Source organism: Kitasatospora sp. NPDC050463, from assembly GCF_040655255.1.
Classification (GTDB): Bacteria; Actinomycetota; Actinomycetes; order Streptomycetales; family Streptomycetaceae; genus Kitasatospora.
Genome location: NZ_JBFAJO010000001.1, coordinates 284,119 through 394,724, shown reverse-complemented (window position 1 = coordinate 394,724; position 110,606 = coordinate 284,119). Strand labels below are relative to the sequence as shown.

Annotated in this window: 108 protein-coding genes, 2 rRNA genes, 1 pseudogene and 1 riboswitch (1 of these 112 running past the window's edge); of the genes and pseudogenes, 67 read left to right on the top strand and 44 right to left on the bottom strand. The window is 72.8% G+C overall.

What is annotated here, in order from left to right:
* The 10 genes from AB0J08_RS01785 to pstB form a co-directional block, all read left to right on the top strand.
* Positions 1 to 93, top strand: a 23S ribosomal RNA gene (locus AB0J08_RS01785); the annotation flags it as partial.
* An 84-nt stretch (positions 94 to 177) separates the two neighbouring features.
* Positions 178 to 294: ribosomal RNA gene (gene rrf, locus AB0J08_RS01780) — 5S ribosomal RNA — on the top strand.
* Between the two features lie 76 nt (positions 295 to 370).
* Positions 371 to 1,393 (top strand): mycothiol synthase, encoded by a 1,023-nt coding sequence (gene mshD, locus AB0J08_RS01775; protein WP_360625126.1) that lies wholly within the window; start codon positions 371 to 373, stop codon positions 1,391 to 1,393.
* A 396-nt stretch (positions 1,394 to 1,789) separates the two neighbouring features.
* The gene (locus AB0J08_RS01770; RefSeq protein WP_360625199.1) at positions 1,790 to 3,970 is read left to right on the top strand and encodes an RNA degradosome polyphosphate kinase; all 2,181 of its coding nucleotides are present in this window, start codon (positions 1,790 to 1,792) and stop codon (positions 3,968 to 3,970) included.
* Positions 3,971 to 4,110: 140 nt separating this feature from the next.
* Entirely contained in the window at positions 4,111 to 5,196 is a 1,086-nt protein-coding gene (locus AB0J08_RS01765) for a CHAD domain-containing protein (protein WP_360625122.1), read from the top strand.
* Between the two features lie 94 nt (positions 5,197 to 5,290).
* Positions 5,291 to 5,722 carry an NUDIX hydrolase gene (locus tag AB0J08_RS01760; protein ID WP_360625196.1) on the top strand — a complete coding sequence of 144 codons (432 nt, stop codon included), beginning with the start codon at positions 5,291 to 5,293 and terminating at the stop codon, positions 5,720 to 5,722.
* A gap of 226 nt (positions 5,723 to 5,948) precedes the next feature.
* Positions 5,949 to 7,079: a phosphate ABC transporter substrate-binding protein PstS gene (gene pstS / locus AB0J08_RS01755; protein WP_360625119.1), complete on the top strand. Its 1,131-nt coding sequence runs from the start codon at positions 5,949 to 5,951 to the stop codon at positions 7,077 to 7,079.
* A gap of 148 nt (positions 7,080 to 7,227) precedes the next feature.
* On the top strand, positions 7,228 to 8,208 hold the full coding sequence (gene pstC / locus AB0J08_RS01750) for a phosphate ABC transporter permease subunit PstC (protein WP_360625116.1): 981 nt from the start codon (positions 7,228 to 7,230) through the stop codon (positions 8,206 to 8,208).
* Complete coding sequence (gene pstA, locus AB0J08_RS01745) at positions 8,205 to 9,281, top strand: phosphate ABC transporter permease PstA (protein WP_360625113.1); 1,077 nt, start codon at positions 8,205 to 8,207, stop codon at positions 9,279 to 9,281. The genes pstC and pstA overlap by 4 nt, the downstream gene beginning before the upstream one ends.
* Positions 9,282 to 9,349: 68 nt before the next feature.
* Positions 9,350 to 10,126 carry a phosphate ABC transporter ATP-binding protein PstB gene (gene pstB, locus AB0J08_RS01740; protein ID WP_360625110.1) on the top strand — a complete coding sequence of 259 codons (777 nt, stop codon included), beginning with the start codon at positions 9,350 to 9,352 and terminating at the stop codon, positions 10,124 to 10,126.
* A gap of 136 nt (positions 10,127 to 10,262) precedes the next feature.
* Here the strand turns inward: pstB and AB0J08_RS01735 are convergent, their stop codons facing one another.
* Together AB0J08_RS01735 and AB0J08_RS01730 are read right to left on the bottom strand one after the other, a co-directional pair.
* Positions 10,263 to 11,258 carry an inorganic phosphate transporter gene (locus AB0J08_RS01735; RefSeq protein WP_360625107.1) on the bottom strand — a complete coding sequence of 332 codons (996 nt, stop codon included), beginning with the start codon at positions 11,256 to 11,258 and terminating at the stop codon, positions 10,263 to 10,265.
* A gap of 5 nt (positions 11,259 to 11,263) precedes the next feature.
* Positions 11,264 to 11,884, bottom strand: a complete 621-nt coding sequence (locus tag AB0J08_RS01730) for a DUF47 family protein (RefSeq protein ID WP_329489086.1) — start codon at positions 11,882 to 11,884, stop codon at positions 11,264 to 11,266.
* Positions 11,885 to 12,268: 384 nt separating this feature from the next.
* Between AB0J08_RS01730 and AB0J08_RS01725 the strand changes: the two genes are divergently transcribed.
* On the top strand, positions 12,269 to 12,664 hold the full coding sequence (locus AB0J08_RS01725) for a metal-sensitive transcriptional regulator (protein WP_360625104.1): 396 nt from the start codon (positions 12,269 to 12,271) through the stop codon (positions 12,662 to 12,664).
* Positions 12,665 to 12,727: 63 nt separating this feature from the next.
* On the opposite strand, the gene AB0J08_RS01720 is transcribed toward AB0J08_RS01725, so the two are convergent.
* Together AB0J08_RS01720 and AB0J08_RS01715 are read right to left on the bottom strand one after the other, a co-directional pair.
* Entirely contained in the window at positions 12,728 to 12,928 is a 201-nt protein-coding gene (locus AB0J08_RS01720) for a hypothetical protein (RefSeq protein WP_360625101.1), read from the bottom strand.
* Positions 12,929 to 13,100: 172 nt separating this feature from the next.
* On the bottom strand, positions 13,101 to 14,003 hold the full coding sequence (locus AB0J08_RS01715) for a hypothetical protein (protein WP_360625098.1): 903 nt from the start codon (positions 14,001 to 14,003) through the stop codon (positions 13,101 to 13,103).
* A gap of 167 nt (positions 14,004 to 14,170) precedes the next feature.
* On the opposite strand from AB0J08_RS01715, the gene AB0J08_RS01710 reads away from it, so the two are divergent.
* Positions 14,171 to 14,362 (top strand): hypothetical protein, encoded by a 192-nt coding sequence (locus tag AB0J08_RS01710; protein ID WP_360625205.1) that lies wholly within the window; start codon positions 14,171 to 14,173, stop codon positions 14,360 to 14,362.
* A 45-nt stretch (positions 14,363 to 14,407) separates the two neighbouring features.
* Here AB0J08_RS01710 and AB0J08_RS01705 read toward each other — a convergent pair whose 3' ends face one another.
* Positions 14,408 to 15,118 (bottom strand): phosphatase PAP2 family protein, encoded by a 711-nt coding sequence (locus AB0J08_RS01705; protein WP_360625095.1) that lies wholly within the window; start codon positions 15,116 to 15,118, stop codon positions 14,408 to 14,410.
* A 194-nt stretch (positions 15,119 to 15,312) separates the two neighbouring features.
* Entirely contained in the window at positions 15,313 to 16,509 is a 1,197-nt protein-coding gene (locus AB0J08_RS01700) for a bifunctional lytic transglycosylase/C40 family peptidase (RefSeq protein ID WP_360625193.1), read from the bottom strand.
* 248 nt (positions 16,510 to 16,757) lie between these two features.
* On the opposite strand from AB0J08_RS01700, the gene AB0J08_RS01695 reads away from it, so the two are divergent.
* The 6 genes from AB0J08_RS01695 to AB0J08_RS01670 all read left to right on the top strand — a co-directional run bounded on the left by AB0J08_RS01695 (position 16,758) and on the right by AB0J08_RS01670 (position 24,345).
* A complete protein-coding gene (locus AB0J08_RS01695) occupies positions 16,758 to 17,108 on the top strand; it encodes a hypothetical protein (protein WP_360625092.1) in 351 nt (116 codons plus the stop codon).
* Positions 17,109 to 17,277: 169 nt separating this feature from the next.
* Positions 17,278 to 18,096: a hypothetical protein gene (locus AB0J08_RS01690; protein WP_360625089.1), complete on the top strand. Its 819-nt coding sequence runs from the start codon at positions 17,278 to 17,280 to the stop codon at positions 18,094 to 18,096.
* Entirely contained in the window at positions 18,086 to 19,360 is a 1,275-nt protein-coding gene (locus AB0J08_RS01685) for a hypothetical protein (protein WP_360625086.1), read from the top strand. Before AB0J08_RS01690 ends, AB0J08_RS01685 begins: the two co-directional genes overlap by 11 nt.
* Positions 19,361 to 19,367: 7 nt before the next feature.
* Positions 19,368 to 20,942 (top strand): SCO6880 family protein, encoded by a 1,575-nt coding sequence (locus AB0J08_RS01680; RefSeq protein ID WP_360625083.1) that lies wholly within the window; start codon positions 19,368 to 19,370, stop codon positions 20,940 to 20,942.
* A gap of 18 nt (positions 20,943 to 20,960) precedes the next feature.
* Positions 20,961 to 22,310 carry an ATP-binding protein gene (locus AB0J08_RS01675; protein WP_360625080.1) on the top strand — a complete coding sequence of 450 codons (1,350 nt, stop codon included), beginning with the start codon at positions 20,961 to 20,963 and terminating at the stop codon, positions 22,308 to 22,310.
* Positions 22,311 to 22,623: 313 nt separating this feature from the next.
* A complete protein-coding gene (locus AB0J08_RS01670) occupies positions 22,624 to 24,345 on the top strand; it encodes a bifunctional metallophosphatase/5'-nucleotidase (protein WP_360625190.1) in 1,722 nt (573 codons plus the stop codon).
* Positions 24,346 to 24,414: 69 nt separating this feature from the next.
* Here AB0J08_RS01670 and AB0J08_RS01665 read toward each other — a convergent pair whose 3' ends face one another.
* From AB0J08_RS01665 to AB0J08_RS01645, 5 genes are all read right to left on the bottom strand, one after another.
* Positions 24,415 to 25,929 carry a HAMP domain-containing sensor histidine kinase gene (locus AB0J08_RS01665; protein WP_360625077.1) on the bottom strand — a complete coding sequence of 505 codons (1,515 nt, stop codon included), beginning with the start codon at positions 25,927 to 25,929 and terminating at the stop codon, positions 24,415 to 24,417.
* Positions 25,926 to 26,699 carry a response regulator transcription factor gene (locus tag AB0J08_RS01660; RefSeq protein WP_360625074.1) on the bottom strand — a complete coding sequence of 258 codons (774 nt, stop codon included), beginning with the start codon at positions 26,697 to 26,699 and terminating at the stop codon, positions 25,926 to 25,928. Before AB0J08_RS01660 ends, AB0J08_RS01665 begins: the two co-directional genes overlap by 4 nt.
* Positions 26,700 to 26,797: 98 nt before the next feature.
* Positions 26,798 to 27,949, bottom strand: coding sequence for a trypsin-like peptidase domain-containing protein (locus AB0J08_RS01655; RefSeq protein WP_360625071.1), 1,152 nt, complete (start codon positions 27,947 to 27,949; stop codon positions 26,798 to 26,800).
* A gap of 106 nt (positions 27,950 to 28,055) precedes the next feature.
* Positions 28,056 to 29,114, bottom strand: coding sequence for a LacI family DNA-binding transcriptional regulator (locus AB0J08_RS01650; RefSeq protein WP_360625068.1), 1,059 nt, complete (start codon positions 29,112 to 29,114; stop codon positions 28,056 to 28,058).
* 125 nt (positions 29,115 to 29,239) lie between these two features.
* Complete coding sequence (locus tag AB0J08_RS01645; protein WP_360625065.1) at positions 29,240 to 29,971, bottom strand: response regulator transcription factor; 732 nt, start codon at positions 29,969 to 29,971, stop codon at positions 29,240 to 29,242.
* A gap of 718 nt (positions 29,972 to 30,689) precedes the next feature.
* On the opposite strand from AB0J08_RS01645, the gene AB0J08_RS01640 reads away from it, so the two are divergent.
* The 7 genes from AB0J08_RS01640 (at position 30,690) to AB0J08_RS01610 (ending at position 35,517) form a co-directional block, all read left to right on the top strand.
* On the top strand, positions 30,690 to 30,983 hold the full coding sequence (locus AB0J08_RS01640; RefSeq protein WP_360625062.1) for a MoaD/ThiS family protein: 294 nt from the start codon (positions 30,690 to 30,692) through the stop codon (positions 30,981 to 30,983).
* A gap of 5 nt (positions 30,984 to 30,988) precedes the next feature.
* Positions 30,989 to 32,422, top strand: coding sequence for a hypothetical protein (locus tag AB0J08_RS01635; protein ID WP_360625059.1), 1,434 nt, complete (start codon positions 30,989 to 30,991; stop codon positions 32,420 to 32,422).
* 208 nt (positions 32,423 to 32,630) lie between these two features.
* Positions 32,631 to 33,347, top strand: a complete 717-nt coding sequence (locus AB0J08_RS01630; RefSeq protein WP_360625056.1) for a DUF2993 domain-containing protein — start codon at positions 32,631 to 32,633, stop codon at positions 33,345 to 33,347.
* A 303-nt stretch (positions 33,348 to 33,650) separates the two neighbouring features.
* Positions 33,651 to 33,731 (top strand): Ms5788A family Cys-rich leader peptide, encoded by an 81-nt coding sequence (locus tag AB0J08_RS01625; RefSeq protein WP_350517234.1) that lies wholly within the window; start codon positions 33,651 to 33,653, stop codon positions 33,729 to 33,731.
* Positions 33,732 to 33,956: 225 nt separating this feature from the next.
* Entirely contained in the window at positions 33,957 to 34,790 is an 834-nt protein-coding gene (locus AB0J08_RS01620; protein ID WP_360625053.1) for a sulfurtransferase, read from the top strand.
* Positions 34,791 to 34,830: 40 nt separating this feature from the next.
* Positions 34,831 to 35,121 carry a DUF1416 domain-containing protein gene (locus AB0J08_RS01615; protein ID WP_093861460.1) on the top strand — a complete coding sequence of 97 codons (291 nt, stop codon included), beginning with the start codon at positions 34,831 to 34,833 and terminating at the stop codon, positions 35,119 to 35,121.
* Positions 35,122 to 35,232: 111 nt separating this feature from the next.
* Positions 35,233 to 35,517 (top strand): DUF3099 domain-containing protein, encoded by a 285-nt coding sequence (locus AB0J08_RS01610; RefSeq protein ID WP_360625050.1) that lies wholly within the window; start codon positions 35,233 to 35,235, stop codon positions 35,515 to 35,517.
* Here AB0J08_RS01610 and AB0J08_RS01605 read toward each other — a convergent pair.
* A complete protein-coding gene (locus AB0J08_RS01605) occupies positions 35,511 to 35,894 on the bottom strand; it encodes a DsrE family protein (RefSeq protein ID WP_360625047.1) in 384 nt (127 codons plus the stop codon). The two genes, AB0J08_RS01610 and AB0J08_RS01605, sit on opposite strands and share 7 nt — an antisense overlap.
* A gap of 287 nt (positions 35,895 to 36,181) precedes the next feature.
* Between AB0J08_RS01605 and AB0J08_RS01600 the strand changes: the two genes are divergently transcribed.
* The 3 genes from AB0J08_RS01600 to AB0J08_RS01590 all read left to right on the top strand — a co-directional run bounded on the left by AB0J08_RS01600 (position 36,182) and on the right by AB0J08_RS01590 (position 38,361).
* Positions 36,182 to 36,784, top strand: a complete 603-nt coding sequence (locus tag AB0J08_RS01600; RefSeq protein WP_360625044.1) for an FABP family protein — start codon at positions 36,182 to 36,184, stop codon at positions 36,782 to 36,784.
* 139 nt (positions 36,785 to 36,923) lie between these two features.
* Positions 36,924 to 37,388, top strand: a complete 465-nt coding sequence (locus AB0J08_RS01595; protein WP_360625041.1) for a Fur family transcriptional regulator — start codon at positions 36,924 to 36,926, stop codon at positions 37,386 to 37,388.
* 10 nt (positions 37,389 to 37,398) lie between these two features.
* Positions 37,399 to 38,361, top strand: a complete 963-nt coding sequence (locus AB0J08_RS01590) for a folate-binding protein (RefSeq protein WP_360625038.1) — start codon at positions 37,399 to 37,401, stop codon at positions 38,359 to 38,361.
* A 34-nt stretch (positions 38,362 to 38,395) separates the two neighbouring features.
* Here AB0J08_RS01590 and dtd read toward each other — a convergent pair whose 3' ends face one another.
* On the bottom strand, positions 38,396 to 38,860 hold the full coding sequence (dtd, locus tag AB0J08_RS01585; protein WP_360625035.1) for a D-aminoacyl-tRNA deacylase: 465 nt from the start codon (positions 38,858 to 38,860) through the stop codon (positions 38,396 to 38,398).
* 477 nt (positions 38,861 to 39,337) lie between these two features.
* Between dtd and AB0J08_RS01580 the strand changes: the two genes are divergently transcribed.
* From AB0J08_RS01580 to AB0J08_RS01570, 3 genes are all read left to right on the top strand, one after another.
* The gene (locus tag AB0J08_RS01580) at positions 39,338 to 39,958 is read left to right on the top strand and encodes an ABC transporter substrate-binding protein (RefSeq protein ID WP_360625032.1); all 621 of its coding nucleotides are present in this window, start codon (positions 39,338 to 39,340) and stop codon (positions 39,956 to 39,958) included.
* A 74-nt stretch (positions 39,959 to 40,032) separates the two neighbouring features.
* Positions 40,033 to 40,992 carry an asparaginase gene (locus AB0J08_RS01575; protein ID WP_360625029.1) on the top strand — a complete coding sequence of 320 codons (960 nt, stop codon included), beginning with the start codon at positions 40,033 to 40,035 and terminating at the stop codon, positions 40,990 to 40,992.
* An 85-nt stretch (positions 40,993 to 41,077) separates the two neighbouring features.
* Entirely contained in the window at positions 41,078 to 41,293 is a 216-nt protein-coding gene (locus AB0J08_RS01570; protein WP_360625025.1) for a dodecin, read from the top strand.
* A 179-nt stretch (positions 41,294 to 41,472) separates the two neighbouring features.
* Here AB0J08_RS01570 and AB0J08_RS01565 read toward each other — a convergent pair whose 3' ends face one another.
* Genes AB0J08_RS01565 through AB0J08_RS01555 form a run of 3 tightly spaced genes read right to left on the bottom strand, consistent with a single transcriptional unit; the run spans position 41,473 to position 44,338 of the window.
* Positions 41,473 to 42,294 (bottom strand): heme ABC transporter ATP-binding protein, encoded by an 822-nt coding sequence (locus AB0J08_RS01565; protein ID WP_360625022.1) that lies wholly within the window; start codon positions 42,292 to 42,294, stop codon positions 41,473 to 41,475.
* Positions 42,291 to 43,358 (bottom strand): iron ABC transporter permease, encoded by a 1,068-nt coding sequence (locus tag AB0J08_RS01560; protein WP_360625019.1) that lies wholly within the window; start codon positions 43,356 to 43,358, stop codon positions 42,291 to 42,293. The genes AB0J08_RS01565 and AB0J08_RS01560 overlap by 4 nt, the downstream gene beginning before the upstream one ends.
* The gene (locus tag AB0J08_RS01555) at positions 43,355 to 44,338 is read right to left on the bottom strand and encodes an ABC transporter substrate-binding protein (RefSeq protein ID WP_360625187.1); all 984 of its coding nucleotides are present in this window, start codon (positions 44,336 to 44,338) and stop codon (positions 43,355 to 43,357) included. Before AB0J08_RS01555 ends, AB0J08_RS01560 begins: the two co-directional genes overlap by 4 nt.
* A gap of 205 nt (positions 44,339 to 44,543) precedes the next feature.
* On the opposite strand from AB0J08_RS01555, the gene AB0J08_RS01550 reads away from it, so the two are divergent.
* Complete coding sequence (locus AB0J08_RS01550) at positions 44,544 to 46,043, top strand: HtaA domain-containing protein (RefSeq protein WP_360625015.1); 1,500 nt, start codon at positions 44,544 to 44,546, stop codon at positions 46,041 to 46,043.
* A gap of 40 nt (positions 46,044 to 46,083) precedes the next feature.
* Positions 46,084 to 47,745, top strand: coding sequence for an HtaA domain-containing protein (locus AB0J08_RS01545; RefSeq protein ID WP_360625012.1), 1,662 nt, complete (start codon positions 46,084 to 46,086; stop codon positions 47,743 to 47,745).
* Positions 47,746 to 47,854: 109 nt separating this feature from the next.
* Here AB0J08_RS01545 and AB0J08_RS01540 read toward each other — a convergent pair whose 3' ends face one another.
* Together AB0J08_RS01540 and AB0J08_RS01535 are read right to left on the bottom strand one after the other, a co-directional pair.
* A complete protein-coding gene (locus tag AB0J08_RS01540; protein ID WP_360625009.1) occupies positions 47,855 to 48,520 on the bottom strand; it encodes a biliverdin-producing heme oxygenase in 666 nt (221 codons plus the stop codon).
* A gap of 223 nt (positions 48,521 to 48,743) precedes the next feature.
* Complete coding sequence (locus tag AB0J08_RS01535) at positions 48,744 to 49,235, bottom strand: inorganic diphosphatase (RefSeq protein WP_329492202.1); 492 nt, start codon at positions 49,233 to 49,235, stop codon at positions 48,744 to 48,746.
* A gap of 76 nt (positions 49,236 to 49,311) precedes the next feature.
* On the opposite strand from AB0J08_RS01535, the gene dacB reads away from it, so the two are divergent.
* From dacB to folE, 6 genes are all read left to right on the top strand, one after another.
* Positions 49,312 to 50,970: a D-alanyl-D-alanine carboxypeptidase/D-alanyl-D-alanine-endopeptidase gene (gene dacB, locus AB0J08_RS01530; protein WP_360625006.1), complete on the top strand. Its 1,659-nt coding sequence runs from the start codon at positions 49,312 to 49,314 to the stop codon at positions 50,968 to 50,970.
* 183 nt (positions 50,971 to 51,153) lie between these two features.
* A complete protein-coding gene (locus AB0J08_RS01525) occupies positions 51,154 to 52,329 on the top strand; it encodes a zinc-dependent metalloprotease (RefSeq protein ID WP_360625003.1) in 1,176 nt (391 codons plus the stop codon).
* 490 nt (positions 52,330 to 52,819) lie between these two features.
* On the top strand, positions 52,820 to 53,947 hold the full coding sequence (gene tilS / locus AB0J08_RS01520; protein ID WP_360625000.1) for a tRNA lysidine(34) synthetase TilS: 1,128 nt from the start codon (positions 52,820 to 52,822) through the stop codon (positions 53,945 to 53,947).
* Between the two features lie 71 nt (positions 53,948 to 54,018).
* On the top strand, positions 54,019 to 54,573 hold the full coding sequence (gene hpt / locus AB0J08_RS01515) for a hypoxanthine phosphoribosyltransferase (protein WP_280685463.1): 555 nt from the start codon (positions 54,019 to 54,021) through the stop codon (positions 54,571 to 54,573).
* A 235-nt stretch (positions 54,574 to 54,808) separates the two neighbouring features.
* Positions 54,809 to 56,866: an ATP-dependent zinc metalloprotease FtsH gene (ftsH, locus tag AB0J08_RS01510; protein ID WP_360624997.1), complete on the top strand. Its 2,058-nt coding sequence runs from the start codon at positions 54,809 to 54,811 to the stop codon at positions 56,864 to 56,866.
* Positions 56,867 to 56,975: 109 nt separating this feature from the next.
* A complete protein-coding gene (gene folE, locus AB0J08_RS01505; RefSeq protein WP_360625184.1) occupies positions 56,976 to 57,581 on the top strand; it encodes a GTP cyclohydrolase I FolE in 606 nt (201 codons plus the stop codon).
* Positions 57,582 to 57,609: 28 nt separating this feature from the next.
* Here folE and AB0J08_RS01500 read toward each other — a convergent pair whose 3' ends face one another.
* Positions 57,610 to 58,398, bottom strand: a complete 789-nt coding sequence (locus AB0J08_RS01500; RefSeq protein WP_360624994.1) for a ferritin-like domain-containing protein — start codon at positions 58,396 to 58,398, stop codon at positions 57,610 to 57,612.
* Positions 58,399 to 58,526: 128 nt separating this feature from the next.
* The gene (locus AB0J08_RS01495) at positions 58,527 to 59,687 is read right to left on the bottom strand and encodes an alpha/beta hydrolase-fold protein (protein ID WP_360624991.1); all 1,161 of its coding nucleotides are present in this window, start codon (positions 59,685 to 59,687) and stop codon (positions 58,527 to 58,529) included.
* Between the two features lie 376 nt (positions 59,688 to 60,063).
* Between AB0J08_RS01495 and AB0J08_RS01490 the strand changes: the two genes are divergently transcribed.
* The 7 genes from AB0J08_RS01490 (at position 60,064) to AB0J08_RS01460 (ending at position 66,701) form a co-directional block, all read left to right on the top strand.
* Positions 60,064 to 61,899, top strand: a complete 1,836-nt coding sequence (locus tag AB0J08_RS01490; RefSeq protein WP_360624988.1) for a phosphatidylglycerol lysyltransferase domain-containing protein — start codon at positions 60,064 to 60,066, stop codon at positions 61,897 to 61,899.
* 109 nt (positions 61,900 to 62,008) lie between these two features.
* Positions 62,009 to 62,914, top strand: a complete 906-nt coding sequence (folP, locus tag AB0J08_RS01485) for a dihydropteroate synthase (protein WP_360624984.1) — start codon at positions 62,009 to 62,011, stop codon at positions 62,912 to 62,914.
* Positions 62,915 to 62,945: 31 nt separating this feature from the next.
* Positions 62,946 to 63,428: a nuclear transport factor 2 family protein gene (locus tag AB0J08_RS01480; RefSeq protein ID WP_360624981.1), complete on the top strand. Its 483-nt coding sequence runs from the start codon at positions 62,946 to 62,948 to the stop codon at positions 63,426 to 63,428.
* Positions 63,429 to 63,675: 247 nt separating this feature from the next.
* Positions 63,676 to 64,035 (top strand): dihydroneopterin aldolase, encoded by a 360-nt coding sequence (gene folB / locus AB0J08_RS01475; RefSeq protein ID WP_360625181.1) that lies wholly within the window; start codon positions 63,676 to 63,678, stop codon positions 64,033 to 64,035.
* A gap of 58 nt (positions 64,036 to 64,093) precedes the next feature.
* A complete protein-coding gene (gene folK, locus AB0J08_RS01470) occupies positions 64,094 to 64,693 on the top strand; it encodes a 2-amino-4-hydroxy-6-hydroxymethyldihydropteridine diphosphokinase (protein ID WP_360624977.1) in 600 nt (199 codons plus the stop codon).
* Positions 64,694 to 64,927: 234 nt separating this feature from the next.
* Positions 64,928 to 65,416, top strand: a complete 489-nt coding sequence (locus tag AB0J08_RS01465; protein WP_360624974.1) for a DUF3180 domain-containing protein — start codon at positions 64,928 to 64,930, stop codon at positions 65,414 to 65,416.
* A gap of 121 nt (positions 65,417 to 65,537) precedes the next feature.
* On the top strand, positions 65,538 to 66,701 hold the full coding sequence (locus AB0J08_RS01460) for a hypothetical protein (RefSeq protein ID WP_360624971.1): 1,164 nt from the start codon (positions 65,538 to 65,540) through the stop codon (positions 66,699 to 66,701).
* Positions 66,702 to 66,851: 150 nt separating this feature from the next.
* Here the strand turns inward: AB0J08_RS01460 and AB0J08_RS01455 are convergent, their stop codons facing one another.
* Positions 66,852 to 67,427 (bottom strand): TerD family protein, encoded by a 576-nt coding sequence (locus AB0J08_RS01455; protein ID WP_360624968.1) that lies wholly within the window; start codon positions 67,425 to 67,427, stop codon positions 66,852 to 66,854.
* A 148-nt stretch (positions 67,428 to 67,575) separates the two neighbouring features.
* A complete protein-coding gene (locus AB0J08_RS01450; protein WP_360624965.1) occupies positions 67,576 to 68,064 on the bottom strand; it encodes a hypothetical protein in 489 nt (162 codons plus the stop codon).
* A gap of 123 nt (positions 68,065 to 68,187) precedes the next feature.
* On the opposite strand from AB0J08_RS01450, the gene arfB reads away from it, so the two are divergent.
* On the top strand, positions 68,188 to 68,619 hold the full coding sequence (gene arfB, locus AB0J08_RS01445; protein WP_360624962.1) for an alternative ribosome rescue aminoacyl-tRNA hydrolase ArfB: 432 nt from the start codon (positions 68,188 to 68,190) through the stop codon (positions 68,617 to 68,619).
* A 13-nt stretch (positions 68,620 to 68,632) separates the two neighbouring features.
* Here arfB and AB0J08_RS01440 read toward each other — a convergent pair whose 3' ends face one another.
* Positions 68,633 to 69,160 (bottom strand): flavin reductase family protein, encoded by a 528-nt coding sequence (locus AB0J08_RS01440; RefSeq protein WP_360624959.1) that lies wholly within the window; start codon positions 69,158 to 69,160, stop codon positions 68,633 to 68,635.
* 367 nt (positions 69,161 to 69,527) lie between these two features.
* Here AB0J08_RS01440 and AB0J08_RS01435 point away from each other — a divergent pair, with 367 nt between their 5' ends.
* Together AB0J08_RS01435 and AB0J08_RS01430 are read left to right on the top strand one after the other, a co-directional pair.
* Positions 69,528 to 71,327, top strand: coding sequence for a diguanylate cyclase (locus AB0J08_RS01435; protein ID WP_360624956.1), 1,800 nt, complete (start codon positions 69,528 to 69,530; stop codon positions 71,325 to 71,327).
* Between the two features lie 191 nt (positions 71,328 to 71,518).
* Complete coding sequence (locus AB0J08_RS01430) at positions 71,519 to 72,520, top strand: hypothetical protein (RefSeq protein ID WP_360624953.1); 1,002 nt, start codon at positions 71,519 to 71,521, stop codon at positions 72,518 to 72,520.
* 72 nt (positions 72,521 to 72,592) lie between these two features.
* Here the strand turns inward: AB0J08_RS01430 and nagA are convergent, their stop codons facing one another.
* Both nagA and AB0J08_RS01420 read right to left on the bottom strand, forming a co-directional pair.
* Positions 72,593 to 73,795 (bottom strand): N-acetylglucosamine-6-phosphate deacetylase, encoded by a 1,203-nt coding sequence (gene nagA, locus AB0J08_RS01425; RefSeq protein WP_360624950.1) that lies wholly within the window; start codon positions 73,793 to 73,795, stop codon positions 72,593 to 72,595.
* Entirely contained in the window at positions 73,792 to 74,739 is a 948-nt protein-coding gene (locus AB0J08_RS01420; protein ID WP_360624946.1) for an ROK family protein, read from the bottom strand. The genes nagA and AB0J08_RS01420 overlap by 4 nt, the downstream gene beginning before the upstream one ends.
* 310 nt (positions 74,740 to 75,049) lie before the next feature.
* Here AB0J08_RS01420 and AB0J08_RS01415 point away from each other — a divergent pair, with 310 nt between their 5' ends.
* Positions 75,050 to 76,321, top strand: coding sequence for an extracellular solute-binding protein (locus tag AB0J08_RS01415; RefSeq protein ID WP_360624943.1), 1,272 nt, complete (start codon positions 75,050 to 75,052; stop codon positions 76,319 to 76,321).
* A gap of 34 nt (positions 76,322 to 76,355) precedes the next feature.
* On the opposite strand, the gene AB0J08_RS01410 is transcribed toward AB0J08_RS01415, so the two are convergent.
* Positions 76,356 to 76,700: a cupin domain-containing protein gene (locus AB0J08_RS01410; RefSeq protein WP_360624940.1), complete on the bottom strand. Its 345-nt coding sequence runs from the start codon at positions 76,698 to 76,700 to the stop codon at positions 76,356 to 76,358.
* A 103-nt stretch (positions 76,701 to 76,803) separates the two neighbouring features.
* Here AB0J08_RS01410 and AB0J08_RS01405 point away from each other — a divergent pair, with 103 nt between their 5' ends.
* Together AB0J08_RS01405 and otsB are read left to right on the top strand one after the other, a co-directional pair.
* Entirely contained in the window at positions 76,804 to 77,043 is a 240-nt protein-coding gene (locus AB0J08_RS01405; protein ID WP_360624937.1) for a DUF3263 domain-containing protein, read from the top strand.
* 89 nt (positions 77,044 to 77,132) lie between these two features.
* The gene (gene otsB, locus AB0J08_RS01400) at positions 77,133 to 77,975 is read left to right on the top strand and encodes a trehalose-phosphatase (RefSeq protein ID WP_360624935.1); all 843 of its coding nucleotides are present in this window, start codon (positions 77,133 to 77,135) and stop codon (positions 77,973 to 77,975) included.
* A gap of 54 nt (positions 77,976 to 78,029) precedes the next feature.
* On the opposite strand, the gene AB0J08_RS01395 is transcribed toward otsB, so the two are convergent.
* Positions 78,030 to 79,499 carry a trehalose-6-phosphate synthase gene (locus tag AB0J08_RS01395; protein ID WP_360624933.1) on the bottom strand — a complete coding sequence of 490 codons (1,470 nt, stop codon included), beginning with the start codon at positions 79,497 to 79,499 and terminating at the stop codon, positions 78,030 to 78,032.
* A 53-nt stretch (positions 79,500 to 79,552) separates the two neighbouring features.
* Positions 79,553 to 80,590: a glucosyl-3-phosphoglycerate synthase gene (locus AB0J08_RS01390; protein WP_360624930.1), complete on the bottom strand. Its 1,038-nt coding sequence runs from the start codon at positions 80,588 to 80,590 to the stop codon at positions 79,553 to 79,555.
* Between the two features lie 149 nt (positions 80,591 to 80,739).
* A riboswitch (SAM riboswitch) is annotated at positions 80,740 to 80,872 on the top strand.
* A gap of 17 nt (positions 80,873 to 80,889) precedes the next feature.
* Between AB0J08_RS01390 and thrC the strand changes: the two genes are divergently transcribed.
* The 5 genes from thrC to AB0J08_RS01365 all read left to right on the top strand — a co-directional run bounded on the left by thrC (position 80,890) and on the right by AB0J08_RS01365 (position 85,875).
* Positions 80,890 to 82,185 carry a threonine synthase gene (gene thrC, locus AB0J08_RS01385; RefSeq protein WP_360624927.1) on the top strand — a complete coding sequence of 432 codons (1,296 nt, stop codon included), beginning with the start codon at positions 80,890 to 80,892 and terminating at the stop codon, positions 82,183 to 82,185.
* Between the two features lie 56 nt (positions 82,186 to 82,241).
* Entirely contained in the window at positions 82,242 to 82,520 is a 279-nt protein-coding gene (locus tag AB0J08_RS01380; protein WP_360624924.1) for a ubiquitin-like small modifier protein 1, read from the top strand.
* Between the two features lie 604 nt (positions 82,521 to 83,124).
* Positions 83,125 to 83,328, top strand: a complete 204-nt coding sequence (locus tag AB0J08_RS01375) for a cold-shock protein (RefSeq protein WP_030289665.1) — start codon at positions 83,125 to 83,127, stop codon at positions 83,326 to 83,328.
* A gap of 462 nt (positions 83,329 to 83,790) precedes the next feature.
* Positions 83,791 to 85,413, top strand: coding sequence for a chaperonin GroEL (groL, locus tag AB0J08_RS01370; protein ID WP_360624921.1), 1,623 nt, complete (start codon positions 83,791 to 83,793; stop codon positions 85,411 to 85,413).
* A gap of 99 nt (positions 85,414 to 85,512) precedes the next feature.
* The gene (locus AB0J08_RS01365; protein WP_360624918.1) at positions 85,513 to 85,875 is read left to right on the top strand and encodes a hypothetical protein; all 363 of its coding nucleotides are present in this window, start codon (positions 85,513 to 85,515) and stop codon (positions 85,873 to 85,875) included.
* A 102-nt stretch (positions 85,876 to 85,977) separates the two neighbouring features.
* On the opposite strand, the gene AB0J08_RS01360 is transcribed toward AB0J08_RS01365, so the two are convergent.
* Entirely contained in the window at positions 85,978 to 86,643 is a 666-nt protein-coding gene (locus AB0J08_RS01360; RefSeq protein ID WP_360624915.1) for a hypothetical protein, read from the bottom strand.
* Between the two features lie 91 nt (positions 86,644 to 86,734).
* Here AB0J08_RS01360 and AB0J08_RS01355 point away from each other — a divergent pair, with 91 nt between their 5' ends.
* From AB0J08_RS01355 to AB0J08_RS01345, 3 genes are read left to right on the top strand one after another with little or no spacing between them, the layout of a single operon-like run.
* On the top strand, positions 86,735 to 87,082 hold the full coding sequence (locus AB0J08_RS01355) for a PadR family transcriptional regulator (protein ID WP_360624912.1): 348 nt from the start codon (positions 86,735 to 86,737) through the stop codon (positions 87,080 to 87,082).
* Complete coding sequence (locus AB0J08_RS01350; protein ID WP_360624909.1) at positions 87,079 to 88,017, top strand: hypothetical protein; 939 nt, start codon at positions 87,079 to 87,081, stop codon at positions 88,015 to 88,017. Before AB0J08_RS01355 ends, AB0J08_RS01350 begins: the two co-directional genes overlap by 4 nt.
* Positions 88,018 to 88,072: 55 nt before the next feature.
* The gene (locus tag AB0J08_RS01345; protein WP_360624906.1) at positions 88,073 to 88,759 is read left to right on the top strand and encodes a copper homeostasis protein CutC; all 687 of its coding nucleotides are present in this window, start codon (positions 88,073 to 88,075) and stop codon (positions 88,757 to 88,759) included.
* A gap of 91 nt (positions 88,760 to 88,850) precedes the next feature.
* Here the strand turns inward: AB0J08_RS01345 and AB0J08_RS01340 are convergent, their stop codons facing one another.
* The gene (locus tag AB0J08_RS01340) at positions 88,851 to 90,902 is read right to left on the bottom strand and encodes an AAA family ATPase (RefSeq protein ID WP_360624903.1); all 2,052 of its coding nucleotides are present in this window, start codon (positions 90,900 to 90,902) and stop codon (positions 88,851 to 88,853) included.
* A gap of 298 nt (positions 90,903 to 91,200) precedes the next feature.
* On the opposite strand from AB0J08_RS01340, the gene AB0J08_RS01335 reads away from it, so the two are divergent.
* Complete coding sequence (locus AB0J08_RS01335; RefSeq protein ID WP_360624900.1) at positions 91,201 to 91,395, top strand: hypothetical protein; 195 nt, start codon at positions 91,201 to 91,203, stop codon at positions 91,393 to 91,395.
* Positions 91,396 to 91,408: 13 nt separating this feature from the next.
* Here the strand turns inward: AB0J08_RS01335 and AB0J08_RS01330 are convergent, their stop codons facing one another.
* Positions 91,409 to 93,046: a DNA repair helicase XPB gene (locus AB0J08_RS01330; RefSeq protein ID WP_360624897.1), complete on the bottom strand. Its 1,638-nt coding sequence runs from the start codon at positions 93,044 to 93,046 to the stop codon at positions 91,409 to 91,411.
* Between the two features lie 96 nt (positions 93,047 to 93,142).
* Complete coding sequence (locus AB0J08_RS01325) at positions 93,143 to 93,547, bottom strand: hypothetical protein (protein WP_360624894.1); 405 nt, start codon at positions 93,545 to 93,547, stop codon at positions 93,143 to 93,145.
* A 109-nt stretch (positions 93,548 to 93,656) separates the two neighbouring features.
* Between AB0J08_RS01325 and AB0J08_RS01320 the strand changes: the two genes are divergently transcribed.
* Positions 93,657 to 93,914 (top strand): hypothetical protein, encoded by a 258-nt coding sequence (locus tag AB0J08_RS01320; RefSeq protein WP_360624891.1) that lies wholly within the window; start codon positions 93,657 to 93,659, stop codon positions 93,912 to 93,914.
* A 31-nt stretch (positions 93,915 to 93,945) separates the two neighbouring features.
* On the opposite strand, the gene AB0J08_RS01315 is transcribed toward AB0J08_RS01320, so the two are convergent.
* A complete protein-coding gene (locus AB0J08_RS01315; protein WP_360624888.1) occupies positions 93,946 to 96,501 on the bottom strand; it encodes a helicase C-terminal domain-containing protein in 2,556 nt (851 codons plus the stop codon).
* A gap of 507 nt (positions 96,502 to 97,008) precedes the next feature.
* Here AB0J08_RS01315 and AB0J08_RS01310 point away from each other — a divergent pair.
* Positions 97,009 to 97,698 carry a hypothetical protein gene (locus AB0J08_RS01310; RefSeq protein WP_360624885.1) on the top strand — a complete coding sequence of 230 codons (690 nt, stop codon included), beginning with the start codon at positions 97,009 to 97,011 and terminating at the stop codon, positions 97,696 to 97,698.
* Positions 97,699 to 97,740: 42 nt separating this feature from the next.
* Here the strand turns inward: AB0J08_RS01310 and AB0J08_RS01305 are convergent, their stop codons facing one another.
* A complete protein-coding gene (locus AB0J08_RS01305; protein WP_360624882.1) occupies positions 97,741 to 98,352 on the bottom strand; it encodes a TIGR03086 family metal-binding protein in 612 nt (203 codons plus the stop codon).
* A gap of 181 nt (positions 98,353 to 98,533) precedes the next feature.
* Between AB0J08_RS01305 and AB0J08_RS01300 the strand changes: the two genes are divergently transcribed.
* Positions 98,534 to 99,307, top strand: coding sequence for a helix-turn-helix domain-containing protein (locus AB0J08_RS01300; protein ID WP_360624879.1), 774 nt, complete (start codon positions 98,534 to 98,536; stop codon positions 99,305 to 99,307).
* A gap of 17 nt (positions 99,308 to 99,324) precedes the next feature.
* Here the strand turns inward: AB0J08_RS01300 and AB0J08_RS01295 are convergent, their stop codons facing one another.
* Complete coding sequence (locus tag AB0J08_RS01295) at positions 99,325 to 99,666, bottom strand: helix-turn-helix transcriptional regulator (RefSeq protein WP_360624876.1); 342 nt, start codon at positions 99,664 to 99,666, stop codon at positions 99,325 to 99,327.
* Between the two features lie 149 nt (positions 99,667 to 99,815).
* Here AB0J08_RS01295 and AB0J08_RS01290 point away from each other — a divergent pair, with 149 nt between their 5' ends.
* Positions 99,816 to 100,814, top strand: a complete 999-nt coding sequence (locus AB0J08_RS01290) for a zinc-dependent alcohol dehydrogenase family protein (RefSeq protein ID WP_360624873.1) — start codon at positions 99,816 to 99,818, stop codon at positions 100,812 to 100,814.
* A gap of 146 nt (positions 100,815 to 100,960) precedes the next feature.
* On the opposite strand, the gene AB0J08_RS01285 is transcribed toward AB0J08_RS01290, so the two are convergent.
* On the bottom strand, positions 100,961 to 102,169 hold the full coding sequence (locus AB0J08_RS01285) for an FAD-dependent monooxygenase (protein WP_360624870.1): 1,209 nt from the start codon (positions 102,167 to 102,169) through the stop codon (positions 100,961 to 100,963).
* Between the two features lie 125 nt (positions 102,170 to 102,294).
* Between AB0J08_RS01285 and AB0J08_RS01280 the strand changes: the two genes are divergently transcribed.
* Complete coding sequence (locus tag AB0J08_RS01280; RefSeq protein ID WP_360624867.1) at positions 102,295 to 103,287, top strand: TetR/AcrR family transcriptional regulator C-terminal domain-containing protein; 993 nt, start codon at positions 102,295 to 102,297, stop codon at positions 103,285 to 103,287.
* Positions 103,288 to 103,467: 180 nt separating this feature from the next.
* Here the strand turns inward: AB0J08_RS01280 and AB0J08_RS01275 are convergent.
* From AB0J08_RS01275 to AB0J08_RS01240, 8 genes and pseudogenes are all read right to left on the bottom strand, one after another.
* Positions 103,468 to 103,683 (bottom strand): annotated as a pseudogene (locus AB0J08_RS01275) (Scr1 family TA system antitoxin-like transcriptional regulator); the annotation flags it as partial.
* A gap of 74 nt (positions 103,684 to 103,757) precedes the next feature.
* A complete protein-coding gene (locus tag AB0J08_RS01270; RefSeq protein ID WP_360624864.1) occupies positions 103,758 to 104,249 on the bottom strand; it encodes a SitI3 family protein in 492 nt (163 codons plus the stop codon).
* A 23-nt stretch (positions 104,250 to 104,272) separates the two neighbouring features.
* The gene (locus AB0J08_RS01265) at positions 104,273 to 105,616 is read right to left on the bottom strand and encodes a putative T7SS-secreted protein (protein WP_360624861.1); all 1,344 of its coding nucleotides are present in this window, start codon (positions 105,614 to 105,616) and stop codon (positions 104,273 to 104,275) included.
* On the bottom strand, positions 105,616 to 105,942 hold the full coding sequence (locus tag AB0J08_RS01260) for a hypothetical protein (protein ID WP_360624858.1): 327 nt from the start codon (positions 105,940 to 105,942) through the stop codon (positions 105,616 to 105,618). Before AB0J08_RS01260 ends, AB0J08_RS01265 begins: the two co-directional genes overlap by 1 nt.
* Positions 105,943 to 106,116: 174 nt before the next feature.
* Positions 106,117 to 107,091, bottom strand: a complete 975-nt coding sequence (locus AB0J08_RS01255) for an iron-siderophore ABC transporter substrate-binding protein (protein WP_360624855.1) — start codon at positions 107,089 to 107,091, stop codon at positions 106,117 to 106,119.
* Between the two features lie 91 nt (positions 107,092 to 107,182).
* Positions 107,183 to 108,004: an ABC transporter ATP-binding protein gene (locus tag AB0J08_RS01250; protein ID WP_360624851.1), complete on the bottom strand. Its 822-nt coding sequence runs from the start codon at positions 108,002 to 108,004 to the stop codon at positions 107,183 to 107,185.
* Positions 108,004 to 109,056, bottom strand: a complete 1,053-nt coding sequence (locus AB0J08_RS01245; RefSeq protein ID WP_360624848.1) for an iron chelate uptake ABC transporter family permease subunit — start codon at positions 109,054 to 109,056, stop codon at positions 108,004 to 108,006. The genes AB0J08_RS01250 and AB0J08_RS01245 overlap by 1 nt, the downstream gene beginning before the upstream one ends.
* Positions 109,053 to 110,111, bottom strand: a complete 1,059-nt coding sequence (locus AB0J08_RS01240) for an iron ABC transporter permease (RefSeq protein WP_360624845.1) — start codon at positions 110,109 to 110,111, stop codon at positions 109,053 to 109,055. The genes AB0J08_RS01245 and AB0J08_RS01240 overlap by 4 nt, the downstream gene beginning before the upstream one ends.
* A gap of 182 nt (positions 110,112 to 110,293) precedes the next feature.
* Here AB0J08_RS01240 and AB0J08_RS01235 point away from each other — a divergent pair, with 182 nt between their 5' ends.
* Positions 110,294 to 110,606: the 5' end (the start) of an HAD hydrolase-like protein gene (locus tag AB0J08_RS01235; protein WP_360624842.1), read on the top strand. 326 nt of this gene lie beyond the right edge of the window; the window shows 313 of its 639 coding nt (coding positions 1-313); its start codon is at positions 110,294 to 110,296; its stop codon lies beyond the right edge, outside the window.

Sequence of the window (110,606 nt, the reverse complement as noted above, 5' to 3'; positions counted from 1 at the left end):
GGCTCCCAGTAGACGACTGGGTTGATAGGCCGGATATGGAAGCCCTGTAAGGGGTGGAGTTGACCGGTACTAATAGGCCGAGGGCTTGTCCTCAGTTGCTCGCGTCCACTGTGTTGTTCTGAAACAACGACCCCATGCCCTGGCCAGGGTGTGGTGCGGTGATAAGTTTCATAGTGTTTCGGTGGTCATAGCGTGAGGGAAACGCCCGGTTACATTCCGAACCCGGAAGCTAAGCCTCACAGCGCCGATGGTACTGCAGGGGGGACCCTGTGGGAGAGTAGGACGCCGCCGAACAATCATTCACAGAGAACCCCCCGATCCATCCGGATCGGGGGGTTCTTTGCGTTTCCCCTTGACGTATCGTCAGAGCATGGACGATCAGGACGCTCAGCAGGAACGGGTCTACAAGGGAACTCCGGCGACCGGCGAGGGGACCGTGGTCGCCCACGAGGTGCTGCGGCCGGAGGCGCGCGACGGTGCGCTGCGCGTTCTGGCGGACGCCCAGACGGTGGACGGCCGGGCCGCGGTGTCGGAGCAGGGTCGGCTGCGGCTCCGCTCCTCGGAGACGGCCCGCCCGGGAGTGGTCCACTTCGTCCAGGAGGCCGGCACCGGGTCGGCGGCGGACGTCGTCGGGTACGGGCAGCTGGAGCTCCCCGAGGGCGCGGGTGCCGACCCGTCGGCCGAGCTCGTGGTGGCGCCGGACGCCCGGGGGCGCGGGTTCGGCCGGCCGCTGCTGGACGCGGTACTCGCCGAGGCCCACCGGGCCGGCCGCGATCATGTCGACGTCTGGGTGCACGGTGGCCACCCGGCGGCCCGCCACCTCGCCGCGCAGTACGGTGCCGAGCTGGTCCGCGAGCTGCGGCAGATGCGTCGCACCGGCCCGCAGACCGAGTCCGTCGCGCTGCCGGACGGCATCGAGCTGCGGACCTTCCGTCCCGGCGAGGACGACGCCGAGTGGCTGCGGCTGAACGCACTGGCCTTCGCCCACCACCCGGAGCAGGGCTCCTGGACCGGGCAGGACCTCGCCGACCGGTTGGCCGAGCCGTGGTTCGATCCGGCGGGCTTCTTCCTCGCCACCCGCGAGGGCCGGGCGGTCGGGTTCCACTGGACCAAGGTGCACCCGGCGACGGCCACCGAACCGGCCCTCGGCGAGGTGTACGTGGTCGGAGTGGACCCGGCGGAGCAGGGCAGCGGCCTCGGCCGGGCGCTCACCGCGGCCGGACTGCGTCACCTGACCGGCGGCGGCCCGGGAGAGCGAGGGCTGGAGACCGTTCTGCTCTACGTGGATGCTGACAATCCCGCCGCTGTGCGGGTATATGAACGACTGGGGTTCACCATCCACGAGGTGGACCTGATGTACCGCGTTCAGCACCGCGAGTCCGGAACGGCCTAGCGGTACCTGGGCGGGGCAGGCGCCACGCCCGGCCGCGGCCGGGTCCGGGCCCCGGCCGCGTCGAGACACCGCCCGGCAGGCACGTAGCCACGGTCCGGCACGCGTCGGGACGGCATAGCGGAGAGCCGGGGCCGAAGCAACGGGTGTGTCGCCACACCCCGGCCCCGACCGACTCAGCTTTCCTCCTGGCCATGCGGTGTTTACCGTGGATTCAATTGCTGCCGCGAAGATCACAGGATGAAGTCCGTAGTGTCTCGCTCGTGCAGCGCCGGCCGACACCCGCTGGCCGGTCCTGTGCGGACCGCGCCGGGTGGGTGGGCGTTGGCGTTGGGCGATGACGACGGCCCGCAGAGCCTTTCCCGTCCGGACGCCGTCCTGCTGGAGGAGCTGGAGCCCATGAGCATCCCCCGCCCTGTCTCTGCCCCGCTGTCCCCTCCGGCCAGGATGTCCAGCGCGCTGGGGATACCGCCGGAGGAGCTTCCGGCCGCGGACGACCAGGCCTTCGACGAACTGCCCCAAGGCAGGTTCCTGGACCGCGAGCGCAGCTGGCTCGCGTTCAACGAACGTGTTCTGGAACTGGCCGAGGACCCGCAGATACCACTGCTCGAACGGGCCAAGTTCCTCGCGATCTTCGCGAGCAATCTGGACGAGTTCTTCATGGTCCGGGTGGCCGGCCTGAAGCGCCGGATCGCCACCGGGGTGGCCCAGCGCAGTGCGTCCGGCCTCCAGCCGCGCGAGGTGCTGGACCTGATCTGGACCCGTTCGCGGGAGCTGATGGCGCGGCACGCCGCCGCCTTCCAGCAGGAGGTCCTGCCGGACCTCGCGAACGAGGGCATCGAACTGGTCCGCTGGGCGGAGCTGGCCGAGAAGGAGCAGGCTCGCCTGCACAGCCTCTTCCGGCAGAAGATCTTCCCGGTGCTCACGCCACTGGCGGTTGACCCGGCGCACCCCTTCCCGTACATATCGGGGCTCTCCCTCAACCTCGCCGTGGTCGTGCGCAACCCGGTCTCCGGGCACAAGCACTTCGCCCGGGTGAAGGTGCCGCAGTCCCTCGCCCGCTTCCTGGAGGCGTCCCCGCAGCGCTACGTGCCGCTGGAGGACGTCATGGGGGCCCACCTGGAGGAGCTCTTCCCCGGGATGGAGGTGCTCGCGCACCACGCCTTCCGGGTGACCAGGAACGAGGACCTGGAGGTCGAGGAGGACGACACCGAGAACATCCTCAAGGCCCTGGAGAAGGAACTCATGCGGCGGCGCTTCGGCCCGCCGGTGCGGCTGGAGGTCGAGGAGTCGATCGACCCCTACATCCTGGACCTGTTGGTGCGGGAGCTGAACATCACCGAGGCGGAGGTCTTCCCGCTGCCCGGTCCGCTCGACCTGACCGGCCTGTTCGGCATCGCCGACCTGGACCGCCCCGAGCTGAAGTACCCGAAGTTCGTGGCGGGCACGGCGCGCGGGCTGACGGACGTCGAGTCGGCCTCCCAGCCGGACATCTTCGCCGCGATGCGCGAGCGGGACGTCCTGCTGCACCACCCGTACGACAGCTTCTCCACCTCCGTGCAGGCCTTCCTGGAGCAGGCCGCGGCCGATCCGGACGTCCTGGCGATCAAGCAGACGCTGTACCGGACCTCCGGTGACTCGCCGATCGTGGACGCGTTGATCGACGCCGCCGAGTCCGGCAAGCAGGTGCTGGTCCTGGTCGAGATCAAGGCGCGCTTCGACGAGCAGGCCAACATCAAGTGGGCCCGCAAGCTGGAGGAGTCCGGCTGTCACGTGGTCTACGGCCTGGTCGGGCTGAAGACGCACTGCAAGCTGTCCCTGGTGGTGCGCCAGGAGGGCGACACCCTGCGCCGCTACTCGCACGTCGGCACCGGCAACTACCACCCGAAGACGGCCCGGCTGTACGAGGACATCGGGCTGCTGACCTCGGACCCGCAGGTCGGCGCGGACCTCTCGGACCTCTTCAACCGGCTCTCCGGCTACTCGCGCCGGGAGTCCTACCGGCGACTGCTGACCGCGCCGCGCGGTCTGCGGGACGGGCTGATCTCCCGGATCCACAACGAGATCGCCCACCACCGGGCCGGCCGTCCGGCGTACGTGAAGCTCAAGGTCAACTCGATCGTCGACGAGGCCGTGATCGACGCGCTCTACCGGGCCTCCCAGTCCGGCGTGCCGGTGGACGTCTGGGTGCGCGGGATCTGCGCGATCCGGCCGGGGGTGGCAGGGCTCAGCGAGAACATCCGGGTCCGCAGCGTCCTCGGGCGCTTCCTGGAACACTCGCGGATCTTCGTCTTCGGCAACAACGGGGATCCGGAGGTGTGGATCGGCAGCGCCGACATGATGCACCGCAACCTGGACCGCCGGATCGAGGCGCTGATGCGGATCACCGACCCGGCGCACCGGGCCGAGCTGTCCGGGCTGATCGACCTCGGGGTGTCGGACGAGACCGAGTCCTGGCACCTCGGGCCGGACGGCGCCTGGACCCGCCACGCCCAGGACGCCGAGGGCAAGCCGCTGCGACACGTCCAGGACCTGCTCATCGACTCGCGCCAGCGCCGCCGGGCCGCCACCTCCCGCTGACCGCGAGCCGCCGCCACGACCCACCGCAGCGACCCACCGGGGCGAGCCGCCGACGGCGAGCCCCGAGCAGTCGGACCCGCTGCGGCGGTCGGCCACCAGCCCCGGGGGACGGCCCCGGGGGAACGGGGATCTACCTAGTCATGACCGATGCGCCGATGACGGCCCAGGCGGCCTCCACCGCGACCGCCGGGGACATCCTCTCCAGCCACCTCACGGCCCAGGCCGGGGCGTTCCTGCGGGCGCTGCCGACGGCGGTGGGCGAGGTCGGCGCCAGACCGGGGGCGGCGGTCGCCCCGTCCGTCGGTACGGCCGACCTGCTGCGGGCGGTGCGGCGGATCGGCGGGCTGCTGCACACCTTCGGCGGGACCTTCGAACAGACCTGGGCGCAGGAGTCGCGCACCGAGCTGCGCTGGCTGCTCAACCTGCTGGCGCTGGAGCCGGGGTACGTCCGCCGGGCGACCCGGCTGCTGGGCGCGCTGGACGCGCTGAACGGCAGCGAGACGGACGGCCCGGGCATGCTGGCCGGCCACGCCGGGTCGCCCAAGGCGCGGGCGCTGCTGGACCGCCAGTTGACGCTGGCCCGGACCAGGGCGCACTCGACCGTGCTGCAGGAGCTCCGCTCGGCGCGGCTGCACGCGCTGGCGGACCGGATGACGCTGCTGGTCGCCGAGGCGCCGCTGCTGGAGGCGGCGGGTGGCCGGGCCGGCGCGGTGCTGCTGCCGCAGGCGGCGGCGGCGGTCGGCGCGCTGACGGCGAGCGCCCAGCAACTGCCGCTGCGGTGGGCCGCCACCCCGTACGGCGGAAACGGGTTGCGCCGGCTGGGTTCGGTGCCGGCGGCCCGGGGAGCGGTGGACGCCGACGCGGCGCTGGCGGCGGACGACGCGCCGTGGCACCGGGTGCGGATCCTGGTGAAGCGGGCCCGCTACGCGCTGGAGGTGTGCGGGCGCCCGGCCGTCGAGCTGGACGAGCTGGACGAGGTGCTGGGGCGGCACCAGGAGGCGGCGGACGCGGCGGTCACCGCCGCCACGGCGGCGCGGACGCCGAGGATCACTCCCGCGACCGCCTATGTGCTCGGTGTGGTGCATGCTGATCAACGACTGGAGGTGGAGGCGGCGAGGTACGCCTTCGGCCGCCGGTGGCCCGAGCTCCCGCCCGGCCTGGACGGCCGGCTGGAGATCCCCCCTGCCGAGGGCTGGGGGCACACCCCCGCACCCCGGACGGCATGACTTGCGCAACCGCCTGAGCACCGAGCAGGCCCACGGCCCGACCGTCAGCAGCCCGCGGGTCGGGCGGGAACCGGTCGTCCTGGCCGCCGGCGCGGTGCTCTGGCTGCCGGGGCGGGCGAAGAAGAACGGCCGGCTCGGGCGGCCGCGGATCGCGCTGATCCACCGCCCCAAGTACGACGACTGGAGTCTGCCGAAGGGCAAGCTCGATCCCGGTGAGGGCGTGATCGAGGCCGCGCTGCGCGAGGTGCGTGAGGAGACCGGGTTCTCCTGCGTGCTCGGGGAGGAGCTGCCGGCGCAGCACTATCTGGCGCAGGGGCGGCCGAAGGAGGTCCGGTACTGGGCGGCGGTGCCGTCGGCCGGGGCGTTCCGGCCCAACCGGGAGGTGGACCGGTTGGAGTGGCTGCCGGCGGGCAAGGCCAGGGCCAGGCTGACGCACGAGCGGGACCGGGTGCTGGTGGACGCGCTCCTGGCGATGCTCGGTGCGCGGCCGATCCGGCCGGGCGCGGTGCCGGGACGATCGAAGTGATCTTCCCGCACCCTTGCCGTGACGCAACCGTTACTACCTGACGTAGTTTCCTGTCATCCGTTCGAGGTTCACTCTCCGTTCACTTCCGACCGGCTGACGCGTCACTTACCCGGCCTAACTTCGGGGATACCGGAGGGCCGAACGGGCCCCGGACCACAGCAGAACCCGCGCTTCGCCGTTTTCGCACGGCCCGCGCGCCGGCAATGCCACAGAAAGGGACACCCCTGTGAAGCTCCAGCGGAACGGCCGCTCCAAGGCCCTCGCCATCGGTGCCATGGCGCTCGTCAGCTCGCTGTCGCTCGCCGCCTGCGGTTCGGACGAGAACAACAACGCGTCCGGCGGCAGCGGCGGCTCCGCCTCGGCCGCCGCGATCAACTGTGGCAGCAAGCCCGCCGCCCTGATCTCCGCGGGTTCCACCGCGCAGGGCAACGCGATCGACGTCTGGAAGAACAACTTCGGCGCCGCGTGCTCCGGTTCCAGCATCAACTACGGCGGCGGCGGCTCCGGCGCGGGTGTCCAGCAGTTCAACCAGGGCAAGATCCAGTTCGCCGGTTCCGACTCGCCGCTGAAGCCGGCCGAGGTCGAGGACAGCAAGAAGGTCTGCACCGGTGGCCAGGGCGTCAACCTGCCGCTCGTCGCGGGTCTGATCTCGATCGTCTACAACGTGGACGGCGTCGACAACCTGGTCCTGGACGGCCCGGCCATCGCCAAGATCTTCGACTCGCAGATCACCAAGTGGAACGACCCGGCGATCGCCGCCCTGAACCCGGGCGCCAAGCTGCCGGACGCCGACATCCAGGCCGTCCACCGCACGGACGACTCGGGCACCAACGAGAACCTGACCAAGTACTTCGCCAAGGTCTCCAACGGCGCCTGGAGCTACCCGGCCGCCAAGGCCTGGGCCGGCAAGGGCGGCCAGGGCGCGAACGGCTCCGCCGGTGTCGCGGCCCAGGTGAAGCAGGTCAAGAACTCGATCAGCTACGCCGAGCTGTCCTACGCCCAGAGCAACAATCTGAAGAGCGCCGCCATCGCCACCGGCGCCTCCAAGCCGGTCGAGGCGACCGCCGCCAACGCCGCCACCACCTTCGCCAAGGCGAAGATCGCCGGCACCGGCAGCGACCTGGCGCTGACCCTCGACTACGGCACCAAGGACGAGGGTTCCTACCCGATCGTCCTGGTCACCTACGAGATCGTCTGCGACAAGGGCAACAAGGCCGAGACCATCGACACCCTGAAGGCGTTCCTGACCTACGCCGCCAGCGAGGCCGGCCAGAAGGCCGTCGGTGACGCGGGCTACGTCGCGCTCCCGAAGGAGCTGACCGACAAGGTCAACGCCGTCATCCCGACCCTGGCCTGAGCCAGGCGAACCTCCGGTGGAGCGGCCCCGTGGACGAGGGGGGCCGGGGCCGCTCCACCGGACCGCACGTCCTTCGCAAGCACGTCCGGGGCACCGCCGCCAGGGTGCCGCCCCCTCGGGGCAGCACCACCAGACCGGAGTAGACCACATGACTTCATCCACCCCTGCCGCGCCGCGAGGCAGGGAACGCCGCAAGCGTGACAGCCGGCTCGGCGACAAGATCTTCATGAACGCCGCCCGTGGGTCGGGCATCCTGCTGCTGGTCATCATGGCCGCCATCGCAGGGTTCCTGACCTGGCGCGCGGGCATCGCGCTGAGCAAGAACGAGGGCAACTTCCTCACCACCTTCGAGTGGACGCCGGACGCCGCGAAGCCCGTCTTCGGCATCGCCGTCCTCGCGTTCGGCACCATCATCAGCGCGGCGCTCGCGATGGCGATCGCCGTCCCGGTGGCCATCGGGATCGCGCTGTTCATCTCGCACTACGCGCCGCGCAGGATCGCCCAGCCGTTCGCCTACCTCGTCGACCTGCTGGCCGCGGTGCCCAGCATCATCTACGGCCTCTGGGGCGCGCTCTTCCTGGTGCCGCACCTGTACGGGCTGACCAGCTGGCTGGACGAGTACCTCGGCTGGACGTACGTCTTCGACCAGTCCCGGGTCGGCACCGTGCCGCGCACGCTGTTCACCGTCGGGATCCTGCTCGCGATCATGATCCTGCCGATCATCACCGCGGTCAGCCGTGAGGTGTTCCGACAGGTGCCGCGGATGCACGAGGAGGCGGCGCTCGCGCTCGGCGCGACCCGTTGGGAGATGATCCGCACCGCGGTGCTGCCGTTCGGCCGCCCCGGCATCATCTCGGCCTCGATGCTCGGCCTCGGCCGTGCGCTCGGCGAGACGATCGCGGTCGCGGTGGTGCTCTCCTCCAACAACGTCCTCTCGCTCCACCTGCTCGACCCGGGCGGCGGCACCTTCGCGCAGAACATCGCGCTGAAGTTCGCCGAGGCCCAGCCCTTCGGCCGGGACGCGCTGATGGCCTCCGGCCTCGTCCTGTTCGTGATCACCCTGGTGGTGAACGGTGCCGCGCGGCTGATCGTCGCCCGCCGCAAGGAGTACTCGGGGGCCAACTCATGAGCGCTGCGACCACGTCCGTTCCGGCGGACGCCCGCCCGGTCGGCCGCCCGCTGACCGCCAACCGGCTGCCCAGGTGGACCCCGGCCGCCGTCGCCGCCGGCTCGATCGCCCTCGGCTGCGGGATCGGCGCGGTCGGCGGCCTGGAGAGCCACCTGCAGTGGGGCCTGATCTCGGCGCTGCTGTTCCTGGCGATCAGCTACGGGCTCGCGGCCCGGGTCGAGGGCCGCCGCCAGGCCAAGGACCGGTTCGCCACCTCGGTGGTCTGGGTCGCCTTCATCCTGGCCGTGGTGCCGCTGGCCGCACTCACCGTCTACACCGTCCAGCAGGGCGCGGAGGTGGTGAACGGCAACTTCCTGACGCACTCCATGAAGGGCGTCCGTTACTCGGGCCCCGGCGGTGGCATCTACCACGCGCTGATCGGCACCATCGAGCAGGTCCTGCTGGCCACCGCGATGGCCGCCCCGATCGGTCTGCTGACCGCCGTCTACCTGGTCGAGTACGGCCGGGGCCGGCTCGCCAAGGCGGTCACCTTCTTCGTCGACGTCATGACGGGTGTCCCGTCGATCGTCGCCGGTCTGTTCATCCTGTCCCTGTGGAACATCGCCCTCGGCTTCACCTACTCGGGCTTCTCGGGCTCCCTCGCGCTGGCGATCCTGATGATGCCGGTCGTGGTCCGCTCCACCGAGGAGATGCTGAAGCTCGTCCCGAACGAGCTGCGCGAGGCGTCGTACGCACTCGGTGTGCCGAAGTGGAAGACCATCCTGCGGATCGTCCTCCCCACCGCGATCGGCGGTATCACCACCGGTCTGATGCTCGCGGTCGCCCGCATCACGGGTGAGACCGCCCCGGTGATGATGCTGGTCTTCGGCGCGGACTTCATCAACAGCAACCCGTTCGACGGGCCGCAGCAGTCGCTGCCGATGTACATCTGGCAGCAGTACGCGGTGGTGAACAACGACTTCGGCTACGCCCGTGCCTGGGGTGCGGCGCTGGTGCTGATCGCCTTCGTGATGGGGCTCAACCTCATCGCCCGGGGCATCGCGCGCTGGCGCTCGCCCAAGGGCGGACACTGAGCGACCGACTGACGTACGACCCCGAATTCATTAGCGGCCCCCGGCCGCGGGCGAGAGAAGTAACGATCATGGCCAAGCGCATCGACGTCAGCGGACTGTCCGCCTTCTACGGCACCACCAAGGCCATCGAGGACATCTCGATGAGCATCGAGCCCCGCTCGGTGACGGCCTTCATCGGCCCCTCCGGCTGCGGCAAGTCCACCTTCCTGCGGACCCTCAACCGGATGCACGAGGTGATCCCCGGCGCCCGGGTCGAGGGCAAGGTGCTCCTGGACGACGAGAACCTCTACGGTTCGCACGTCGACCCGGTCGCCGTCCGCCGCTCGGTCGGCATGGTCTTCCAGCGCCCGAACCCGTTCCCGACCATGTCGATCTACGACAACGTGATCGCCGGTCTGAAGCTCTCGGGTGTGCGCAAGAAGTCCGTCCTGGACGGCGTGGTGGAGAAGTCGCTCAAGGGCGCCAACCTCTGGAACGAGGTCAAGGACCGGCTGAACAAGCCGGGCGCCGGCCTCTCCGGCGGCCAGCAGCAGCGGCTCTGCATCGCCCGTGCCATCGCGGTCGAGCCGCAGGTCCTGCTGATGGACGAGCCCTGCTCGGCGCTCGACCCGATCTCCACCCTCGCCATCGAGGACCTGATCGGCGAGCTGAAGTCCCAGTTCACCATCGTGATCGTGACGCACAACATGCAGCAGGCGGCCCGCGTCAGCGACCGCACCGCCTTCTTCAACCTGGCCGGGGTCGGCCAGCCGGGCAAGCTGGTCGAGCTGGACGACACCCAGCGGATCTTCTCCAACCCGTCCGTCCAGGCGACCGAGGACTACATCTCCGGCCGCTTCGGCTAGACCGCCCGGAGCAAGAGCTGCTTCGTGGTGCTGCATGGCGGTGCCGCCGCGAAGTATGAGGAAGGGCCCGCCCCCGGGATGTGGGGGCGGGCCCTTGTCATGCGTGCCGTGCTCGTTCTGCCCGGCTGTCCTGGGCTCAGCCCCAGAACAGGTGGACGAACCAGTACATCAGCGCTGCGACGACGGCGGCCGCCGGCATCGTGATGAACCAGCCGAGCACGATGTTCTTCGCCACTCCCCAGCGGACCGCGCGGATCCGCTTGGTGGCGCCCACACCCATGATCGCGGAGGTGATCACGTGGGTGGTGGAGATCGGCGCCTTGAAGACGAACGAGGTGATGTACATGACCGTCGAGGCGGTGGCCTCGGCCGCGAAGCCCTGCGGCGGGTCCAGCTCGATGATCTTGCGGCCGAGGGTCCGCATGATTCGCCAGCCGCCCGCGTAGGTGCCCAGCGAGAGCATCGTGGCGCAGGAGATCTTCACCCAGACCGGGATGCCGTCGGTGGTCTGGTGGCCCGAGATGGTGAGCGCCATGACCACGATGCCCATCGTCTTCTGGGCGTCCTGCAGACCGTGCGCGAGTGCCATGGCGGCGGCCGACGCGGTCTGGGCGACCCGGAAGTTGCGCTTGGCGCGGTGCGGGTTGGCCCGCCGGAAGATCCACAGGATCGCGAGCATCACCAGGTAGCCGCCGACCAGGCCGACGACCGGGGAGACGACCATCGGGATGACGATCTTGTCGACGACGCCGCTCCAGAACACCTCGGTGCCGCCGGCCAGCGCCGCTCCGACCATGCCGCCGAACAGCGCGTGCGAGGAGGAGGAGGGCAGACCGAAGTACCAGGTGACCAGGTTCCAGGTGATCGCGCCGACGAGGGCGGCGAACAGGATCGCCATGCCCTGGTTGCCGGTCGGGGTCTCGATGATGCCCTGGGAGACGGTGTGCGCCACGCCGCTGCCGAGGAAGGCGCCGGCCAGGTTCATCACGGCGGCCATCGCGAGCGCGGCCCGCGGGGTGAGGGCCCGGGTGGAGACCGAGGTGGCGATGGCGTTCGCGGAGTCGTGGAAGCCGTTGGTGTAGGTGAAGAAGAACGCAACGCCGAGGACGGCGATGAGTGCAGCCGTGTCCACGAGGGTCAGGACTCCTTGACGGCGATGGTCTCCACCGTGTTGGCGACGTGCTCGAACGCGTCCGCCGCCTCCTCAAGGACGTCCACGACCTGCTTGAGCTTGAGCACCTCGATGGCGTCGTACTGGCCGGAGAACAGGTGGGCGAGCAGCTTGCGGTGGATCTGGTCGGCCTGGTTCTCCAGGCGGTTGACCTCGATCCAGTACTCGGTCAGGTTGGACATGGTGCGCAGGTTCGGCATCGCCTCGGCGGTGAGTTCGGCCGCACGCGCCAGCACCTCGATCTGCTGCTCGATGCCCTTGGGGAGGGTCTGGATGTCGTAGAGGACGACCAGGTCGACGGCCTCCTCCATGAAGTCCATGATGTCGTCCAGCGACGAGGCGAGGCTGTAGATGTCCTCACGGTCGAAGGGCGTGATGAAGGACGAGTTCAGCTGGTGGAAGACCGCATGGGTGGTGTCGTCCCCGGCGTGCTCGGCGGCGCGCATGCGCTCGACGATCTCCGCGCGGGCCGACACGTCTGATCCCAGCAGTTCCAGCAGGAGCTTCGATCCGACGACGAGGTTCTCCGCGGCAGCGGCGAACATGTCGTAGAAACTCGTCTCCTTCGGGGTCAGGCTAAAACGCACGGAAATCTCCGATGTGCGGGGTAGGGACTGAACGATGCTAGGTGCAACCAAGCGCAATTGCGCAAACGGGGTGGTGCGGGAGGAGGCGGAACCTCCTCTTCCGTTCGGCTGTCGCAGCAGTGGACCAGGCCCGCACACCCATGTGCGGACGTGAGCCCCCAGTCTGACGGAACCTCGCACGGATTGCCCCCGTCGTGCGTGCGGAACAGCGGGGTGTTGCCCGGACGGCGGAACCCCTCCCGGAACCCCTCCCGGAGCGGATCCGGAGCCGCTCCGGAGCCGCTCCGGCCCCGCGGACCGCGTCGGAGGAACACCACGACCGGCCCCGGTGTTGGACACTGGAGGCCGACGCAGCCACCCAGGCACCCAGACGAAGGCGGGCCGATGACCACGACGGAAGCGCGTACCGACCCGGACCACGTGCCCGGGAGCGAGCCGCACGGCGAAGCCTCCGCGCCGGCCGCCCCGGAGGCGGCCGGGCACCACGGCGGGCACGGTCCGCACGGGTACAGCGCCCAGAAGGACGCCCACCTCAAGCGGCTGCGCCGGATCGAGGGCCAGATCCGCGGCCTCCAGCGGATGGTCGACGAGGACGTCTACTGCATCGACGTGCTGACCCAGGTGTCGGCCGGCACCAAGGCCCTGCAGTCCTTCGCGCTCTCGCTCCTGGAGGAGCACCTGCGGCACTGCGTCGCCGCGGCCGCCGAGGAGGGCGGCGCCGAGCTGGACGCCAAGGTGGCGGAGGCCACCGCCGCGATCGGCCGGCTGCTGCGCAGCTAGCGCCCGCTCCGAACCCGGCTCCCGGGCGTCGGCCCCCGCTTCCGGGGGCCCGCTCCGGGGTGCCTAGTACCCGGCCCCCGAGGGCCGGTCCGCGGCCGCACCGCCGTCCGGCCGGTCCAGCAGCAGCACCTCGTCGATCCGCTCCGGCGGCAGCCGGTCGTCGTCACTGGCCGTGGCGGCGATCATCAGCTCGCCGGCCAGGTCGATCTCGTCGAGGGCCGCGTCCTCGTGGCCGCCGCTGCGGCCGCCCGTGGACGACACCACCTGCACCACCCCTTCAGCGCCTCGCCAGCCCGGGCGGCAGCCACCCGATGTCCAGCCTAGGCACTTCGGCGCCCGTCCACATGGCACGGACGGGTCATCTCGGCGCCGCCGAAACGGGTGGGCCGCGCTGCCCGGGATGGCCCACCCGTTCCGGCGGCGTCCCTGTGCCCGGTTACTTCGGGCTCTCGGTGGGCTTCATCGCGTAGATGTCGGCGGCGGGCGGCTCGGCCGCCTCCACCGGCTTGCCGAAGTCCGACAGCGCGGTGGTGGACGTCACCTTCACCTGGTCCTTCGCCTCCTTGGACCCGGCCACCCCGGCGAAGGTGAAGACCTCGACCACCTTGTGCAGCCGCCCCTGCTCGTCCAGCCAGGCGTCGTACGGGACGTCCTTGGCCGTGAAGGTCTGGGCCCCCATCCGCAGGCCGTCCCCGCCCCGGCCACCGGTGGCCTCCGCCGCCTTGGTGAGGTCCAGGGTGCCCCGGTAGTGCTTCAGCGGGACCCCGTCGGCGGTCTCGGTGCCGACCAGCTCCGCCTTCTGGGCCCCGCGCAGCGCACCCGCGGCGGAGGCCGGGTCGGTGGCGCCGCTGCTGACCAGGTTGCCGTCCGGCAGCTGGCGCACGTCGAGCTTGACCCACTTGCCCTCGGGCACCTTGGCGCCGCTGTTCTGCAGGTAGACGGTGCCCGGCAGGACCACCTCGACGATCTTCCCGGTGGTCGCCGCGCCCGGCGGCACCGCCACCTCCAGCCGTCCGATCCGCTTCACGTAGTCGTAGCCGCCGGTGCCGGTGAAGACGGCCCTCTTCTCGGCGGACTCGGTGACCAGCTCGGTGGCGGTGTGCGCGGAGCCCGTCCGGCCGGTGATGTCGGCGGCGCTGCGCACGGCCGTCACCGGGTCGGCCGAGAGCCGGTCGGAGGCGGCCGCCTTCTGGTCGGCCGAGCCGCCGGAGTCCGCGGCGGCTCCCGAGCAAGCGGTCAGTCCGGCCAGGGCGGCGGCGAGCACGGCGGCCCCGGCCGCCGAGCGCAGGTGGGACGGTGGGCGGCCGTGCCGCCGGTCGCTGCGCTGCTGGTCGGTCATCTTCATCCTCGCGACAACCCCCTCGGGCCCCGACTGCCCCGCCGGCCACCACCACCGGGTGGGCAGAGCTCTTTCCGGGCAAACGAGTTGGGCGTCGAAGGGTTACTCGGCACCCGGCGCGCGCAAGGCGTCGCGCGCCGGGTGCCGCGCGAGTTACGGTGAAGCACGTGCACAGTGAGCTGCCGGTCGCCCCCGGCACCACCAGGATGCCCGAGCACCGCGTCGCGATCAGCGAGCGCGGTTCCTTCTGCTTCGCGACCTGCAGCTGCGGCTGGTTCTCGCCGGCCCGCCGCTCCCGTGACCTGACCAGACGTGAGGCCGCCGACCACCTCGCCGAGAACGGCGTCGACCGGCTGTAGCGCCGACCGGGCCCTTGAGCGGGGCCGGGCCACGGAGCGGGCCGGCTATGCCGCCAGGTCGGACTCGGGCGGTTGCTCGTCCGACCTCACACTGTCGGGCGTCCGTCCCCGTCGGCGTCCGCGCGGGCGGGCGCCGCCCTGCGGCGCCCGGATCAGCGGGGCGACGGCGGTCCGGCTCAGCGCGTGGCAGAGCGGGACCAGGACGGCCATCGCGATCGGTGCCAGCAGCAGCACGACCGCGGTGGCGAGCGCGAAGCCGCCGATCACATCGGTGGGGTAGTGGACGCCCATGTACATCCGGCAGAAGCCCTGCAACAGGGCGAGGCCGCCGGCGATCCAGCCCAGCCGCCGGTTCACCAGGAACAGGGCGACCGCGATGCCCATGGACATCGTCGAGTGGTCGCTCACGAAGGAGTGGGTGCCCTCCTTGCCCTCCACCAGCACGTCCAGCCCGGGGTGGGAGACGAACGGGCGCGGGCGGTCCACGATGGCGGCGATCGGCAGGTTCGCCAGCTCGGCGAGGGCGACCGCGAGCGGTGCCCAGAGCAGCCCGGCGACGGCCACCGGGGCGTCCGGGCGACGTCTGGCCTGGAGCCAGCCGACCAGGCCCAGCAGGGCCAGGCCGATCAGGATGCCGTACTCGCCGATCCAGGAGACCGAGTGGTCCAACCACTGCGGGGAACGCTTGGCGAGGCCGTTGACGGCGTAGAGCAGTCCCAGGTCGGGGTTGGTCGTGTCGGCAAGCGGCGTCGACACGCCGCACCTCCTTCTGGTCCGCAGCACCTGTTCGATCCGGCCGTGGCCCCGAGCAGCTCCGCCCTGTTCAGGGAGCTGACGAGGGGCCAACGGACACAACGTCAAAAGCGGTGTACAGCGTTCCACGGAAACGCGCGGTTATGGAAACTTGACTCAGCGTCCACAGCGCAATCACACCCGGGGGCCCGGGCGGATCAGCTCTTTGCAGAGTTTTGACCTGCACCTGTCGGAGCCGCGCCGCCCGCCACCGCCCGCCGGGCGGTGGCGGGTCCGGGCGCGGACGGCGGCGCGGGCGCCGCCTGGTTCGCGGCGGCGGGGGTGGACGGGTTCGGGGAGGGCGCGTCCGGGGCGGTGGTGCCCGGCCGGCTGGGGCCGGTGATGCTGCCGTCCGCGTTGCGCACCGGCAGGGCCTCGGCGCCGTCCGAGGTGACCCGGGTGGCGCCGATGTACTCCTTGGTGTCGATCTTGTCGTAGCGGATCACCGCGCCGGTGTGCGGAGCGTTGATCATGTAGCCGCCGCCGACGTAGATGCCGACGTGGTGGATGCTGCGCGGGTCGCCCAGGTCCGTCGCCCAGAACACCAGGTCCCCCGGGCGCAGCTGGTCGCGCGAGGGGTGCTGCCCGGCGTACCACTGGTCGTTGGCGACCCGGGGGAGCGTGATGCCCACGCTGGCGTACGCGGCCTGGGTGAGCCCTGAGCAGTCGAACCGCCCGTTCTGCGAGGGCAGGCCCTCGCCGCCCCAGAGGTAGGGGGTGCCGAGCTTGGTCTGCGCGAAGTAGATCGCGCCGGCCGACTGCTGGGAGACGGCCACCGGCGCGGTCGGCGCGGTGAAGCTCCGGGCCATCGCCTGGATGTTCTTCACGTAGCCCTGGGTCTCCTTGTAGGGCGGCACCCCGCCGTACTTCGTGACCGCGTACGGGCCGGCGTTGTAGGCGGCCAGCAGGTTGGCCTGCCGGTCGCCCGGCACCTTGGCGACGTCGTCGGCGAGTGCGCAGTCGAACGTCGCGGCCGAGGCGATCGCGTCCAGAGGGTCCCAGACGTCCTTCTTGCCGTCATTGTTGCCGTCCGTGCCGTATGTTCCCCAGGTGGCCGGCATGAACTGCGCCATTCCCTGTGCACCCACGGGTGATCGGGCGCCCGGGTCAAAGCCGCTTTCCTGGTACAGCTGCGCCGCGAGCATCGGCGGGGAGATCTCCGGGCAGAGCGCGCCCCACTGCTGGATCGGCCCCTGGTAGGCCGCCGGAACGGTACCGGGGGAGAGGGCGGCGCGATTGGCCGACTGCTGTGGCGCACCGCTCGCCGCATACGTCGCAACAGTGACCAGCCCGATGAAGCCGACAGCGACAACTCCCGCAGCGGCAGCGGCCGTACCGGCCTTCCGGAGTACCATCAGCACCATCCCGACGAATCGTCAGTCGAAGTGTCCCGGAAGGCGTTGCTCACCGCAATCATCAGAGATACAAAGAGTGAGCGCTATCCTTCGTACGGTGGACATCCTCGCGTACGTGTCCCGTGCCTCACGACCAATCCGCGAGAAGCGGCCAAGTCGACACCAGATCTGGCCAAGAATAGGTACCGGCCCTTCGCGCGGACGGGGTCTGGGCTCTTGAATTTGCCTGATCGGGCGGTGAGATGGAAATGAACCTGAGCAGCGTGGACAGCCTCGCGATCGGCCACCTGGCCGAGGACCCTCCTAAGAAGCCGAATATCGACACCATCATCGGCGGGATCGCCCCGGACTGGGGCCCGTTCGCGAGTCTCGGGTCGGAGGCCCGGGTGATGGTCGAGGTCGTCATGGCCGTGGCGATCCTGGCCTGTCTCGGCCTGGCCGTCTGGGGTGCGGCCAAACAGCGGATCGGCGCGACCGCCATGCGGGACAGCTTCGGCGCCGAACAGGGCAAGGGGCTGATCATCGCCGGCCTGACCGGCGTGTTCATCATTGGATCACTTGGCACTCTGTTCACCATTGTCTACGGCATGGCCATCTGACGATCGGACAGTCCGGGCGTGAACGGGCGGCACAGCCGCCCGCCCGCCCGGCCGCCGGATCCGGTGGACTCCCCGCCGGGAGTCCACCCGTTCACCCCTCCCTCCGCGCCCGCCCACGGGCGGAGGGGCCCCCGGAGCCGCCCCGGCTCCCCGCACCAGGAGGGCCGCCGTGCCGTTGCCCGACGACCAGCCGCACACCCGTACGCGGCTGCCGGTCGGCGAACAGCCCTCCTCCCAGCCGACCGGCCGTCAACCACGCCCGCTGCGCACCCTGCTGGCCGTCCTGGTGGTCGTCACCCTGCTGGTGGTGGCGATCTCCATCGCCAACCGCGGCAAGGCCGACCCGGGCACCGCGCCCGCCCACTCGTCCGACGGGGCCGCCCCCACGGCCGCCTCCGGCGCCGGCCCGGCCCCCAGCGGCGACCAGCCGGTCGGCACCGCCACCAACGGGATCGCCGCCGGCTTCCCGCACACCGACCAGGGCGCGCAGTCGGCCGCCACCAACTACGCGGTCGCCATCGGCTCGGCCGACATGTTCCGCACCGACAGCCGCCACACCATCGTGGCCACCCTCGCCGACCCGTCCGCCCTCACCGCCCTCCAGGCCCGCCTGGATCAGGGGTTCACACCCGAGACGGCCGCTAGGTTCGGCGTCGATGCGCAGGGTCGAGCGCCCAAGGGGCTGACCTTCGTCAGCCGGACCATTCCGGTCGGCACAAAGAGCAGTGCGTACAGCGCGGAGAGCGCCAAGATCGAGGTCTGGTGCACGGGGCTCTTCGGCCTGGCCGGCGAGCGCTCGGTGCGCCCGGTCTCGGAGGAGTGGTTCACCCTGACTCTCAGTCTGCGATGGACCGGCACGGACTGGAAGCTCACCGACTTCAGCCGGGTGGCAGGTCCCGCACCTGTCCCGCCTGACCAGCAGGCCGCGACCGCCGAGGAGATCACTGGTGCCGTCGAGCAGTTCGGAGGCTTCCGCTATGCCCGCTGACGGTGGTTCTGGTTCCGTGCGGCGTGGGCTGAGCCGGCTGGCCACAGGCACGGTGGCAAGCCTCGTGCCAGTTGTGCTGACGGCCCAACGGGCCTTCGCCGAGCCGAGCCCCTCGCCGACTTCCGGCCCGACCAACACAAGCTGCCCAGGGGTGCCACTCCCGGGTAACGACGTCTACTGTGCCCCTGGCGGCAGCGGAACGCTCCCCGGCTCCGGGACGGTCGGGAGCGTCACCGATCCGCTCGGGGCGTTGGCGAAGGGCTGCGCGCAGGCGGCGGCCTGGGTGGTGCGGAAGCTGTCGGGGGCCATCGACGGGACGACGCAGGTGGACTTCACCAACGCGTCGTTCCTGCAGCAGTACGCGGTGGTGTTCGCCGCCTCGACGATCATCACGCTGGTGCTCTGGCTGCTGGCGGTGACGAAGCGGGCGGTGCGCGGTGCGCCGTTGACGACGGCGATCTCGGAGGCGATCGGCTTCCTGTGGCTGACCGTGGTGGCCTCGGCGTTCACGCCGCTGATCCTCTACACCGTGGTGAGCGCGACGGACGGGCTGACCACGGCGATCGCGGTGGGGACGAAGTCGGACACCGGGACGTACCTGGGAGGGTTCGCGGACACCCTGGAGAAGGGTGACATGGGCGGCGGGCCGCTGATCCTGATCATCGTGTCGCTGGTGGCCGTGCTGGCGGCGGCGGTGCTCTGGATCGAGCTGCTGATCCGGGCGGCGATGCTGTACGTGGGCGCGTTGCTGGGGACGGCGGTGTACGCCGGGCTGGTGGACAAGCAGCTGTGGAAGCACGTGCGCCGCTGGGCCGGGGTGATGGTGGCGGTGGACCTGGCGAAGCCGATCATCGTGATCATCCTCGGGCTGGCCGGCGCGGTGGCCACCGGCGCCGGGGCCAACGACGACTTCGCGCGGGTGCTGTCGGGCCTGGCGATCCTCTTCCTGTCGATCTTCGCGAGCGCCTCCGTCTACCGCTTCGTGCCGGGCTTCGGTGACGAGATCATGAGCATGCGCCATGCCAGGGCCAGCGCGGTGTCGGCCGGATCGGCGATGATCAACGGCACGGCGAACCTGGTGAAGCAGGGCATCAGTACGCACGGCGACCGCGGCGGGCAGGGGGGCGGCGGCAGCCCGGGCGGGGGTGGCGGCTCGGTCGCGCCGGGCATCGCCGCCCACGCCGCGCGCACGCCGGCACCGCCGCCGCAGGCCTCGCCGGCCACGGCTTCGACCCGCGACAGCAATCCAGCGAAGGGAGGGTGACGGGTAAGTGAGCAGCGAACCACTCGGCCAGTACGGCGCCCAGTACGCCCAGCCGTACGTGCACCAGCGCCGCACCTACCTGATCGGCAAGGCCCGCCCGAACGCGCCGATCGGCCGCAACCGGGAGTCCGGCGAGATCGTCCTGATCATCTTCGGGGCTTTCCTCGGCATGCTCTGGGGCCTGCTGATGCCGATCCTGCCGCTGCGGATCGCGGGTCTGGTCGGCCTGCCCCTGCTGGCCATCGCGGCGGTCTACGTGCCGTACCGGCGCCGGACGTTCTACAAGTGGGTGGAGATCAACCGCACCTACCGCCGGACGGTCCGCAGCGGCCGGGCGGTGTGGAAGTCGGACGTGATGGACGCCGGCACCCGGATGGACGGGCGCGAGGTCGAGGTCGGCCCGCCGCCCGGGGTGGGGCGGCTGCGCTGGCTGGCGGCGCCGTTCGGGCCGGACGAGGTCGGGGTGCTGATGCACCTGGAGCGGCGGACGGTGACGGCCGCGATCGAGATCGAGGGCCCGGGCGTCGGGCTGCGCGACTCGGAGGACCAGGAGGCCCTGGTCGACCGGTTCGGCACGTTGCTGAAGCACGTCGCCAACGGGGACGGTTTCGTGACGCGGCTGCAGATCCTCGCCCGTACGCTGCCGGCCGATCCGGACGCGCACGCCAAGGACGTGGAGCGGCGCGGTGACCACAACGCGCCGGGCTGGCTGAAGGACTCGTACGACCAGTTGCAGTCGATGGTGTCGACCTCCTCCGAGCAGCACCGGGCGTACCTGGTGGCCTGCATGCACTACACCCGCGACCTGGCGGCCGAGGCGCACGCGATGGGCCGGACGGCGACCGCGCGTCGCGCCCGGGACGACGAGGGTCTGGCGGCGGTGATGGCCCGGGAGCTGACGGACATCTGCGCGCGGCTGGCGGAGGCGGACATCCGGGTGCGCCAGCCGCTCGGGCAGGCCCGGCTCTCCTCGCTGCTGCACTCGATGTACGACCCGGACCACCCGATCGACCACATCCAGGCGATGTCCCGGCGCAACGCCTGGCCGGCCGAGCTGGACGCGACGCACCCGCAGTACCTGGAGGCGAAGACCCGCGAGTCGGCGACCCGCGCGCCCTGGTGCCACGCCACCGCCTGGATCAAGGAGTGGCCGCTGACCCCGGTGGGCGTCAACTTCCTGGCGCCGCTGCTGGTGCACACCCCGGACGTGATCCGGACGGTCGCGGTGACGATGGACCTGGAGCCCACCGACGTCGCGATCGAGCGGATGCTCACCGAGAAGACCAACGACGAGGCGGAGGCCAGCCGCGCCGCCAAGATGAACCGCACGGTCGACCCGCGCGACCTGGCCCACACCGGCCGGGTCGACCAGCGCGGTGACGACCTGGCCTCCGGCGCGGCCGGGGTGAACCTGGTCGGCTACATCACGGTCTCCTCGCGCAACCCGGAGGCGCTGGCGCGCGACAAGCGGACCATCCGTGCCTCGGCCGGCAAGAGCTACCTCAAGCTGGAGTGGTGCGACCGCGAGCACCACCGGGCGTTCGTCAACACCCTGCCGTTCGCCACCGGCATCCGCCGCTGATCCACATGGAGGCCCCGCATGGCGATCGGCAACCTCACCGACGCGTTCACCAGCCTGATGTTCGGCAAGGTGGAGACCACCCGGCTGCCGGTGCGCACCTCGACCGGCCAGGCGCAGGCGGTCTACCTGCCCACCGCCGCACCGGGGCTGGGTGACTCCGGCGTGATCATCGGCCGTGAGGTGTACAGCGGCAAGGGCTACGTCTACGACCCCTTCCAGCTGTACGGGCAGCAGCTGCCGGCCCCGCACTGGCTGGTGCTCGGCGAGTCCGGCAACGGCAAGTCGGCGCTGGAGAAGACGTACGTGCTCCGCCAGCTGCGGTTCCGCGACCGGCAGGTCGTGGTGCTGGACGCGCAGGGCGAGGACGGCGTCGGCGAGTGGAACCTGATCGCCAACGCGCTGGGCATAAAGTCGATCCGGCTCGACCCGATGGCGGCCCGGGACGGCGGGGTGAAGCTCAATCCCCTGGACCCGGCGATCACCCAGACCGGCCAGCTGTCGCTGCTGCGCACCATCGTCGAGGTGGCGATGGGGCGGGGGCTGGAGGAGCGGGCCGGGTTCGCGCTGAAGGCGGCGCACGCCCATGTGATCGCCTCGGTGACCGACCGGCAGCCGGTGCTGGACGACATCATCGACACCCTGCGCAGTCCCGAGCTGGCCTCGGTGGAGTCGCTGGGTGTGGCGGTGGACGAGGTGCAGTCCTGGGGCCTGGACGTGGCACTGGTGCTGGACCGGCTGGTCGACGGTGACCTGCGGGGCATGTTCGACGGGCCGACCACCGACGGCATCGACCTGGACGCGCCGCTGATCGTGTTCGACCTGTCGCACATCGACCGGAACTCGATCGCGATGCCGATCCTGATGGCGATCGTCGGCGTCTGGCTGGAGCACACCTGGATCAGGCCGGACCGGCGCAAGCGCATCTTCCTGGTGGAAGAGGCCTGGCACATCATCAACAGCCCCTTCGTCGCGCAGCTGTTCCAGCGGCTGCTGAAGTTCGGGCGCCGGCTCGGACTCTCCTTCGTGGCGGTGGTGCACCACCTGTCGGACGTGGTGGACGGCGCTGCGGCCAAGGAGGCCTCGGCGATCCTCAAGATGGCGTCCACCCGGACGATCTACATGCAGAAGGCCGAGGAGGCGAGAGCCACCGGCCGGGTGCTGGGTCTGCCTCGCTGGGCGGTTGAGATCATCCCCACACTCTCGCCGGGCATCGCGGTCTGGGACGTCAACGGCAACGTGCAGGTGGTGAAGCACATCATCACCGACGCCGAGCGGCCACTGGTCTACACCGACCGGGCGATGACGGAGGACACGGTCGCCGAGCGGACCCGCGCAGAGCGCCAGTTGGCATCCGAACCAGGTCTCTGAGCCGGACGCCGGCGTCCGCCGGCCAGTCCGCCGCACCCGCCCGCCGCTGCCCCCGCCGACCCGGGACGACCCGTCGGCCGGCCCGGCGGGCGGCGACGGTTCGTCAGCAGGTAACCCTGTCGTTACGTTCAGGGTCCTGACAGCTACGCGCGTTGACTCTAGGCTGCACTGGCGCAACGACACCGTCGCCCGCCCACACATGTCCACAGCCGGGCGCTCTCTCAAGGTGCAGGGGACCTTCATGCTCACCGTCAGATCCCGACGCGCGGTACTGGCCGCCGTCGCCGCGGCCGGCCTCGTCGGCACCGTGGCCATGCCGACCGCCGCCCAGGCCGCGGACGCCAAGCGTCACAAGACCGTCAACCTCCAGCTGCTGGCGATCAACGACTTCCACGGCAACCTGGAGCCCCCGGCCGGTTCGTCCGGCACCGTCCGGGAGATCGACCCGGCGACCGGCCAGGTGGTCAGCACCCCGGCCGGCGGCATCGAGTACCTGGCCACCGCGCTGCGCCAGGCCCGGATCCCGGCCGACGACTCGATAACCGTCGCCGCCGGTGACATCGTCGGCGCCTCCCCGCTGACCTCGGCGCTCTTCCACGACGAGCCGACCGTCGAGGCGATGGACAAGCTCGGCCTGGACGTCACCGCCGTCGGCAACCACGAGTTCGACGAGGGCTCCGCGGAGCTCCTCCGCCTCCAGGAGGGCGGCTGCCACCCGGTCGACGGCTGCTACGAGGAGGGGCGCAAGTTCAAGGGCGCCAACTTCAACTACCTGGCCGCCAACGTCACGAACGAGAAGACCGGCAAGCCGATCCTGGCCCCGTACTGGGTGACCAAGTCGCAGGGCGTGAAGGTCGGCTTCATCGGCGCCACCCTGGAGGGCACGCCGAACATCGTGACCGCCGAGGGCGTCAAGGGCCTGAAGTTCGGCGACGAGGTCGACACGATCAACAAGTACGCGGCCGAGCTGAAGAAGCAGGGCGTGAACTCGATCGTCGCCCTGATCCACGAGGGCGGCCTGCCGGCCAGCAGCGTCTACAACTACGACTGCGGCACCGCCGGCCAGGGCATCTCCGGCCCGATCGTCGACATCGCCAAGAACCTGGACCCGGCGATCGGCGCCATCGTCACCGGTCACACCCACAACGCCTACGCCTGCACCATCCCCGACCCGCAGGGGGTGCCGCGCTCGGTGACCAGCGCCGCCTCCTTCGGCCGGCTCTACACCGAGATCGACCTGAAGCTCGACAAGACCACGGGCAGCATCGTGCGCCCCTCGGTCAAGGCCGAGAACCACGTCGTGCGCCGCACGGTCGAGAAGGCCCCGGACATGACGGCGCTGATCGACCGCTACTCCAAGCTGGCCGCCCCGATCGCCAACCGGCCGCTCGGCTTCATCGCCTCGGACATCAACGGCCGCGGCAACAGCGACCCGGAGAAGCCGCTCGGTGACGTGATCGCCGACGCCCAGCTGGCGGGCCTGTCGCCCGCCGACAAGGGTGGCGCGCAGATCGCCTTCATGAACCCCGGCGGCATCCGCTCGGACCTCGTCTACAAGGCGAGCGGCGCCGAGGGCGACGGTGTGGTGACCTACGGCGAGGCGTTCACCGTCCAGCCGTTCACCAACATGATGCAGGTCAAGACGCTGACCGGCGCCCAGCTGGTCCAGCTGCTCCAGCAGCAGGTGAGCGGGTCCAACGAGGCCTCGCCGAAGATCCTGCAGTCGTCCAAGGGCCTGACCTACACCCTGGACATGCGCAGGACCGGTGTCGACCGGGTGCTGACGGACTCGATCCGGCTGAACGGCGCGCCGATCGACCCGGCCGCCAAGTACCGCGTCGCGGCCAACGAGTTCCTGGCCGGCGGCGGCGACGGCTTCCCGGCCTTCGCGGCCGGTACCGACAAGCTGGTCGGCGCCTCCGACCTGGACGTCTTCGCCGCGTACCTCGGTGCCAACAGCTCGGCGGCAGCGCCGCTGAAGGCGCCGGCGCAGGACCGCATCAAGGTCATCGGCCCGGGCGGCGACCTCGACTGACCGTAGCCGGCGGGGAACGGGCGGGGCGCTGTCGGGGCGCCCCGCCCGTTCCGTCCGTCCGGGCCCGGTCTAGTCGGGCGCCGGGCCGCCCGGCAGCCGGACGGTGGCCAGCGCGCCCGGGCCGCCGTCCGGGGCCGGGCCGAGCGAGACCTCGCCGCCGGCCTCCCGCACGCTCTGCGCGACGATCGACAACCCGAGGCCGGAGCCCGGGAGTTGACGTGAGGACGGCGAGCGCCAGAAGCGGTCGAAGACGTACGGCAACTCCTCCGGGGGGATCCCCGGGCCGTGGTCGCGGACGGTCAGCACGCCCCGGCGGAGCCGGACGTCGATCGCGGCCCCCGGCGGGCTGTACTTGACCGCGTTGTCCAGCAGGTTGATCACGGCGCGTTCGAGCGCGGCGGCGTCGCCCTGGACGAACCAGGGCTCGATCTCGGTCTCGAAGACCAGGCCCGGACCGCGCAGCTTCGCCCGGGCGACCGCCCGGTCGGCGAGTTCGTGCAGCGCGACGACGGCCAGGATCCGGCCCGGCTTGGGGGTGTCGGGGCGGGACAGCTGGAGCAGGTCACCGATCAGGACGGTGAGTTCCTGCATCTGCGCCTTCATGTTGCCGAGCAGCTTGGTCCTGGTCGCGGCGGGGAGCGGACGGCCGGTGTCGTCGCTGCGGATCATCAGGTCGACGTTGGTGCGCAGCGAGGTGAGCGGGGTGCGCAGCTCGTGCCCGGCGTCGGCGATCAGCCGCGTCTGGCGGTCGCGGGAGTTGGCGAGTGCGGTGCTCATCGAGTTGAACGAGGCGGAGAGCCGGGCGATCTCGTCGTCGCCGTGCACCGGGATGGTGCTGCCGACCTCCTCGGTGCGGGCGATGTGCTCGACCACGTCGGTGAGCCGGTCGACGGGCTTGAGCGCGGAGCGGGCCACGAACCGGCCGGCGAGCCCGGCGAGGATGATGCCGCCGAGGGCCACGCCGCCGAGGATCAGGGCGAGCTTCTGCAGCGAGTCCTCCACCGGCTGGGTCGGTGCGGCGATCATGACCAGTACGGGCGGTCCGCCGGGCTTGTCGGTGGGGACCCAGAACACCCGGACCATGGCGGGCGCCCCGTTGGTGTAGTGGCCGTTGCGGAAGATCGACTGGTTCGGCGGCAGTCCGAGGACCTTGGCGTCGTCGGCCTGGAGGTCGATCGCCCTGGTGGCGCCGAGCGGCAGACAGACCCCGGCCGGGTCGGTCATGACGAGCTGGGTGTCCCGGAACGCGAAGTTGGGCCGGTCCTGCTGCGAGCCGCCGTTGCGCGGGAACGGCAGGGTGGCCTGCTTCAGCGCCTCCTCCGGAGTGGTCGGACAGTACGCCGGCAGCCGGACCGTCGGCAGCTGGACGCTGCGCAGGTCGTTGCGCACCTGCCCGTACAGCTGCCTCTCCACGATGAACCAGCACGCCAGCGCCGACAGCGCGATCGCCACCGCGACCGCCGCCGCCGTCAGGAAGGTGAGCCGGCTGCGCAGGGACCGGGCGCGGTACCAGCGGGCGAGCCGCTGGCGTCGGTGGACGCGGGGCGGCAGCAGGGGCGGCGGTGGGGTGGTGGCGTCGCTCACGCGGTGGTGCCGGCGGCCGGGCGGAGGGCGTAGCCGACGCCGCGTACGGTCTGGATGATCCGGGGCATGCCGCCCTGCTCGGTCTTGCGGCGCAGGTACATCACGTACACGTCCAGGGAGTTGGAGGAGGGCTCGAAGTCGAAGCCCCAGACCGCCTTGAGGATCTGCTCGCGGGTGAGCACCTGGCGGGGGTGCGAGAGGAACATCTCCAGCAGCATGAACTCGGTGCGGGTCAGCTCGACCGGCTTGCCGGCGCGGGTGACCTCGCGGGTGGCGGTGTTCATCCGGAGGTCGGCGAAGGCCATCACCTCGCTGTCGTCCTCGACGGCCGCGGCGCGTGCGGCGGCCTCGGTGGCCAGGGCGTTGCGGCGGAGCAGGGCGCGGACCCGGGCGAGCAGTTCGTCCAGTTCGAAGGGCTTGGCGAGGTAGTCGTCGGCGCCGACGTCCAGGCCGGTGACCCGGTCGCCGACGGCGTCGCGGGCGGTGAGCATCAGCACCGGGACGGTGTCGCCGCGCGAGCGCATCCGGCGGACGGCGGTGAGGCCGTCCATCCGGGGCATCATGATGTCCAGCAGGACGAGGTCGGGCTTCTCCCGTTCGACGGACTCCAGCGCTTCGTAGCCGTCGGTGGCGGTGGCGACCTCGTAGCCCTCGAAGGCGAGGCTGCTCTCCAGGGCGTCCCGCAGGGCGGGTTCGTCGTCGACCACGAGGAGCCGGGCGGCGGCCGGTCCGGGCTCGGCGGGGGTGCGGTCGTCGGCGGCCGGGGTCATGGGCGGTTGCCCTTTCTCATCGTCGGAGAGCCTGCGGGGAGCCTGCTGGGGGAGCGCGGTGGGCTGCGGGGTGGGGCCTGCTCGGAGTAATTGTCCGTCTAGATGTTCTGCCCGGCCCGCAGCTTCGGCAGCACCTGCTTGATGTCGTCGATGGGGATGGCGAAGCCCAGGCCGACGCTGCCGGCACTGCTGCCCCCGGCCGTGGAGCTTGAGCCGCTCGCCGAGTACATCGCCGAGTTGATGCCGATGACCTGGCCGTTCGCGTTGATCAGCGGGCCGCCGGAGTTGCCGGGGTTGAGCGCGGCATCGGTCTGGAAGGCCTTGTAGGTGGTGGTCTCGCCGCCGCTCTGCGGGGTGCTGCCGCGCAGGCCGGGCAGGTTGGGGAAGCCGAAGCCGCCGTTTCCGCTGGTGGCGCCCTCGTCGACCTGGACGGTGACCTCGCGGTTCTCGGCGCTGATGATGCCCGAGGTGACGGTACCGGTGAGGCCCTCCGGGTTGCCGATGGCGACGACCGGGTCGCCGACCGAGACGACGGAGGAGTCGCCGAGGGTGGCGGGGGTGAGGTTTCCGGCGCCGCCGGCGGTGATCACGGCGGCGTCCAGGGACTTGTCGGTGCCGGTGACGGTGGCCCTGGCGGTGGAGCCGTCCTTGAAGGTGACGGTGACCTGGCCGCCCTCGGCGGCGCCGGAGACGACGTGGTAGTTGGTGAGGATCCGGCCGTCCTGGTCGAGCACCACGCCGGTGCCGGTGGAGGTCCCGCTCGCGGTCTTCACGGTGATCTGGACGACGCTCGGCGAGACGGCCGAGGCGATGGCGGCGACGTCGGCGCTGCCGTCGGAGCGGGCGGAGACCGGGCTGGCGACGGTGCCGGTGCGGGTGGCGGAGCCGTGCTCCTGGGCGGCGACCACGCCGCCGGTCACGCCGCCGAGGACGGCGGCGACCGCCGCGACGGCGGTGACCAGTGCGACCCGGCCGCGCAGGAAGCCGCGCCTGGCCCGGCCGCCGTGGCCGCCGTGGCCGCCGTGGGACGCCGGTCCACCGGCGGCCGGGGGTGCCGGCGGCAGCGGCGGCGCCGCGGGCGGGGGAGGGGGCGGGGTCGCGGCCGAGGGGTGGCCGGCGGCCGGGTACCCGGCGGTCGTGCTGCCGAGGACGGTGCCCTGGACGACCTGCCGCTCGGCGGGGTGCGGGTACTCGTACGAGGGCGGGAACGGGTCGTCGTGCTGCTCGCGGCCGTGCTGCTGATCGCTCATGCCGACCAACGTCCGCCCGTCGGATGAGGATCTGATGAGAACAGGGTCAGAAGCCTCCGAGAAGCCCGTTGACTTCTCATAAAGCCTGGTCAGGACGGGATCGGCGCTAGGAGGGCCGGACGTCCTGCGGCTCGCTCGGCCGGCAGCCGCAGGAACGGCGGATGACCAGGCGGGACGGGAACTTCCGGACCCGCTCGGTGTCCGAGCCGGGCACCATCAGCGAGTCGTCGAGCACGAGGTCCACGGCGGCCCGGGCCATCGCGTCGCGGTCGGAGGCGACGGTGGTCAGCGGCGGGTCGGCGAAGGCGGCCTCGGGCACGTCGTCGAAACCGGCCACCGCGAGGTCCTCCGGTACCCGCAGGCCGACCTCGCGGGCGGCCCGCAGCACGCCGATCGCCTGGTCGTCGGTGGAGCAGAAGACGGCGGGCGGGCGGTCCGCCGAGCGCAGCAGGCCGAGGGCGACCTCGTAGGCGCCGTAGCGGTGGAAGGGCGCGTCGATCAGGTGCGGCTCGGTGGGCAGGCCGTGGGCGTCCATGGCGCGCTGCCAGCCCTCGACGTGGTCGATGACCGGGTCACCGGGGGCGGGGGACTCGACCGGGCCGCCGAAGCAGGCCACGTAGGGGTGTCCGTGCTCCTCCAGCAGGTGGCGGACGACGGCCTCGGCGCCGGCCACGTCGTCGGTGACCACCGCGACGTCGTCGATCGCCTCGGGCCGGCGGTGCAGCAGCACCACCTTGGCGCCCTCCATCGCGGCGAACTCCTCGGCGGCCCGCTGCGAGGGGCCCTGGCTGACCAGGATCAGGCCGGAGACCCGCATGCCGAGGAAGGCACGGACGTAGTGCACCTCGCGGTCGTCCACGTAGTCGGAGTTGCCGATCAGGACGAGCTTGCCGCGCTCGGAGGCGGCGCGTTCCACGGCGTGCGCCATCTCGGCGAAGAACGGCTGGCGGGCGTCGGGGACGACCATGCCGATCAGGTTGGTGCGGCGGGAGGCCATCGCCTGGGCGACGCTGTTCGGCCGGTAGCCGAGCTGCTCGATCGCCGCGAGCACCTTCTCCTTGGTCGCGGGCGCGACGGGGCGCGGCCCGTTGTTGATGACGTAGCTGACGACCGCGGTCGAGGTACCAGCCAGTCGGGCTACATCGTCGCGCGTCACTTTGGCCACGAGGGGAGTCTACGCGGGTGGCGTCCACCAGGGCAGGGGGGATCTCGGCGGCACGGGAGACGCCCGCAGGACAGCGCGGGGCGAATGCGGACAGGCCGGGCGGGTGCCAGCCGCCCGGCCGGCGGTCAGGCCTCCAGCGAGGCCGAGGAGCGCTGGGCGAGGTCCGGCCGTTCGCCCTTGTCCGGCTTCTCCGGGACGACGAAGCGGTAGCCGACGTTGCGCACGGTGCCGATCAGCTGCTCGTTCTCGACGCCGAGCTTGGCGCGCAGCCGTCGGACGTGGACGTCGACCGTCCGGGTGCCACCGAAGTAGTCGTAGCCCCAGACCTCCTGCAGCAGCTGCGCGCGGGTGAAGACCCGGCCGGGGTGCTGCGCGAGGTACTTGAGCAGCTCGAACTCCTTGAAGGTGAGGTCGAGCACCCGGCCCTTGAGCTTGGCGGAGTAGGTGGCCTCGTCGACCGAGAGGTCGCCGTTGCGGATCTCCATCGGGCTGTCGTCGGTCGCCACCTGGAGGCGGCCGAGGGCGAGCCGTAGCCGGGCCTCGACCTCGGCCGGGCCGGCGGTGTCCAGCAGGACGTCGTCGACGCCCCAGTCGGCGGTGACGGCGGCCAGGCCGCCCTCGGTGACCACCAGGATCAGTGGCGAGCCGATGCCGGTGGAGCGCAGCAGCTGGCAGAGGCTGCGGATCTGTGGAAGATCCCGTCGGCCGTCGACCAGGATGACGTCGGCGCTGGGGGTGTCCACCAGGGCGGAGCCCTCGGCGGGCGCCACCCGGACGTTGTGGAGCAGCAGGCCGAGGGCCGGCAGCACCTCCGCGGAGGGTTGCAGCGCGTTGGTGAGGAGGAGCAGAGAACTCATACCCGGTAGTCCCCTTTCCGGGTCGTCGCGGTCGCGTTACGGCTGCCGCCACAGCCGGATGGCGCACGTGCAAGGAGGTGTCGCGCGCGGCCGGCCCCGAGCGGGGAGGCGGCGGGCGACATGAGGGTGGGGGAGGAGACCAGGCGTTCACCGGAGGACTCACCGGCGCGCACGGCAGTACGGCGCGCGCGTCGGAGGTCCCGCAACCCCTGAAGCACCGTTTCTGCCCTGCTCATCCCGTGAACCTTCCGGTCTGTCCCGTGCCGGGCGGCGGCCCGGGGCCGGGTTCCGACACCCCGACCGGGTCCGGGCACGTCGTTGTGCCGCGAATGGCGGGGCGGTTCCTGCTCCGCGCCGGGGGTGGACCGACGAATCGCAAGAACGTCCGTACTGGCGTCCTGAAAGCACGAAAGGATCCGGGGGCGACTCTGCCCGGATCCCTCAGGGCACGAGGATAGCCGACCGGCTCCCGCACCGGGAGGGCTCGGAGGCGGCTGTTCGCCGATTTCGGGCGCCCCCGGGGTGAGCCCGGCCACAGCGTCGGGAGGGCTCCGGCACCGGTGCGGCCAGGGCGATTGCCGGTCGCGTCGGCGGACACGCCATCATGGGACGCACATCGGCGGCACCGTACGCGTACCTCTTTCGAGTGGTGTTCGGCCTCCGGTGGCGACCCGGCCGGGGCACCGGGCCCGGGCGAGGACGACGAGAAGGGGTTGCCATGGGCGCGACCACCGAACCAGCGGGCGCCGCTCGGGCGAGCGGGACGATCCGCTACTGGGCGGCGGCGAAGTCGGAGGCCGGGCTGGCCGAGGAGCCGTACGAGGCGGCGACCCTGGCGGAGGCACTGGCGGCGGCCAAGGCGCGGCACGCCGACCGGCCGAAGCTCGTCCGGTTGCTCGGCCACTGCTCCTACCTGGTCGACGGCTCTCCGGTCGGCGGCCGTGACCACGCGACGGTGTCCCTCACCGAGGGCGGCACGGTCGAGGTGCTCCCGCCGTTCGCGGGAGGGTGAGCGGCGTGACGGACCCGAACAACGTGAACGGCGGCCCGCAGGGTGCCGGCCCGGGCGGCTGGCAGCAGCAGCCGCCGCAGCCGCCGCATCCGCAGGCGCAGTCCCAGTACCCGTACGCCCCGCAGCAGGGGTACGCGCCGGAGCAGTATCCGCAGCAGGAGCACCCGGCTCGGCCGTACGCCCCTGGCGCGGGCCAGGCGCCGGGGCACCCGGGCGGCCACCAGCCGCTCGGCGCGCCGGGTGAGCAGCCGCCGTACGGCGGTCGCCCGGCGCACCAGCAGCAGCCGTACGGACAGTCCCAGCCGTACGGACAGTCCCAGCCGTACGGGCAGCACCGGCAGCAGCCCCAGCCGTACGCGCGGCAGCCGCACGGGCAGCAGCCGTCGTCCGCGCAGCCGCCCGTGGACGACGCGGCGACCACGCTGCTCCCGCCCGTCCCGCCGATGGACGACGCGGCGACCACGCTGCTCCCCCCGGTGGTGGTGTCGGGTGCGATGCCGACCGCGCCGCCCGGCCGGAGGCCCGCCCCGGCACCCGCGGCGAACCCTGCCGCGGCCCCGCAGCCGGTCTTCGACCCGCCGACCATGACGCTCAAGCGTCCGCCGGCTCCCGGTCCGGCCGGCGCCCCCGCCGGTGCCCCCACCGGCCGCCGACGGGCCGGCGCGTCGCACGGCGCCGTCCCGGCACAGCCCGTTCCCGCCGCCGGGTCCGTCCCCGGCGCACCCGTCCGGACCGGCTCGCCGATCAACGACCCGGGCCTGCAGCCCGCGCTGATCACCGCCGGTGCGGCCGCGCTGCTGGCCGGTGCGGCGGCGCTCGGGCAGCCGGCGTTGGCGCTGGTCGTGGCGCTGCTCCAGGTGCTGACGGCAGCCGGCTGGTTCCGGCTGAACGGCATGTGGCCCGCCCGCCAGGGCATCGCCCTCGCCGCGCTGGCCGGTCTGACCGCCGACGTGGCGGTGCTGCTGGCCGGCTCCGACGGGGGCGCGGCAGCCGTCGTCGGCACCCTCGGCGGGTTCTTCCTGCTCGTCCTGGTGCTCCAGACGTTCCGCCCCTCGGACCCGAAGGAGCGGTTCTACGCGCTCACCGTGCTCGGCTCGGCCACCGTGGTGACGGCGCTCTGCACCGCGCTGCTGCTGGCGGACTGGGTGCCGGCGGCGGTCGGCGCGGTGGCGCTGGCGACCGTACTGGCCGCCGCGCCGCTGCCCGGCCCGAAGCAGCTGGGCCCGGTGCTCGGCCTGCTGGCGGCTGTGGTGTTCGGCCTGGCCGTCGGGGCCCCGCCGGCGCTGGGCGCCCTGGCGGGTCTGGGCGCGCTGGTCGGCCGCCGGGTGGCGGGGTACGACTTCCCGTCCCGGTTCGTGCACATGACGGCGGGCGTGGCGCTGCCGCTGGCGGTGGCCTCGCCGCTGATCTGGATCGCCACCCGCCTGCTGGCCGGCTGATCCCGGGCAGCGCTCCCCCGACGCCCGGACCCGGAACCATGCTCCGGGGCCGGGCGTCGTACCGTCGTGCGGGCGCGGCCTCCGGCGGCGGGCGCCCGGGGCGGGCGCGCGCCAGGACCGGAGCACCGACGAGAACGACGAGATCGACGAGAACGACGAAGAGAACGACGCGTACGACGGCAGCGGCAGGCGACGACGGGGGAGAGCGATGCGCGGTTGGCTGAAGGCGACGATCGGCCTGGTGGTGCTTTCCGGCTTGCTGGTGGGTGCGGACCGGATCGCCGTGGGCGTGGCCGAGGACAAGGTCGCCGAGCAACTGGTGAAGAGCGGCCGGATGAGCCAGCGGCCGGACGTGTCGATCGGTGACGTCCCGTTCCTCACCGATCTGCTCTCGAAGGAGGTGGACGACCTCCGGATCTCGGCCGACGGGCTGACCGTCGGCGACGGCACCCATCAGGTGGCACTGCACTCCTTCAAGGCCCGGCTGTCCGGGGTCACGGTGAGCAACAGCCTGACCAGTGCCAAGGTGGCCAAGGGCAGCGGCAGCGGCCTGATCTCCTACGCGGACCTCGCCCAGCTGCTGCCGCCCGCGTCCCAGATGGTGCCGGCCGCCGGTCGGCTGCCGGTGAGTGCCAACACCCGGCTGAGCCTGTCGTACGGCGGTCCGGGCAAGATCAAGGCGGCGCTGGGTCCGCTCGCGGTCGGCGAGGGTTCGGTGCACAGCGAGGGCAACACCGTCACGGCGGACGGGTTCCAGCTCACCGGGGTGGCCGCGATGGTCGCGGGGGTGACCAACCAGAAGGTCGATCCGGTCAGTTTCACCCTCGACCGGCTCCCGGCCGGGCTGAAGCTGTCCGGGGTGACGCCGCAGGAGGAGGGCCTCCAGCTGTCCTTCCAGGGCGACGGCGTGACCCTGATCGGCTGACGCCCCCCCCGCCACGGGTCGCCGCCCTTGCTGCCGCCAGTCCGCGCCGCCCCCTGTCCGCGCCGCCCCGGCCGGCCCGCGCGACCCCTGCCGCTTCTGTCCCGCTCCGCGAGACGCGCTGTCCAGTGCCCGACCGCGGGGCGGCGTGCTGCGCGCCCCTGGCGCCCCCGAGGGGAGCTCCGTAGGACCGTTGGCCGGTTCCCGCCCACCATGGAATGGCCAAATCTCGCAATGCGAGCGATCTGGTCTCATCATTCGATACGCTGGTGACAGCGGGCGCCCCGTGTCCCTAGCATCGTCGGCATGAAGCGACAGACGGACCTCACGAAGCGGCGGGCGGTAGACCTGTGCCGCGTGGCCGCCTGTCTGTGTCGAATGCGCTAACTCGGCGTCTTTGCAGGGCAGTTCCTGCCCGCCGCCGATTCCTCCGGTGATCTGGCCCGGTACCTGGTGCCGGCCATCCCCGCTGCATACCGCAGACCATCGCTCGGAACAGCGCGTCACCCTCGTCCGTCCCAGTATTCGGACGTAGATTCGGAACGGCGCCGCCGACGAGCACACCCAGCAGCAGCACCTTCCGCAAACCGCCCTCGGATGGAGAACATCACCATGAGCCGCAGCGACGTCCTGGTCGACGCCGACTGGGTCCAGGCCCGCCTGGACGACCCGAAGGTTGTCATCGTCGAGGTCGACGAGGACACCTCCGCCTACGAGAAGAACCACATCCGCAACGCCGTCCGGATCGACTGGAAGACCGACCTCCAGGACCCGGTCCGCCGCGACTTCATCGACCAGGCCGGCTTCGAGGCGCTGCTCAGCGCCAAGGGCATCGCCAACGACGACATCGTCGTCCTGTACGGCGGCAACAACAACTGGTTCGCCTCGTACGCCTACTGGTACTTCAAGCTGTACGGCCACGGCGACGTCCGCCTGCTGGACGGCGGCCGCAAGAAGTGGGAGCTGGACTCCCGCGACCTGGTCACCGAGGTGCCGGCCCGCGCCGCGACCGCGTACAAGGCGCAGGCCGTCGACTCCTCGATCCGCGCCTTCCGCGACGACGTGATCGCCGCCATCGGCAACCTCAACCTGGTCGACGTCCGCTCGCCCGACGAGTTCTCCGGCAAGCTGCTCGCCCCGGCCCACCTCCCGCAGGAGCAGTCGCAGCGCCCCGGCCACGTGCCGAGCGCCCGCAACATCCCGTGGGCCAAGAACGCCAACGACGACGGCACCTTCAAGAGCGACGACGAGCTGAAGGCCCTGTACGAGGCCGAGGGCATCGATCTGGCGAAGGACACCATCGCCTACTGCCGCATCGGCGAGCGCTCCGCGCTCACCTGGTTCGTGCTGCACGAGCTGCTCGGCCAGGCGAACGTGAAGAACTACGACGGCTCCTGGACCGAGTACGGCAGCCTCGTCGGCGTGCCGATCGAGCTCGGCAACTGAACCGCCGGCTCCACCCGTAAGGCTGAAGGGAAGACAAGACATGTGCGGTGCGAAGGCCGGTGGGCCGGACCTGGCAGGAGTTGACGTGGCGAACGAGACGATCATCCAGGGTTCCGTGACCCGAGACGGCGAGCCGGTCAACGGCTACGTCCGGCTGCTCGACGAGGGCGGGGAGTTCACGGCCGAGGTGCCCACCTCGGCGACCGGCCAGTTCCGGTTCTTCGCCCGCCCGGGCAAGTGGACCCTGCGGGCGCTGGTCCCGGGCCAGACCGTGGACCGCCAGGTGGTCGCCTCCCAGGGCAACCTGACCGAGGTCGCCATCGCGGTCTGAACGGTCTGAACGGTCTGAGCGCGCCGACGCGCGCCGGATCCGACGTGACCGGGCGGATCCGACACCGAGGGCCCCTGCTTCCGCAGGGGCCCTCGGTCGTACCGTGGAAGCGTGCAGGGGAGCCGGCGACACCGCTACTACTACGCCATGATGGGCGTCTGCCTGGGGCTGTTCGTCCTCGCCTGGGGCGTGGTCCGGTTCTGGTCCGTCCCGGCCGCGATCGGCATGTGCCTGTTCGCGATGGTCATCCCCCCGGCCGCCGCGGTCTTCGCCAACAAGCGGGACCCGGAGGACGACTGGTGGAACGACCCGCGCTGGGAGGACCCGAAGTGGGACGACCCCGGGCACGACCGGGACCGCCCCGACCACGAGGGTCGCCCGCCGGGGGGTCAGTAGACGAGGGCCTGCACGCCGTCGGCCATGATCTCGCTGACGAAGACCTGTGCGCCCGCGATCCGGACACCCTCGACGGTGTCCTTCTGCTCGATCCCGCGCCGGGCCGCGCACTGGGTGCAGAGGGTGACGGTGCCGGCCGCCAGGATCGACTCCAGCAGGTCCGGCAGCGGCGCGGCGTGCGGCAGCTCGAACTCCGCCGCCCGCCCCGGCAGGGCGAACCAGGACGACTCGCCGGTCAGCCAGAGCGACACCTCGATCCCGCTGGCGACGGCCACCGCCGCCACCGTGAAGGCCTGCGAGCAGCGCTCCGGCGCATCCGCCCCGGCGGTGACCTTGATGACGAGCTTCTTCGAGTCGGGCTTCGTATCAGACGACATGCCGCCACCCTAGGTCCCGGCGAAATGCCGACGTGGTGGGGCTCACCGAGACCCGTCGTCACCCGGCGGATAGAGTGAGCGGCAGCAAAATCCACCACACTGTCGCCGCCCTGGGAGCCCCCCGTGTCCGGTCTGGAAATCTTCTTCGACGGTCTGCTGGCCCTCATGGCCGTGCTGATCACCTGGTTCGCCATCTTCTCGGTGATGAAGCTGTACCAGGGTCAGCGCTGAGCCGGCTGCCGTACGGTTGAAGCCGCCCCACATCGACGACGACAGCGACCAGGAACATGATCGAGATCCCCTCTGACCTCCACAAGGACGTCGTCCCGCTCGCCTTCCTCCTCGGCACCTGGGAGGGCGCGGGCGTCTACGCGCCGCTTCCCGGCGAGGAGACCGCCGGCGCGGAGAAGTGCAACTTCGGCCAGGAGATCGTCTTCCGGCACGACGGCCGGCCCTTCCTGGAGTTCCGCTCCCGCACCTGGGTGCTGGACAGCGAGGGCGAGAAGATCCGCCCGCTGGAGAACGAGCACGCGTTCTGGCGCGTCACCAGCAACCAGCACGGCACCAGCGGTGCCCGCGGGATCGAGATCTCCTCCATCCGCGACGACGGCACCGTGGAGATCTGGTACGGCGAGCTGGCCGACGGCAAGCCGCAGATCGACGTCTCCACCGACGCGGTGGCCCGGATCGAGGGGTCGCCGGAGTACTCGGGCGGCAAGCGTCTCTTCGGCTTCGTCAACGAGGAGCTGCTCTGGGTCGGCGAGAAGGCCGCCCCGAACGTGCCGCTGCGCCCGTACATGTCGGCGCAGCTGAAGAAGGTGCTCAGCCCGGCTCAGCTGATCAAGGACATCAACGACCTGCCGGACGACGGCATCGCGTTCTTCCGCTGAGCACGGCCTTCCGCCGAGCGCGGCTTCCGCTGAGCCCGGCCCTTCGCTGAGCACAGCTCACCTTGCACGAGGTAGGGACCGGTCGGGGGCCGGTCCCTACACTTGCAGCAGGACCCCCGACCTTGGCAGGGACAGCACCGTGGCGGACACCGGCACCACCGACTGGCAGCTCTCCGGCGACTGGAAGGCCGACCTGCGTGAGCGCGGCTACCGCCTCACGCCCCAGCGCCAGCTCGTCCTGGAGGCGGTCGACGTGCTCGACCACGCGACTCCGGACGACATCCTCGGCCACGTCCGCCGCACGGCCAGCGGCATCAACATCTCCACCGTCTACCGGACCCTGGAGCTGCTGGAGGAGCTCGGCCTGGTGTCGCACGCGCACCTCGGCCACGGCGCCCCGACGTACCACCTGGCGGGCCGTCACCACCATCTGCACCTGGTCTGCCGGGACTGCGAGAAGGTCACCGAGACGGGTACCGAGATCGCCCGGCCGCTGATCGAGAGCCTGCGTGAGCAGCACGGTTTCGACACCGACCTCAAGCATTTCGCCATCTTCGGCCGCTGCGCCGACTGCACCGCCAAGCTCGCCGAGGACCGGTCGTAAGCTGGCCGGTATGAAGAGCCCGCTGCTTGCGCTGCCCGGTGCCGTCCCCGCCGAGGGAACCGACGAGGGCGTGGCCGCCCACTACGGCGACATCTTCCGCGAGCAACGCGACCTCGCCCGGGGCACGGGCTTCGTGGACCTCTCGCACCGCGGTGTGGTGACCGTGACCGGTGCCGACCGGCTGGCCTGGCTGCACCTGCTGCTCACCCAGCACGTCAGCGAGCTGCCCGCCCAGCAGGCCACCGAGGCGCTGGTGCTCTCCGCGAACGGGCACGTCGAGCACGCCCTGTACCTGGTCGACGACGGCACCACCACCTGGGCGCACGTCGAGCCGGGCACCCGGGAGGCGCTGGTCGGCTACCTGGAGAGCATGAAGTTCTTCTACCGGGTGGAGGTCACCGACGCGACCGCCGACTACGCCGTGGTCCACCTGCCGGCCGGCTCCACCGCCTCGGCGGACGGCGCGGCGGCGGTGCGTGAGCTGTCGTACGGGCGGGACCTCTTCCTGCCGCGCGCCGAGTTGGCGGCGCTCACCGGCGGGTACGGCCCGGCGGCCGGCATCTGGGCGTACGAGGCGCTGCGGATCGAGGACCACCGGCCCCGGCTTGGCTTCGAGACCGACCACCGGACCATTCCGCACGAGGTGGACTGGCTGACGACCGCCGTCCACCTGCAGAAGGGCTGCTACCGCGGGCAGGAGACCGTCGCCCGGGTGCACAACCTGGGGCGGCCGCCGCGCCGCCTGGTCTTCCTGCACCTGGACGGCACCGAGGAGGTGCTGCCCCCGCACGGTACGGAGGTGCGGCTCGCCTCGGACCCGGCCGGCCGTGCGTTGGGCTTCGTGACCTCCTCGGCGCGCCACCACGAGCTGGGGCCGATCGCGCTGGCCATCGTCAAGCGGAACGTCCCGGTGGACGCGGTGCTGCTGGCCGGGACGGTGCCCGGGACGCAGGACGTGATCGTCCCGCAGTAGCAGGCGGGCCGGACGGGCCGGACCGGCTGTCGGGTCAGACCTCGACCAGGACGGTGAACGGGCCGTCGTTCACCAGCGCGACCCGCATGTCCGCCCCGAAGCGGCCGGTCTCGACCTTGGCGCCGAGCGCGCGCAGCTGGGCGACCACCTCGTCCACCAGCGGCTCGGCGACCGGGCCGGGGGCGGCCGCGTTCCAGGTGGGGCGGCGGCCCTTGCGGGCGTCCCCGTAGAGGGTGAACTGGCTGATCACCAGGAGCGGCGCGCCCAGGTCGGAGCAGGACAGCTCGACGCCGTCCTCTCGGGTCTGCGGCTCCTCCCCGGCGGGCGCCTCCAGCAGTCGCAGCGTCCAGAGCTTGCGGGCCAGCTGGGCCGCCTCGGCGGGGGTGTCCTCGTGCGTGACGCCGACCAGGACGCAGAGCCCGGGCCCCTCGATCGCGCCGACGGTCTCGCCCGCCACCGTCACCCTGGCTTCGGTCACTCGCTGCACCACTGCTCGCATGCGGCCATTGTGCCGGAGCCGGCAGTGCGGTTCTGCGGCCCCCTGAGGGGCGTGCATGGGGTAGCCGCGCGCCCGGTTGTGTGCGCCTGCGTGCCGGGCGGTGCCGCTCCTGCTGCGAAAAGACCCGGTCATATCAGCCACCCCCGTTCGCCAGGGGGCCGTTCGGGTGCACGGGCGGTGCACCGGCGGTGGGCGGAGTGGCACGCTGGGGCGGTACGAGGGTCCGGGGCGCCAAGGTCCGCCGCAACGGGCCCGTTCGGCCGGGCGGTCGAGTCGGTAGGTCAGGCGTTCTGGTGGCGTCGCCCCGCGGGGTGGCGCCGGCGGGGGGCGGGAACCTTCGGGGGCGATCGCGCGTGCCGTCGGACGGGTGTGCGCGGTGGGTACGCGCGACGGCCCGCCGGGGGGACGGGCCGGACCGGCGGCAGGCGACGGGGTGCCGCGAGCGGGCGGGATCGGACGACGGCAGGTGGTTGGTTGATGGACGCGAGCAGCGCGGGGCGGGACCGGTCCGGGCGGATGCCCGAGGACCTGGAGCCGGCAGCGGGTCCTCCGGGCCCGGCGGCGGGCCCGGAGGGCGAGCCCGATCTGGAGGGGTTGGGCCTGGAGCAGCTGAGGACCCTGCGCCGGGAGACCCTGGAGCAGGAGGCGGACCTCTCCTATCTGCGGCGCCTGCTGCACGGGCGGATGGACATCCTGCGGGCCGAGCTCGACCGCCGGCCGGGTGCGCTCCTGGTGGCGGCGGGGGGTGAGAGCCCGGCGGGAGGCGCCCTGCTGGACCGGCTGCCGGCCATCCTCACCGACGCTCCGTCGACGGTGCGCCGGTCCGCCCGGCACGTCACCCTGGGGCCGCCCAGGGGCCAGCAGTCTCAGCTGGAGGCGGACGCCCTGATGGGTGATGTCCAGCTGGCGGACCTGGCCGCGCACCCTCCCGAGGACCTGCTGGCCGCGTTGGACCGGCTGCGGGCGCACGAGCGCGAGGTGTCCGGCCGGCGGCAGCTGCTGCTGCGGACGGCGGACGGCTGCAGCGCCGAGATCACCCGCAGGTACCGTGATGGAGAAGCGCGGGTCGACGACCTGCTCGCGGGCGGCCCGCTCTGACCGGGTGAGGTGTCCGGGGCGGGCGTGCGGTCCGGCTCGCCCCCGGCCCACCCTCACCCCGGAAGGCTTCCGCCATGTCCCACTCCGTCGCCCTGCCCGTGCTCGCCGAGGTCATACGCTCCGGCTTCACCGAGGGCCGGCACCACGGATCGCTGGTACTGCTCGCCGCCGACGGCTCGGTGGAGTTCGCGCTGGGCAGCCCCGACGCGCCGGTCTTCCCGCGCTCGTGCGCCAAGCCGTTCCAGGCGGTGGCCACCCTGCGGGCGGGCCTGGCGATCGAGGGCGAGCTGCTGGCGCTGGCGGCGTCCAGCCACTCCGCGGAATCGTTTCACCGGGACGGCGTACGGCGGATCCTGAGCGAGGCCGGGCTGGACGAGTCCGCTCTGCGGACCCCGGCGGACCTGCCGCTCGACGAGACCGAGGCGGAGCTGTACCTGCAGTCCGGCGGCGAGCGCGCACCGATCCTGATGGACTGCTCGGGCAAGCACGCGGGCTGGCTGGCCGCCTGTGTCGCCAACGGCTGGCCCACCGAGACCTACCTCGACCCGGCACACCCCGTCCAGCTGCTCGCCCGCGAGGCCCTGGAGGAGGCCACCGGCGAGTCGGCGGCGCACGCCGGGGTGGACGGCTGCGGCGCGCCGCTGCTGGCCGTCAGCCTGACGGGGCTGGCCCGCGGCTACCGGGCGCTGCTGCGCGCCGAGCCGGGGACGCCGCAGCGCCGGGTGGTCGACGCCATGCGCGCGCATCCCGAGTACGTGGCCGGTACCCGCCGGGCCGACACCTGGCTGATGCGGGCGGTGCCGGGCGCGCTGTCCAAGATGGGTGCCGAGGCCGTACAGGTGGTGGCGCTGCCGGACGGCCGGGCGCTCGCCTTCAAGATCGACGACGGTGCCGAGCGGGCCCGCGGGCCGGTCCTGGCGGCCGCGCTGCGCCGGCTCGGCGTGACGGCCGCGGACGGCACGGTCGAGCGGATCGGCGCCGCGCCGCTGCTCGGTGGCGGCGTGCCGGTCGGCGAGATCCGGGCGGCCTTCTGAGGCCTGCCGGCGGGCGCCGGAGTGCGGACCGACCGGTGGCGGTGCACGGTGGACGGGGGCCGTCGCACAGCTGAGGGAGTCCGTCATGAGCGAGCACGTGTACCGGGTGACCGAGATCGTCGGGTCCTCGACCGAGAGCATCGACGCCGCGATCCGCAACGGGGTCGAACGGGCCTCCCGGACGCTGCGCAACCTCGACTGGTTCGAGGTGACGCAGGTCCGGGGCCACCTCGCGGACGGCCGGATCCAGCACTACCAGGTCGGCCTGAAGGTCGGTTTCCGGCTCGACGACGAGGCCTGACCGGGGTCCGACGACGCCGGGCGGGCCGGTCTCCCGGCCTCCTCCGCCGGCCGGTCCCCCGGCGTCGTCCCTCCGGCCGGTCTCACCGTGGCGGCCCGGCGGCCGCTCTCCCGGCGTCCCGCCGGCGGAGGCCGACCGCCGGTCCTCAGCGACCCCCGGTCGTCAGCGGCCCCCGGTGCTCACCGGTCGCGTTCCGGCAGGACCAGCGGGACGCCCGTGCGCGGGTGCGCCAGCACCTCGACCGGGTGCCCGTAGACCTCGCTGAGCAGCGGCGCGCGCAGCACCTCGGCCACCGGTCCGTCCGCGACCGTCGCGCCGGCGGCCAGCAGCACCACCCGGTCCGCGTAGGCCGCCGCCAGTGAGAGGTCGTGCAGGACGACGACCATGGCGTCCCCGGCGGCCGCCCGGGCCCGGGCGACCCGCAGCACCAGCTCCTGGTGGCGCAGGTCGAGGGCGGCGGTGGGCTCGTCCAGCAGCAGCAGCGCCGTCCGCTGGGCCAGCACCCGGGCCAGTGCCACCCGGGCCCGCTCGCCGCCGGAGAGCGCGGTGAACGGCCGCCCGGCGAAGGCGGTGGACTCGGTCGCGGCCATCGCCTCGGCGACCACCGCGTCGTCCTCGGCGGCGGCCGCGGTGCCGGCCCAGGGTGCGCGGCCCATCCGGACCACCTCGTCCGCCGGGAACGGGAAGGAGAGGGCGGCCGACTGCGGCAGCAGCGCGCGGTGCCGGGCGAGTTCGGCGGGCCGGTAGCCGGCCAGCGGGCGGTCGAGCAGCCGGACCTCGCCACCGGTCGGCGCGAGGTCGCCGGCCAGCACGGAGAGAAGGGTGGACTTGCCGGCGCCGTTCGGCCCGAGCAGGGCGACCACCTCGCCGGCCGTCACCCGGACGTCCGCGCCGGCCAGCAGCTCGCGCCCGCCGACCGTCAGCCGGACGGCCTCGGCGGTGAGCAGGTCGGTGCCCGGGGCGGGGCGTTCGGGTACCCCGGGTCGGGCGCGCAGCCTCATGCCCAGCCTCCCTGCTTGGTCCTGGTGCGGCGCAGCAGCCAGAAGAAGAACGGGCTGCCGATCAGCGCGGTGAGCACACCGAGCGGGAGTTCGGCGGGCTCCGCCAGGGTGCGGGCGGCGAGGTCGCCGGCGACCAGTACGAGCGCACCGCCGAGGGCGGAGGCGGGCAGCAGGAACCGGTGGCCCGGTCCGGCCACCATCCGCAGCAGGTGCGGGACGACCAGGCCGACGAAGCCGATGATGCCGCTGATCGCGACGGCGGCGGCGGTGAGCAGGGCGACCAGCGTGATCAGCACCAGGCGCATCCGCTCGACGTCCACGCCGAGGTGGCGGGCCGGCCGCTCGCCGAGTGCCAGCAGGTCCAACTGCCGTGCGTAGCGGGGGGCGAGGGCCAGGCCGACGAGCGCGAACGGCAGCACGGCCAGGACCTTGCCCCAGGTGGCCTGGGAGAGCGAACCGAGCTGCCAGAAGGTGACCTGGCTGATCGCGGCGGAGTCGGCGGTGAACAGGAAGAGGCCGATCAGCGCGCCGCAGAAGGCGTTCACCGCGACCCCGGTGAGGATCAGCGTGACCACCTCGGTGCGGCCGCCCGTGCGGGACATCGTGTACACCGCGAAGACCGTCAGCAGGCCGGTCGCGAAGGCGAAGGCGGTGATGGTCCAGGTGCCGAAGGCGTCCAGGCCGAGCACGATGCAGCCGACCGCGCCGACCGCGCCGCCGGAGGAGACGCCGATCACGGCGGGCTCGGCGAGCGGGTTGCCGAACACGCCCTGCATCAGCGCGCCCGCGCAGCCGAGCGAGCCGCCGACCAGCAGGGCGAGCACCACCCGGGGGAGGCGGACGTTCCACAGCACCGACTCGGGGACCCGGTCCAGTGGGTGGCCGCCGAGGCCGAGCCGGTGGCCGAAGGAGGCGAGGATGTCGCCGAGCGGGATGCGGTAGGCGCCGATGCCGGCCGCGAGCAGGGCGCAGAGCACCAGGGCGGCGGCCAGACCGGCGGTGATCACGGCGGTGCGTCGCGGCCCGGGCAGGGCGAGGGGCTTCTTCCGTACGGCGGTGCTCACTCGGCGGCCGCCGGGTAGAGCTGGTCGGCGATCTCGCGGAGCACCTGCGGGGTGCGCGGGCCGTAGCTGAGCAGTTGGCCGTCCTCGATCGAGACGATCCGGCGGTCCAGCCCGGCCGGGGTCTGGGCGACGCCGGGCAGCTTGAGCAGGCCGTCGACGCCGCCGACCGACTCCAGGCCCCTGCTCATCACCAGGATCGCGTCGGGGGCCGCCTTGACCAGGGCCTCGCTGGTGAGCGGGGTGAAGTCGCCGGTGAGCCCGGCGGCCCTGCCGGCGTCCTCGCCGCCGACGGCCTCGATCAGCGAGGTGGCGCCGGAGGCCGGGCCGCCGAGGAGGAAGACGGAGGCGCTGCCGCGCAGGTACAGGAAGGCGACCTTGGGGTGGCGGTCGACGGTGGGCAGCGCGGCCGTCGTCCCGGTGATCCGCTGCTCGGTGCGTTCCTTCAGCTGCCGGCCGGCGTCCGGGACGCCGAGGCCGGCGGCGACGGTGTCGATCCGGGGGCCGACGTCGGCGAGTCGCTTGGCGTCGTCCAGGACGATCAGCGGGACGCCGGCCGCGCGGATCTGCGCGATCGCCTCGGCGGGGCCGGTGGAGCGGTCGGCGAGGACGACGGTCGGGTGCAGCGAGAGCACGCCCTCGGCGGAGACGTCGTGCGCCTGGGTGATCACCGGTAGCGCGGCGGCCTGCTGGAAGGTGGTGGAGACGTCCCTGGCGACCACCTTGGGGCCGAGGCCGAGGCTGAACACGATCTCGGCGAGGCTTCCGTTGAGCGGGATGATCCGGTTGGCGCTGGTCACGGTCACCTGGCGGCCGTCGGCGGAGGCGGCGGTGGCCGGCAGCCGGGGAGTGGGCTCCGCGGGCAGTGGTTCCACGGCGTCCGGGGCCCGCGAGGCACCGGCCTCGGCGGTCGCGCCGGCGGGGCCGGCGCCCGAGCCGCAGGCGGTCAGCGCGAGCAGCAGACCGAGGGCCACCAGCAGCAGGAGTGGCCCGCGGGCCACCCGGGTTCGGATCGTGCTGCTGCTCAACGTGCGTCCCTTCGCTGGGAGTTGTCGCCGCAGGCGGCGGTGGTCGAGGGTCCCGCCGGCGGGACTCTTGACTCATATATTAGGTTAGCCTTACCTGAGTTCCACAAGAGGGTCGGCGCTGCGCCGACCCCTGTCCTGTTGTGCCGAGGAGTGATCCGCCGTGCCGCTGCCCAGACGGCTCCGTCGCCTGGCCGCCACCCTGGTGGCCACCCTCGCCGCTCTCCTGACGGTGGCGCTGCTGCCGGGCCCGGCGGTGGCGGCGGAGGGCAAGGTGTCCGGCGGGCGGCTGGACTGGGGGATCAAGCAGTCCTTCCTGACGTACGTCACCGGCCCGATCGCCAAGGGGAGTTGGGCGCTCACCGGGGGCGCCGCCACGGTCGCCGGGAGCACCTTCCGGTTCCACTCGGCCAACGGCGCGTACGACCCGGCGACCGGCGCGCTGAGCGCCGCGTTCTCCGGCGGGGTCCGCTTCACCGGGCACCAGGAGAACGGCGCCGACGCCCTCGATCTGAGCATCGGCCGGCTCACCTTCCGGGCCGCCGCGGGCGGCGGTGCCGGGCTGTACGCGGACGTCAGCAGCAAGTCCAGGGAGACCGGTCAGGTCAGCAGCGTGAGCCAGGCCAAGCTCGCGGACCTCTCGCTGGCGGGGGTCGACCTGCGCGGCGCCGCCGGCACCCTGGCGCTCGGCAGCGTGCCCGCGACGCTGACCGACGCCGGGGCGAAGGCCTTCGGCAACTTCTACGCCGCCGGGACGGCGCTGGACCCGGTCAGCCTCTCGGTCAACCTGCCGGCGGCGCAGCCGACCTCGGCCCCGTCGCCGTCCGCCCCGTCGTCCGCGCCGGCCGCCGTGCCCACCACCCACCCCGCCGCGACGCCGGAGCAGCCGGCGGCCACCCCGCCGTCGGCCGCTCCCGGGGCCCCGGCCCGGACGGAGTTCGCGAACGGCGCGCTCGACTGGGGCGTTCGCCGGACCTTCCGCGACTACGTCACCGGCCCGATCGCCCAGGGCCGTTGGGAGCTCGGCGGTGGCGCGGCGGACGGCGGCGCGTTCTTCCGCTGGACCCCGGCCAAGGGCGGGTACGACCCGGCGGCCGGCGCCCTCACCGCGTCCTTCGGCGGCAGCGTCCGCTTCACCGGCATGCGGAGCGGCGACGCCTACGGGCTCGACCTCACCCTCGCCAACCCGGGCGTGACGGTGGCCGGCGGCCAGGGCCGGCTGGTCGCGGACGTCTCCGGCCGGACGCCCGACGGCGGTTCGCAGACATTGAGCGCGGTCGAGCTGGCCGCCTTCGACGCGGCCGGCCTGACGCCCGAGGCGGGCCTGCTGAAGGCCGTCGAACGTCCGCTCAGGCTCACCGAAGCCGGCGCCAAGGCCTTCGGCAACCTCTACCCGACGGGTACCGAGATGGACCCGCTGAGCTTCGCCGTCGCCCTCGACCCGGGCGCCGCGCTCCCCCCGCTGCCGGACATCGGCAGCGCCCCGCCGGCCGCGCCGAGCCCGGGCGCCGCCACGGCGTCCGCGGCCGCGCCCGCCGCCGCGTCCTCCTCCTCGGACGTCGTCCCGGCGGTGGCGGGCGGCCTGCTGGTGGTCGCGCTGGCCGCGACCGCCGCGGTGCTCGTCCGGCGCCGGCGCCGTTCCACCCCCACCGACGCGGCCTGACGTCGGTCCCCGCCCCCCGCTCACCGAACGGAGTTCCACCATGTCCCGCAGCACCGCCATGCCCGCAGGCCGTCGCAACCGCACCCGGCCGGCCGCCCTCGCCGCCGCCACCGCGGGCCTCGGCCTGACCGTCCTCGGGGCGCCCGCCCTGGCCTTCGGCGCGGGGGGCGCACCCGGCAGCGTCACGTACGACACTGGCGCGCTGGACTGGGGGGTCAAGACCAGCTTCCGGACCTACGTCACCGGTCCGGTCGGCCAGGGCAGCGTGGAGCTGACCGGCGGCGCCACCACCAACGCGGACGGCAGCTTCCACTTCGGTCTGGCGAGTGCGGCCTACGACCTCACCACGCACTCGCTCACCTCGGCTTTCACCGGCGGGGTCCGCTTCACCGCCCACCACGGCGCGCTGGACGTCGGCCTGAGCGACCTGAAGATCTCCACCTCGGGCACGACCGGCACGCTGACCGCCGACACCGCCTCCAAGGAGTCGATGGGCGCCACCGAGGTCACCCGCCGCGACGACGTGCCGCTGGTGACGTTCACCGTCGGCCGGGACACCACCACCGGCGTGCCGACGGCGGCCGCGCTCACCGAGCAGGGGGCCAAGGCGTTCGCCGGCTTCTACCAGGCCGGGACCGCGATGGACCCGCTGGCGCTGCTGCTGAAGCAGAGCCCGGCCACGCCGTCGCCGACCGCCACGGCGTCGGCGTCGCAGTCCCCGGGCGCGACCGGTTCGCCGTCCGCCTCGGGCTCGCCCTCCGCCACCGGTTCGCCGTCCGCGACGCAGTCGCCGAGCGGCACCGGTTCGCCGTCGGCGTCGCAGCCCCCGAGCGGCACCGGCTCGCCGTCCGCCTCGGCTTCGCCCACCGCCTCGGGCTCGCCGTCGGCGACGCGGTCGCCGGACGCGACCGGTTCGCCGTCCGCCACCTCCGCGCCGATCGGCAACGGTGAACTCGCCATCGTGAACGCCACCCTGGACTGGTCGGTCAAGGCGAGCTTCCGCAACTACCTGACGACGATGGCCAACGGCAGGGTGGAGTTCGGCGGCGGCGCCGCGGACTACCGCTTCGGCGGCGGCAACGGCACCTACGACACCGCGACGCACGCGGTGTCGGCCGGCTTCAACGGTTCGGTCCGCTTCCTCGGGCACCCGGAGGGTGGCGGCTACCAGCTGGACACCACCCTCGCCAAGTTCGGCCTGAAGATCGACAAGGACGGCGCCTACCTGACCGCGGACGTCCACGCGAAGTCCCGGGACGGGAAGGGCGACACCGCGCTCACCGGCGTCCGGATCGCCAAGCTGGACCTCGCCAAGACCGACCTCACCCCGGTCAACGGCGTGGTGACGCTCTCCGGCGTCCCGGCCACGCTGACCGCGGAGGGTGTGCCGGCGTTCGGCGGCTACCCGGCGGGTGAGGCGCTCGACCCGGTCACCGTCGCACTGGCCTTCGACAAGGGGGCCCGGCTGCCGACCGGTACGGGTGCCGGTGTCGGTGGCGGCGTCACCAATGTCGGTACGGGCTCCGGCGGTGGCACGGGCACGGTCGGCGGCGCCTCGCTGACCACCGGCGGCGGCGCCTCGCTGGCCTCCACCGGCGCGGACACCCCGGTGGTGCCGCTGCTGGCCACCGCGGCCGGCCTGCTGCTGCTCGGCGGCAGCGCCACCGTGCTGGTCCGCCGTCGGAGCGGCGCGCGGATCTGATCCCGCACCCCGACGCGACCGGGCCCCGGCGGGCAACTGCCCGCCGGGGCCCGGTGCTTGGACGCCTCCCGGTGCACGAACGCCCGAGGGCGTCCCTGCACCGCGGTGGCTAGGCGCTGAGCGGGTAACGCCCGTCCAGGTCGCGGAAGATCGCGCCGTTGAGCACGAAGGCGCGCTTGCACTCCTCGACCACCCGGCGGCGCTCGATGTCGTCCAGCGCGAGCCCGGCGGCGTCCAGCTTGGCCCGGTAGTCGCGCTTGAAGGCGGCCGGGTTGTCGATCTCCTCGAACACGTAGAACCGCACGCCGTCGCCCTTGCGTTCGAAGCCCCAGGTCTTCTCGGCGATGCCGCGGATGATCTGACCGCCCGACAGGTCGCCGAGGTAGCGGGTGTAGTGGTGTGCGACGTACCCGGCCGGCCACTCGGCCGCCAGCTCCTCCACCCGGGCCACGTACGCGGCGGTGGCGGGCAGCGGTGCCAGGCCCTCGCGCCAGCCGGGCCCGCGCAGGTGCTCCAGGTCGCGCTCGATGGCGCCGGTGCGCAGCAGGGCCCGGTCGATGAACGGTCCGGCCACCGGGTGGTCCGCCAGCTCGGCGGCCCGGCCCTCCAGAGCCCGGTAGACGTACCAGAGCTGGCCCGTGAGGTCGGCGTAGGCGTCGATCCCGAGCCGCCCTCCCAGCAGGTGGCTCATGAACGACGACTGCTCCGCGGCCTCGTGCTCCTCGCTGCTGGCGGTGCGGAGCACGGTGGAGAACGGGACGGGCTGCTCGGGCATGGGCATGCGGCCTCCAGAGGTCGAAATCGGCCCCGACTTTTTAGTTAGCCTAACCTAAGTCGCCGTCATGTCGACAGAGTGTCGGCAAAAAGTCGGGCCGGCGACGGAGCGGGGCGGGCCCGGGAACGGCGAAGGCCGGGACCCGCGGACGACTCCGCGAACCCCGGCCTTCGACTGCCCCGACCTACCCCGAACGCCCTGCGAACGAGATCGGTACGAGGGCTCAGTGACCGCCCTGCTCCGCCAGCCGCTTGATCGACGCGGTGACCTCGGCCTCGGCCTCGGCGCGGCCGACCCAGTTGGCGCCCTCGACGGACTTGCCGGGCTCCAGGTCCTTGTAGACCTCGAAGAAGTGCTGGATCTCCAGACGGTCGAACTCCGACACGTGGTGGATGTCCTGCAGGTGCTCCCAGCGGGGGTCGGTCGCCGGGACGCAGAGCAGCTTGTCGTCGCCGCCGGCCTCGTCCGTCATCTTGAACATGCCGATGACGCGGCACTTGATCAGGCAACCGGGGAAGGTCGGCTCCTCAAGGATGACCAGGGCGTCCAGCGGGTCGCCGTCGTCCGCCAGGGTGCCCTCGACATAGCCGTAGTCGGCCGGGTAGCGGGTCGAGGTGAACAGCATCCGGTCAAGGCGAAGACGACCGCTCTCGTGGTCGACCTCGTACTTGTTGCGCGAGCCCTTAGGGATTTCGATAAGGACGTCGAACTCCAACGGTTCCTCCAAGGTAGGGACTGACAGAATCCAAGTGTCTCCTACGGGAGCGGGTGCTCAGGAAAGGGGCCGGTCGGTGGGAGCAGGGGTCGGGGCGGGAGACCGCCGCAGGGGGACGGCCGCCGGGTTGTTCGGAGCGGCGCTGCTGGTCGCCGGCACGGTGCTGTCCTCGGGTGGCTGGGCGTACGCCCAGCCCTCTCCCTCGCCCGGCGGGCACAGCGCGGGCCACGGCGAGGACGGGAAGCACGACGACCGGGGCAACGGCCGGGGCGACGACAAGGGTGACGGCCGGAGCCGGGGCGGCGACCCGGCCGGGAGCCGGGCAGGTGCGGCGGAGTCGCCCGACCCCACCGGAGCCGCCGGGCCGGCCGGCCCGACCGCCCCCTCGGCCGTCACCACGCCCCCCGCCGCGCCCTCCGGCACGCCCGCCACTCCGGCCGCCGGGCGCCCGGCCCCCGCCGCAGGGGCCGTCCTTGCCTCGGCCGAGACCGGCCCGACCGCCGCACTGCCGACCGCCCAGGGGCTCCAGCAGGCCCTCGCCGCCGCCCTCGGCGACCGGAACCTGGGCACCGTGAGCTTCGCCGTCGCGGACGCCGCCGGCGGCCGTCTCCTCTACGGCTCGGGGGAGAACGCGCCCGCCACCCCGGCCTCCACCACCAAGCTGGCGACCACCGTCGCGGCGCTCTCGCTGATCCCGGGCGACACCCGGTTGACCACCCGGGTCGTCAAGGGTGCGAACCCCGGCGAGATCACCCTCGTGGGTGGTGGTGACCCGACCCTCACCGCGCTGCCCCCCGACCAGGTGCAGATCGGCGGCCTGCCCGCCGACGCCGACACCGCCCCCGCCTCGCTGGAGGCGCTGGCCCGGCAGACCGCCGACGCCCTCAAGGCCGGCGGCACCACCACCGTCAAGCTCGACTACGACCTCTCGCTCTACTCGGGCAACCCGCAGCACAAGAACCACGACGCCGCCAACATCGCGCTGGTCACCCCGTTGATGGTCGACGAGGGCAGGGTCGACCCGAAGAGTCGTGAGGATGCGCCGGCCCGGGTGGCCGACCCGGCCGGCCAGGCCGCCGACGCCTTCGCCGCCCAGTTGAAGGCCCAGGGTGTCACCGTCGACGGCAAGGCCAAGCCCGCCGCCGCCCCCGCGGCCGCCACCGCACCCGTCCTCGGTCGGGTGGACTCGCCGACCGTCGCCCGCCTGGTCGAGCGCCTGCTGACCACCTCCGACAACACCCTCGCCGAGGCGATCGCCCGTCAGGCCGCGCTCGCCGCGCACCAGCCGGCCAGCTTCGAGGGCGCCGCCACCGCCGTCACCCAGGAACTCGCCCGGCTCGGCGTGCCGATGACCGGGGTGGTCCTGGGCGACGGCAGCGGGCTGTACCCGGGCAACGCGATCCCGCCGGCCGTCCTGGTCCAGCTGCTCGCGCTGGCCGCCTCGGACCAGCACCCGACGCTGCGTCCGGTCCTCACCGGCCTGCCGATCGCCGGCTTCACCGGCACCCTCGGCAAGCGCTTCGGCGCCGCCTCCGGCGCCGCCGAGGCGGCCGGGCTGGTCCGGGCCAAGACCGGCAGCCTGAGCGGCGTCAACACCCTGGCCGGCACGGTGGTGGACGCCGAGGGCCGGCTGCTCGCCTTCGCCGTGATGACGAAGACCGGCGCGTCCGCCGACACCGCCCGCGCCGCGATGGACCGCGTCGTGGCCAGGCTGGCCGCCTGCGGCTGCCACTGACCCGGCCGCCGGGCCGCGGCGCACCACCGACGCCGACCCCCGTGCAGGGCCGATCCCCGTGCGGGGACGGCGGGTTCGGCTCCGCGCGGCCGCTGACCGGCGCGCCCGCGTCCGGTCGCCCGTCCGGCAGGACGTGGGCACCCGTGGCTCCCCCGGACGGGCCGGAGCACGTACGGTGAGGGCATGACGAGCGCGAGCGGCGGTGCTGACATGGTCGACTGGAATCTCGCGGTCGCAACAGCGACCAGGCTGGTACGGCCGGGGCCGGAGGTGAGCCGCGCGGAGGCGGCGGCCGTGGTCGCCGAGCTGCGCCGGCACGCCCTGGAGGCGGAGGAGCACGTCCGGACGTTCACCGGCATGCGTTCCAGCAGCCTCGGCGCGGCCGCGGCGACCCCGGTGCTGATCGTGGACCGGCCCGGCTGGGTGCGGGCCAACGTCGCGGGCTTCCGTACCGTCGTCCAGCCGCTGGTGGAGAAGCTCCAGGCCCGCCGGTCCGGCAGCGCGGCCGCCGGCGTCTTCGGCGCGGTGGGGGAGAAGGCCACCGGCATCGAGGTCGGCGCCCTGCTGGCCTTCCTGGCGACCAAGGTGCTCGGTCAGTACGAGACGTTCGCCCCGGCCGAGCCCTCGCTGGAGGCGCCGGACAGTCCGGCCGCGCTCTTCGACAAGCCCCGGCTGGGCCCCGACGGCCCCGGCCCGGGACGGCTGCTGCTGGTGGCGCCGAACATCGTGCACGTCGAGCGGGAGCTGGACGTGCACCCGGCCGACTTCCGGCTCTGGGTCTGCCTGCACGAGGAGACCCACCGCACCCAGTTCACCGCCGTGCCGTGGCTGCGCGACCACATCCAGTCCGAGGTGCAGTCGTTCCTGGCCGAGACGGACGTCGACCCGGGGGCGCTGCTGGACCGGCTGCGGGACGCGGCCGGTTCGCTCGGCGGCGGCCTGCCGGGTCTCGGCGGCCGGGGCGAGGCGGGCCCCACGGGGCTGCTGGAGATCGTCCAGTCGCCCTCCCAGCGGGAGATCCTCGGCCGCCTGACGGCCGTGATGTCGCTGCTGGAGGGTCACGCGGACGTCGTGATGGACGGCGTGGGCCCGGCCGTGGTGCCGAGCGTGGCGGAGATCCGGGAGAAGTTCCAGCAGCGCCGGGACCGCGGGGCCAACCGGCTCGACCTGGTGCTGCGCCGGCTGCTCGGCATGGACGCCAAGCTCCGTCAGTACCAGGACGGCGCGGTCTTCGTGCGGGGCGTGGTGGAGCAGGTCGGGATGGACGGCTTCAACCGGGTCTGGACGTCCCCGAACACCCTGCCGACCAAGGAAGAGATCCACGACCCGTCCGCCTGGGTGGCCCGGGTCGTGCGCTGAGGAAAGGCTGTGTTGTCGCCCGGCTCGCCTCCGGGCCGCATTGGTCCGGCGCCGACGGTCGGCGCTCCGTCGCTCCTTCGTCGCTCCCGCGCTTCTCCCTTTCGGCACCGGCGCGGCCCTTCGGCTCGGGGCGGGTTCGGTGTGGGGCTGCGGTCACTACGAGCGCTCGGGGCGGGTTCGGCTCGGGGCGGGGTGTCGGCCGCTCGCCTTCGGGTGCTCCTGGGTGCTGCCCTCGCCTTGGGGTGGCTCCGGGTGGTCGGCAGCGGTCAAAGCCGTTCGTACGAGTGGTCCAATCGTGCAGATGGCGGGTGAAGATACGTTTCTCCATTCACCCGTACGTGGGACGGTGGTCGTACCGGTGGCGCGGGTGGCGTAGCGGGTGCCTCCTTTCTGCCACCATCTGTGAGCGCCCGGTAACACGGTGCTCACACATGCGCGGCCCCCGCCGCGCCCACCGCCGTCCTGTCCCTCCGTCAAGGAGTCGTCCGCCGTGGGCCCACACCCCGCTGTCGCAGCGATACGCCTGGCCGTACGCCGCACGCTCACCGACCTCGCCGCCGAGGCCGGCACCACCTTCACCGCGCCCGTGCGCGAGCCCCGCGAGCGCCCGAGCGGGGCGCCGCTGGTCGGCGCCGCCGTCGGGACCACCCTGATCGGCAACGCCCACCGCCACCCGTCCGGGCTGCCGCGCACCCCGGCCGCGCCCGGCTCGCCGCTGGTCCTGGTCGCCGTCAGCGGCGGTGCCGACTCGATGGCGCTGGCCATCGCGACCGCCTTCGAGGCACCCAAGCTGGGCCTGCGGGTCGGCGCCGTCACCGTCGACCACGGTCTGCAGAGCGGTTCCGCCGACCGCGCCGCCCAGGTCGCCGAGCGGCTCCGCTCGCTCGGGCTCGACCCGGTCGAGGCCGTGCCGGTCCGGGTCGGCCGCGCCGGCGGCCCCGAGGCCGCCGCCCGGGACGCCCGCTACGCCGCCCTGGACTCGGCCGCCGAGCGCCACGGCGCCGTCGCCGTCCTGCTCGGCCACACCCGCGACGACCAGGCGGAGACGGTGCTGCTGGGCCTGGCCCGCGGCTCCGGCGCCCGTTCGCTGGCCGGCATGCCAGCCCAGAAGGGCCGCTACCGCCGCCCGCTGCTGGAGCTCGACCGGGCCGCCACCCGCCAGGCCTGCTCCGCCCAGGCGATCCCGGTCTGGGACGACCCGCACAACTGTGACCCCGCCTACACCCGCTCCCGGGTGCGCCACGAGGTGCTGCCGGTGTTGGAGAAGCATCTCGGCGGCGGTGTGGTCGAGGCGCTGGCCCGGACCGCCCGGTTGTTCCGTGACGACGCCGACGCCCTGGACCAGTGGGCCGCGCTCGCCGAGCGCGATCTGCGGACCGGCGAGGGCACCCTGGACGCCGCGAAGCTGGCCGAACTGCCGTCCGCGGTGCGCCGCCGGGTGCTTCGCAGGGCCGCGCTGCGGGCGGGCTGTCCGGCCGGCGACCTCTTCGCGCGCCACCTCGAAACGATCGATCTGCTGGTCACCGGTTGGCACGGTCAGGGGCCGCTGCACCTACCCGGGGGCGTCGAAGCCACCCGCAGGTGTGGCACGCTGGTCTTTCGGCGGCAGGGCGACTGACGGGCAGGCATGCTCCCGGGGCGCCGGGCCGCCGGCCATCCAGACCCCGAACGTTTGAGGACGTATCCCCGGTGGACCAGAACGACATGGGCGCTGACCTCGCGAAGGTGCTCATCAGCAAGGACGAGATCGACGCCAAGCTCCTGGAGCTTGCCGAGCGCATCGACCGGGACTACGCGGGCAAGGACCTGCTGATCGTCGGCGTCCTCAAGGGGGCCGTGATGGTCATGGCGGACCTCGCCCGTACCCTGCACTCGCAGGTGACGATGGACTGGATGGCCGTCTCCTCGTACGGGATGGGCACCAAGTCCTCCGGTGTGGTGCGGATCCTCAAGGACCTCGACACCGACATCGCCGGCCGCGACGTCCTGATCGTCGAGGACATCATCGACTCGGGGCTGACGCTCTCCTGGCTGCTGGGCAACCTGGGCTCGCGCGGCCCGGCCTCGCTGGAGGTCTGCACGCTGCTGCGCAAGCCCGACGCGGCCAAGGTCGAGATCGACGTCAAGTACGTCGGGTTCGACATCCCCAACGAGTTCGTGGTCGGCTACGGGCTCGACTATGCGGAGAAGCTGCGCAATCTCCCCTTCATCGGCACCCTCGCCCCGCACGTCTACGGCGGCTGAGGGAGGATTCGCGCCTCGTTCGGGCTACGGACGGGAACAGTGGACCGTTCCCGCCCGTTGCATCGGGGGAAATAGAAGTAGGTCGTGTCGCTGTGCTCCCGCCACCGGCGGGTCGGACTGCGGTACGGTCCAATAAAACCGCTCTTCACATGAGCAGAGACCGGATGCGCCGGCGGCCCAGGCCCCGCGGCGCCGTCGAGTGGCAGGAGGGACGGGGCGGCAACGCCCCGCATGGATGGACGTCAAGCGATACTTCCGTGCGCCGATCATGTGGATCGTGCTGGCCGTCCTCGCCGTCATCGTGCTGATGCAGGTCGTTTCTGACTCGAACGGCTACAAGACGGTGGACACCGGGCAGGTCGTCGCAGCGATCGACGCCAAGCAGGTCAAGTCGGCGCAGATCACCACTGGTGACTCGAACACGATCAAGATCCAGCTGAAGGACGGCGCAACGCTGTCCAACGCCGGCACGGGCAAGACCCCGTCCGGCTCCAAGTTCCAGGCCTCGTACATCGGCGACCAGGGTGTCGCGATCGCCGACAAGCTCCAGGCCCAGATCAACGACACCGACCAGAGCACCCTTTCCGAGGGCTACACCATCAGCCCGGAGAAGCAGAGCACCTTCGTCAGCCTGCTGCTGTCGATGCTGCCCATCGTGATCATCGTTCTGGTCTTCCTGTTCCTGATGAACCAGATGCAGGGCGGCGGCTCGCGCGTCATGCAGTTCGGCAAGTCGAAGGCCAAGCTGCTCACCAAGGACACCCCGAAGACGACCTTCTCGGACGTCGCCGGTGCGGACGAGGCGGTGGAGGAGCTCCACGAGATCAAGGAGTTCCTGCAGGAGCCGGCCAAGTTCCAGGCCGTCGGCGCCAAGATCCCCAAGGGCGTGCTGCTCTACGGCCCGCCCGGTACCGGCAAGACCCTGCTGGCGCGTGCCGTCGCGGGCGAGGCCGGGGTGCCGTTCTACTCGATCTCCGGCTCGGACTTCGTCGAGATGTTCGTCGGTGTCGGCGCCAGCCGGGTCCGCGACCTCTTCGAGCAGGCCAAGGCGAACGCCCCGGCGATCGTCTTCGTCGACGAGATCGACGCCGTCGGCCGGCACCGCGGTGCGGGTCTCGGCGGCGGTCACGACGAGCGCGAGCAGACCCTCAACCAGCTGCTGGTCGAGATGGACGGCTTCGACGTCAAGGGCGGCGTGATCCTGATCGCGGCCACCAACCGCCCCGACATCCTCGACCCGGCGCTGCTGCGCCCGGGCCGATTCGACCGCCAGATCGCGGTGGAGCGCCCCGACCTCCAGGGCCGACTGGACATCCTCAAGGTGCACCAGAAGGGCAAGCCGGTCGCGCCGGACGTCGACCTCTCGGCCGTCGCCAAGCGCACCCCCGGCTTCACCGGTGCGGACCTGGCGAACGTCCTCAACGAGGCCGCTCTGCTGACCGCCCGCTCGGACAAGAAGCTGGTCGACAACGTCACGCTGGACGAGGCGATCGACCGCGTCGTGGCCGGCCCGCAGAAGCGGACCCGGATCATGTCCGAGAAGGAGAAGAAGATCACCGCGTACCACGAGGGCGGCCACGCCCTGGTGGCGGCGGCGTGCCCCAACAGCGACCCGGTGCACAAGATCACGATCCTGTCCCGCGGTCGGGCCCTCGGCTACACCATGGTGCTGCCGGACGAGGACAAGTACTCCACCACCCGCAACGAGATGCTCGACCAGCTGGCGTACATGCTGGGCGGGCGCGCGGCGGAGGAGCTGGTCTTCCACGACCCGACCACCGGCGCCTCGAACGACATCGAGAAGGCCACCGCCACCGCGCGGGCCATGGTGACCCAGTACGGCATGACCGAGCGCCTCGGCGCGATCAAGTTCGGCTCGGACAACTCGGAGCCGTTCCTCGGTCGTGAGATGGGCCACCAGCGCGACTACTCGGAAGAGGTCGCCGGGCTGGTCGACGAAGAGGTCAAGAAGCTCATCGAGAACGCGCACAACGAGGCCTGGGAGATCCTGGTCGAGAACCGCGACGTGCTCGACAACCTGGTCCTGGAGCTCCTGGAGAAGGAGACCCTCAACAAGGAGCAGATCGCCGAGATCTTCTCGACCATCGTCAAGCGCCCGGCCCGGCCGGCCTGGACGGGCTCGTCCCGCCGGACGCCGTCCACCCGGCCGCCGGTGCAGTCCCCGAAGGAGCTGGCGCTGACCAACGGCGCCGCCGCCACCGCCGCCGAGGTCTCTCCGGTCGACGTGGTGAAGCTCCCGCCGCTGCCGGCGGAGCCGCCCGCCGAGGGCTGATCCGCCCGCGAAACGGACGGAATGGATGCCGTGCCACCGGGGTTTGTACCCTGGAGGCGCGGCATCCGTGCTGTTCAGCCAAGTCGTCCCACTAGTTAGCGAGGCCCGCATGATCGACCCGGTGACGCTCGACGGTCCGTCCACCGTCGGGACCTTCGACCAGAAGCGGGCCGAGAACGCCATCCGCGAGCTGCTGCTCGCCGTGGGGGAGGACCCGGATCGCGAGGGTCTGCTGGAGACCCCGGCCCGGGTCGCCAGGGCGTACAAGGAGATATTCGCCGGCCTCTGGCAGGAGCCGGAGGACGTCCTCACCACCACCTTCGACCTGGGCCACGACGAGATGGTGCTGGTCAAGGACATCGAGCTGACCTCGGTCTGCGAGCACCACCTGGTGCCGTTCCGCGGTGTCGCGCACGTCGGCTACATCCCGTCGGTCAACGGCAAGATCACCGGCCTGTCCAAGCTGGCCCGGCTGGTCGACGTCTACGCCCGCCGCCCGCAGGTGCAGGAGCGGCTCACCAGCCAGGTCGCGGACGCGCTGATGCGGATCCTCGAACCGCGCGGCGCGATCGTCGTGATCGAGTGCGAGCACATGTGCATGTCGATGCGCGGCATCCGCAAGCCCGGGGCCAAGACCATCACCTCCTGCGTGCGCGGCCAGCTGCGCGACCCGGCCACCCGGGCCGAGGCGATGAGCCTGATCATCAGCCGCTGACGGCCCGGCGGCTCCGCCGGGCCGGGGCTCAGACCACCTCGTGCTCCATGTGCGGCGGGGCCGGGGTGCCCAGGGCGTTGCGGTGCCGGGGCATCCGCAGCTTCACCATCCGCCGCCAGCCGAACGCGCGGTCGTACAGGTAGAGCGCGTGGACGCCGGCCGTGACCACCGCGAGCTGCCAGCGCGGCCACCGCAGGATCCGCGCCATCCGGGCGGTGACGGCGAGCCCGACGTCCCGGTGGGTGCGGATCTCGCCGCGCGCGCTGGTCTCCAGGGTGTGCCGGATGTACGGGCCGTGGCCCTCGGCGACCAGTCGGAGCAGCTCCTCGTGGCAGTACGCGAGGTGGTTGTCCTCGTCGGCGGAGATCATCCGCATCGCCCGGCCGAGGTCCGGGTTGTCGCCGTACGCCTTGACCAGCTGGCGCATCTGCTCGGCCGCGCGCTGCTCGGTGACCCGGCTGTGCACCAGGTACGTGATGATCTCGCGTTCGGCCAGCGGCACCTCGCTGTTCAATCGCTCGTGCGAGAGGCCGACGCCTTGGCGCTCCAGCAGCATGCAGTAGTCGGCCTCGGCGGGGACGTCCACCCTGGACAGGCCGCGCTTGTTCAGCAGCTGGGTGAAGATCCGGCCGTGCTTGCGCTCGTCGGCGCCGTGCCGGGCGATCTTGGGGGCGAGGACCGGGTCGCGGGTGAGGGCGGTGATCCGCTCGTTCTCCCAGCCGCCCTGGTCCTCGCCGCCGGCCGCGATGCTGCAGAACAGTTGGTAGGCCTCGTCGTTGCGGTAGATCTCGGTGAAGAGTGATCTGGTGCTGAGCATGGGGCCTCCTGCACGGATCCGGGCCTGCGCCGGCCGTTCGGCCGGGCGGTCGCGATACGTTCCCCGGGACGGCGCCCGAGCGGACCGGACCGGCCGGTAATCACCCGCCCGGCGGCGGTCGGCGGTGGTCAGGTCCAGGTGAGGCGGGCGCTCATCCACTCCAGGGCGGCCGGCAGCTCGCGGATCCAGCTGTCGAAGTTGTGGCCGCCGTCGTCCAGGTAGAGCGACTCGACCTTGAACTGCGGGTTGGCGGCCGCGACCTGCTGGGCCAGGTCGACGAACTTCACCGTCTCCGGGTAGTCGCTCTCCTTGCGGGTGCTGATCACCAGCAGCGAGAGGTTCGGTGCCGGGAGGTTCTGCAGCCGCCAGCCGAGGTCGCTCTGGTCGGCCAGTGCCTTGTCGCCGCCGAAGAGGTTGCCGCCGGTGAACTGGTCCTCGGCGACCTTGAAGTCGCCGTGCATGCCCACGCCGTTGCCGTAGACGTCCGGGTGGCGCATCGCGAGCCGCATCGCGCAGCTGCCGCCGGTGGAGAAGCCGAGCACGCCCCAGGACGACGGCGAGCGGCTGACCCGGTACGCCGAGCGCAGCGCCTCGGGCACGTCCTTGGCGAACCAGGACTCGGCACGCGGCCCGCCGGGGACGTCGACGCACTCGGTGTTGCGCGGCGGGGCGACGGTCGGGCGGGTCATCACGATGATCGCGGGGGCCATCTTGCCGGCCTTGCGCAGCTCCCAGGCGGTCTGCGGGACGGGCAGGTCCTTGACCAGGTGCATGGTGGTGCCCGGGAAGCCGGCGACGGTCAGCAGGACGGGGAAGCGCACCATGGCGAGCTTCGGGTCGAAGTACTCGGGCGGCAGGTACACGAACATCTGGTCGGACAGACCGGTCTCCTTGCCCGCGACCCGGACCGACTCGATCTTGCCGACCTCCTCCGGCGGGCCCGTGGGCAGATCGGTGACGGTCTCCAGGCCGCCCTCGTCGGTCGGCTGGACCAGCGCGTCGGAGGCCGGGGTGTTGCCGTGGTGGTTCTCGCTGCTGGTCAGCGCCAGCTTGGTGCCACCGGGGCTGAGGAGGTCGTCCCATGAGGTGTAGAAGCCGAACGAGTTGTTGACCGACAGCGCCAGCACCGCGAGCACCGAGACCTGAGTGACCATCAGCAGCGCGATCCGGCCGAGCACCGGGAGCGGGCGCTGGCGGGCCAGCCGGGGCCAGAGCCAGAGGGTGGCGAGCAGGGCCGCCGCGCCGAGCGCGAGCAGTGAGTTCGCCAGCGCGTCGCTGGTCAGTTCCATGCCGTCGGCCTTCCGGTGGGAAACTCTCTCGGGGCAGGCTTCATCGTCTGGCGGTGCGTCAGTCGCGGCCATCGCGGCTAGGCTGTCCGGACGTCGGGGCAGGCCGGAGTCCGGGAGTGGTCCGGCGCAACCGGCGCCCTGGAATGCGGCGTCCACCGTACGTACCGGGTATGCGGGGGTCCGTCGCGCCACACGGCGCGGGGCCCCGGCGCCCACCCCTCGGCTCAATCGCAGCGCCCACCCGACCCCGGTTTACCCCCCGTTTCCGGATGTTTGGCGGGCGCATTGCCTGATGAAGGAAAAGGCATGAAGGTCCCTCACAACTCCTCCCCCGGAGTGACAGGACTGCGCTCCGCAGCCTCTACGCTGAGCTCCCATGAGCGTTCCCGTGTCCGTTGAGCCGAGCCCCGAGCCGCCGCCCCGCCGCCGCGGCCTGCAGACGCTTCGTACCCAAGCGGCCACCGTCCCCCGGGCCTGGTTGCCCGGCGCGGTCGGTTACGCCTGTCTGCTGATCGGACTGGTGGACATCGCCAGCGCGGTGTTCCCCAAGCTCCGGCACACCAAGGTGCACACCTTCGCCGGGCAGCTGCCCGGGGGCACCACCACCCTGGCCGCGGCCGGCACGCTGATGGTCGGCCTGCTGCTGGTGCTGCTCGCCCACGCGCTGCGCCGCCGCAAGCGGCGCGCCTGGCGGGCCGTCTGCGTGCTGCTGCCGGTCGGCGCGGCGCTGCACATCCTGCGCTGGCACCAGATCGGCCCGGCGGTCGTCTCGCTGGTGCTGTTCGCGGTGATGCTGGTGCACCGGCGCGAGTTCTACGCCAAGGCCGATCCCCGCACGCGCTGGCGGGCGGTGGTCAACCTGGCCGTGATGGGTGCCATCAGCGTGGCGCTCGGCCTGCTGGTGGTCTCCACCCGGACCGGCTACGAGATCGGCCACCCGAGCCTGTTCCACCGCCTGGAGCATGTCGGATACGGGTTGTTCGGCTTCGAAGGACCGGTCGACTACAGCTCGGACCGGGTCTCCGACCTGGTCGCCTACCTGCTCGGCGGGCTGGGTCTGATCACCGCCTTCACCACCGCCTACCTGGCGCTGCGCCCGGAGAAGCCCAAGCCCGAGCTGACCGCCGAGGACGAGGAGAAGGTCCGCGCGCTGCTCGACCGGCACGGCGAGCGCGACTCGCTCGGCTACTTCGCGCTGCGGCGGGACAAGAGCGTGCTGTTCTCGCCCTCCGGCAAGGCGGCGATCTCCTACCGGGTGGTCTCCGGCGTCATGCTCGCCTCCGGGGACCCGGTCGGTGACGTCGAGGCCTGGCCCGGCGCGATCAAGGTGTTCATGACCGAGGCCCGCGAGCACGCCTGGGTGCCGGCCGTGATGGGCTGCAGCGAGGTCGGCGGCGAGGTCTGGACCCGGGAGGCGGGGCTGGACGCGCTGGAGCTGGGCGACGAGGCGATCGTCGACACGAGCACGTTCTCGCTCTCCGGACGGGCGATGCGCAACGTCCGGCAGATGGTGAAGCGGATCGAGCGCAACGGCTACTCCTGCCAGGTGCGCCGGGTCGCGGAGCTCACGGCGGAGGAGCGGCACCGGATCGCCGACGCCGCCGCCCGCTGGCGCGGCACCGACACCGAGCGCGGCTTCTCGATGGCCCTCGGCCGCTTCGGCGAGCCGGGCGACGACGCCTGCGTGGTGGTCACCGCCCACAAGGCGCCGGAGGAGGGCGAGAGCGGCGACGACCTGAAGGCCGTGCTGCACTTCGTGCCCTGGGGGCCGGACGGCATCTCGCTGGAGCTGATGCGCCGCGACCGGGCCGCCGACCCCGGTCTGAACGAGCTGCTGATCGTGGCCGCGCTGCAGGCCGTGCCGGCGATGGGCGTGCGCCGGGTCTCGCTCAACTTCGCGATGTTCCGCTCGGCGCTGGCGCGCGGCGAGCGGATCGGTGCCGGCCCGGTGCTGCGGGCCTGGCGCGGGCTGCTGGTCTTCCTGTCGCGCTGGTTCCAGATCGAGTCGCTGTACAAGTTCAACGCCAAGTTCCAGCCCGAGTGGGAGCCGCGCTTCCTGGTCTTCCCGAACACCCGGGACCTGCCCCGGATCGGCTTCGCCGCGATGCAGGCCGAGGCCTTCATCACCCTGGGCATGCCGCGCTTCGGCCGCAAGCCGCAGCGCCAGGGTCTGCCGGCCCCGGCCCACCCGGAGGTCACCGAGGCCGCCTGAGAGCGCCCGGGCCCGTCACCGGCCCCTGTCGCCGGACCCCCGTCGGACACCCCCCGGCGGGGGTCCGGCCGTATCCGAGGGAGCGGGGGCTTGAACTGATAATGGGGTTATGAGCACTTCGCTGTCCTTCTCGCTGCCGGCCGGACTGCCGCGGCTCGACCGCTGCGCCGTGATGGGCGTGGTCAACGTGACCCCCGACTCCTTCTCGGACGGCGGGATGTGGCACGACCCCGCCCGGGCCATCGCCCACGGCCTCGCGCTCCGGGCCCGCGGCGCGGACCTGGTGGACGTCGGCGGCGAGTCCACCCGCCCCGGCTCGCAGCGGGTGCCCGAGGAGGAGGAGCTGGGCCGGGTGCTGCCGGTGGTGCGCGAGCTGGCCGAGTCCGGGGTGGTCGTCTCGGTCGACACCATGCGCGCCCGCGTCGCCGAGCAGGCCGTCGCGGCCGGTGCCCGGATGATCAACGACGTCTCCGGCGGTCTGGCCGACCCGGCGATGGCCCGGGTGGTGGCCGCGACCGGCGTGCCCTTCGTGGTGATGCACTGGCGGGGGCAGTCCGCGGACATGGACAGCCAGGCGGTCTACGGCGACGTGGTCACCGACGTGGTCGGCGAGCTCACCGCCCGGGTGGACGCGCTGCTGGCCGCCGGCGTCAAGGAGGAACAGCTGATCCTGGACCCGGGCCTGGGCTTCGCCAAGACCGCCGAGCACAACTGGGCCCTGCTCGGCGGGCTCTCCGCACTCACCGCGCTCGGCCGTCCCGTCCTCGTGGCCGCATCGCGCAAGCGGTTCCTGGGTACGCTGCTCGCCGACCCGGAAACCGGGGAACTGCGCCCGGCCAGGGAGCGCGACGACGCGACCGCCGCGGTGTCGGTGCTGTCGGCCAGGGCCGGTGCCTGGGCGGTGCGGGTGCACGACGTGTCCGGCACGGCGGACGCCGTCCGGGTGGTCGCGGCCTGGCAGCGCGCGGCCCGGCAGGATCCGTCCGGCCCGTCGGCGGGCCGGGTGGGCAGGTGAAACGGGAGGGTCTGTGGCAGGTGACGGCAGGGTGAGCGGCGAGACCGCGGGTCAGCGGGCCCGTGAAGCGGATCGGGAGGCCGTACTGGAGGCCAACCGGATGCTGTACGAGGCGCTGGAGAACGGCGATCCGGAGGCCGTCGAGGAGGCCTGGCTGGGGGCCGACGAGGCCGACGACAAGGGCGGCGTGGTGTGCGTGCACCCCGGCTGGCCGGTACTGCGCGGGCGGGCCCAGGTGACCCGCTCGTACATGCTGATCATGGCGAACACGGAATACATCCAGTTCATCCTGACCGACGTCGAGGCCGAGGTGCAGGGCGATGTGGCCCTTGTCACGTGCACCGAGAACATCCTTTCCGGCGGTGAGGCGGAGGAGGAGGGCGAACTCGGCCCGCTGGTCGGCGGAAAGGTCGTCTCGACCAATCTCTTCCGCCGCACCCCCGCGGGCTGGAAGCTCTGGTCCCATCACGGTTCACCCGTTCTGACCAGCGGGGACGACGAGGACGAGGACTGATCCGCGGGTCATCGGGAAGTCGTCTCCCGGCGGCGTCCCGGGAATTCCCGGGCGGTCACCGAACGTTCATGTCAATCGCCATTCCGGTGCGCGTGGCGTCGGTTCGTGCCGGGTAGGACGGTCAGGCGTTGTCCGCGCTCGCGGGTAGATTCACAACGCAGTGGCGGGCGTGGTGCCCGTCTCCGTACTGCCCTCCCGCCGCTCTTCCGGGGCAGGGCCCGTCCGACTGGGAGCAGTGATTCGTTTGCTGGACCGCGTCACCCTGCGGGGCCTGCGTGCCCGGGGCCACCACGGCGTCTTCGAGCGCGAGCGCGTCGAGGGCCAGACCTTCGTGGTGGACCTCGTGCTCCACCTGGACACCCGCCCCGCCGCGTCCGGCGACGACCTCACCCGCACTGCGCACTACGGCGTCGTGGCCGAGGAGGTCACCGCGATCATCGCCGGCGAGCCGGTCGACCTGATCGAGACGCTGGCCCAGCGCATCGCCGACCAGTGCCTGAAGCACGAGGCGGTCGAGGAGGTCGAGGTCACCGTGCACAAGCCGGACGCCCCGATCACCGTGCCCTTCGACGACGTGACCGTGACCATCCACCGGGGCCGCGCATGACCCGCACCGCGCACCCCGTGCCAGCCGCAGAGCCCGTTCCAGTTGTAGGGGAAGTCCGATGAGCACCAGCGACCCGACCGCCTCGCCGACCACGTTCGACCTGGAGAGCCGGGTGGACTCCGCCGACGCGACGCTGCACGGCCAGCGCTGCGCCGTGATCGCCCTCGGCTCCAACCTGGGCAACCGCCTGGACACCCTCCAGGGTGCCGTGGACGCCCTCGCCGACACCCCCGGGCTCAGGATCAAGGCCGTCTCCGGCGTGTACGAGACGGAGGCCCTCGGCGGGCCCGACGAGCAGCCCAACTACTACAACGCGGTGGTGGTGCTGCGCACCACCCTGCCCCCGCACGACCTGCTGGAGCGCGGCAACGCGATCGAGGACGCCTTCGGCCGGGTCCGCACCGTCCGCTGGGGCCCGCGGACGCTGGACGTCGACATCCTCGCCTACGAGGGCGTCACCAGTGACGACCCGCAGCTGCTGCTGCCGCACCCGCGCTCGCACGAGCGGGCCTTCGTGCTCGCCCCCTGGCTGGACGCCCAGCCGGATGCCGAGGTGCCCGGCCACGGCCGGGTCGCCGCGCTGCTCCAGGCGCTCGGCGGCGCCGACGCCCAGGGCGTCCGGCTGCGTGAGGACATCGGGCTGACCCTGCCGGAGTAGGCCTCGGCGGCTCGGCGGCCGGGGAACTCGGACCGGGCCCCGGCCGTACCAGTAGGTGTCCGCCGTCCGCGCCGGTGCCCGCCGGTTCGGGCCCGGTACGGTGGCCTGGCGCCGTCGTACCGTCCTCCCCGCCCGTCGCCGGGCCGGGGTGCCTCCCAGCCGCCGGGCCGGGCGGGCAGGGCCAGGCCCGGGGGCGGCCGACCGACTCCGCAATCCGGGAAGGACCACGTCCGAGTGAAGCTGCTTCGCCTCCGTCTGCTGGTCGGCATCACCGCCGCAACGACGGCACTGTCCTGGGCCGGTGCCAAGCTGTGGGCCTCCCTGGACACCCTGCCCGCGGTGCCGGGCGCGGCGCCGGTAGTGCTGGCCGCGGTGGCGGTGATCCTGCTCGCCACGGCGATCTCGCTGCGGTCCCGGCTGAAGGCGGCCCGCGAGCGGCAGCCCGGGGCGAAGGGGGTCGACCCGCTGGGCGCCGCCCGCGCGGTGGTGCTGGCGCAGGCGAGCGCACTGGTCTCGGCGGTGGTCACCGGCATCTACGCGGGCGCGGGGATCTACCTGCTCGGTGAGCTGGACGTGCCGGCGCGCCAGGACCAGGCCGTCACGGCCGGCCTCTCGGTGCTGGCCGGCGCCGCGGTGATCGCGGCGGCGCTCTGGCTGCAGCACGTGTGCAAGCTGCCGGAGGACCACGACGACCCGAGCGGGCCGGCGATCTCGCACCGCTGAGCGGAATCCTCCGGTGATCTTGGGTGAGGATCCGGACACGTGCGGTAGAGCTTGCGCAGTGTCAAGGGCCAAAGCGGACCCTGGGCTGACACGCCCCCAATTCGCACGCTAGTTTCTTGGCATGTCTCGCGGACGCCACCGTCATTCCTCCGTCCTCGGCCGGGTCCTTCCCCCCACCGCCGCCGGCGTGCTCATCGTCGCCGCGGTGGCCGCGCTGCTCTTCAGTCAGGACACCGTCCTGGTCCGTTCGGTGGGCGTCGCCGCCGTGCTGGCCGCGCTCGGCATCGCCGTGCTGCTGCGCCAGCGCGACCGGGCCGCCCGGGCCGCCGCCGAGGTGTCCGTCGCGCAGCGGCTGCGGGCCGAGGAGCGCTTCGAGGAGCAGCTCGCCGAGGCCGAGTACGCGGCGGAGGTCGCCGAGGAGCGGGCCACCCGCTTCGGGCGGCGGCTGACGGCCGAGAAGTCGCGGCTGGCCAAGGCCGAGACGGAGATCGCCCGGCTGCTGCGCGAGCGTGCCGTGGCGGTCGCCGAGCAGGCGCTCAAGGAGGCCGAGGCGACCCAGCGGGCGCTCGCGGCCGCCCGCCCCAAGTACCCGGCCAGTCCGGCCGCGTTCCTCCGGGCCGCGGCCGTGCTGCGGCACCTGGGGCGGCAGGCGGCGGCCCGGGACGCGCAGCGCGAGCGTGCGGCGGGTGCGGAGGTCGCGGTGCGGGCCCGTACCGCGCCGGCTCACGTCCCCGCGGTGGCGGCACCCGCCCGTCCGGTGCCGGCTCCGGTGGCTCCCGCGGTGCCCACGCCGGCGGCGTCCAGGCCCGCGGTGGTCGCTCCGGCGCCCGCGCCGCGGCCGGCGCTGACGGCGACGGTCGGGCAGCTGGGCGGGCAGTCGGGCGGTACGCCGGGCACGCCCGTGGTGGCGGCCGAGCGGCAGCGGCCGCGGCCGCAGCAGGCCCGTGGGCAGGGCTTCAGCTTCTTCGGCCGCTCCGGTGCGACCGGTCGGCCGGCGGCTCCGGCGCAGGCCGTGGGCAGTGTCGCGGAGCTGGGCGAGCGGACCGACCTGGCGGACGTGGTGGGCGACGAGGCGGTGGCCGCGGCGAAGGCCGGGCCGGTGGCCGTCGTCCAGGGCCGGCCGCAGCCGCCGGTCGAGCAGGTCGACCTGGAGCCCGAGGTCGAGCGGGACGAGGCCGAGCAGGCCGGGGGCGAGCGCCCCGGGGCCGGGCCGGCCGTGGTGGACCTGACCCCGGACGACGAGACCGAGCTGCTCCAGCTCCCGGAGCTGCGCGCCTCGCGCTGAAGCTCCCGCTGCCGCCCCCGGCGCGCGCCCCCGGCCCGGCCGGGGACGCGCGCCGAGGTGTTGGCGGCCGTCCGGGGCCGGCGGGGCGGGGAGGCGCGGGAACGGCGAAGCGCCCGGCCTCCTGGGTGGGGGCCGGGCGCTTCGGGAGCGTCAGAGCTGGACGCCGAAGTCCTGCGCGATGCCCGCGAGGCCGGAGGCGTAGCCCTGGCCGACGGCGCGGAACTTCCACTCGGCGCCGTTGCGGTAGAGCTCGCCGAAGATCATGGCGGTCTCGGTGGCGGCGTCCTCGGAGAGGTCGTAGCGGGCGATCTCGGCACCGCCGGCCGCGTTGATCACGCGGATGTAGGCGTTGCGGACCTGGCCGAAGTTCTGCGAGCGGGCGACCGCGTCGTAGATCGAGACCGGGAAGGTGATCTTGACGGCCTCGGCCGGCAGGCCGGCGAGGTTGACGTTGATCGCCTCGTCGTCGCCGGCGCCCTCGCCGGTCCGGTTGTCACCGGTGTGGACGACGGTGCTGTCCGGGGTGCTGGTGTTGTTGAAGAAGACGAAGTGGCCGTTGGACAGCACCTTGCCGTCGGCGTTCAGCACGATCGCGCTGGCGTCGAGGTCGAACTCGGCACCGGTCGTGGTCCGGACGTCCCAGCCGAGGCCGACGGTGACCGCGGACAGGCCGGGGGCCTCCTTGGTCAGCGAGACGTTGCCACCCTTGGAGAGGCTCACTGGCATGGTGTTTGCTGTCCCTTCGTTGCTTTTGCCCGGGATAACGCGGGAGACCGTGGACTTGGTTCCACGCTTCGTGGCTCACCTTGTCGCGCTTGTCCCGGCGAATGACGGATGGGTGCTCGGCCAGGTCGAAGTTCGCCCGGATTCTCGCTCAGATTCTGCGGAAGCGGCCCTGAAGTGACCAGATGTTCGGATTGTCGGCCAGGTCGGGGTGCATGTCGAAGAGATCGGCCAGCGTGTCCTGGAGGAAATCCCGGGCCTCGCGGCGCAGCTCACTGTGACGGACCACCGCGGGCGGCTCGTCCGGCAGCCAGGTGGCGGTCACCTCGACCCAGTTGAACCTGCGGGCGAACCGCAGCAGCTCGGTGTTCTGGGTGAAGTCGAGGTCGGAGCTCTGCACCCGGGCCGCGCGGCTGCCGTCCGGGTCGCGGTCCAGCTCCTCGACGACGTCGCACAGCGCCCAGGCGAAGTCCAGCACCGGCACCCAGCCCCAGGCGGTGGAGAGTTCCGTGCCGTCGGCGTCCAGGTAGACGTCGCCGCAGAAGAGGTCGTACCGCAGGGCGTGCACGGAGGCGCTGCGGTAGTCGGTCTGCGGGGGGTCGGGGAAGCGGTTGGAGAGGGAGTAGCCGAGCTCGATCACGTACGCCATTGTCGGGGCTGCGGGCGGCTTCGGATAACCGGGTGGCCGGCGGCCGCGGACAACCGTGGCCGGGTGACCGGATAACCGCGTGACCGGCGGGCCCGGGCGCGGGATGATGGGCGCATGCCCGAGCCCATCCGCGTCCGGGGATCGGTGGTCGTCCCCGACGCCGAGCTCCTCTGGCGTTTCTCCCGTTCCTCCGGCCCCGGTGGCCAGCACGTCAACACTTCCGACACCCAGGTGGAGCTGCGCTACGACCTGGCGGCCTCCGAGGCGCTGCCCGAGGTGTGGAAGCAGCGCGCCCTGGAGCGGCTGGCCGGGCGGCTGGTGGACGGGCGGGTGCTCGTGGTGCGCGCGTCGGAGCACCGCTCGCAGTGGCGCAACCGCGAGGTCGCCGCGGCCCGGCTGGCGTCCCTGCTGGGCGAGGCCACGGCGCCGCCGCCGAAGGCCCGCCGGGCGACGAAGCCCAGCCGGGGCATGGTCGAGCGGCGACTGACCAACAAGCGGCACCGGGCCGAGCTGAAGCAGGGCCGGCGTTCGCCGAAGGGCGAGTAGCCGGCGGCAGCGGTCAGGTCAGCCGGCGGTAGCCGCCGCGGAAGTAGAGCAGCGGGCGGCCGCCGGCGTTCGGCACCGCGGCCTCCAGGACGCGGCCGAGCAGCAGGGTGTGGTCGCCGGCGGCTATCCGCTGCTCGGTGCGGCACTCGACGGTGGCGAGCGCGCCGTCGATCAGCGGCGCCCCGCTGCGGCGGCCCCGGTGGTGCGGTGTGTCGGCGAACAGCAGGCGGTCGCTGAGCCGGCCCTTCATGGCGAACCGCGAGCCGAGCGCCTTCTGCTCCTCGGCGAGCAGTGAGACCGCCCAGGTGTCGGTGCGGGAGAGCACCTCGTCCATCCGGGAGTCCTCCCGGACGGAGATCAGCACCAGCAGCGGTTCCAGGGAGACCGAGAGGAACGAGGTGGCGGTCATGCCGACGTCCTCACCGTCCTCGGGGTCGTGGACGGTCACCAGGCTCACGCCGGAGGCGAGCTGGGAGAGTGCCGCCCGGAACTCGTCGGGCGTCGCTTGGGAGGCAGCTTCGGGCTGCGGAGCCGAGTACACGTACCGCACGCTAGTCGGCGGCCGGGCGGAACGGCATCGGGCCGTGGTCGTAGGACCAGCGGCGCAGAGGTCACGGTCTGCGCCGAGGCTCACCCCCAGGGGTGAAGCGGGGGGCCTGCCGGGCGGCAGGAGGCTTCAGTGCGCGGTCAATGCGGCCGACCATTAGAAATGTTCCCATAAAGCCCTATGTCCCGTTATGGGGCGGATGAGCTGATTAAGGGCGCATAAGTGTCGTGTGATTTAAGTCACAAGTGGTGGCCTATTGCTGACCGAGCGTGCCGAACGCTGTGCTCCCTGTGATTCAGTTCTTCTGGCAATCGGACGATAACCATTCAAGAACTATCCGAAGCAGCCGGGGAGCCCCCGCATGGAAGCCGAGTCGGAGCCTTACGTCCGTCTCGCGACCCTCCGCACCTTGCACCGGGTCGTGGCGGACCTCAACGCTGCCCGCAGCCTGGCGGGCACGCTGCAGGCTGTGGTCGAGGGCGCGGTGCACGGGCTCGGCTTCGACGCCGCGGCGGTCAGCCTGGTCCGCCCGGACGGCGACCTCGTGGTGGCGGCCGTCTGGGAGCTGGAGGAGAGCGCCATGGGCGGCCCCTCCGTGCTGCTCGGCCAGGTCGGCTCGCGCGAGTCCTGGGACCGGCTGCTCGGCGTCAGCGACCACTGGGGCACCCTGCGCTTCCTGCCCTACGACCGCGGCTGGGCCGTGGCCAGCGACATTCCGCGCTGGATCGGCGACGGCCCGATGCCCGTCTACGCCAACGACTGGCACCCCGCGGACGGCCTGCTCGCCCCGATGTACAGCGCCGGCGGCGACCTGCTCGGCGTGCTCTCGGTGGACCGCCCGCGCAGCGGCAAGCGGCCCGGCGCCTGGACCCGCGAAGCGCTGGAGATGTTCTCGCTCCAGGCCTCCATCGCGATCGGCAACGCCCGGCTGCGGGCCGAGATGCAGCGCGCGCTGGCCCGCCTGGAGAAGGAGCAGCAGGCGCTGCGGGCCAGCGAGGAGAGCTTCCGCCAGGCCTTCGAGTACGCCCCCAGCGGGATGGCCATCACCGAGCTGCACGGCGCCGGGCGCGGCCAGCTGACCAGGGTCAACGACGCGCTCTGTCGGCTCCTCGGCCGCCCCCGCGCGGTGCTGCGCCAGCAGAGCTTCGCCGACCTCGTCCACCCCGACGACCGCGCCCTGCTGGAGCGCACCAGCGCCGAGAGCGGCCGGGCGGAACTGCGGCTGTCCCGGCGGGACGGCGGTTACCAGTGGGTCTGTCTGCGCAACTCGATCGTCGCGGACGCGGCCGAGGGGCCGAGCTTCCTGCTCACCCACGTCGAGGACATCGAGGACCGCAAGCGGCACGAGCTCCAGCTCGCGCACCGGGCCAGCCACGACGCGCTCACCGGCCTGCCGAACGGCGCCGAGCTGAAGGCCCGGCTGGGGCGGCGGCTCTGCAACGAACCACAGACGGTCGGCGCCGTCGCCGGGCATCCGGCCGGGTACGGCGAGGGCTCGTACGCGCAGCCGTACGGCGGCTACGCCGTCGACTCCTACAGCACGCACACCGCCTACGAGGGCCTGGACGGGGCCGACCCGCGGGCCGGCGCGACGCACGGCTACGTGGTGTCCGAGGGCTACCCGCTGCCGGGCTCCGGCTACGGCGAGCACGTGCACGCGGTGGTCCCCGCCGACCACGGCCCGGGCGGCGACGTCTGGTCGGGCCCGTTCCGCTCGGGCGGCGCGGCCACGGCGGACAAGGGGCTCGCGGTGCTCTTCTGCGACCTCGACGGCTTCAAGTCGATCAATGACCGGTTCGGCCACAACGCGGGCGACGCCGTGCTGGTCGAGGTCGCCCGCCGGCTGAGCCAGGCCGTCCGGGACGGCGACACGGTGGCCCGTCTCGGCGGCGACGAGTTCGTGGTGCTGGCCGACGGCATCGGCCGCGAAGAGGCCAAGGACCTCGCCCACCGGCTGCGCAACGCGATCATCCCGCCGATGCGGATCGACGGCCGGGGGATGCGGGTCGGCGTCAGCCTCGGCGTCGGCTGGGCGGGCTGCGGGATGAGCATCGAGGAGGTGCTGCACACCGCCGACGAGCGGATGTACGACGAGAAGCGGGCCCGGGGCGGCGCGGTGCGCGGGGCCCGGGGCGAGCGCTCGCACCGCCGGGCGGGTTAGGACCTGTCCGGCCCGGGCCCGGGCCCGGGCGGTCCGGCGCCGGTGACCTGGGGTGGTGAGGTGAAAACTACTCGCGGGTTGTCAAGGGGTCTTTTCGGCGAGTCGGCTGCGGCAGGTAGGGTGCCCGGGTACGAGCGACCACCACTTGCGCCGACGGCACGGCAGCCCGGCGGCGCCACCGCGACGGGGAGTTGACCACCGTGACGACCGCCGGCAGCAACGGAGTGCCCGAGAGCCCGGAGGGCGGTGCCCCCCAGGACGACGATCCCTTCGGCTACCTCTACCGTCCGGCCGGCGGCGGCGCCGCGCAGCCGGCCGAGCCGCAGCAGGGCGTGCCGCGTACGTCGTACAACCGCCCGATGGAGGTCGGTCGTGCGCAGTACGGGCAGCAGCGCCCGCAGCAGTACCCGTCGCAGCAGGGCTACCCGCAGGGGCAGCCGTACCCTCCGGAACAGGCCGAGTACGGCGGTGCGCCCACGCAGCACCAGCCCGCGCAGCAGCAGGAGTACGGCTCCGCGCCCACCCAGCAGACCCGGTACGCCGAGCGCTCCCGGCCGCAGCCGGGCGAGGAGCGGGCGAGCAGCGGTAGGAGCAAGGGTGCGGTGATCGGCGCGGTGGCGGTGGTCGCGGCGATCGCGATCGGCGCCGGCATAGCGCTCTCCACCGGTGACCCGGGCGGCGACAAGAAGGGCAAGAACGCCGCCCAGACCGTCGCGCCGCCGGTCCCGAGCGCCACGGGCGGCACGCCGTCGGCCTCCACCACGGCGTCGCCCGGCGCGACCGGCACCGCCGGCCCGGCCACCGTCGACGCGAGCCAGCTGCAGGGCCAGAACGCCCCCTCCGGCAACACCGTGAAGGGTGCCAAGTCGGCGGACGGCGCCTACCTGACCCTTCAGCCGGGCGCCACGGTGAGCTGGACCGGCGAGGTCCCTGCGGCCGGCACCTACAAGCTGACCGTGCACTTCAACAACGCGGCGACCGATGTGAAGGCCTCGGCCGCGGTCAACGGCAAGGACTGGCCGAGCGGGCTGTCGTTCAAGAACTACTCGCCCGGCAAGGACCCGGCGTCCTCCTGGTACACCACGTTCATACTGCCGCAGCTCCAGGCGGGCTCGAACTCCATCGCCATCATGAACCCGAGCGGTGGTTCGGTGCTGATCGACCAGGTGACCGTCGAGCCGTACGGCGGCTGACCGGCCCCCCGTCCGGACGCGAAACGGCCGCCCGTTCCCCGAGGGGAGCGGGCGGCCGTCGTCGTCGGCGGGTCAGGCGGTTCGGACCGGTGCGAAGGTCTCGCCGCCGGTGATCCACTCGCCGCGGCGCATGACGGCGACCAGGTCGTAGGTCTCGGAGTCGAGGACGACGAGGTCGGCGCTCTTGCCGGGCTCCAGCGAGCCGATCGAGTCGAAGAGGCCGAGCAGCCGGGCCGGGACGGCGCTGAGCGACTCGACCGCCTGGGCCGGCGACAGGCCGTTGACGGTGACGGACCGCTTGAACGCCACGTCCAGGGTGAGCGTCGAGCCCGCGATCGCACCGCCCTCCACCAGCCGGGCGACGCCGTTCCTGACCTCGACCTGGAGGGGGCCGAGGGGGTAGAGGCCGTCGCCCATGCCGGCGGCGCCCATGGCGTCGGTGATCAGCGCGACCCGGGAGGCGCCGGTGGTGCCGTAGGCGAGGTCGAGGACGGACGGGTGCAGGTGCACGCCGTCGTTGATCAACTCGACGGTGACCCGCTCGTCCTCCAGCAGCGCCACGATCGGACCGGGGGCGCGGTGGGCGATGCCGGGCATGGCGTTGAACAGGTGGGTGGCGACGGTGGCGCCGGCCTCGATGGCTTCGAGGGTCTTGGCGTAGTCGGAGTCGGTGTGGCCGACGGCGGCGATCACGCCGAGGTCGGCGAGCATCCGCACGGACTCCAGGCCGCCGGGCAGCTCCGGGGCGAGGGTGACCATCTTCGCGTGGCCGCGGGCGGCGTCGACCAGCTTGCGAACCAGCGCCGGGTCCGGGTCGCGCAGCAGGTCGGGCCGGTGGGCGCCGCAGCGGCCCGGGGAGATGAACGGGCCCTCGAAGTGGACGCCGGCCAGGACGCCGTCCTCGACCAGCTCGGAGAGCACGCCGGCCTGCCGGGCGACCTCGTCGATCTCACCGGTGACGGTGGAGGCGACGGTGGTGGTGGTGCCGTGTTCGAGGTGGGTGCGGGCGGCCCTGAGGGCCTCCTCGGCGATCCCGGAGGCGTAGGAGGCACCGCCGCCGCCGTGCACGTGCAGGTCGACGAAGCCGGGCACCACGGTGTAGCCGGTCAGGTCGAGGTCGCCCGGCTCGGCCCCGCCGGTCGTGACGGCGCGGATCCGGGTGCCCGCGACCGTGAGGCGGTCGCCCTCGACCACACCGCCCGACAGGACCAGCCGGGCGCCGGCCAGTGCGGTGCCCTCGGGCCGGGCCGCCGATTCGATTCGCGCGGTGGTCACGCGGTCACCTCCATGGAGAGCAGATCCCAGGCGAGCAGGCCCGCGCCCAGGGACGCGGCGGTGTCTTTGAGCATGGCGGGTACGACCTCGGGGGGCATCTGGAATGTCAGCCGCTCGGAAACCGCTGCGCGCAGGGGAGCGAAGAGGGTGTCGCCGGCCTCGGCGAGCCCGCCGCCGACGATCACCGTGGACGGGTCGAGCAGGCTCTGGGCGAGCACGATGCCGTCGGCGAGGGCGTCCACCGCGTGCTGCCAGACCGCGACCGCGCGGGGGTCCCCGGCGTCCACCGCGACGGCGCAGGATGCCGCGTCGGCGTCGGGGCCCCCGCCGGCCTCGGCCCAGGCACGGGATACGGCGGAGGCGGAGGCGAGGGTCTCCAGGCAGCCCCGGGCACCGCAGCCGCACTGCGGGCCGCCCGGGCGGACCACGACGTGGCCGATCTCGCCGCCGTAGCCGTGGGCACCGGCCTCGATCCGGCCGCCGATGCCGATGGCGCCGGCGATGCCGGTGCCCAGCGCGATGAACAGGAAGCGCTCCACACCCCGCCCGGCGCCGAGGCGGCCCTCGGCGAGGCCGCCCGAGCGCACGTCGTGGCCGAGGGCGACCGGCATCGCGGTGCCACCCGCCCCGGCCAGGCGCTCGCCCAGCAGCCTGCGCAGCGGAAGGTCCCGCCAGCCGAGGTTGGCGGAGAAGACCGCGACGCCGTTCTTCTCGTCGATCGTCCCCGGGACGGCGACGCCCGCCGCCAGCGGGGCGACGCCGAAGCGGCTGCGGCCCTCGTCCGCCAGATCGGCGGCGAAGTCCAGGATGGCGGCGACGACGGCATCGGTGCCGTGCTCCCGCCCGGTCGGTCGGCGTGCTTCGAACAGCACGGAGCCGTCCTGGGCGAGCAGCGCGGCCTTCATGCCGGTGCCGCCTACATCGAGTGCGATCACGTGCTTCACGGAGGACAGTTTCCCTTGGCTGGGTCGGAGAGGTCTAGTCCAGTTATCGGATTGGTCTGGTCCAAAGTAGGTGAGCTTTGTCGCAGAACCATGTGGTGTGCGGCACTTTGCGGGGCCCGGCGCGGGCGGCCTTCACGCCGTTTCATTGCGCATCGTGCAATGACCTCCGCACTTCGATAACTACCCGGCGGGGACAGCCCACAGGTGTGGACCACTGTGCACCGTGTTTGGCAGTGTGGCCGCCTCCCCCCTGTCGGATCCCCCGTCCGGCTCCCCCGCTTCCTTTCACCCCCCGAAGGCGGTACCCGCGTTGATCAGGCGCGCCCAGGCCCCCACCCGGCTGCTCGGCACCGCGCTGGCCGGAGCGCTGCTGCTCACCGGCTGCGGCGGCCAGGACGACGGCACCGTCACGCTCAAACTGGTGGCGGCCGACTACGGCGAGGACGCGGCGACCAGCTCCAAGCTGTACTGGGACGATGTCGCCCGGCGCTTCGAGACCGCCAACCCGGGCATCAAGGTCGACGTCGAGGTGGCGAGCTGGACCGACATCGGCAAGCGGGTCGACGACCTGGTGGCCGCCGGCAAGGCGCCCGACCTGCTGCAGACCGGCGGCTTCGCCGACCAGGCCGTGGCGAACCGGCTGTACCCGGCCGGGGACGTGCTCTCGCTGGAGACCCAGGCCAACATCATGGAGTCGTTCGCCCATGCCGGACAGGTGCTCGGGACGCAGTACGGCATTCCGTTCGTCTCCTCGTCCCGGGTGCTCTTCTACAACAAGGCGGTCTTCCAGAAGGCCGGGATCACCCAGCCGCCGGCCACCTGGAACGAGCTCCGGCAGGCCGCCGAGAAGATCAGGGCCAAGGTGCCGGGGGTCACGCCGTACGGGCTGCCGCTCGGCCCGGAGGAGGCCCCGGCCGAGTCGATGCTGTGGACGCTCAGCGGTGGCGGGAGCCTCTCCGACGACGTCGGCAACTACACCATCGACAGCGCGGAGAACCAGGCCACCTTCAACTGGCTGCGCACCAACCTGGTCGACACCAAGCTGACCAACCCCGACCCGGGCAGGACCAACCGCACGCCGGTGTTCACCGACTTCGCGGCGGGCAAGGTCGCGATGCTGAACGGGCACCCGACGCTGCTGCGGATGGCCGCCAAGGGGAAGATCGACTTCGGTACGGCGCCGATCCCGAAGAAGGACGGGCTGGCGAGGACGGGCAGCCTCGGGGTGGCCGACTGGATGATGGCGTTCAAGGCGAACGGGCACCGGAACGAGATCCGGAAGTTCCTGAGCTTCGTGTACGCCAAGGACAACCAGCTCAAGTTCGACGAGACGTACAACCTGCTGCCGGTCACCCAGGACGCCTTCACCGAGGTGACCAAGGGCGGCAGGCACGAGGACCTCAAGCAGTTCGCGGCGGGGCTGACCAACGCGAGCTTCTACCCGTTCGGGGACCCGGCCTGGGCGGACGTCAGCAACCGGATCAAGGCGGGCATCGGCGGGGCCGTGACGGGCGACGCCAAGCAGGTGCTGGAGGGGCTCCAGGAGTCCGCGGTGAAGGAGGCGGCCCGGGTCCGCAAGTGACGGATCCCGGGCCGGCCGGCGGGTGCGGCGGACGTCAGAGGGTGATGGCGTAGGCCTTGCGGAGGGTCTCGTGGACCGTCCAGGTGGTGCGGTCGCCGGCCCGCAGCACGGCGCAGTCGCCCGGACCGACCTCCAGGGTCGGGCCGCCGTCGATCTCGATGGTGGCCCGGCCGCTGAGCACCACGAACATCTCGTCGGCCTCGACGTCGGTGACCACGCCGGGGGTGATCTGCCAGAGACCGCGCAGCTGGCGGCCGTCGGCGGACTCGGAGAGCACCCGGCCGGAGACCTCGGGGGCGCCGGAGACGATCTGGGCCGGGTCGAGCGGGTCGGGTTCGAGGTCGGCGGTCGGGATGTGCACGGCGAAGCTGGGCGTCATGGGGGTGACGCTAACCCGGGCCGGCGCCCGGCGGGGGCCGCAAGGTGTGTCCGGTCCCCGGGGGAGAATGACACTCCGTAGTGGTGGACGGAGGTGGGCGCGGATGGGCGCGGGCACGGATGGGCTCGACGAGCGGGACGCGGCGGTGCTGGAGCTCGAAGGGCGGCAGTGGCGGACGGCCGGGGCCAAGGAACGGGCGATCCGGGAGGAGCTGGGGCTCTCCAGTACGCGCTACTACCAGCTGCTGAACGCCCTGCTGGACCGGCCGGAGGCGCTGGCGCACGCGCCGGTGCTGGTGAACCGGCTGCGGCGGGTGCGGGAGGCGCGCCGCGCGGCCCGCTAGCAGGGTCGGGGTCGGGGCCGGCGCTGCCGCGCGGCCGTTCGGGCGCTTCGCGGGAGGGTCGGGGCCGGGAGGCTGGGTAGGGTCCGGACATGGCTCTTGAGGAGATGGCGAAGCCGGGAACCGAGGCCGGGCGGACGGGGCTGGAGGCGATCCTCCGGGCGCCCCGGGAGACGGTGGTGGCGCTCGACTTCGACGGGACGCTGGCGCCGATCGTGGCGGATCCGAGCGAGGCACGGGCGCATCCGGGCGTGGCGGGGGCGCTGGCGGGGCTGGCGCCCCGGGTCGGGGCGATCGTGGTGGTGACCGGTCGGCCGGCGGCCCTGGCGGTGGAGTACGGGGGGTTCGGCGCGGTCGAGGGCGTGGTGGTGCTCGGGCACTACGGCGCCGAGCGCTGGGAGGGCGGCGAACTGACGGCGCCGCCGGCGCACCCGGGAGTGGCGCGGGCACGGGCCGCGTTGGACGGCGTACTGGCGCGGGCCGGGGCGCCGGCGGGGACGTGGGTGGAGGACAAGGGGCGCTCGCTGGCCGTCCACACCCGGCGGACGGAAGCACCGGAGCAGGCGTTCGAGCTGCTGCGCGCGCCGGTGGAGGCGCTGGCCGCCGAGCACGGGCTGGTGGTGGAACCGGGGCGGCTGGTGCTGGAACTGCGGCCGCCGGGGGTGGACAAGGGCGCCGCACTGACCGGTTTCCTGCGCGAGCGGGGCGCCCGGGCGGTGCTGTACGCGGGGGACGACCTGGGGGACGTGGCGGCCTTCGCGGCGGTGGAGAAGCTGCGCGGGGAGGGGCTGGCCGGGCTGCTGGTGTGCAGCGGAACGGTCGACGGCGACGCGCCGGTGCGCGAACTCGCCGACCGGGCGGACCTGGTGGTCGCGGGCCCGGCCGGCGTGGTGGAGCTGCTGACGGAGCTGGCGGCGGTGCTCGCCCCCCGGTGACGCCGTAGTGACGCGCCGCACCGGCCGGCGGCCCGCCGGCCGGTGCGGTGGCCGTCAGCCCAGCGCCGCCAGCTGGTCGAGGAACCACTGCTGGGGCGGCAGCGCCGTCGCGGCGACGGCGAGGCGCTTGGTGCGGTCGGCGCGCTCGTCGGCGGGCATGGTGAGCGCCGTGTGCAGGGCCTCGGCGGTGGCGATGACGTCGTACGGGTTGACGGTCAGGGCGTCGTCGGCCAGCTCGGCATGGGCGCCGGCCTCGCGGGAGAGCACCAGGGCGCAGCCGTGGTCGGAGACCACCGGGACCTCCTTGGCGACCAGGTTCATCCCGTCGCGGATCGGGTTGACCAGCGCGACGTCGGCCAGCCGGTAGGCCGCGAGCGAGCGCGGGAAGTCGTCGTTGACGTGCAGGATCAGCGGCTGCCAGTCGGCGGTGGCGAACTCCGCGTTGATCTCGGCGGCGAGCCGCTCGACCTCGGCGGTGTAGTCGCGGTACTCGGCGAGGTCGGTGCGGGACGGGTACGCGAAGGCGATGTGGACGACGCGGTCCAGCCACTCGGGGCGGGTGCGCAGCAGGTGCCGGTAGGCCTGGAAGCCGCGGACGATGTTCTTGCTCAGCTCGGTGCGGTCGACCCGGACGACGGTGCGGCGCCCGCCGACGGCCCCGCGCAGGGTGGCGAGCCGCTCGTCGACGTCCGGGCGGTGGGACCGCTCGCGCAGGAAGTCGGCGTCGGCCCCCAGGGCGTGCACGCCGAGCCGGGTGGTGCGGCCGGCGTGCGTGACGGTGAGGGCGTCGCGGTCGATGGCGGCGCCGAGGACGGCCTCGCAGCAGTCGGCGAAGGCGAGGGCCCAGCGGCGGGTGAGGAAGCCGGCCCGGTCGGCGCCGAGGATGCCGGTCAGGACGCTCTCGGCGACGTCGTCCGGCAGTAGTCGGAAGTACTCGGGCGGGGCCCACGGGGTGTGTGAGAAGTGGCCGATGCGCAGGTCGGGGCGGGTGGCCCGGAGCAGGGCCGGGGCCAGCGAGAGGTGGTAGTCCTGGATCAGCACCGCGGCCCCGGGCGCGGCCTCGGCGGCGAGGGCGTCGGCGAAGGCGGCGTTGTAGGCGGTGTAGGCCTGCCACTCGGTGCGGAACTCCGCGCCGAAGGAGGGAGCCGTCGGGGTGGCGTAGAGCAGGTGGTGGACGAACCAGAGGGTGGAGTTGGCGACGCCGTTGTAGGCGCGTGCGAAGGTCTCCGGAGCTATGTCGAGCATCCGGACCGCCTGCCCGCCGACCTCGTGGCCGGCGCGGTCCAGGCGGCCCTGCGGGGCCTCCCGGGCGGCGCGGCGGTCGGCGTCGCCGAGCGCCGCGCAGACCCAGACGGCGTGCGGGTCGTCGATCGCGGAGAGCCCGGACACCAGCCCGCCGCCGCCTCGGCGCAGGGTCAGGGTGCCGTCGTCCGCGGTGCTGAAGGACACCGGTCCCCGGTTGGAGGCCACCAGGACGGCGGCGGAGCCGGTCGCACTCGAACGTTCGGTCGTGAGATCGCCCATGGTTGGCATGTTGCCGTGGGTCCGGGTCGGCAAACCCCGCCGGGCCCCCGGCCCTAACGGCCGTGACGGTTCGCGTACTCGGGGACGGTGTGCATCGGGGGCCGTTCCACGGCGGTGACCGGGTGGGTGTGGGCGGTGAAGGCGCGGGTCCGCGGGTCGCGGGTGAACTGGGTGAGCAGCGGGTGGACGAGGTCGGCCGAGGCCTTCAGCCGGTGGGTGCGGTCGAGGCGTTCCAGGGCGGTGCGGTAGATGGTGGCGGCCATCCGGCCGAGTGCCTGACCGTCCTGGTGGCGGTGGTGGCGTACGCCCACGTCCACCTGGGCGAGGGCGTCCAGGCCGGCGACCTCCAGGGCGTCCACCAGGAGGCCGAGTTCGACGCCGTAGCCGGTGGGGAACGGCAGCCGTTCGAGCAGTGAGCGGCGGGCCGCGTACTCGCCGCCGAGCGGCTGCACGAAACCGGCGAGTTCCGGCCAGTGCAGGTTGAGCAGCGGGCGGGCGACCAGTTCGGTGACCCGCCCGCCGCCGGAGGGGACGATGGCGGCGTCGCCGGTCGCGGAGCCGCTCGACGCCACTTCGAGCGGGCGGTCGTACATGGCCTTGACCAGCTGGATGTCCGGCTCGGTGAGCAGCGGGCCGATGATCCCGGAGACGAAGGTGGGGTCGAAGGCGCGCAGGTCGGCGTCGACGAAGCAGACGATCTCGCCGCTGGTGACCAGCAGCGAGCGCCAGAGCACCTCGCCCTTGCCGGGGGCGGCGGGCAGCCGGGGCAGGATGTCGTCGCGGTGGACCACCCGGGCGCCGGCCGCGGCGGCCGCCGCGGCGGTGCCGTCCACGGAGCCGGAGTCGACGACGACGAGCTCGTCCACCAGGGGCAGCTCCTCCATCAGCTCGCGGCGCACGGTGCGGACGATGTCGCCGACGGTGGCCTCCTCGTCCAGGGCGGGCAGCACCACGCTGATGGTGCCGGCCGGGCCCGCCGCCTGCTTGGCCTCCAGCAGCGCGCGCACCGGGCGGTCGGCCGCGCTCCAGGAGCGGCGGCGCAGCCAGGACGCCGCCTTCGGGAGGAGCGCGGGTGTCGGTTCGGCGGGCACGGAACTCTCCTCGGCGGATCGGGGTGGGACGGGGCATCTCGCGTGGCGGACGGTCCCGTTCACGGTGGACGCCTTCGGATACAGTCTTCGTACAGCGATCGGACCTTCGCACGTCGGGGTCACCGCTGAGCAGGACCACAACTTCACAGAGCTCATCCAGAGGGACTGAGGGAACGGCCCGTTGACGTCCCGGCAACCTTCTCGCACGGCAGGCCTCGGGCCCCGGCGGGACAGGTGCCAATTCCGTCCTGTGGCGCGCCCGCGTCACGGGGAAGATGAGGAGAGAGGCCTCCGCCATCATGGCTATCACAGCGACATCCGCTTCCGGCGCCGCACCTGCCACCGTTGATCTCGGCCCCGCCGTCGCACTGTCCTGTCGCGAGTGCGGCACCCGCTTCCCGCTCGGCCCCAGCTTCGCCTGCCTGGAGTGTTTCGGGCCGCTGGAGATCGCCTACGACTTCGGGAGCGAGGGCGCGGAGGAGCTCCGCAAGCGGATCGAGGCCGGTCCGGCGTCGATCTGGCGCTACGCGCCGCTGCTGCCCGTCCCGGCCGATGTCGCCGGCAAGCCGAACCTCAACCCGGGGTGGACCCCGCTGGTGAAGGCGGACAACCTGGGCCGCGAGCTCGGGTTCACCGCCCAGCTGCACGTCAAGGACGACTCGGGCAACCCGACGCACTCGTTCAAGGACCGCGTGGTCGCCTGTGCGATCGAGGCGGCGCGGGCGTTCCACTTCACGACCCTCTCCTGCTCCTCGACCGGCAACCTGGCCGGTGCGGTGGGCGCGGCGGCGGCCCGGGCCGGGTTCAAGTCCTGCGTGTTCATCCCGCACGACCTGGAGCAGGGCAAGGTCGTGATGGCCGGTGTCTACGGCGGCGAGCTGGTCGGCATCGAGGGCAACTACGACGACGTGAACCGCTTCTGCTCGGAGCTGATCGGGGATCCGGCCGGTGAGGGCTGGGGCTTCGTGAACGTCAACCTGCGCCCGTACTACGGCGAGGGCTCCAAGACGCTGGCGTACGAGATCTGTGAGCAGCTCGGCTGGCGACTGCCGGAGCAGATCGTCATCCCGATCGCCTCGGGTTCGCAGCTGACGAAGATCGACAAGGGCCTGCAGGAGCTGATCAAGCTGGGCCTGGTCGAGGACCGGCCGTACCGGATCTTCGGCGCCCAGGCGGCCGGCTGCTCGCCGGTGTCGGCGGCCTTCAAGGCCGGCCAGGACGTGATCCGGCCGGTCAAGCCGGACACCATCGCCAAGTCGCTGGCGATCGGCAACCCGGCCGACGGCCCGTACGTGCTGGACATCGCCCGCCGCACCGGCGGGGCCGTCGAGGACGTCACCGACGCCGAGGTGGTGGCCGCGATCAAGCTGCTGGCCCGGACCGAGGGCATCTTCGCCGAGACCGCGGGCGGGGTGACCGTCGGCGTGCTGAAGAAGCTGGTGGAGACCGGGCAGCTGGATCCGGCCAAGGAGACCGTCGCGATCAACACCGGTGACGGTCTGAAGACGCTGGACGCCGTCTCCGACTCCGGGATGACCGCCGTCATCCGCCCGACGCTGGCCTCGTTCCGCGACGCCGGCCTCGCCTTCGCCTGACCCACCCGCAGCCCCCGCAGCCCGGCCGTTGCGCCGTTCCGCCCGAGGAGACCCCCATGAGCGCCACCGTCCGCATCCCGACCATCCTGCGCACCTACACCGGCGGCACCGCCGAGGTGACCGCCGAGGGCGCCACCCTGGGCGACGTCATCGCCGACCTGGAGAAGAACCACGCCGGGATCGCCGCCCGGATCCTGGACGACGCCGGCAAGCTGCGCCGGTTCGTCAACATCTACGTCAACGACGACGACGTCCGGTTCGCGGAGGGCCTGGCCACCGAGATCAAGGACGGCGCGAGCGTCTCGATCATTCCCGCGGTGGCCGGCGGCTGCTGACCCGCCCCTTTCCGACCAGGTCGTTTATCGGCCGGGTCGTTTCCGGCCAGGCCGTTCGCACGTACGGAATTCCGCTCTCCGTACGTGCGAGCGGCCCGTCGCATTCCGGCGGGAATATTTTTCGGTCCGGGGGAGTAGAGTGTCGCTCGTCCGGGAAGAGGGCTTCCCTTCCCTCCTCGCTTCCGGTACTTGAATCCGTCCGCGCCCGTACTGCCGGTGTCTGTCCGGCCGCTGAGACCGGCGCCGGGGCCGTGACCGTGAAACATGTCAGGCCGATGTCAGAATTCTCGAAGGCATTTGGGTAATTCGTCCGCTATGTCCGGCGTGAAATGCCGATTTCCTCCCGCTTTGGCCTGGCCTGTCCCCTGGCGGGCCCAGTGAATTCCCGGCGATTGACCCTGTTGCAGAGGGCGTCGATCCGGATACATTCAGCCGCGGTCGACGCAATCACCCGCTCACCGGATGCCTTCCGGTGGTCTCCGCGGACGATTGTGGCGTGCACGGCTGCGCCCAGGGGGGGTTCCCCGGGCAAGGCCTCAAACCAGACCCGGGTCCGCGACCTGCGGGCGCGTGAAGGGCCAGCACAGCACTAGGGGAGTTCGGAATGGCTCAGGGCACCGTCAAGTGGTTCAACGCGGAGAAGGGCTACGGCTTCATCGCGGTCGACGGTGGTGCGGACGTCTTCGTCCACTACAGCGCGATCCAGATGGACGGCTACCGCACCCTTGAGGAGGGCCAGCGGGTCGAGTTCGAGATCTCTCAGGGGCAGAAGGGCCCGCAGGCGGACATGGTCCGCGCGGCGGTCTGACCTTTCCGACCCCAGGAGTTCGGCTCGGCCCGATCGGCTGGTGCACCTCTTGCTTCACGACGGGCCCGTACGACACATGTCGTACGGGCCCGTCGGCATGTCTGCCGACCTGTCCGTCGGCGGGTCCGTCGGCGGGTCGGCGCGGGGGCCGACGGCGGGTCGGCGCAGGGCCCGACGAGGGGCCGTCGCAGGGCCCGACGAGGGCTTCGCGAGGGTTGCCGGCGGTCCGGCGGGGGCGGCCCGCGGGGGTGGACGCGGCTCGCGGGTCGGGCGATTGGGCTTGCACTCGCCTACCCGGAGTGCTAATCATTGGCGTTAGCACTCACAGTGTGAGAGTGACAGCGGATCGGGTCGGTGAGGCCCCCGGGAGCGGTAGGGGAAAGGACCCCCGCACACCAGGGCCGTCCGTCGCGGGCACCCCTTGGTCCGAGCAGTCGACCGTGTCCCGGAGGACCACTTCTGATGGCCAAGATCATCGCCTTTGATGAGGAAGCTCGCCGCGGCCTTGAGCGTGGCATGAACCAGCTCGCCGACGCGGTGAAGGTCACGCTCGGCCCCAAGGGCCGCAACGTCGTGCTGGAGAAGAAGTGGGGCGCTCCCACGATCACCAACGACGGTGTCTCCATCGCCAAGGAGATCGAGCTCGAGGACCCCTACGAGAAGATCGGCGCGGAGCTCGTCAAGGAGGTCGCCAAGAAGACCGACGACGTCGCGGGTGACGGCACCACCACCGCCACCGTGCTCGCCCAGGCGCTCGTTCGCGAGGGTCTGCGCAACGTCGCCGCCGGCGCCAACCCGATGGCCCTGAAGCGCGGCATCGAGAAGGCCGTCGCGGCCGTCTCCGACCAGCTGCTGGCCCAGGCCAAGGACGTGGAGACCAAGGAGCAGATCGCCTCCACCGCCTCCATCTCGGCCGCCGACACCCAGATCGGCGAGCTCATCGCCGAGGCCATGGACAAGGTCGGCAAGGAAGGTGTCATCACCGTCGAGGAGAGCAACACCTTCGGCCTGGAGCTCGAGCTCACCGAGGGCATGCGCTTCGACAAGGGCTACATCTCCGCCTACTTCGCCACCGACCTGGAGCGCATGGAGGCGAGCTTCGAGGACCCGTACATCCTCATCGCGAACTCCAAGATCGGCTCGGTCAAGGACCTGCTCCCGCTGCTGGAGAAGGTCATGCAGAGCGGCAAGCCGCTCGTCATCATCGCCGAGGACGTCGAGGGCGAGGCCCTGTCGACCCTGGTCGTGAACAAGATCCGCGGCACCTTCAAGTCCGTCGCCGTCAAGGCCCCGGGCTTCGGCGACCGCCGCAAGGCCATGCTCGGCGACATCGCCATCCTCACCGGTGGCACCGTGATCTCCGAGGAGGTCGGCCTCAAGCTGGAGAACGCCGGCATCGACCTGCTGGGCACCGCCCGCAAGGTGGTCATCACCAAGGACGAGACCACCATCGTCGACGGTGGCGGCGACAGCGACCAGGTCGCCGGCCGCGTGAACCAGATCCGTGCCGAGATCGAGAACAGCGACTCGGACTACGACCGCGAGAAGCTCCAGGAGCGCCTCGCCAAGCTGGCCGGCGGCGTGGCCGTCATCAAGGCCGGCGCGGCCACCGAGGTGGAGCTCAAGGAGCGCAAGCACCGCATCGAGGACGCCGTTCGCAACGCGAAGGCCGCCGTCGAGGAGGGCATCGTCGCCGGTGGTGGCGTCGCTCTGCTGCAGGCCGGTGTCGCGTTCGACAAGCTGGAGCTGGAGGGCGACGAGGCCACCGGTGCCAACATCGTCCGCGTGGCGCTGGAGGCCCCGATCAAGCAGATCGCGACCAACGCCGGCCTCGAGGGCGGTGTCGTGGTGGAGAAGGTGCGCAACCTCCCCGCCGGTCACGGTCTGAACGCCGCGACCAACACCTACGTCGACCTCATCGCCGAGGGCATCATCGACCCGGCGAAGGTCACCCGCTCCGCGCTGCAGAACGCCGCCTCCATCGCGGCGCTGTTCCTCACCACCGAGGCCGTCATCGCCGACAAGCCGGAGAAGGCCGCCGCGGCCGCCGGCGGCGGCATGCCGGGCGGTGACATGGACTTCTGATCCTCTCCGGATCGGTCGGTTCCCGATCGCACGGGCGGTTCCCCTCGGGGAGCCGCCCGTGCGGCGTTGTGTCCGGCGCCGGTTTGGGACAATGGACGGATGGCTGCCACCGCTGACGACATCGAGAACGCCCTGCACAACGCGCGGGCGCTGATCCTGGCCGACCTGACCGCGCGGGACGTGGCGGACGCCGCCGTGGTGTCGCTGGTGGAGAACGCCGTGACGCACCGCCGGTGGTGGCTCGAACAGTGGCCGGACGGTGCCGACTACGTGCTCGGGCTGGTCGCCCAGGACGTCCAGGACGCGCTGCTGGAGGCGTACGGGCGCTGGCCGCTCTGCACCTCCTGCGCGGCCGACGGGGACCCGCACGCGCTCGGTGTCGAGCCCGAGCTGGGGCCGGAGCCGCACTGGGTCTGCGGCAAGGCGGGGGTGGTGGTGGCGCCCGTCGGGGAGCTCGCCTGACGTGACCGGCCCGGCTCCGGCGCTCCGTGCGCCGGGCCGGGCCTTCGCGTTCGGTCGGCCCCGGACGCTCCGAGCAGCCCGGTCGGCCGCCGAGCAGCCCGGTCAGCCGTCGAGCCGGCCGAGTTCGGCCGCCAGGTTGGCGCGGGCGGCGGCGTCGAAGCGCTCGTGGGCGGTGGGGGTGCGGTAGAGCGCGGGCAGGGCCAGCAGCCGGCGCAGGATCTCGGCGCGCCCGGCGCGGAAGTCCGGCTCCGGGACGAAGGCGTACTCCTCGCGGACCGCCGCCGCGTAGGCGGTGTACGCCTGCGGGTCGCCGCCGAGGACGGCGAGGTCCGCGTCGCAGAGCACCTCGCCGTCGCGGTCGCCGGGCTCGGGTCGGTGCGTGACGGTGAGCCGGACCAGCCGGGCGACCTCGGCGGTCCGCCGCTCGGACAGGCCCGCCTCGGTGAGCGCCCGGACGGCGAGGGCGGCGCTGCGCTCCTCGTTCTCGGAGCGGTCCGGGCGGTAGACCGCGTCGTGGAACCAGGCGGCCAGCCGGACGGTGTCCGGGTCGTCGGCGTGCGCGGCGAGCGTGTCGACGTGGCCGAGCACCGCCCGCAGGTGGCCGGTGGTGTGGTAGCGGCGCTGCGGTTCGGCCCAGCGGCCCAGCAGGTCGCGCCCGTACGGCACGGGGTCGGCGGCGGCGCCGCAGCGGTGGAGCAGGGCGGTCCAGTCGGCGAGCAGCCCGGCGGGCTGATCGGCCGGGACGGGGGCGGCGGGCTGGTTCGGCATGGGCACATTCTGGCGGCTCGCGGGTGCGGAAGGGTCGCAGATCGGCGGGTCCACTGGACCGCATATGTAGTTTGACGATATATGTAGTTCCATGACAGAACGAGCCATGCAGGAGCCGACGCTGCTTCTGCTCACCGCGCTGGCCGATGCGCCCAGACACGGCTACGCGCTCATCCAGGAAGTCGCCGCGATCTCCGACGGCCGGGTGAAGATGCGCACCGGCACCCTCTACGGCGCGCTCGACCGGCTGCTCCAGCAGGGCCTGATCGAGGTCGCCGCCGAGGAGGTCGTGGACGGCCGGGCCCGGCGCACCTATGCGCTGACCGCGGGCGGCCGCGCCGCGCTGGCGGCCGAGGCCGGGCGACTGCGCGCGGTCGCCTCCGAGGCCGAACGCCGGCTGTCCGTCGTCCTCTCGAGGGTCAGGGGGACCTTCGCATGAGCATGCAGACCATCGACCGCCCGATCGCCCTGCGGGCGGCGCTCCAGCTCTACCCGGCCCGCTACCGCCGCGAGCGCGGCGAGGAGCTGGCCGCCGTCTTCGCCGACAGCACGGCGGAGGCGGACAAGCCGACCCTGCTCCGGGAGGCGCTGGACCTCGCCGCCTACGGTCTGCGGATGCGCGCCCGGCTGACCTCCTCCTCGGCCGCCGGGCGGCTGCTGGCGCTGGCCGTTCCGCTGGTGGCCGGTTCCGCCGCGGGGGTCGGCCTCTTCCCGTGGGTCAGTGACCCGGACCTGATCGCCTGGCAGCTCGACGGCCCTCGGTCATCGGTCCTGATGGTGCTGGCCGTGTTCGCGGCCCCGGTGGCCACGCTGCTGCTGGCCGTGGCCGCGATGCTGGGGCAGTGGACGGCGGCGCGGGTCCTCTCGGCGGCGGTGATCGGTGCCGGCCTGCTGAACCTGGCGGACTCCCTCTCGATCGGGCACGTCGACGCGTGGTGGACCCTCTACAGCTCCACCTCCGCGCTGCCGTTCGTGCTGTCCGGTCTGCTGGTGCTCCTCGCGCCGGGCGATCTGCTGGGCCGGCCGACCTGGCAGACCCGGGCGCTGGTGCCGCTGGGGGTGGTCGGCGGCCTGCTGGTGGTCGCGGCGCAGGGCGGCTACGACACCCGCTACCTGATGAACGACCCGTGGGCCGGCCTGCTGCTGATGGCTCCGCTGCTGCTGGTGGCCACCGCGGCGCGTGGCTGGCTGGTCCCGGCGGCGATCGGCCTGGCGGTGCTGCCGCTGACCGTCACGTTCAGCCTCTTCAGCCTCTGGGAGTCGGCCGGTGGGATCTGGAACCTGTTGGCGGTCGGCGGGGCCGGCGCCGCGTTCGTGGCGGTGGCCGGGCTCGGCTGGCGGGGTCTCGAAAGCATGCGCCGGTCGGAGGCGTGAGCGCTCGGCCGCCCAGGTCTCGCCGGGGGCTTCGGGATGTGGCAGGCTGTCTGATATGTCTAGACCAATTTTCGAAGTCATCGCGCTGACGCCCCAGGACGCCCAGGCCGCCGAGTCGGGCGGCGCCGACCGGCTCGAACTGGTCACGGACATGGCCGCGGACGGGCTCACCCCGTCGGTCGAGGACTTCGCCAAGATCCGCGCCGCCGTGGAGCTGCCGCTGCGCGTCATGCTGCGCGTCCGGGACGGCTTCGCGCCGGGTGACCCGGACGAGCTGCGGGCCCGCGCCGCCGCGCTGCGGGCCGAGGGCGCCGACGAGTTCGTCTTCGGCTTCCTGACGGCCGACGGCGCCGTCGACCTCGCCGCCACCGCGGCCGTCGCCGACGCCGTGGCGGGCTGCCGCTGGACGTTCCACCGGGCGATCGACCACAGCGCCGACCGGGCCGCCGTCCGCGCGGCCGTCGGCGCGCTGCCCGGGCTGGACACCTTCCTCACCTCGGGCGCGGCCGCCGGCGTGGACGCGGGCCGGGACGTGCTGCTGGCCGAGCTGGCCAGGGCCGGCGAGCCCGGGTACGGGCAGCGGATCCTGATCGGCGGCGGCCTGCGGGCCGAGCACCTGCCGGGCCTGCGGGCGGCGGGGTTCGACGGCTTCCACGTCGGCGGCGCGGTGCGGGTCGACGGCTGGCAGTCCCCGGTGGACGCCTCCAAGGTCGCCGAGTGGCGGTCCCTGATCGATGGCTGAGCGTGAGAGCGCCGACGGCTGAGTGATCGGAGGCCGGCGACTCGGTGCGAAGAAGGGGACCGGCGGTATCCGCCGGTCCCCTTCGCGCGGGTCAGCCCAGTTGCTCGGGCAGCGGCTCGGCGTGCAGCACCGCCAGCCCGGAGACGGCACGGGTGAGCGACACGTACAGACGGCGCAGGCCGGTCCGTTCGTCCGGCTCACCGGCCACCACCGCGGCCGGCTCGTCCAGCACCACGTAGTCGTACTCCAGACCCTTGGCCAGCGAGGCCGGGACGAGGGTCAGCCGGGCCTCGGCGCTGGTCTCGGCGCCGGGGGAGAGGTACGGCAGACCGGCCGCGGCCAGGGCCTCGGCGAGCAGCGGGACGCGCGCATCGGCGGCGATCAGGCCGGTCGAGCCCTCGTGCTCCAGCGCCCGGTGACAGGCCTCGACCACCGCCTGCACCAGCTCCCCCGCCTCGATCCGGCGGATCGTCAGCGAGCCGGGCGCCTCACGGACCGAGCTCGCCGGGGCGAGACCGGGGGCGATCGCCGGCAGCAGCCGGGAGGCGTAGGCGATGACCTCCTCCGGCACCCGGAAACCCTTGGTCAACTCCTCGATGTGGGCGGCCGGTTTGCCCAGGTGGCGCAGGGCCTCCGGCCAGCTCGCGGTGGCCCAGGGGGTGGTGCCCTGGGCGAGGTCGCCGAGGACGGTCGCCGAGCCGGTGGTGCAGCGGCGGCCGACCGCGCGGTACTGCATCGGCGAGAGGTCCTGGGCCTCGTCCAGCACCACATGGCCGAGCGAGGGCGTGCGCTGCACCAGGTCGGTCGTCTCGTCCACCAGGACGGCGTCGGCCGGCGACCAGCGGGCGGTCTTCACCGAACGGCCGGGCTTGGGCCAGAGCACCGCCCGCTGCTCCTCGGGGGTGAGCACGCCCTCGGCGCACCGCGCCAGGAACTCCGGGTCGGAGAGCAGCCGGTGCACCAGCTTGGCCGGCTCGACCAGCGGCCAGCACTCCTTGACCACCGCCTTGACCGCCGGGTTGCGGGCCACCGCGTCCTGCACCCGGTCGTCCGGGGCCTCACCGCCCTGCTCCATCTTCAGCAGCACGGCGTGCGAGATCCGCTGCGGCAGGGCGTCCCGGGCCGCGCCGTAGCGGATGTCGCGGCTCTTCAGCTCCTCGACGATCTCGCTCAGCTCGTACGCCGGCACGCGCCAGCGGCGGGAGCCGCGGACCACCACGCAGGGCTCGGTGGGCGTGGTGATGCCCGAGCGCACGGCCCGCCGCAGCACCTCGGCCATCCGGGCGTCGCCCTTCAGCCGGGCCGCCTCGGCGCCGTCCTCGCCGCGCACCTCCACGTGCCCCACCAGCTGCTGCACGGTCGCCTGGGCCACCTCCAGCTCGCCGAGGGCGGGCAGCACCTGCTCGATGTAGGACAGGAAGGCGTTGTTCGGGCCGATCACCAGGGTGCCGGTGCGGGCGAGCCGCTCGCGGTGCGCGTACAGCAGGTACGCCACGCGGTGCAGGCCGACGGCGGTCTTCCCGGTGCCGGGGGCGCCCTGGACGCAGACCGTGCCGGTGATGTCGGCGCGGACGATCTCGTCCTGCTCGGGCTGGATGGTGGCGACGATGTCGCGCATCGGGCCGACGCGGGGCTTCTCGATCTCGGCGGCGAGCAGCGCGGAGGAGGTTTCCGTCTCGGCCGGGTCGGTGAGGTGCTCGTCCTCGTAGGCGGTCAGTTCGCCGCCGGTGTAGCCGAAGCGGCGGCGCCGCTCGACGTCCATCGGCTCGGTGCGGCTGGCCCGGTAGAAGGGCTGGGAGACCGGCGCGCGCCAGTCGATCACCATCGGGTCGCCGTCGGCGTCGTGGACGTGCCGGCGGCCGATGTAGAAGTTCTCTCCGCCGGAGCCTTCCGAGAGCTCCTCGCTGATCGCGTGCAGGTAATCGAGGCGGCCGAAGAAGAGCGGAGTGTGCGAGAGGTCGGCCAGGGCGGCGATCCGGGCCTCGATCTGGTTGTGCAGGATGACGGCGGTGACCCAGGAACCGGTCACGTCGCTGATGTCCAGGGACTCGACGTCCTCGCGCATCGCACGCAGCGCGGAGCGGGAGGCGGCCAGGTGGTCGCGTTCGCGCTGGAGGGGGTCGGTGGTGGGGGTGGCGGGCACAGCGAACCTTCCCGGCTGCCCCGAACACGGGTGCAGCGGATCGTCGGAGCTCACGGTGGGTACGGCCGACCGGTTGCCGAACGGTCGGCGCCTCCCCCGGCTGCCTGCGCGACTCAGCAGGTACCACGGTTCGGGAGGGGGCAGACGGATGATCCTAGACCCGTGGGCCCCGGGGTTCCACCCCCGAGGCCCGGGGGGTGGCCCTCAGGGCTCCGTACACCTGGAGGACGACCTACGTCCTGCTCGATACGGCCTTTGGGGTGATGTGTCCGGCGCGCCCGGAAACTACCGTGGAGACATGAGCACCGTACGCATCACGGCGCCGCGGGTGCCGTCCCAGAAGTCCGCCCCCGGCCGTCCCGCCGGGGCCACCGCCGCGGCCGGCCCCGGCCGCCGCCACAGCCCGCTGAGCAAGGCCGTCCGCAACGTCGGCATCGCCCTCGACACCGCCGCGCGCGTGGTCTTCCTCGGGCGCGACGGCGTCAGGTACTGAGCGTTGCCGGGAGCTACAGCACGTCGTCCGCGTCGATGATGCGGTAGGCGTAGCCCTGCTCCGCCAGGAAGCGCTGGCGGTGGGCGGCGAAGTCCTGGTCGACGGTGTCGCGGGCCACCACGGAGTAGAAGTGCGCCGAGTGGCCGTCCGCCTTGGGGCGCAGGACGCGGCCGAGCCGCTGGGCCTCCTCCTGGCGGGAGCCGAACGTCCCGGAGACCTGGATGGCGACGGTCGCCTCGGGCAGGTCGATGGAGAAGTTGGCGACCTTGGAGACGACCAGGACGCTGATCTCCTTGGTCCGGAAGGCCTCGAACAGCTTCTCGCGCTGGGCGTTGCTGGTCTCGCCCTTGATGACCGGCGCGTTCAGCACCTCGCCGAGCTCGTCGAGCTGGTCGATGTACTGACCGATGATCAGCGTCTGGTCCTTCTCGTGCTTCTTGACCAGTGCCTCCACCACCCGGCGCTTGGTCGCGGTGGTGGCGCAGAACCGGTACCGCTCCTCGGGCTCGGCGGTCGCGTAGGCGAGCCGCTCGGAGTCGGTGAGGGTGACCCGGACCTCGCAGCAGTCGGCGGGCGCGATGTAGCCCTGCGCCTCGATCTCCTTCCAGGGGGCGTCGAAGCGCTTGGGGCCGATGAGCGAGAAGACGTCGCCCTCGCGGCCGTCCTCGCGGACCAGGGTGGCGGTCAGGCCGAGCCGGCGGCGCGCCTGGAGGTCGGCGGTGAACTTGAAGACCGGCGCGGGCAGCAGGTGGACCTCGTCGTAGACGACCAGGCCCCAGTTGCGGGCGTCGAAGAGTTCGAGGTGGGCGTAGACGCCCTTCCGCTTGGTGGTCATCACCTGGTAGGTGGCGATGGTGACCGGGCGGATCTCCTTGCGCGTGCCGCTGTACTCGCCGATCTCGTCCTCGGTGAGCGTGGTGCGCTTGACCAGTTCGTGCTTCCACTGGCGCGCCGAGACGGTGTTGGTGACCAGGATCAGCGTGGTCGACTTGGCCTCGGCCATCGCCGCGGCGCCGACCAGCGTCTTGCCGGCGCCGCAGGGCAGCACGACGACGCCCGAGCCGCCGTGCCAGAACCCCTCGACGGCCTGGGCCTGGTAGGGGCGCAGCTGCCAGCCGTTCTGGTCCAGCTCGATGGGGTGCGCCTCGCCGTCCACGTACCCGGCGAAGTCCTCGGCGGGCCAGCCGAGTTTGAGCAGCACCTGCTTGATCTGGCCGCGCTCGGAGGGGTGCACGACGACGCTGTCCGGGTCGACCCGGGCGCCGACCAGCGGGGCGACCTTCTTGGAGCGCAGCACCTCCTCCAGCACGGGCCGGTCGGTGGTGGAGAGCACCAGCCCGTGGACCGGGTGCTTGGTGAGCTTGAGCCGGCCGTAGCGGGCCATGGTGTCCGCCACGTCCACCAGCAGCGCGTGCGGCACCGGGTAGCGGGAGTACGTGACCAGGGCGTCGACCACCTGCTCGGCGTCGTGCCCGGCGGCGCGCGCGTTCCAGAGCCCGAGCGGGGTGACGCGGTAGGTGTGCACGTGCTCGGGCGCGCGCTCCAGCTCGGCGAACGGCGCGATGGCACGACGGCAGTCGGAGGCCCTGGGGTGGTCGATCTCCAGAAGAAGAGTTTTGTCGCTCTGGACGATGAGCGGTCCGTCGTTCACGCGGGGAAGCCCTCCACTGGCTGACAGGTCTGCAGGGACGCAGACCCTCCAGTGTCGCGCATTCCGCGGGAAAGGCGGGAGGCTGCTTCGTGCGGGCTACTTCCACTCGTAGAACTTGCCGGTGGACTTGCCGTCCGGGGTGACCTCGTACTCGAACAGGCCGACGACGCCGTTGAGCCGCTCGAACTGCGCCGAGGCACTGGAGTAGAGGAGCGAACCGCGCCAGCTGGTGCCGCCGCCCTCGGTGAAGTGGCCGATGCCGCGGCCCTGCCAGGTGATGGTCTGGCCGTCCGCGGTCATGTCGACCCCCTGGCCCTCGCCGAGGAGCGTGCCGTCGGGGCGCAGTTCGGAGTCGTAGGTGCCGAACCCCGAGACCGCGATGCCGTAGTAGGTGCCGGTGCCTTCGAACGAGACCTCGACCACGACGTGGCCGGCCTCGGCGGCGAGAACCCGCCGGCCGGTGTCCTGGCCCTGTACCTCACCGATCAGATCGCCGAGCATGATGACTCCTTCCGGGAAACCCCCCCTCTCTCTCCGGACTACGCCGCCCTTCCGGGCGCGTCAAACGCACGGCGGTGACCAGCGCCGCCGCCGCTCGTTAGAGCAGGTCATGAACAAGTCGAAGCGCGCCCTCACCGCTCTCGCCCTCCTCGGTTCGGCCTTCGCCGCGACCGCCTCCTCCGCCGGCTCCGCCCACGCCCTCGCGGGCATCGGCGAGGGCCCGGGCGGGCTGCTGGCCGCCCCCGCCTTCCTGCTCGCCGACACGGCCGGCGGTGGCAGCCTGCCGGTCGGCCAGGGCGACATCGCCAAGCTGGCGGACAAGGCGATGGAGGAGAAGGCGAAGGAGCAGGCCGCCAAGGGGCACTGACCGGGAGGGAGCGGTATCCGCCGGCCGGCGCCTAGTCCTCCAGCTCCGCCACGCCGGTGATCCGGTGCAGGGCGAACGTCCGGAGTTCGTCCGCATGGTGGTCGAAGGCGGTGACGAAGCCGCCTTCGACCTTGACCGGGTCGATGATGCGCTGGCTGGCGACCCCCTCGGCGTTCAGATAGCCGATCCACATCCGCTCACCGAGCAGGACGGCGGTCTGCAGCGAGGCGAGCGTCTCGGCCGCCGCGGTGCGGGGGAGCCGGCGCGGGTCGGGGGCGGGCTCGCGGCGCACGGCGGTGGCGGCGCGGTCGCCGGCCCGGATGGCCTTGATGGCGGCGGCGAGCAGGGTGTCGTCGGGTGTCGGCGGGCCGTCCGGTACCGGGACGGGGGCCGCGCGCGGCGGGGTGCGGTGGCTGTCCGGGCGGGTGATCAGGACGTCGCCCTCGGCGGACTCGGCCGCGGGCGCGTAGCCCATCGTGCGCAGGGTGGCGAGCAGCACGTCCGGCGGCGCCTGGGAGGCCAGCACCGTCGGGGCGAGCAGGCGCAGCCGCAGGTCGGCGGAGCGCCGGTCGGCCAGGACCTCGCCCAGCAGCGCAGGGTCGTCGCAGCGCAGGTACGAGGAGGCGGCGCCGACCCGCAGGATGCCGTGCCGCCGGGCCACGTCGTCGATCAGGTAGCTGAGCGGCTGCGGGACGGGCGTGCGCGAGTGCTGCTCCAGGAAGGCCTGGAGGTCGGCGGCGCTGCGGCCGGCGTCGAGGGCGCGGCGGACCGACTCGGGGGTGAACCGGTAGACGGTGGCGCCGCCCTTGGACTCGATGTCGGCGCAGAGCGCGAGCGCCTGGGCGAGCGGGGTGAGCAGCGGGCCGGGGGCGATCGCGGTGAGGTCCGGCTGGAGGATGACGTGGTCCAGCGGTTGCGGCAGCAGCGGGGCGAGCACCTCGGCGGGGTCGGCCTCGGCGGTGAGCAGGGCGCGGGCGGGGGCGGCCAGTGCGCCGCGGCCGGTGATGCCGAGCAGTTCGGCCTCGGCGAGGGTCCAGGCGGTGAGGTCGTCCCGCAGGTCGCGGCCCTGGCCGGTGGCCGTGGTCGCCCCGGTGCCGGTGGGGTGTCCGCCGGCGGCGGGCGGCGCGGTGACCGGTCCGCCGCGCAGCGGGCGCTGCCACCGCAGGGTGGGCAGCAGCTCGTCGGCGGTGGCGGGGGTGCCGGGGGGCAGCTCGGCGAGCAGCGCGAGGGTGGCGCGGCGCACGGACGGCGCCAGCGTGCGGTCGAGTTCCGGGCCGAGGGCGGCGCGCTGCTTGCCCTTGCCGTCCGGGCTGCCGGTGAGGGCGGGGACGCGGGTGGCGGTGAGCCAGCCGGCCGCCAGCAGGGCCCAGCGGTCGGCGGTGTCCCGCTGGAGCCAGACGTCGAACGCGGGGGTGGGGCACCAGCGCTCGTCGGCCTCGCCATCGGGGGCCAGCAGGCCTGCGGTGTAGGCGAGTTCGAGCCAGAACGCGGTCTGCTGCTCGGTGCTCTCCAGGGCCTGCGCGGTGCGCTTGAGGTCGCGGACGCCGAGCCCGCCGGCGCGCAGGGTCGGCGGCGGGTTGAGGCCCCAGAGGTCGAGCAGTTCCTCGACCGTCCGGACGGCGGCGTGCGCCTGCCCGGCGGCGGCCGCGTCCACAGCCTGGGGATCGCGCCGGGCGCCGGCCGGGGCCGGTTCGGGCTGGACGGGCTCGACCAGGCGGTGGGTGCGTCCGCCGCGCAGGTGCAGGGCGAGCTCGCGGGGCAGCACCACGCTGCCGGGGCTGCTCGGCAGCAGCAGGCCGCGGGCCAGCAGCCACTCGACCGGGCTCTGCGCGTCCTCGGCGGTGACCGGGCGGGTGGCGTCCGGGACGGTGCCGGTGGGCGGGCCCCAGACCAGGCGGTCCAGCAGGCGCAGGGCCGGCTCGGGGGCGGTGGCGAGCAGCGCGTCGCACCGGGCCCGGTCGGTGAACAGGTCGGCGAGCGCGGCGACGGCGGTGACCGGGTCGGGGGTGGCGGGCTGCCCGGCGGAGACCAGCAACTGCTGGATCCGGGCCGGGGACATGCCGGCGGTCGCGTCGGCGAGCGTCGGGCCGAGGCCGGTTCGGCCCGGGTTGGCGGCGGTCGGCGCCAGCGCCTCACGGGCCGCGATGACCAGCCGCAGTCCGTTGTCGGGGCCCCAGAGCAGTGCGCGCTCGCGCAGGGTGGTCAGGGCGCGGGGCAGGGCGGCGGCGACGGCGGCCCGGTCGGCGGCGCTCAGCGGGGTGGCGCCCGGGTGCGGCTTGACCTTGGCGGGGCCGGTCAGCAGGGTGCGGACGGTGGCCGGGGACGCGCCGTCGGGGGCGGCGGCCAGGGCCTCGGCGACCTGCAGGGTGAAGCGGTCCAGCCGCTCCAGGGCGCGCAGCGCGGAGGCGCGGGAGGAGAGCCGGGCGGCGAGCTGGGTGAGGTCGCCGGGGACGGGGTTGAGCAGGTCGGGGCGGGACCGGAGCAGGGCGGCGAGGTCGTCGTCCGCGCGGGTGCGGAGCTCCTCGGCCAGGGTGCGGGGGCCGGCGGGCGCTTTGCCGGTGCGTTGGGGGCCCTGCTGTGTGGTCATTCGACCTAGGTTAGTCGCGTCGGGTGTCGGTGGGGATCCGTCGTCGGAGGGTGGTTGCGCCGGGTGGGCGGGGTGGCGGTGTCCGTGTTCGGGTCCGTGCCCGGGCCGCTGGGCGGGACGGGCTCGCGTGGGCGGGGGCCGGGTGGGTAGCGTCACGATCAGCGGGGATCCGCGGGGATCGGTGGAGCCTCGCGCGGTCCTTCGAGGTCTTCGGGGACGGGCTCGGGTGAGGCGGGGTGCTGGGTGATGGCGGACGGCGAGTGGTGGCGTAAGCGCGGGCCGTGGAGCGGGCCGTCGGGCGGCGGTGCGGGCGCTGCCGGGGGTGGGGCGAGCGGTGGTGGCGCCGCCGGCGCGGCGGACGGGGACAGCGTGTACGCCGCCGGCGCGCCGGTGGTGCCCCCGCGCCCGTCCTCCCCGCCGTCCGCGCCCCCTGCCGCGCCCCCGACCGTGCCCGCGCCCTCGCGGTCGAGGCCGGCGGCCGGGCCGGGGGAGCCGGGCTCGCCGTGGGTGACGGAGTCGGTCCGGGACGCGCCGGCGGATCCGGACGCCCTGCCGCCGCCGCAGCTGTACGCGTCCGCCGACACGGGCGGCTGGGACTTGGTGATGCTCAACTTCTCGGACGGCCCGGGGGCGGCGATCAAGCCGATGCCCGAGCAGCGGATGGACGGCGAGGAGGCGGCGGCGGAGGTGGCCGAGCCACCCGCCGAGCCCGCCCCGGTCAAGGGCCGGGAGAAGGCCGCCGGCAAGGCGCGGGGCAGAAGCCGGGGCCGGGGCCGGGCGAAGACGCCGCCGCAGGCCGAGCCCGCTGCCGGCAAGTCCCCGAAGTCGTCCGTGTCGGCCGGCCGCAGACCGTCCCCGCTCCTGCTGCTCGCCTCGGTGACGCTGGTCGGCGGCGCCGTCAGCGGCCAGATCCTGGTCATGCTGGTGGGCTGGGCCCTCGGCTACATGTCACGGCAACTGAGCGACCTCACCCGCAAGTTCGCCATCCTCGGCATCCCGCTGGCGACGATCAGCGGCACCAGCCTCTGGTACTGGGGCCGCGCCCAGGGCCGCTGGGGCGGCGGCCTGCAGCCCGGACAGCCGGCCGGCGAGATCGCCTGGTCGGCCGCTCCGGGCGTGATCCGCCTCGCGGCCGTGCTGTCGGCGGTGTTCCTGCTGGCCGTGGCGATGAAGAGGCGTGCCCGGCCGGAGGGTTGAGCCTGTACGTGACCTGCGGGGGTGTACGACGGACGGAGCCGCTCAGGCGGAGGGTGCCGCGTTCGCCGGGCCGGGGGTCCACAGCGGGTCACGACCGGAGGCGGCGAGGGTGCGCTCGAACAGGGATGCGTCGGCGGGCAGTGGCACCGGGTCGGCGAACCCCCCGTACTGGCGGTAGATCCCGGCGTACTCCTCGACCACCCCGAGGACGGCTGCGGCCAGGTCGTCCGCGACCTCCGTCCGCCGGCCGGTGGCCCGGGCGACGTCCCAGCCGTGCACCACCAGCTCCTTGATCAGCATCCGCGCGACGGCGGTCGCGGGCATCGCCGTCCCGCCGAGGTCGATGTCCCCCTCCCAGGCGGCCGGGTCGGCCCAGGCCGCCACGGCCCGGTCCAGCTGAGCCGCGTAGGCGTCGGCCCAGGCGGGGTCGGCGGTGAAGTCGCGATCGGTCAGCTCCGGTGGCAGCGGCTCCCGGCGGGCCCGGTGCTCCAGGCCGTGGGAGGTGTAGAGCACCCAGTGGTTGACCAGCGCACGGGTGTCGAATTCCGCGCAGGGGGTGGGGCCTTCCAGCTGTTCGGGCCGGACGCCGTGGGCGAGGCGTGCTGCTTCCGTCGCGGCGCGGGCGAGCAGGGGGTGGAGTGCGTGACCGTTCATGTGCCGATCCTGGGACCGCGGGCCGTGCGGGGTCTTGAAGAAACGCGACGGCTAGCCTGGTGGCATGGCTTCCCCCGACCCCGGATCGCCCGACCTCGGGTCAACTCGCCCCGGGTCAACCGGCCCCGGGCCAACCGGCCCCGGCTCAACCAGCCCCGGGGCGGGCGGTCTCGGGCCCGGCGTGCTCCACCCCGGGCGGGCGGCGGGCGTGGTCGACCTGGCCCGCTACGAGCCCGCTCCCGGGCTGGCCCGCCTCGTCGAGTTCTACTGGCTGGTGCGCTGGGACCGTCGCGGTCTGCCGTGCCACGAGCAGAAGGTGCTCGCCCACCCCAACGTCCACCTGGTCTTCGAGGCGCCGCGGGCCGGCGTCTACGGGGTCGACCGGTCGCTGTTCGTCCGGCGGCTGGAAGGGGCCGGGCACGTGCTGGGGGTGAAGTTCCGGCCGGGTGGGCTCGCTCCGTTCACCGACCGTCCGGCGGCCGGGTTCGCCGACCGGGTGATGCCGGCGGCGGACGTCTTCGGCCCGGCGGTCGACCGGCTCAACGAGGCGGTGCTCCGGGGTGGTTCGGAGCAGGTCGGGTCGGTGGACGCGTTCCTGCTCGCGCGGCTGCCGGAGCCGGTGGCGGACCATTCGGCCGAGCTGGCCGCCGCGATGGTGGAGCGCGTCACCGCAGGGTCCGATCTGCGCCGGGTGGACGAGCTGGCCGCGGAGTTCGGCGTCTCCGTCCGCCGGCTCCAGCGGCTCTTCGCCGAGTACGTGGGTGCGAGCCCCAAGTGGGTCCTGCGCCGCGCCCGTCTGCACGAGGCGGCCCGGCGCGCCGACCAGGGCCTGGACGTCGACTGGGCCGCCCTCGCGGCCGACCTCGGCTACGCGGACCAGGCGCACCTCACCCGGGACTTCACCGCGGCCGTGGGCATGCCGCCGGCCCGTTACGCCGCGGGCGGGCCGGGCTGAGCGGCCGGTGGGCCGGTTCAGCCCCGCTCGCGCTCGATCCGCAGTGCGCCGAGCAGGCCGGGGAAGGCCTCCTCGAACTCCTCGCGGCGCAGCGCGTTCATCCGCGAAGTACCCCTGTAGTACTGGCGGATGAGCCCGGCCTCGCGCAGTACGTGGAAGTGGTGGGTGGCGGTGGACTTGCTGACCGGTAGGTCGATCGTCCCGCAGGCGAGGTCCTCGGCGGCCGCGTCCAGCTCGGCGACGATCCGGCGGCGGACCGGATCGACCACGGCCTCCAGGACCTGCTGAAGGCCGATCTCCCGGAGGTCCGGGTGTGGCGGGACGCGGTCCCGCTGCCCGTTGCGCTGTGTAGTCACCATCGATGTCCCTGTCTCTCGCGGCCATGGTACGGCAGCCATCAAAGTACGTCGGCCATCAAAGTTTGACAGCTGACGTACTTTCGGATTCAGTGAACTGCGGCGGAGCGCACCCCGCACCGCCGTCACCGATCGGAAGGGGGCGATGCGCGATGGCCAGGACGGTACGGTTCCACGAGCACGGCGGGCCGGAGGTGCTGCGGCTGGAGGACGTGCAGGTCGGCTCGCCCGGCCCCGGTGAGCTGCTGATCCGGGTGGACGCGATCGGGATCAACCGGGCCGAGGCACTGTTCCGCAGCGGCACCTACATCGAGACCCCCCGGCGGTTCCCCGCCGGGCTCGGCGCCGAGGCGGCGGGCGTGGTCGAAGCGGTCGGGGCCGGCGTGACCGGGTTCGAGGCCGGGCAGCCGGTCAGCGTGGTGCCCGCGTTCTCGATGAACGACTACCCCGTCTACGCCGAGCGCGCGATCGTCCCCGCGGCCGCCGTGCTGCACCGGCCCGCCGGGCTCGGAGCCGTCGAGGGCGCGGCGGTCTGGATGCCGTACGTGACGGCCTACGGCGCGCTGGTGGAGGTCGGCGGCCTGCGGGCGGGGGACACCGTCGTGCTGACCGCCGCCTCCAGCAGCGTGGGTCTGGCCGCGATCCAGATCGCCCAGCGGGTGGGGGCGGTGCCGATCGCCACCACCCGTACCCGGGCCAAGCGGGAGGCGCTGCTCAAGGCGGGAGCGGCCGAGGTGATCGTCACGGACGAGGAAGTCGTCTCCGAGCGCGTGCTGGCCCTGACCTCGGGCCGGGGCGCCGAGTTCGTCTTCGACGCCGTGGCCGGCCCCGGCGCGGTGGACCTCGTCCGGGCGATCGCGCCCGGCGGCACGCTGCTGTTCTACGGCTGGTTGAGCGGCGAGCCGACCCCCTATCCGAACTTCGAACTCGGCATGCCCGCAGTGAACATGCGCAGCTACGTGATCCACGAGACGACGCTCGACCCGGAGCGGCTGCGCCGTGCGGAGGCCTTCGTCACCTCCGGTCTGCGCACCGGATCCCTCACCCCGGTGGTGGACCGCGTCTTCGGCCTGCACGAGATCGCCGAGGCCCACCGCTACCTGGAGGCCGGCAACCAGCTCGGCAAGATCGTGGTCACCGTCGAGCACTGACGGGGCGCGGCGGCCGTCCTCGGGGGGCGGCCGGGCGGTCGGTACGGCACGCCGACGTATCCCCGGGTGGGCGGCGCGGTGGCCGAGGGCTACGGGTGGTCCGGGCCCTTCCGCCCGTCTACGGCTGCCACGTCGGGCTCTGTCCGTCAGACGGTGCCCGCGGCCGCTGCGACCGCCGTCGGCCCGGCCGGCGACGATGCGGCGTAGTCACGCAGCCGGACCGGGCTGGTGCGGGTGTTCTCGGGTGTCTGGGCGGCCAGCATGTCCAGGATCTCCTGGGTGGGGGCGGGCATGAAGAACCGCTCGGCGCCCTCGCGGCCGAGGGTCTGGTGCTCCGTCACGTAGCCGCGCATCTCGCGCTCGTACGCGGCGAAAGCCACCAGGTGGTCACCTCCGGAGGCGGCGAGTTCACCGGCCAGGATGTAGGCACCGATCAACGCCTGCGAGGTGCCGCGGCCGGAGGTCGGGCCGGCGCAGTAGCCGGCGTCGCCGAGCAGCACGATCCGCCCCTTCGACCAGGTGTCCATCTCCACCTGGGCGTTGGCGTCGAAGAAGAAGTCGGGTGCCTGCGCCATCTCGTGGAGAAGGCGCGGGACCTCCCAGCCGTCGTCGGCGAAGCGTTCGGCGATGATGCGCTGCTGCCCGGCGCGGTCGTGGCGGTCGTACTCCAGGTGCTCGGCGGCGAGGTGGAAGGCGGCGCGGGCCTCTGTGTCGGCGCGGGCGGTGAAGATGTTGGCGGCCTTGCCCGGGGTGGCGTAGAGGCGGCCGGTGTTCTTGAGGCCGAGGTAGTTGTCCAGGCTGAAGATGGCGGTGTAGATGCCGAGGTGGCGGACGAACCGCTCCTCGGGGCCGAAGGCGAGCGCCCGGGTCCGCGAGTGCAATCCGTCGGCGCCGACGACCAGGTCGAAGTGGCGGGGAGCGCCGCGCTCGAAGGTGACCTCCACGCCCTGCTCGTCCTCGGTCAGGCTCGCGATGGAGTCTCCGAAGACGTACTCGACGTCGTCGCGGGTGGCCTCGTACAGCATCCCGGTCAGATCGCCCTTGAGGACCTCCAGGTCACCCGCGAAGATCACGGCGGGCAGGGTCGCGTACTGGCGGCCCTCGGCGTCCACCAGTGCCGCGTCGCCCATCTCGGTGTCCAGTTCGCGGATCCGCTCCAGCAGGCCCATCCGCTGCAGCACGTCCAGGGCTTCGCCGCGGAAGTCCACCGCGTAGCCGCCCTGGCGCACCGCTCCGGCGCGCTCCACCACGGTGGGGGTGAAGCCGTGGCGGTGCAGCCAGTAGGCGAGTGCGGGGCCGGCCACGCTGGCGCCGGAGATCAGCACGGTGCGAGCGGCGGTAGTGGTGGTGGTCATCTCTGGTTCCTCTCTCCGTTCGATGTGTACAACGTATGACCGGCAAATCCCTGTGTGAAGTGCGGAATTGAGGAAGGAATGCTAGTGCACTAGGCTTCGTGCACTAGTACACTAAGGAGTGCATCATGCCCTCGGAGCACCCGTACGCGAGGATCGCCGCCGAACTGCGGCATCGCATCGAGACCGGCGAGCTGCGCCCGGGGGAACGGGTGCCCTCCACGCGGGCACTCACCCAGCGGTGGGGGGTCGCCATGGCCACGGCGACCAAGGCCCTGGCCGTCCTGCGGCAGGAGGGCCTGACCCGGGCGGTGCCCGGGGTGGGCACCGTGGTCTGCGCCGCCCCCCGTGCGTCGCGGACGGCCGGGCGGGTGACGGGACGACTGGCGGACGGGCCGTCGGAGGAGTCGGCCGCGCGCCGGCGCCTGGTGCGGGCGGGGATCGCCGTCGCCGACGCGGAGGGGGCGGCCGCGCTCACCATGCGGCGGCTGGCCGCCGAACTCGGCACTTCGGCGATGTCGCTGTACCGGCACGTGCAGAACCGGGATCAGCTCCTCGCGCTGATGGTAGACGCTGCCTACGCCGAGGCGCGGCTGCCCGCCCCGGCCCCGGCCGACTGGCGGTCCCGCCTGGAGGTCTCGGCCCGGGCCCAGTGGGGGCTCTACCAGGCTCACCCCTGGCTCGCGGCCGCGATGAACCTCGCCCGCCCGCTGCTCGCACCCAACGGCATGCGCCATGTCGAGTGGGCCCTGGCGGCCCTGGAGGGCCTCGGTCTCGACGCCAACGCCCGGATGCACGCGGCAGTCTCCCTCTTCGCCTTCGTCCGGGGCTGCGCGGTCGACCTCGCGGCGGAGCAGGAAGCGGACCGTGCCAGCGGCGTCACCGGCGACCAGTGGATGCAGGTTCAGGAGGCCCGGATGGCCACGCTGCTGTCGGACGGTACCTATCCCGCCTTCACCGCTGCCCGCGCCGATCCTGGCCTGGACCTGTCCGGCGAATCCATGTTCACCTTCGGGCTCGACCGTCACCTCGACGGCTTGGCGGCTCTGATCGCCACCGTGGGTGCCCCGTCGGACCCCCTCGACGGAACGGGCCACCCAGCCGTGTCCTCTGACAGGTGATCGTGGCCCGCTGCCTCGAAGATTCTCCCGAGCCTCCGAAAGCCCCGCCTGGCCCGTCGAAGAGCCAGGCGGGGGGCAGCTGTCGCCACCAGGGGGCAGCGGCAGCTCGTCGGACAGCGGTCGGCGCTCCCCTGGAAACCGCCGGGGGCGAGGGGGCCGTCGCCGCAGCTGCCGGTCGGTCAGTACAGCACGCCGGCGAAGCCGTAGTGGACGTCGTAGGTAGGAGGAGCCGCCTGGATGCTCCATCAATACCGTGTCGAGATCGCCGTGGGGGCCACACACGATCATGAAGGAAGTATCTGTGGATACATACTCAGTGCAGCGAAACGGCAGGATCTGAATGGTCACATGGGTGAGCTGGCTGATCTCCACGAGATGGTCCAGTTGCTCCCGCATCACGGCCACCTGACACGGCAACCCGAAGGCCCCCGCCCACCAGGGCAGGGGCCTCGCCGCCAGGATCAGGCGGTTCAGTCCTCCGGGAAGAAGAAGTCCTGCGTTTCCCGCCGGTAGGGCTGTGGAACGGCGGCCAGGCGGTGCGCCGGCCAGAGGTCGGAGCGCTCGCTCAGGCTCAGCGCGCCGCCCTGGCGGACCAGCCAGACGTCCTCGTAGTCGAGGTGCAGCACGGCATCGCCGGGCACCTGGCCGAGCAGGCCGAGCGTCAGCCGGACGGTGTCGTCCTGCTGGCCGGAGATGTCGGCGTCCTTGTCCAGGCGGAAGGCCACCGAGACGGTCGCCCCGAACGGGCGCCCGCCGATCAGCGGGTCCCCCCACGGGATCGCCTTGGTCGCGACCACCTTGACCCAGGTGCCGTGGACGGTGACGGCGCCGTCGCCGACCAGCGTGCCGGCGTCCTCCTCGGCGCCGAACAGGCCCTGCGGACGGGCGATTTCGTCGAGCTTCCGGGCGACCTCGGACGCGGTGAGCGGCGTCACCAGGTCGAGGCTGTAGGCAATGGCCATGCTGGGCGTCTCTCTCGCTCTGTCTAGGGGTAGAAGTGGACGACGTTGCCGGACGAGTCGATGACCTTGATCTCCTTGAGGCCCTCGATCGGCCAGTCCTGCAGCTGCTTGCGCATGGCGGCCGCGTCGACACCGCTGTCGGAGAGGTTCAGCACGATGCGGTCGGCCTGCCCCGACTCCACCTTCTTCTGGATGCCGGTGGAGATGGAGCGCGGGTTCGAGGCGGTCGGCGCGTAGCAGTCGAACACCTCGCCCTCGATGCGGTAGTCGGGGTTCTTGGTCGTCCCGGTGACGTTGGGGTTCTGCTCGACCTTGTAGCCGTTGCGCGCCATGATCTCGGCGGACTCGTTCTCCCGCTGGAACGCGCGGACGGTCGTCGCGTCGGCGTTCCTCGGGATGTTGGTGGTGTGCCCCTCCGGTGTCGCGGCCGGGTCCACCCCCTTCGACGGCTGGGTGTGCAGCTCGCTCGACGCGCTGCCACCGCCGCCGCCCTCGCCCTCCATGTGGACCCGGTTGGCGCCCATGGCGTCCTTGCCGATCTCGCTCGCGCCCATGCCGGCCACGCCGAGGCCGGTGGCGATGACACCGGCCGAGAGCACGCCGACCGGCACGCCCACGACCGCGCCGACGCCGGTGAGGTCCAGGCCGACGCCGAGGACCTCGCCGCCCGCGCCGACCGTGGCGAGGGCGAGCCCTCCCGCGACCTCCAGGGCGGCGCCCGGGTTGTGCAGCATGGCGTTGCCGACCGAGGCGAGGTCCTCCACGACGACCTGGCCGACGTCGGCCAGGAAGTCCCCCGCGTCGGAGAAGAAGTCGCCCACGCCGTCCCAGAAGCCGGGCTCCTCGGGAGCCTTGTCGCGCGCGGTGGCGACGGTCTTCGCCGCCGTGTCACCGGCGGACTTGAGCTGGCTGCGGGCGTTGTTCAGCGTCGCCTTCGCGCCGTTGCGGGTGCTCTCGCCGGGGTCGGTGAACGGCAGCTCGTGGCCGGCGTTCTTCTCCGCTTCCCGGTGGTCCGTCTTGGCCTTGCCGCTGGCGCTCTGGCCCGCGTCCCACTGGCGGATCGCCTCGGCCGCCTGCCCCTGCGCCCAGGTCAGGGTCGACTGGTAGGCGGTGAGCGCGGTGGCGGCGTTGTGGAAGCAGTCGCCGGCCTCCAGCCACTTGCCGGGCTCGCCCTCGAAGGCCTCCCGGAAGGCGTCGCCGGCCTTGCCCGACCACCCCTCGACGGTGTCGATCTTCTTCAGGCCCTCGCCGGTCGAGTGCAGGGTGTCGCCGTAGCTCTTGAGCCAGGCGCAGGTGGAGGAGATCGATTCCGGGTCGCCCGGCACGAGCTCCTTCGGGTCGGACGTGCTGCCCAGTTCCTTCGCCATCACTTCGCCCCCGGGTCCTCGCCGCTGTCACGGCTGAGGGTTCCGTTCAAGTGGCCGACGACGTGTCCGTCGACCTGGCGGTAGGCCTTCACGCTGGCGTTGAGCCGTGCCGTGACGGACTGTGCGTCCTTGGCCAGGTTCTCCACGCCGAGCTCCCAGCGGGTGCAGAACTTCTCGACGACGTCGGCCAGGTGACCGTGCCCGAAGTCCTCCTTCTTCGGGTCGAGGTCGCTGACCTTCTTGAACTGCAGCTTCGCCAGGGTGTTCGTGATCCCTGAGGCCGCGTCGTCCAAGGCACCCAGATCGACCTTGAATCCGTCTGCCATGAGTCCCTCCCCGTGTGTGCCGACCGGGCGCCGTACGGACGCCCGGGATAGGTGACGCGAGTCCGGATGGTCCGGTTCCGGCCCGATGTAGTGATCATTGTCCGATTGGGCGAAGAGTGCCGAGCGCCCGGCCCGCCGGAGGGATACCAGGCCCCGCCGGCCCGGTAGCCCGACTCAGGCTCCCAGGAAGCGCTGGAGCTCGGCGAGGACGAAGTTGGCCCCCGTGTACCCGATGCCCTGGAACCAGAGCTGGTCGTCCACCTCGAAGGCCCGGTGGGCGCGGACGGCGCCGAGCCCCTGCCAGCCGGGGGAGGCCAGCGCGGCCCGGGTACCGGCTCGTTCCGGGTCCCCGTAGGTGGCGTACAGCAGCAGGTCGCCGTCGGCCTTGGCGATCTGGTCCGCCGGGACCTCCACGTCGAACTGGTCGACGTTCTGCGCGTCCGGCCGGCCGAGCTGGACGTCGGCCAGCACCGTGCCGAGGAAGTTCTGCTTGCCGTACAGCCGGATGCCGCCGCCCTCGACGAACCTGACCAGGCTGATCCGGCGTCCGGACGCCTTGGCGTTGGAGAGCGCCTGGACCACCTGGGAGACGTGCCGCTGGTAGGAGCCGGCGAAGGCCGCCGCCGCGTCCTGGCGGCTCAGCGCCTGCGCGTGCAGTTGGACGCCGGCCTTCCAGGGGTGGCCGGTGGTCTGGGTCAGCACGGTGGGGGCGATCTCGCGCAGCTGGTCGTAGCGGCCGCCGTCGCGGGTCTGGTTGGAGAGGATCAGGTCGGGCCGCAGGGCGCGGATCGCGGCGAGGTCCGGGGCGCCGATGTCGCCGACCCGGGTGATCCCGGTGAGCCGGGAGGTGGGCCAGTAGTCGGGGAACCCGGAGTCCAGGGGCGCCAGGGCCGCGCCGACGGGGGTGATGCCGAGGGTCAGCGCGGAGTCCAGCTCGGCGGTGTCCAGGGTGACGACGCGCACCGGCGCGCCCGGTACGGTCACCGGGCCCGTCGCGGCGGTGACCGTGACGTCGGGCACCGGGGTCGGGCTCGGTGTGACGACCGCGGCGGCGCTGTCGGCGGGCAGGGCGGTCTGCCGGGTGCTGCACCCGGCGAGGGCGGCGGCGCCGAGCCCCGCGAGCAGGGTGCGGCGGGTGATCGGGGGCATCGGCGGTCCTCGGCGGTCCTCGGGCGGGGCGGACAGGGGACGGGCGTGCCGGCGGCGGCCGCAGGCGCGTCGATTATGTCCGAAATGCCCGCTAGGCGTCCGCCTTCACCGCCCACGGCGCGCCCGGGACGACCAGCGGGGTGCCGGTCACCGGGTCCGGTACGACCACCGAGTCCAGGCCGAACACCTCGCGCACCAGCTCCGCCGTCACCACCTCGGCGGGCGGGCCCTGCGCGACGATTCGCCCGGCGCGCATCGCCACCAGGTGGTCGGCGTAGCGGGCGGCCTGGTTGAGGTCGTGCAGCACGGCGACGACCGTCCGCCCGCGCTCGACGTTGAGCCGCCGCACGAGGTCCAGCACCTCGACCTGGTGCGCGATGTCCAGGAACGTCGTCGGCTCGTCCAGCAGCAGGATGTCGGTGCCCTGGGCGAGCGCCATGGCGATCCAGGCCCGCTGGCGCTGGCCACCGGACAGCTCGTCCACGCTGCGCTCGGCCAGCTCCGCGGTGGAGGTGCGCTCCAGCGCCTCCGCCACCGCCCGCTCGTCCTCGGCCGACCACTGCCGCCACCAGCTCTGGTGCGGCTGGCGCCCGCGCGAGACCAGGTCGGCCACCGAGATGCCCTCGGGCGCGGTCGGGGACTGCGGGAGCAGCCCGATCCGCTGGGCGATCCGCTTGGTGGGGAGGCGCGCCAGTTCGCCGCCGTCCAGCAGCACCGCGCCGCGCGCGGGCTTCAGCAGCCGGCCGAGTGCGCGCAGCAGCGTCGACTTGCCGCAGGCGTTGGGCCCGACGATCACCGTCACCCGGCCGTCCGGGACGGTCAGGTCCAGCCCCTCCACGACCGTGCGCGCCTCGTAGGCGAGGGTCAGGCCCTGGGCCTCGAGACGGTGGGCCGGCATCGGACGGGCGGACATCAGGAACCTCCACGGCGGGATCGGACGAGCAGCCACATCAGGTACGGCGCGCCGACCAGGCCGGTCACCACGCCGACCGGCAGCTCGGTGGGCGAGAGCAGCCGCCGGGCCAGCAGGTCGGCCAGGACGACCACCAGCGCGCCGGTCAGTGCCGAGCAGAACAGCGGGACCTGCGCCGAGCGGGCCAGCCGCAGGGCGATCTGCGGGGCCATCAGCGCGACGAAGTCCACCGGCCCGGCCGCACCCGCCGCGCAGGAGGCCAGCACGATGCCGAGCAGGCCCATGCCGAGCCGGATCCGGTCCAGCCGCAGGCCCAGCCCGACGGCGGTGGCGTCGTCGAAGGAGATCGAGCGCTGCGCCCGCGCCGCCCAGAGCGCCACCGGCACGGCGGCCAGCAGCACCCAGGCGAGCCAGCCGGCCTGGTCGTAGCCGGAGCCGTTGAGGCTGCCGGTCATCCAGACCTTCGCCGCCTGCGCCTGGAAGCCGTCGCCCTTGGTGAGGAAGACCGAGGTGAGCGAGGAGAGCGCGACGCTGATGCCGATGCCGATCAGCACGAAGCGCTGGGCGTGCAGCCCGCGCCGCCAGGCCAGCGCGTACACCAGCAGACCGGCCACCAGGCCGCTGGCCACCGCCGCGTACGGCACCTGACCGGCCGAGCCGACCACCCCGTACGCCATCAGGCCGACCACGGTGGCGGTGGCGCCCCAGGAGACGCCGACCACGTCGGGACTGGCCAGCGGATTGCGGGCGACGGTCTGGATCAGCGCCCCGGCCAGGCCGAGGGCGGTGCCGACCAGCAGCCCCACCACCACCCGGGGCAGCCGGAACTCGCCGACCACCAGCTCGTGCGCGCTGGGCTGCCCCAGCACCACCTTCACCACCTCGGCGGGGGAGACGGTGGACTCGCCCAGGCAGAGCGAGGCGACCACGGTGGCGGCCAGCGCCAGCAGCAGTCCGAACACCGCGACGGCCGAGCGGCGGTGCAGCAGGAAGGAGGCGCGCCCGGCGCGCAGCACGGTGTAGCCCCGCAGGGGGACGGCGGACGCGCTCACGCGGCCACCACCTTGCGCCGCCGGACCAGGGCGACCAGCACCGGCACCCCGACCAGCGCGGTCATCACCCCGGCCGGCACCTCGGAGGGCGGGAAGAGCACCCGGCCGAGCGCGTCGGCGAGCAGCAGCAGCGCCGGGCCGAGGACGGCCGAGAAGGTGAGCACCCAGCGGTGGTCCGCCCCGGCCACCGCGCGGGCGGCGTGCGGGACGGCGAGGCCGACGAAGGCGATCGGGCCGGCCGCGGCGACCGCCGAGCCGGTCAGCACCGTCGCGCCGAGCGCGCCGACCGCCCGCACCAGGCCGGTCCTGGCGCCGAGCCCCTTCGCGGTGTCGTCGCCGAGCGCCAGCGCGTCCAGCCCGCGCGCCACCGCGAACACCAGCACCGTGCCGACCAGCAGGAACGGCAGCAGCTGCCAGGCCACGTCGGCGGTGCGCCCGGAGAGCGACCCGACGTGCCAGAACCGGAACTGGTCCATGGCGGCCGCGTCGGTGGTGAGCACCATGGTGTTGAGCGAGGCGATGAACGCGGACATCGCCGAGCCGGCCAGCGCCAGCTTGATCGGGGTCGCCCCGCCCCGGCCCCGGCCGGCCAGCCCGTAGACCAGCACGGTGGCGATCACGGCCCCGGCGAAGCCGAACCAGACGTACCCGGTGAGCGTGGAGATGCCGAACGCCGAGATCGCCAGCACCACGCCGGCCGCCGCGCCCTGGCTGACGCCGAGGATGCCCGGGTCGGCGATCGGGTTGCGGGTGATGCCCTGCATCACGGCGCCGGCCAGACCGAGCGCCGCGCCGACCGCGAGGCCGACCACCGTCCGGGGCACCCGCAGCTCGCGGATCACCACGGCGTCGGTGGTGTCCCCGCCGTACAGCAGGGCGTGCAGGGTCTCCCCGAACGGGATGGTGCGGCTGCCGACGGCGAGGCTCAGCAGGACGGCGGCGGCCAGCAGGGTCAGGGCGGCGGCGAGCCACAGTATTCGGCGGCGCAGCAGCAGTTGCCTGCCGGGCGCGGGCGCGGACCGGGGTGCGGCCGTCGGCGCGGTGGTGTCGGTCATGGCTCTCTCTCGCAGATAGCTCAGGCAAACCTAAGTTCCACGGAGAAGTCGGAGCAAATCGTTCCGGACCTCCGGCCGGAAGTCGGGGCTCCCGGCCGGAGGTCGGGGCTCCCGGTCCGAAGCGGGGGCCAGGAGGCCGGAGCCCCGGCGGTGCGGCGGCGGGGTTGGATAGCCTGACCGGTATGCCTGCGACTGCGGATGTCCCGATCACCGTCGGCTTCGACCTCGACATGACCCTGCTGGACACCCGGCCCGGAATCCGGGCCACCTACCTGGCGCTCGCGGCCGAGACCGGTGCGTACATCGACGCGGACCTCGTGGTCACCCGGCTCGGCCCGCCGCTCCTGGACGAGATGCGCAACTGGTTCCCGGCCGAGCGGGTGTCGGCGGCCGCCGACCGCTACCGCGAGCTGTACCGGGACCACGCCTTCGCCCCCACCGTCGCCCTGCCCGGCGCGCACGCCGCGATCGACGCGGTGCGCGCCCACGGCGGCC

Bases quoted from the DNA above. Each gene is read 5' to 3' on its own strand.
- mshD (WP_360625126.1), top strand. From the start codon at position 371: ATGGACGATCAGGACGCTCAGCAGGAACGGGTCTACAAGGGAACTCCG.
- AB0J08_RS01770 (WP_360625199.1), top strand. From the start codon at position 1,790: ATGAGCATCCCCCGCCCTGTCTCTGCCCCGCTGTCCCCTCCGGCCAGG.
- AB0J08_RS01765 (WP_360625122.1), top strand. From the start codon at position 4,111: ATGACCGATGCGCCGATGACGGCCCAGGCGGCCTCCACCGCGACCGCC.
- pstC (WP_360625116.1), top strand. From the start codon at position 7,228: ATGACTTCATCCACCCCTGCCGCGCCGCGAGGCAGGGAACGCCGCAAG.
- pstA (WP_360625113.1), top strand. From the start codon at position 8,205: ATGAGCGCTGCGACCACGTCCGTTCCGGCGGACGCCCGCCCGGTCGGC.
- pstB (WP_360625110.1), top strand. From the start codon at position 9,350: ATGGCCAAGCGCATCGACGTCAGCGGACTGTCCGCCTTCTACGGCACC.
- AB0J08_RS01725 (WP_360625104.1), top strand. From the start codon at position 12,269: ATGACCACGACGGAAGCGCGTACCGACCCGGACCACGTGCCCGGGAGC.
- AB0J08_RS01715 (WP_360625098.1), bottom strand. From the start codon at position 14,003: ATGACCGACCAGCAGCGCAGCGACCGGCGGCACGGCCGCCCACCGTCC.
- AB0J08_RS01700 (WP_360625193.1), bottom strand. From the start codon at position 16,509: ATGGTACTCCGGAAGGCCGGTACGGCCGCTGCCGCTGCGGGAGTTGTC.
- AB0J08_RS01695 (WP_360625092.1), top strand. From the start codon at position 16,758: ATGAACCTGAGCAGCGTGGACAGCCTCGCGATCGGCCACCTGGCCGAG.
- AB0J08_RS01685 (WP_360625086.1), top strand. From the start codon at position 18,086: ATGCCCGCTGACGGTGGTTCTGGTTCCGTGCGGCGTGGGCTGAGCCGG.
- AB0J08_RS01675 (WP_360625080.1), top strand. From the start codon at position 20,961: ATGGCGATCGGCAACCTCACCGACGCGTTCACCAGCCTGATGTTCGGC.
- AB0J08_RS01670 (WP_360625190.1), top strand. From the start codon at position 22,624: ATGCCGACCGCCGCCCAGGCCGCGGACGCCAAGCGTCACAAGACCGTC.
- AB0J08_RS01660 (WP_360625074.1), bottom strand. From the start codon at position 26,699: ATGACCCCGGCCGCCGACGACCGCACCCCCGCCGAGCCCGGACCGGCC.
- AB0J08_RS01655 (WP_360625071.1), bottom strand. From the start codon at position 27,949: ATGAGCGATCAGCAGCACGGCCGCGAGCAGCACGACGACCCGTTCCCG.
- AB0J08_RS01645 (WP_360625065.1), bottom strand. From the start codon at position 29,971: ATGAGTTCTCTGCTCCTCCTCACCAACGCGCTGCAACCCTCCGCGGAG.
- AB0J08_RS01640 (WP_360625062.1), top strand. From the start codon at position 30,690: ATGGGCGCGACCACCGAACCAGCGGGCGCCGCTCGGGCGAGCGGGACG.
- AB0J08_RS01630 (WP_360625056.1), top strand. From the start codon at position 32,631: ATGCGCGGTTGGCTGAAGGCGACGATCGGCCTGGTGGTGCTTTCCGGC.
- AB0J08_RS01625 (WP_350517234.1), top strand. From the start codon at position 33,651: ATGAAGCGACAGACGGACCTCACGAAGCGGCGGGCGGTAGACCTGTGC.
- AB0J08_RS01620 (WP_360625053.1), top strand. From the start codon at position 33,957: ATGAGCCGCAGCGACGTCCTGGTCGACGCCGACTGGGTCCAGGCCCGC.
- AB0J08_RS01615 (WP_093861460.1), top strand. From the start codon at position 34,831: ATGTGCGGTGCGAAGGCCGGTGGGCCGGACCTGGCAGGAGTTGACGTG.
- AB0J08_RS01605 (WP_360625047.1), bottom strand. From the start codon at position 35,894: ATGTCGTCTGATACGAAGCCCGACTCGAAGAAGCTCGTCATCAAGGTC.
- AB0J08_RS01600 (WP_360625044.1), top strand. From the start codon at position 36,182: ATGATCGAGATCCCCTCTGACCTCCACAAGGACGTCGTCCCGCTCGCC.
- AB0J08_RS01590 (WP_360625038.1), top strand. From the start codon at position 37,399: ATGAAGAGCCCGCTGCTTGCGCTGCCCGGTGCCGTCCCCGCCGAGGGA.
- dtd (WP_360625035.1), bottom strand. From the start codon at position 38,860: ATGCGAGCAGTGGTGCAGCGAGTGACCGAAGCCAGGGTGACGGTGGCG.
- AB0J08_RS01580 (WP_360625032.1), top strand. From the start codon at position 39,338: ATGGACGCGAGCAGCGCGGGGCGGGACCGGTCCGGGCGGATGCCCGAG.
- AB0J08_RS01575 (WP_360625029.1), top strand. From the start codon at position 40,033: ATGTCCCACTCCGTCGCCCTGCCCGTGCTCGCCGAGGTCATACGCTCC.
- AB0J08_RS01570 (WP_360625025.1), top strand. From the start codon at position 41,078: ATGAGCGAGCACGTGTACCGGGTGACCGAGATCGTCGGGTCCTCGACC.
- AB0J08_RS01565 (WP_360625022.1), bottom strand. From the start codon at position 42,294: ATGAGGCTGCGCGCCCGACCCGGGGTACCCGAACGCCCCGCCCCGGGC.
- AB0J08_RS01545 (WP_360625012.1), top strand. From the start codon at position 46,084: ATGTCCCGCAGCACCGCCATGCCCGCAGGCCGTCGCAACCGCACCCGG.
- AB0J08_RS01540 (WP_360625009.1), bottom strand. From the start codon at position 48,520: ATGCCCGAGCAGCCCGTCCCGTTCTCCACCGTGCTCCGCACCGCCAGC.
- AB0J08_RS01525 (WP_360625003.1), top strand. From the start codon at position 51,154: ATGACGAGCGCGAGCGGCGGTGCTGACATGGTCGACTGGAATCTCGCG.
- ftsH (WP_360624997.1), top strand. From the start codon at position 54,809: ATGGACGTCAAGCGATACTTCCGTGCGCCGATCATGTGGATCGTGCTG.
- folE (WP_360625184.1), top strand. From the start codon at position 56,976: ATGATCGACCCGGTGACGCTCGACGGTCCGTCCACCGTCGGGACCTTC.
- AB0J08_RS01500 (WP_360624994.1), bottom strand. From the start codon at position 58,398: ATGCTCAGCACCAGATCACTCTTCACCGAGATCTACCGCAACGACGAG.
- AB0J08_RS01495 (WP_360624991.1), bottom strand. From the start codon at position 59,687: ATGGAACTGACCAGCGACGCGCTGGCGAACTCACTGCTCGCGCTCGGC.
- AB0J08_RS01490 (WP_360624988.1), top strand. From the start codon at position 60,064: ATGAGCGTTCCCGTGTCCGTTGAGCCGAGCCCCGAGCCGCCGCCCCGC.
- folP (WP_360624984.1), top strand. From the start codon at position 62,009: ATGAGCACTTCGCTGTCCTTCTCGCTGCCGGCCGGACTGCCGCGGCTC.
- folK (WP_360624977.1), top strand. From the start codon at position 64,094: ATGAGCACCAGCGACCCGACCGCCTCGCCGACCACGTTCGACCTGGAG.
- AB0J08_RS01460 (WP_360624971.1), top strand. From the start codon at position 65,538: ATGTCTCGCGGACGCCACCGTCATTCCTCCGTCCTCGGCCGGGTCCTT.
- AB0J08_RS01455 (WP_360624968.1), bottom strand. From the start codon at position 67,427: ATGCCAGTGAGCCTCTCCAAGGGTGGCAACGTCTCGCTGACCAAGGAG.
- arfB (WP_360624962.1), top strand. From the start codon at position 68,188: ATGCCCGAGCCCATCCGCGTCCGGGGATCGGTGGTCGTCCCCGACGCC.
- AB0J08_RS01435 (WP_360624956.1), top strand. From the start codon at position 69,528: ATGGAAGCCGAGTCGGAGCCTTACGTCCGTCTCGCGACCCTCCGCACC.
- AB0J08_RS01410 (WP_360624940.1), bottom strand. From the start codon at position 76,700: ATGACGCCCAGCTTCGCCGTGCACATCCCGACCGCCGACCTCGAACCC.
- AB0J08_RS01405 (WP_360624937.1), top strand. From the start codon at position 76,804: ATGGGCGCGGGCACGGATGGGCTCGACGAGCGGGACGCGGCGGTGCTG.
- otsB (WP_360624935.1), top strand. From the start codon at position 77,133: ATGGCTCTTGAGGAGATGGCGAAGCCGGGAACCGAGGCCGGGCGGACG.
- AB0J08_RS01395 (WP_360624933.1), bottom strand. From the start codon at position 79,499: ATGGGCGATCTCACGACCGAACGTTCGAGTGCGACCGGCTCCGCCGCC.
- thrC (WP_360624927.1), top strand. From the start codon at position 80,890: ATGGCTATCACAGCGACATCCGCTTCCGGCGCCGCACCTGCCACCGTT.
- AB0J08_RS01380 (WP_360624924.1), top strand. From the start codon at position 82,242: ATGAGCGCCACCGTCCGCATCCCGACCATCCTGCGCACCTACACCGGC.
- AB0J08_RS01375 (WP_030289665.1), top strand. From the start codon at position 83,125: ATGGCTCAGGGCACCGTCAAGTGGTTCAACGCGGAGAAGGGCTACGGC.
- groL (WP_360624921.1), top strand. From the start codon at position 83,791: ATGGCCAAGATCATCGCCTTTGATGAGGAAGCTCGCCGCGGCCTTGAG.
- AB0J08_RS01365 (WP_360624918.1), top strand. From the start codon at position 85,513: ATGGCTGCCACCGCTGACGACATCGAGAACGCCCTGCACAACGCGCGG.
- AB0J08_RS01360 (WP_360624915.1), bottom strand. From the start codon at position 86,643: ATGCCGAACCAGCCCGCCGCCCCCGTCCCGGCCGATCAGCCCGCCGGG.
- AB0J08_RS01355 (WP_360624912.1), top strand. From the start codon at position 86,735: ATGACAGAACGAGCCATGCAGGAGCCGACGCTGCTTCTGCTCACCGCG.
- AB0J08_RS01350 (WP_360624909.1), top strand. From the start codon at position 87,079: ATGAGCATGCAGACCATCGACCGCCCGATCGCCCTGCGGGCGGCGCTC.
- AB0J08_RS01345 (WP_360624906.1), top strand. From the start codon at position 88,073: ATGTCTAGACCAATTTTCGAAGTCATCGCGCTGACGCCCCAGGACGCC.
- AB0J08_RS01335 (WP_360624900.1), top strand. From the start codon at position 91,201: ATGAGCACCGTACGCATCACGGCGCCGCGGGTGCCGTCCCAGAAGTCC.
- AB0J08_RS01325 (WP_360624894.1), bottom strand. From the start codon at position 93,547: ATGCTCGGCGATCTGATCGGTGAGGTACAGGGCCAGGACACCGGCCGG.
- AB0J08_RS01320 (WP_360624891.1), top strand. From the start codon at position 93,657: ATGAACAAGTCGAAGCGCGCCCTCACCGCTCTCGCCCTCCTCGGTTCG.
- AB0J08_RS01315 (WP_360624888.1), bottom strand. From the start codon at position 96,501: ATGACCACACAGCAGGGCCCCCAACGCACCGGCAAAGCGCCCGCCGGC.
- AB0J08_RS01305 (WP_360624882.1), bottom strand. From the start codon at position 98,352: ATGAACGGTCACGCACTCCACCCCCTGCTCGCCCGCGCCGCGACGGAA.
- AB0J08_RS01295 (WP_360624876.1), bottom strand. From the start codon at position 99,666: ATGGTGACTACACAGCGCAACGGGCAGCGGGACCGCGTCCCGCCACAC.
- AB0J08_RS01290 (WP_360624873.1), top strand. From the start codon at position 99,816: ATGGCCAGGACGGTACGGTTCCACGAGCACGGCGGGCCGGAGGTGCTG.
- AB0J08_RS01285 (WP_360624870.1), bottom strand. From the start codon at position 102,169: ATGACCACCACCACTACCGCCGCTCGCACCGTGCTGATCTCCGGCGCC.
- AB0J08_RS01280 (WP_360624867.1), top strand. From the start codon at position 102,295: ATGCCCTCGGAGCACCCGTACGCGAGGATCGCCGCCGAACTGCGGCAT.
- AB0J08_RS01270 (WP_360624864.1), bottom strand. From the start codon at position 104,249: ATGGCCATTGCCTACAGCCTCGACCTGGTGACGCCGCTCACCGCGTCC.
- AB0J08_RS01265 (WP_360624861.1), bottom strand. From the start codon at position 105,616: ATGGCGAAGGAACTGGGCAGCACGTCCGACCCGAAGGAGCTCGTGCCG.
- AB0J08_RS01260 (WP_360624858.1), bottom strand. From the start codon at position 105,942: ATGGCAGACGGATTCAAGGTCGATCTGGGTGCCTTGGACGACGCGGCC.
- AB0J08_RS01255 (WP_360624855.1), bottom strand. From the start codon at position 107,091: ATGCCCCCGATCACCCGCCGCACCCTGCTCGCGGGGCTCGGCGCCGCC.
- AB0J08_RS01250 (WP_360624851.1), bottom strand. From the start codon at position 108,004: ATGTCCGCCCGTCCGATGCCGGCCCACCGTCTCGAGGCCCAGGGCCTG.
- AB0J08_RS01240 (WP_360624845.1), bottom strand. From the start codon at position 110,111: ATGACCGACACCACCGCGCCGACGGCCGCACCCCGGTCCGCGCCCGCG.